At 68.6% G+C, this 115343-nt stretch carries 96 protein-coding genes, 2 tRNA genes and 1 pseudogene (1 of these 99 running past the window's edge); 36 read left to right on the top strand and 63 right to left on the bottom strand.

Annotated elements, in window-relative coordinates; all coding sequences use genetic code 11:
• The 16 genes from FXO18_RS00495 to FXO18_RS00420 form a co-directional block, all read right to left on the bottom strand.
• Window positions 1-108, bottom strand: the 5' portion of a protein-coding gene (locus FXO18_RS00495; protein ID WP_149359122.1) for a hypothetical protein. Its footprint begins 333 nt before the window's first position; only the first 108 of its 441 coding nucleotides appear in the window; the start codon lies at window positions 106-108; the stop codon falls past the left edge of the window.
• Entirely contained in the window at window positions 105-563 is a 459-nt protein-coding gene (locus FXO18_RS00490) for an OsmC family protein (RefSeq protein ID WP_149359121.1), read from the bottom strand. The genes FXO18_RS00495 and FXO18_RS00490 overlap by 4 nt, the downstream gene beginning before the upstream one ends.
• A 226-nt stretch (window positions 564-789) precedes the next feature.
• Entirely contained in the window at window positions 790-2271 is a 1482-nt protein-coding gene (locus tag FXO18_RS00485; protein ID WP_149359120.1) for a flavin-containing monooxygenase, read from the bottom strand.
• Window positions 2272-2401: 130 nt separating this feature from the next.
• Window positions 2402-3322 (bottom strand): bifunctional DNA-formamidopyrimidine glycosylase/DNA-(apurinic or apyrimidinic site) lyase, encoded by a 921-nt coding sequence (gene mutM, locus FXO18_RS00480; protein ID WP_149359119.1) that lies wholly within the window; start codon window positions 3320-3322, stop codon window positions 2402-2404.
• Between the two features lie 39 nt (window positions 3323-3361).
• Window positions 3362-4069 carry a ribonuclease III gene (gene rnc, locus FXO18_RS00475; protein WP_149359118.1) on the bottom strand — a complete coding sequence of 236 codons (708 nt, stop codon included), beginning with the start codon at window positions 4067-4069 and terminating at the stop codon, window positions 3362-3364.
• A gap of 85 nt (window positions 4070-4154) precedes the next feature.
• Window positions 4155-4628, bottom strand: coding sequence for a YceD family protein (locus tag FXO18_RS00470; RefSeq protein WP_407936415.1), 474 nt, complete (start codon window positions 4626-4628; stop codon window positions 4155-4157).
• A gap of 151 nt (window positions 4629-4779) precedes the next feature.
• Window positions 4780-5553: a DivIVA domain-containing protein gene (locus FXO18_RS00465; protein WP_235900356.1), complete on the bottom strand. Its 774-nt coding sequence runs from the start codon at window positions 5551-5553 to the stop codon at window positions 4780-4782.
• Between the two features lie 183 nt (window positions 5554-5736).
• The gene (coaD, locus tag FXO18_RS00460; RefSeq protein ID WP_149359117.1) at window positions 5737-6225 is read right to left on the bottom strand and encodes a pantetheine-phosphate adenylyltransferase; all 489 of its coding nucleotides are present in this window, start codon (window positions 6223-6225) and stop codon (window positions 5737-5739) included.
• Window positions 6226-6421: 196 nt separating this feature from the next.
• Window positions 6422-6982, bottom strand: coding sequence for a 16S rRNA (guanine(966)-N(2))-methyltransferase RsmD (gene rsmD / locus FXO18_RS00455; protein ID WP_149359116.1), 561 nt, complete (start codon window positions 6980-6982; stop codon window positions 6422-6424).
• On the bottom strand, window positions 6979-10380 hold the full coding sequence (locus FXO18_RS00450; RefSeq protein ID WP_149359115.1) for a pyruvate carboxylase: 3402 nt from the start codon (window positions 10378-10380) through the stop codon (window positions 6979-6981). Before FXO18_RS00450 ends, rsmD begins: the two co-directional genes overlap by 4 nt.
• 151 nt (window positions 10381-10531) lie before the next feature.
• Window positions 10532-12778: an ATP-dependent DNA helicase RecG gene (gene recG / locus FXO18_RS00445; RefSeq protein WP_149359114.1), complete on the bottom strand. Its 2247-nt coding sequence runs from the start codon at window positions 12776-12778 to the stop codon at window positions 10532-10534.
• The gene (locus FXO18_RS00440; protein WP_328593293.1) at window positions 12775-14562 is read right to left on the bottom strand and encodes a DAK2 domain-containing protein; all 1788 of its coding nucleotides are present in this window, start codon (window positions 14560-14562) and stop codon (window positions 12775-12777) included. Before FXO18_RS00440 ends, recG begins: the two co-directional genes overlap by 4 nt.
• Window positions 14563-14685: 123 nt before the next feature.
• Window positions 14686-15363: a uracil-DNA glycosylase gene (locus FXO18_RS00435; RefSeq protein WP_149359113.1), complete on the bottom strand. Its 678-nt coding sequence runs from the start codon at window positions 15361-15363 to the stop codon at window positions 14686-14688.
• 78 nt (window positions 15364-15441) lie between these two features.
• Entirely contained in the window at window positions 15442-15963 is a 522-nt protein-coding gene (locus FXO18_RS00430; protein ID WP_149359112.1) for a gamma carbonic anhydrase family protein, read from the bottom strand.
• 136 nt (window positions 15964-16099) lie between these two features.
• Entirely contained in the window at window positions 16100-16354 is a 255-nt protein-coding gene (locus FXO18_RS00425) for a GlsB/YeaQ/YmgE family stress response membrane protein (RefSeq protein ID WP_149359111.1), read from the bottom strand.
• Window positions 16355-16486: 132 nt separating this feature from the next.
• Window positions 16487-18211: a glycosyltransferase gene (locus FXO18_RS00420; protein WP_149359110.1), complete on the bottom strand. Its 1725-nt coding sequence runs from the start codon at window positions 18209-18211 to the stop codon at window positions 16487-16489.
• Between FXO18_RS00420 and FXO18_RS00415 the strand changes: the two genes are divergently transcribed.
• The gene (locus FXO18_RS00415) at window positions 18174-20462 is read left to right on the top strand and encodes a glycosyltransferase (protein ID WP_149359109.1); all 2289 of its coding nucleotides are present in this window, start codon (window positions 18174-18176) and stop codon (window positions 20460-20462) included. The genes FXO18_RS00420 and FXO18_RS00415 overlap by 38 nt on opposite strands.
• Before the next feature lie 13 nt (window positions 20463-20475).
• On the opposite strand, the gene FXO18_RS00410 is transcribed toward FXO18_RS00415, so the two are convergent.
• Genes FXO18_RS00410 through FXO18_RS00400 form a run of 3 tightly spaced genes read right to left on the bottom strand, consistent with a single transcriptional unit; the run spans window position 20476 to window position 24793 of the window.
• Window positions 20476-22683, bottom strand: a complete 2208-nt coding sequence (locus tag FXO18_RS00410; protein WP_149359108.1) for a glycosyltransferase — start codon at window positions 22681-22683, stop codon at window positions 20476-20478.
• Entirely contained in the window at window positions 22680-23891 is a 1212-nt protein-coding gene (locus FXO18_RS00405) for an ABC transporter ATP-binding protein (protein WP_149359107.1), read from the bottom strand. The genes FXO18_RS00410 and FXO18_RS00405 overlap by 4 nt, the downstream gene beginning before the upstream one ends.
• Complete coding sequence (locus tag FXO18_RS00400; RefSeq protein WP_149359106.1) at window positions 23891-24793, bottom strand: ABC transporter permease; 903 nt, start codon at window positions 24791-24793, stop codon at window positions 23891-23893. Before FXO18_RS00400 ends, FXO18_RS00405 begins: the two co-directional genes overlap by 1 nt.
• A 229-nt stretch (window positions 24794-25022) precedes the next feature.
• Between FXO18_RS00400 and FXO18_RS00395 the strand changes: the two genes are divergently transcribed.
• From FXO18_RS00395 to FXO18_RS00375, 6 genes are all read left to right on the top strand, one after another.
• A complete protein-coding gene (locus FXO18_RS00395; RefSeq protein ID WP_149359105.1) occupies window positions 25023-26015 on the top strand; it encodes a ribonuclease H family protein in 993 nt (330 codons plus the stop codon).
• 230 nt (window positions 26016-26245) lie between these two features.
• Window positions 26246-28234: an ABC transporter permease gene (locus FXO18_RS00390; protein WP_149359104.1), complete on the top strand. Its 1989-nt coding sequence runs from the start codon at window positions 26246-26248 to the stop codon at window positions 28232-28234.
• A gap of 95 nt (window positions 28235-28329) precedes the next feature.
• Window positions 28330-28743, top strand: coding sequence for a cupredoxin domain-containing protein (locus tag FXO18_RS00385; protein ID WP_149359103.1), 414 nt, complete (start codon window positions 28330-28332; stop codon window positions 28741-28743).
• Window positions 28740-30059, top strand: a complete 1320-nt coding sequence (locus tag FXO18_RS00380) for a hypothetical protein (protein WP_149359102.1) — start codon at window positions 28740-28742, stop codon at window positions 30057-30059. Before FXO18_RS00385 ends, FXO18_RS00380 begins: the two co-directional genes overlap by 4 nt.
• Window positions 30052-30222, top strand: a complete 171-nt coding sequence (locus tag FXO18_RS15800; RefSeq protein WP_187774199.1) for a hypothetical protein — start codon at window positions 30052-30054, stop codon at window positions 30220-30222. Before FXO18_RS00380 ends, FXO18_RS15800 begins: the two co-directional genes overlap by 8 nt.
• A gap of 54 nt (window positions 30223-30276) precedes the next feature.
• Window positions 30277-31332 carry a sulfotransferase gene (locus FXO18_RS00375; RefSeq protein ID WP_149359101.1) on the top strand — a complete coding sequence of 352 codons (1056 nt, stop codon included), beginning with the start codon at window positions 30277-30279 and terminating at the stop codon, window positions 31330-31332.
• On the opposite strand, the gene FXO18_RS00370 is transcribed toward FXO18_RS00375, so the two are convergent.
• Window positions 31329-32909, bottom strand: coding sequence for a phospholipase D-like domain-containing protein (locus FXO18_RS00370; protein WP_328593292.1), 1581 nt, complete (start codon window positions 32907-32909; stop codon window positions 31329-31331). The two genes, FXO18_RS00375 and FXO18_RS00370, sit on opposite strands and share 4 nt — an antisense overlap.
• A 242-nt stretch (window positions 32910-33151) precedes the next feature.
• Here FXO18_RS00370 and FXO18_RS00365 point away from each other — a divergent pair, with 242 nt between their 5' ends.
• The 7 genes from FXO18_RS00365 to FXO18_RS00335 all read left to right on the top strand — a co-directional run bounded on the left by FXO18_RS00365 (window position 33152) and on the right by FXO18_RS00335 (window position 41019).
• A complete protein-coding gene (locus FXO18_RS00365) occupies window positions 33152-34384 on the top strand; it encodes an MFS transporter (protein ID WP_149359099.1) in 1233 nt (410 codons plus the stop codon).
• Between the two features lie 269 nt (window positions 34385-34653).
• Entirely contained in the window at window positions 34654-36198 is a 1545-nt protein-coding gene (locus tag FXO18_RS00360; RefSeq protein ID WP_149359098.1) for an ABC transporter substrate-binding protein, read from the top strand.
• On the top strand, window positions 36195-37154 hold the full coding sequence (locus FXO18_RS00355) for an ABC transporter permease (protein ID WP_149359097.1): 960 nt from the start codon (window positions 36195-36197) through the stop codon (window positions 37152-37154). The genes FXO18_RS00360 and FXO18_RS00355 overlap by 4 nt, the downstream gene beginning before the upstream one ends.
• On the top strand, window positions 37151-37984 hold the full coding sequence (locus FXO18_RS00350; RefSeq protein ID WP_149359096.1) for an ABC transporter permease: 834 nt from the start codon (window positions 37151-37153) through the stop codon (window positions 37982-37984). Before FXO18_RS00355 ends, FXO18_RS00350 begins: the two co-directional genes overlap by 4 nt.
• Complete coding sequence (locus FXO18_RS00345) at window positions 37981-39435, top strand: ABC transporter ATP-binding protein (RefSeq protein ID WP_149359095.1); 1455 nt, start codon at window positions 37981-37983, stop codon at window positions 39433-39435. Before FXO18_RS00350 ends, FXO18_RS00345 begins: the two co-directional genes overlap by 4 nt.
• Window positions 39436-39553: 118 nt before the next feature.
• Window positions 39554-40216: a hypothetical protein gene (locus FXO18_RS00340; RefSeq protein ID WP_149359094.1), complete on the top strand. Its 663-nt coding sequence runs from the start codon at window positions 39554-39556 to the stop codon at window positions 40214-40216.
• Between the two features lie 149 nt (window positions 40217-40365).
• Window positions 40366-41019, top strand: a complete 654-nt coding sequence (locus tag FXO18_RS00335) for a hypothetical protein (protein ID WP_149359093.1) — start codon at window positions 40366-40368, stop codon at window positions 41017-41019.
• A 283-nt stretch (window positions 41020-41302) separates the two neighbouring features.
• Here FXO18_RS00335 and FXO18_RS00330 read toward each other — a convergent pair whose 3' ends face one another.
• The 3 genes from FXO18_RS00330 to FXO18_RS00320 all read right to left on the bottom strand — a co-directional run bounded on the left by FXO18_RS00330 (window position 41303) and on the right by FXO18_RS00320 (window position 44761).
• Window positions 41303-41830: a pyridoxamine 5'-phosphate oxidase family protein gene (locus tag FXO18_RS00330; RefSeq protein WP_149359092.1), complete on the bottom strand. Its 528-nt coding sequence runs from the start codon at window positions 41828-41830 to the stop codon at window positions 41303-41305.
• Between the two features lie 31 nt (window positions 41831-41861).
• Window positions 41862-43223 carry a multicopper oxidase family protein gene (locus tag FXO18_RS00325; protein ID WP_235900355.1) on the bottom strand — a complete coding sequence of 454 codons (1362 nt, stop codon included), beginning with the start codon at window positions 43221-43223 and terminating at the stop codon, window positions 41862-41864.
• Window positions 43224-43780: 557 nt separating this feature from the next.
• Window positions 43781-44761: a thiamine-phosphate kinase gene (locus FXO18_RS00320; protein ID WP_149359090.1), complete on the bottom strand. Its 981-nt coding sequence runs from the start codon at window positions 44759-44761 to the stop codon at window positions 43781-43783.
• Window positions 44762-44783: 22 nt separating this feature from the next.
• On the opposite strand from FXO18_RS00320, the gene FXO18_RS00315 reads away from it, so the two are divergent.
• Complete coding sequence (locus FXO18_RS00315) at window positions 44784-45338, top strand: DUF3515 domain-containing protein (RefSeq protein ID WP_149359089.1); 555 nt, start codon at window positions 44784-44786, stop codon at window positions 45336-45338.
• Window positions 45339-45656: 318 nt separating this feature from the next.
• Window positions 45657-46265: a serine hydrolase family protein gene (locus tag FXO18_RS00310; protein ID WP_149359088.1), complete on the top strand. Its 609-nt coding sequence runs from the start codon at window positions 45657-45659 to the stop codon at window positions 46263-46265.
• On the opposite strand, the gene FXO18_RS00305 is transcribed toward FXO18_RS00310, so the two are convergent.
• The 3 genes from FXO18_RS00305 to FXO18_RS00295 form a co-directional block, all read right to left on the bottom strand.
• Window positions 46242-48305, bottom strand: a complete 2064-nt coding sequence (locus FXO18_RS00305) for a copper-translocating P-type ATPase (protein ID WP_149359087.1) — start codon at window positions 48303-48305, stop codon at window positions 46242-46244. The two genes, FXO18_RS00310 and FXO18_RS00305, sit on opposite strands and share 24 nt — an antisense overlap.
• A 79-nt stretch (window positions 48306-48384) precedes the next feature.
• Window positions 48385-49500 (bottom strand): D-alanine--D-alanine ligase family protein, encoded by a 1116-nt coding sequence (locus FXO18_RS00300; RefSeq protein WP_149359086.1) that lies wholly within the window; start codon window positions 49498-49500, stop codon window positions 48385-48387.
• A gap of 51 nt (window positions 49501-49551) precedes the next feature.
• Window positions 49552-50550, bottom strand: a complete 999-nt coding sequence (locus FXO18_RS00295) for an NAD(P)H-dependent glycerol-3-phosphate dehydrogenase (protein ID WP_149359085.1) — start codon at window positions 50548-50550, stop codon at window positions 49552-49554.
• 120 nt (window positions 50551-50670) lie between these two features.
• Here FXO18_RS00295 and cofC point away from each other — a divergent pair, with 120 nt between their 5' ends.
• The 3 genes from cofC (at window position 50671) to FXO18_RS00280 (ending at window position 54615) form a co-directional block, all read left to right on the top strand.
• The gene (gene cofC / locus FXO18_RS00290) at window positions 50671-51405 is read left to right on the top strand and encodes a 2-phospho-L-lactate guanylyltransferase (protein WP_187774111.1); all 735 of its coding nucleotides are present in this window, start codon (window positions 50671-50673) and stop codon (window positions 51403-51405) included.
• 103 nt (window positions 51406-51508) lie between these two features.
• Window positions 51509-53671, top strand: a complete 2163-nt coding sequence (locus FXO18_RS00285; RefSeq protein ID WP_149360016.1) for an RNA degradosome polyphosphate kinase — start codon at window positions 51509-51511, stop codon at window positions 53669-53671.
• Between the two features lie 2 nt (window positions 53672-53673).
• Complete coding sequence (locus tag FXO18_RS00280; RefSeq protein ID WP_149359083.1) at window positions 53674-54615, top strand: NUDIX hydrolase; 942 nt, start codon at window positions 53674-53676, stop codon at window positions 54613-54615.
• A 513-nt stretch (window positions 54616-55128) separates the two neighbouring features.
• Here FXO18_RS00280 and FXO18_RS16235 read toward each other — a convergent pair.
• From FXO18_RS16235 to leuC, 3 genes and pseudogenes are all read right to left on the bottom strand, one after another.
• Window positions 55129-55740: pseudogene (locus tag FXO18_RS16235) on the bottom strand (HU family DNA-binding protein); the annotation flags it as partial.
• Window positions 55741-55876: 136 nt separating this feature from the next.
• On the bottom strand, window positions 55877-56479 hold the full coding sequence (gene leuD / locus FXO18_RS00270; protein WP_149359081.1) for a 3-isopropylmalate dehydratase small subunit: 603 nt from the start codon (window positions 56477-56479) through the stop codon (window positions 55877-55879).
• Between the two features lie 81 nt (window positions 56480-56560).
• Window positions 56561-58003, bottom strand: a complete 1443-nt coding sequence (leuC, locus tag FXO18_RS00265) for a 3-isopropylmalate dehydratase large subunit (RefSeq protein WP_149359080.1) — start codon at window positions 58001-58003, stop codon at window positions 56561-56563.
• A 196-nt stretch (window positions 58004-58199) separates the two neighbouring features.
• On the opposite strand from leuC, the gene FXO18_RS00260 reads away from it, so the two are divergent.
• Window positions 58200-58901, top strand: coding sequence for an IclR family transcriptional regulator (locus tag FXO18_RS00260; protein ID WP_149359079.1), 702 nt, complete (start codon window positions 58200-58202; stop codon window positions 58899-58901).
• A 342-nt stretch (window positions 58902-59243) separates the two neighbouring features.
• Here the strand turns inward: FXO18_RS00260 and FXO18_RS00255 are convergent.
• The 4 genes from FXO18_RS00255 to FXO18_RS00240 all read right to left on the bottom strand — a co-directional run bounded on the left by FXO18_RS00255 (window position 59244) and on the right by FXO18_RS00240 (window position 61970).
• Window positions 59244-59316, bottom strand: a tRNA-Glu gene (locus FXO18_RS00255).
• A gap of 100 nt (window positions 59317-59416) precedes the next feature.
• A tRNA-Gln gene (locus FXO18_RS00250) sits at window positions 59417-59488 on the bottom strand.
• 104 nt (window positions 59489-59592) lie between these two features.
• The gene (gene gltX, locus FXO18_RS00245) at window positions 59593-61071 is read right to left on the bottom strand and encodes a glutamate--tRNA ligase (protein ID WP_149359078.1); all 1479 of its coding nucleotides are present in this window, start codon (window positions 61069-61071) and stop codon (window positions 59593-59595) included.
• Between the two features lie 113 nt (window positions 61072-61184).
• A complete protein-coding gene (locus FXO18_RS00240; protein ID WP_149359077.1) occupies window positions 61185-61970 on the bottom strand; it encodes a fumarylacetoacetate hydrolase family protein in 786 nt (261 codons plus the stop codon).
• Window positions 61971-62082: 112 nt separating this feature from the next.
• On the opposite strand from FXO18_RS00240, the gene FXO18_RS00235 reads away from it, so the two are divergent.
• Window positions 62083-63318 carry an MFS transporter gene (locus FXO18_RS00235; RefSeq protein ID WP_149359076.1) on the top strand — a complete coding sequence of 412 codons (1236 nt, stop codon included), beginning with the start codon at window positions 62083-62085 and terminating at the stop codon, window positions 63316-63318.
• A 26-nt stretch (window positions 63319-63344) separates the two neighbouring features.
• On the opposite strand, the gene FXO18_RS00230 is transcribed toward FXO18_RS00235, so the two are convergent.
• Window positions 63345-64358 carry a 3-isopropylmalate dehydrogenase gene (locus tag FXO18_RS00230; RefSeq protein WP_149359075.1) on the bottom strand — a complete coding sequence of 338 codons (1014 nt, stop codon included), beginning with the start codon at window positions 64356-64358 and terminating at the stop codon, window positions 63345-63347.
• 61 nt (window positions 64359-64419) lie between these two features.
• The gene (serA, locus tag FXO18_RS00225; RefSeq protein ID WP_149359074.1) at window positions 64420-66015 is read right to left on the bottom strand and encodes a phosphoglycerate dehydrogenase; all 1596 of its coding nucleotides are present in this window, start codon (window positions 66013-66015) and stop codon (window positions 64420-64422) included.
• Between the two features lie 204 nt (window positions 66016-66219).
• Between serA and FXO18_RS00220 the strand changes: the two genes are divergently transcribed.
• Complete coding sequence (locus FXO18_RS00220) at window positions 66220-66912, top strand: chymotrypsin family serine protease (protein ID WP_149359073.1); 693 nt, start codon at window positions 66220-66222, stop codon at window positions 66910-66912.
• 93 nt (window positions 66913-67005) lie between these two features.
• Here the strand turns inward: FXO18_RS00220 and ilvC are convergent, their stop codons facing one another.
• The 3 genes from ilvC to FXO18_RS00205 all read right to left on the bottom strand — a co-directional run bounded on the left by ilvC (window position 67006) and on the right by FXO18_RS00205 (window position 70631).
• On the bottom strand, window positions 67006-68019 hold the full coding sequence (gene ilvC / locus FXO18_RS00215; protein ID WP_149359072.1) for a ketol-acid reductoisomerase: 1014 nt from the start codon (window positions 68017-68019) through the stop codon (window positions 67006-67008).
• Between the two features lie 102 nt (window positions 68020-68121).
• Window positions 68122-68625 (bottom strand): acetolactate synthase small subunit, encoded by a 504-nt coding sequence (gene ilvN / locus FXO18_RS00210; protein ID WP_149359071.1) that lies wholly within the window; start codon window positions 68623-68625, stop codon window positions 68122-68124.
• Window positions 68622-70631: an acetolactate synthase large subunit gene (locus FXO18_RS00205; RefSeq protein WP_149359070.1), complete on the bottom strand. Its 2010-nt coding sequence runs from the start codon at window positions 70629-70631 to the stop codon at window positions 68622-68624. Before FXO18_RS00205 ends, ilvN begins: the two co-directional genes overlap by 4 nt.
• Before the next feature lie 317 nt (window positions 70632-70948).
• Between FXO18_RS00205 and FXO18_RS00200 the strand changes: the two genes are divergently transcribed.
• Window positions 70949-71410, top strand: coding sequence for a PH domain-containing protein (locus tag FXO18_RS00200; protein WP_149359069.1), 462 nt, complete (start codon window positions 70949-70951; stop codon window positions 71408-71410).
• Window positions 71411-71536: 126 nt separating this feature from the next.
• Window positions 71537-73378, top strand: a complete 1842-nt coding sequence (ilvD, locus tag FXO18_RS00195) for a dihydroxy-acid dehydratase (protein ID WP_149359068.1) — start codon at window positions 71537-71539, stop codon at window positions 73376-73378.
• A gap of 67 nt (window positions 73379-73445) precedes the next feature.
• Here ilvD and FXO18_RS00190 read toward each other — a convergent pair whose 3' ends face one another.
• Window positions 73446-74612, bottom strand: coding sequence for a DoxX family membrane protein (locus FXO18_RS00190; RefSeq protein ID WP_149359067.1), 1167 nt, complete (start codon window positions 74610-74612; stop codon window positions 73446-73448).
• A 92-nt stretch (window positions 74613-74704) separates the two neighbouring features.
• On the opposite strand from FXO18_RS00190, the gene FXO18_RS00185 reads away from it, so the two are divergent.
• A complete protein-coding gene (locus FXO18_RS00185; RefSeq protein WP_149359066.1) occupies window positions 74705-75847 on the top strand; it encodes a PQQ-dependent sugar dehydrogenase in 1143 nt (380 codons plus the stop codon).
• A gap of 236 nt (window positions 75848-76083) precedes the next feature.
• On the opposite strand, the gene gatB is transcribed toward FXO18_RS00185, so the two are convergent.
• The 5 genes from gatB to FXO18_RS00160 all read right to left on the bottom strand — a co-directional run bounded on the left by gatB (window position 76084) and on the right by FXO18_RS00160 (window position 81239).
• Window positions 76084-77619 (bottom strand): Asp-tRNA(Asn)/Glu-tRNA(Gln) amidotransferase subunit GatB, encoded by a 1536-nt coding sequence (gene gatB, locus FXO18_RS00180; RefSeq protein ID WP_235900354.1) that lies wholly within the window; start codon window positions 77617-77619, stop codon window positions 76084-76086.
• A gap of 72 nt (window positions 77620-77691) precedes the next feature.
• Window positions 77692-78723 carry an ATP-dependent 6-phosphofructokinase gene (locus FXO18_RS00175; protein ID WP_149359065.1) on the bottom strand — a complete coding sequence of 344 codons (1032 nt, stop codon included), beginning with the start codon at window positions 78721-78723 and terminating at the stop codon, window positions 77692-77694.
• A 40-nt stretch (window positions 78724-78763) separates the two neighbouring features.
• The gene (gene gatA, locus FXO18_RS00170) at window positions 78764-80245 is read right to left on the bottom strand and encodes an Asp-tRNA(Asn)/Glu-tRNA(Gln) amidotransferase subunit GatA (RefSeq protein ID WP_149359064.1); all 1482 of its coding nucleotides are present in this window, start codon (window positions 80243-80245) and stop codon (window positions 78764-78766) included.
• Window positions 80242-80541: an Asp-tRNA(Asn)/Glu-tRNA(Gln) amidotransferase subunit GatC gene (gene gatC / locus FXO18_RS00165; RefSeq protein ID WP_149359063.1), complete on the bottom strand. Its 300-nt coding sequence runs from the start codon at window positions 80539-80541 to the stop codon at window positions 80242-80244. The genes gatA and gatC overlap by 4 nt, the downstream gene beginning before the upstream one ends.
• Before the next feature lie 104 nt (window positions 80542-80645).
• A complete protein-coding gene (locus FXO18_RS00160) occupies window positions 80646-81239 on the bottom strand; it encodes an antibiotic biosynthesis monooxygenase (protein WP_149360014.1) in 594 nt (197 codons plus the stop codon).
• Between the two features lie 248 nt (window positions 81240-81487).
• Between FXO18_RS00160 and FXO18_RS00155 the strand changes: the two genes are divergently transcribed.
• Window positions 81488-82138, top strand: coding sequence for an ACT domain-containing protein (locus FXO18_RS00155; protein WP_149359062.1), 651 nt, complete (start codon window positions 81488-81490; stop codon window positions 82136-82138).
• A gap of 13 nt (window positions 82139-82151) precedes the next feature.
• On the opposite strand, the gene FXO18_RS00150 is transcribed toward FXO18_RS00155, so the two are convergent.
• The 9 genes from FXO18_RS00150 to FXO18_RS00110 form a co-directional block, all read right to left on the bottom strand.
• Window positions 82152-82670: a GNAT family N-acetyltransferase gene (locus FXO18_RS00150; protein ID WP_149359061.1), complete on the bottom strand. Its 519-nt coding sequence runs from the start codon at window positions 82668-82670 to the stop codon at window positions 82152-82154.
• A complete protein-coding gene (ligA, locus tag FXO18_RS00145) occupies window positions 82667-84754 on the bottom strand; it encodes an NAD-dependent DNA ligase LigA (protein WP_235900353.1) in 2088 nt (695 codons plus the stop codon). The genes FXO18_RS00150 and ligA overlap by 4 nt, the downstream gene beginning before the upstream one ends.
• 219 nt (window positions 84755-84973) lie before the next feature.
• Window positions 84974-85975: a uroporphyrinogen decarboxylase/cobalamine-independent methonine synthase family protein gene (locus FXO18_RS00140; RefSeq protein WP_149359060.1), complete on the bottom strand. Its 1002-nt coding sequence runs from the start codon at window positions 85973-85975 to the stop codon at window positions 84974-84976.
• Complete coding sequence (gene mnmA / locus FXO18_RS00135; protein ID WP_149359059.1) at window positions 85972-87108, bottom strand: tRNA 2-thiouridine(34) synthase MnmA; 1137 nt, start codon at window positions 87106-87108, stop codon at window positions 85972-85974. The genes FXO18_RS00140 and mnmA overlap by 4 nt, the downstream gene beginning before the upstream one ends.
• A complete protein-coding gene (locus FXO18_RS00130; protein ID WP_149359058.1) occupies window positions 87108-88313 on the bottom strand; it encodes a cysteine desulfurase family protein in 1206 nt (401 codons plus the stop codon). The genes mnmA and FXO18_RS00130 overlap by 1 nt, the downstream gene beginning before the upstream one ends.
• Window positions 88314-88375: 62 nt before the next feature.
• A complete protein-coding gene (locus FXO18_RS00125) occupies window positions 88376-89242 on the bottom strand; it encodes a lysophospholipid acyltransferase family protein (protein ID WP_149359057.1) in 867 nt (288 codons plus the stop codon).
• Complete coding sequence (locus FXO18_RS00120) at window positions 89239-90078, bottom strand: GNAT family N-acetyltransferase (RefSeq protein ID WP_149359056.1); 840 nt, start codon at window positions 90076-90078, stop codon at window positions 89239-89241. The genes FXO18_RS00125 and FXO18_RS00120 overlap by 4 nt, the downstream gene beginning before the upstream one ends.
• 241 nt (window positions 90079-90319) lie before the next feature.
• On the bottom strand, window positions 90320-91273 hold the full coding sequence (locus FXO18_RS00115) for an electron transfer flavoprotein subunit alpha/FixB family protein (protein WP_149359055.1): 954 nt from the start codon (window positions 91271-91273) through the stop codon (window positions 90320-90322).
• A 42-nt stretch (window positions 91274-91315) separates the two neighbouring features.
• A complete protein-coding gene (locus FXO18_RS00110) occupies window positions 91316-92101 on the bottom strand; it encodes an electron transfer flavoprotein subunit beta/FixA family protein (RefSeq protein ID WP_149359054.1) in 786 nt (261 codons plus the stop codon).
• 307 nt (window positions 92102-92408) lie between these two features.
• Here FXO18_RS00110 and FXO18_RS00105 point away from each other — a divergent pair, with 307 nt between their 5' ends.
• The 4 genes from FXO18_RS00105 (at window position 92409) to FXO18_RS00090 (ending at window position 96929) form a co-directional block, all read left to right on the top strand.
• Window positions 92409-93182 carry a class I SAM-dependent methyltransferase gene (locus FXO18_RS00105; protein ID WP_149359053.1) on the top strand — a complete coding sequence of 258 codons (774 nt, stop codon included), beginning with the start codon at window positions 92409-92411 and terminating at the stop codon, window positions 93180-93182.
• A complete protein-coding gene (locus tag FXO18_RS00100) occupies window positions 93179-94789 on the top strand; it encodes a 1,4-alpha-glucan branching protein domain-containing protein (RefSeq protein WP_235900352.1) in 1611 nt (536 codons plus the stop codon). Before FXO18_RS00105 ends, FXO18_RS00100 begins: the two co-directional genes overlap by 4 nt.
• Complete coding sequence (locus FXO18_RS00095; protein WP_149359052.1) at window positions 94786-96015, top strand: glycosyltransferase family 4 protein; 1230 nt, start codon at window positions 94786-94788, stop codon at window positions 96013-96015. The genes FXO18_RS00100 and FXO18_RS00095 overlap by 4 nt, the downstream gene beginning before the upstream one ends.
• A gap of 71 nt (window positions 96016-96086) precedes the next feature.
• Window positions 96087-96929, top strand: coding sequence for an SDR family oxidoreductase (locus tag FXO18_RS00090; protein ID WP_149359051.1), 843 nt, complete (start codon window positions 96087-96089; stop codon window positions 96927-96929).
• A 78-nt stretch (window positions 96930-97007) separates the two neighbouring features.
• Here FXO18_RS00090 and FXO18_RS00085 read toward each other — a convergent pair whose 3' ends face one another.
• The 6 genes from FXO18_RS00085 to FXO18_RS00060 form a co-directional block, all read right to left on the bottom strand.
• Entirely contained in the window at window positions 97008-97766 is a 759-nt protein-coding gene (locus FXO18_RS00085) for an acyltransferase (protein WP_149359050.1), read from the bottom strand.
• A gap of 62 nt (window positions 97767-97828) precedes the next feature.
• Window positions 97829-98938 carry an alanine dehydrogenase gene (ald, locus tag FXO18_RS00080; RefSeq protein ID WP_187774182.1) on the bottom strand — a complete coding sequence of 370 codons (1110 nt, stop codon included), beginning with the start codon at window positions 98936-98938 and terminating at the stop codon, window positions 97829-97831.
• 68 nt (window positions 98939-99006) lie between these two features.
• Entirely contained in the window at window positions 99007-100176 is a 1170-nt protein-coding gene (locus FXO18_RS00075; protein WP_149359048.1) for a THUMP-like domain-containing protein, read from the bottom strand.
• Between the two features lie 13 nt (window positions 100177-100189).
• Window positions 100190-101206 carry a class I SAM-dependent methyltransferase gene (locus tag FXO18_RS00070; RefSeq protein WP_223114401.1) on the bottom strand — a complete coding sequence of 339 codons (1017 nt, stop codon included), beginning with the start codon at window positions 101204-101206 and terminating at the stop codon, window positions 100190-100192.
• A gap of 55 nt (window positions 101207-101261) precedes the next feature.
• Entirely contained in the window at window positions 101262-102041 is a 780-nt protein-coding gene (locus tag FXO18_RS00065) for an enoyl-CoA hydratase/isomerase family protein (protein WP_149359047.1), read from the bottom strand.
• Window positions 102042-102076: 35 nt separating this feature from the next.
• The gene (locus FXO18_RS00060) at window positions 102077-102898 is read right to left on the bottom strand and encodes an ABC transporter ATP-binding protein (protein ID WP_149360010.1); all 822 of its coding nucleotides are present in this window, start codon (window positions 102896-102898) and stop codon (window positions 102077-102079) included.
• 152 nt (window positions 102899-103050) lie between these two features.
• Between FXO18_RS00060 and glgB the strand changes: the two genes are divergently transcribed.
• The 3 genes from glgB to FXO18_RS00045 all read left to right on the top strand — a co-directional run bounded on the left by glgB (window position 103051) and on the right by FXO18_RS00045 (window position 107680).
• A complete protein-coding gene (gene glgB / locus FXO18_RS00055; RefSeq protein WP_149359046.1) occupies window positions 103051-105306 on the top strand; it encodes a 1,4-alpha-glucan branching protein GlgB in 2256 nt (751 codons plus the stop codon).
• Window positions 105299-106639, top strand: a complete 1341-nt coding sequence (locus FXO18_RS00050; protein WP_149359045.1) for a neutral zinc metallopeptidase — start codon at window positions 105299-105301, stop codon at window positions 106637-106639. The genes glgB and FXO18_RS00050 overlap by 8 nt, the downstream gene beginning before the upstream one ends.
• Window positions 106640-106705: 66 nt before the next feature.
• Window positions 106706-107680, top strand: a complete 975-nt coding sequence (locus FXO18_RS00045; protein ID WP_149359044.1) for a dipeptidase — start codon at window positions 106706-106708, stop codon at window positions 107678-107680.
• A gap of 24 nt (window positions 107681-107704) precedes the next feature.
• On the opposite strand, the gene FXO18_RS00040 is transcribed toward FXO18_RS00045, so the two are convergent.
• The 3 genes from FXO18_RS00040 to FXO18_RS00030 all read right to left on the bottom strand — a co-directional run bounded on the left by FXO18_RS00040 (window position 107705) and on the right by FXO18_RS00030 (window position 110553).
• Entirely contained in the window at window positions 107705-108667 is a 963-nt protein-coding gene (locus FXO18_RS00040; RefSeq protein ID WP_149359043.1) for a tetratricopeptide repeat protein, read from the bottom strand.
• A 74-nt stretch (window positions 108668-108741) separates the two neighbouring features.
• A complete protein-coding gene (locus FXO18_RS00035) occupies window positions 108742-109134 on the bottom strand; it encodes a DUF3817 domain-containing protein (protein ID WP_149359042.1) in 393 nt (130 codons plus the stop codon).
• 234 nt (window positions 109135-109368) lie between these two features.
• Window positions 109369-110553 (bottom strand): acetyl-CoA C-acetyltransferase, encoded by a 1185-nt coding sequence (locus FXO18_RS00030; protein WP_149359041.1) that lies wholly within the window; start codon window positions 110551-110553, stop codon window positions 109369-109371.
• 173 nt (window positions 110554-110726) lie between these two features.
• Here FXO18_RS00030 and mce point away from each other — a divergent pair, with 173 nt between their 5' ends.
• Together mce and FXO18_RS00020 are read left to right on the top strand one after the other, a co-directional pair.
• Window positions 110727-111200 (top strand): methylmalonyl-CoA epimerase, encoded by a 474-nt coding sequence (gene mce / locus FXO18_RS00025; RefSeq protein WP_149359040.1) that lies wholly within the window; start codon window positions 110727-110729, stop codon window positions 111198-111200.
• A gap of 89 nt (window positions 111201-111289) precedes the next feature.
• Window positions 111290-112273: a coiled-coil domain-containing protein gene (locus FXO18_RS00020; protein ID WP_149359039.1), complete on the top strand. Its 984-nt coding sequence runs from the start codon at window positions 111290-111292 to the stop codon at window positions 112271-112273.
• A 473-nt stretch (window positions 112274-112746) separates the two neighbouring features.
• Here FXO18_RS00020 and nucS read toward each other — a convergent pair whose 3' ends face one another.
• Complete coding sequence (gene nucS / locus FXO18_RS00010) at window positions 112747-113406, bottom strand: endonuclease NucS (protein WP_149360009.1); 660 nt, start codon at window positions 113404-113406, stop codon at window positions 112747-112749.
• Between the two features lie 100 nt (window positions 113407-113506).
• Between nucS and FXO18_RS00005 the strand changes: the two genes are divergently transcribed.
• On the top strand, window positions 113507-115093 hold the full coding sequence (locus tag FXO18_RS00005) for an adenylate/guanylate cyclase domain-containing protein (RefSeq protein ID WP_149359037.1): 1587 nt from the start codon (window positions 113507-113509) through the stop codon (window positions 115091-115093).
• Window positions 115094-115343 lie beyond the last annotated feature (250 nt).

The following is a 115343-nucleotide window of genomic DNA, read 5'->3' as shown; positions in this document are numbered from 1 at the left end:
GAAAGTACCGACAGAGCGGTGCAGCTGGCTCGGGCGATGGCTCGCCGCGCGCGGGTTGCCCGGACGACGCGATCGGGGCGCTCCTGCTCCTTGGCGTGGTGTGGTCATGATTCCCCCTCGATGGCCAGATTGATGGTCGAACCTGCTTTGAGGGTACGGCCCACCGTGCAGCTGCGCTCGATGGCCCGCTCCACCACCGTCAGCAAGCGCTGCTGGGCAGCCTCGTCGAGCTCGCTGAGATCGAGCTCCACCACCTCATCGAGCACGGGATACACCTCGTTCTCGCGATCGGGGCTGCCTGTCACCCGGATGCGGGCATCGTAGGTCTCGCCGAGGCGGCGCGATAGCGGCAGGTCCGAGGACAGGCCCGAGCACGCGGCGAGCGCGATCTTCAACAGCTCGCCGGGGGTGAACACGCCCTCGACATCCACCGAGCCGATCTGCACCTCCGCGCCGCGCGAGCTGCGCCCCACGTAGCGGCGCACCCCAGTGCGGTCCACCCACAGCCGGGTGTCCTCGGGATTAGGGTTGCGGATCTCGGTCTCATGGCGCTGATCTGTCATGCCGGTAATAATCGCACCCATCGCACGGATATTCCGAACGCACGGTGGCTCAGCGGGTAGCGGGGCCGAGGCATGGCCAGCCGGGGGCCAGTCGTGCCCCGGCCGCCAGCCCCAGCCGCAAACGCGATAGAAGCCGCGGAGAATCCAGGTGCGCTTCTATCGCGTTTGACAGTATCCAGTGCTTTTGCCGCTGCACGACGCCGCGCGCCGACACGCAAGCGCCGGTTCAGCGCGTGGCAGCGGGCTCCCGCAGCGGCGTCACGTCGTAATTCTCGAGGTCGAACTCGCTGAGCAGCTTGCGCATCAGCGTCGTGGAGTACGGCCACGCGGCGAAGTTCTTGCCGTTCGCGTCGAGGTAGTACGAGGCACAGCCGCCGTGGTTGAACACGGTGCGCTCGAGTGCTTGCTGGATATCGTCGTTGAACTCGCGCAGTGCCTCGGGCTTGAGCTCGAAGACCTCGAAGCCGTACTCGTCGGCCTTCTTGATGGCGTCGACGACATAGCGCATCTGGTCCTCGGCGATGCCGAGGAAGGAGTTGTAGACCAGCAGGTTGGGCCCGAGCAAGACGAAGGCATTGGGCACGTTCGTGGTGGTGGTGCCGAGGTAGGCCTCCGGGCTGACAGACCAGGCCTCGGAGAGGAGGTGCCCGTCGGCGCCGCGGACCCGCTTCGAGATGGGCGGGTGGCTCACGTCGAAGCCCGTGCCGAAGATGATGACGTCGACCTCGCGGGTGGTGCCATCGTTGGCGGTGATGGTGCGGGGGCCGAGGCTGGAGAGGGCGTGCGGGATCAGCTCCACGTTGGGCTTGGTCAGAGCGGGGTAGAAGTCGTTGGAGATCAGCAGTCGCTTGCAGCCGAGGCTGAAGTTGGGGGTAAGGGCCTTGCGCAGCTCGGGGTCCTTGACCTGGGCGCGCAGGAAGCTCTTGCCAATGATGTTGAGCTTGCGGGCGGCCTTGTCGTGGCGCATCGCGAGGGTGAGCAGGCGCAGGACGCCGTCGAGGCCGTGGCGCAGGCCCCGCTGGGTGGCGGGCGCCTTGCGGAACAGGGTCTTGACGGCGCCGGGCATGGGCGCGTCGAGGCGCGGGATGACCCACGAGGCGGTGCGCTGGAAGACATACATCTGCGAGACCTTGGGCTGGATCTCGGGGATGAACTGCACCGCGGAAGCACCGGTTCCCACGACGGCTACGCGCTTGCCGGTCAGGTCGAGATCATGGTTCCAGCGGGCCGAGTGGAAGATCTCCCCCTCGAAGGAGTCGATGCCGGGCACGTCGGGCAGCTTGGGCTCGGTGATGGGCCCGCCCGCGAAGATCGCGAACTGCGACCGGAAGCTGCCGTTGGTGGTGTCGATCAGCCAGCGGCGCTCGTCGTTGTCCCAGCGCGCCTCGGTGACCTCGGTGCGGAAACGGATCTTGCGGTAGGTGTCGAACTTCTCGGCCGTGGCCTCGATGTATTCGAGAATGTCGGGCTGCAGCGCGAAGGTGGAGCGCCAGTCCGGGTTTGGATTGAACGAGAACGAATACACGTTGGAGGGGATGTCGCAGCCGCACCCCGGATAGGTGTTGTCCCGCCAGGTGCCACCGACACGGTCCGCCTTCTCCAGGACGATCGCGTCGTCGATGCCCGCGCGCTCGAGAGTGATCGCGGCGGCCACTCCGGCGAGACCGGCCCCGACGATGATGACGCGGTGTTCCTCGCGGTCAGCCATGGTTGATTCTCCCTGTACTCGTGCCTTGCGTTGTAAGCCCCGCGCTGCGAATCCCGCACCAGCGGCTCAGCTCCCATGTTAACTGGACACAGTGTCCCACTCTTGGGCCGGGGCGCGCGAAACGTCGCCCTCAGCGTGGCGCGCGCGCCAGCCCGCCCGCCACCACACGCACGCGCGGCCGAGGCTGGCACACCGGGCACGAGAACGACGAGCGGTTCATGAACGATTCCCGCCGCATCACTGCCCCGCAGCGGCGGCATGGCTCCCCCGCCCGGCCATAGGCGTCGAGGGATCGGCTGAAGTAGCCGGACTGCCCGTTGACATTCACGTACAGCGAGTCGAAGGATGTGCCGCCCTGCGCGAGCGCTTCGACCATCACCTCGCGAGCCGCGTCGAGCACCGCGCGCAGCCGCGGCCTGGTCAGTTTTGCCGCGATGCGCTCGCCGTGTATTCCGGCGCGCCATAGTGCCTCGTCGGCGTAGATGTTGCCGATGCCGGAGACCACGGCTTGGTCGAGCAGTACCCGCTTGATCGCCGAGGTGCGCGTGCGCATTACCTCGACCGTGGCGTCGCGGTCCCAGAGTGCATCGAGGGGATCGCGCGCGATGTGCCGCACCGGTTCGGGGATTGTGCTGCCCGCACCGTCATCGACGAGGTCCGCGAGCATCCAGCCGCCGAAGGTGCGCTGGTCGACAAATCGCAGCTCCACCCCGGTATCGAGCGTCGCGATGATGCGCGCGTGCTTCTCCCGATCCACGGCTGGAGGTTGAACGAGCATCTGCCCGCTCATGCCGAGATGCACGACGATGCACTCGCCTGGATCAGTCGCCGAAGGCTCCCCTGGCCCAGCGACGTCGAGCCACAGGTACTTGCCGCGCCGCCGCGCACCACCGATCATCTGCCCGCGCAGCCTGCCAGCGAGATCGAGCGCCCCCGGCATGTGCCTGCGCACGGCCCGATCATGCAGCACGTCGATGCCGACGATCCGGCTCGGCACTACATGGCGCTCGAGGCCTCGGCGCACCACTTCGACCTCGGGAAGCTCAGGCATGCCGATGCTCCCCGCCCCGCGATACCGAGGCGGAGACGATCACGCTTCCGCCTCCAGCGCCCGCCATGCCGCGCCCGCTGCTTTCTGCTCGGCTTCCTTCTTGGTGCGGCCGATGCCCGAGCCCAGATCGCGGCCAGCGATGACCGCCCGCGCGGTGAATTCCTTGTCGTGGTCCGGGCCGCTCGCCGTCACCTCGTAGTACGGCACGCCCAGGCCACGCTCGGCGGTGAGCTCTTGCAGGCTCGTCTTCCAATCGAGCCCGGCCCCGAGCCTCGGCCCGCGATCCAGCAAGTCCTCGAACAGGCGCATGACGACCTCGCGGGCGACGGCCAGCCCATGATCGAGATAGATCGCGCCCAGGATGGATTCCATGCCGTCGGCGAGGATGCTGGCCTTGTCGCGACCTCCGGTCAGTTCCTCGCCCTTGCCGAGGCTGATGTGCGCGCCCAGCCCACCGGGACCGAGATCGCGGGCCACTTCCGCCAGCGCATGCATGTTGACCACGCTCGACCGGATCTTCGCGAGCTCGCCCTCGGGCTTGTCAGGGTGCTGTGTGTACAGGTACTCGGTGATGGTCAGGCCGAGCACGGAATCGCCCAGGAACTCCAGCCGTTCGTTGGTCGGCAGGCCACCATTCTCGTAGGCGTAGGAGCGGTGGGTCAGTGCCAGGGTGAGCATCTCGTCGGAGATCCGCACGCCCAGTGCGTCGAGAAGTAGTCCACGATCTGGGGTGTTGCTCTCGGACATCGATTCCTTCACCTGTTCATGACGCTGAGCTGCCCGCGAGCACGGGGGCAGCTTGCTCCGGCATTGGTCCCGAGCGGGCCACGCATCAGGATCGGGACGAATCCGCCCCGTCGCGCTTGTCCAGCAGCGCCGCCCACCGGGGATCTATTGTGTCATGCCCGTGGCCGGGCTCGGCCGAGGAAAGCGGAACGCCGCAGTCGGTGCACAATCCGGGGCAATCCTCGCTGCACACGGGCTGCAGGGGAAGCTCATCGCCCAAGCCGTTGACGACCACCGGGCCGAGGTCGATCAAGTCATCGACGAGCAGCTGCACGTCGTCCTCATCGGTCGTTTTCGACGTGGTGCTGTTCGGATAGGCGAACAGCTCGACGAGAGGAACCTCGACCTCCTCCTCGGTCGGCTCGAGGCACCGCACGCAATCGCCGACCGCGACGCCCGAGACAGTGCCGGTCACGAGCACGCCCTCGCTGACTGATTCGAGGCGCACGTCGATGGTGACCTCGCTGCCCGCGGGGATCGCGATCATGTCCAGGCCGAGGCGCTCTGGGGCCGAGATCACGCGATGCACCTCGCGCATCGATCCGGGCTTGCGCCCGAGAGACCGTGCGTCCAGCACAAACGGCGCATTCTCATCAGGCCGCGCCGGACCATGCTGGGAAGACTTCACAAGCTCACGCTCCGATTCTGGTTTGCTTCAGGAAGCCACCAGTCTACCGGCGCCGGCCCCCTGCGCGATCCTCCACAAGTGGAGGCCCTCCAGCGGGCGCTACCGGCGCCGCATCGCGCAGCCGCTGGCGGCCACGATGCACCGAACGGATGGTGCCGTTGAGGAACTCCTCGAACTCGCCAAGCTTCGAATCCACGTACAGATCGCACTCGCCGCGCAGGCGCTCGGACTCGGCGTGCGCGTTGTCGACCACACGGTTCGCCTCGGCCTGCGCCGCCCGCACGACCTCGGAATCCGATACCAGGCGCTGCTGCTCGGCGACGCCCTCGCTGACCGCGCGCTCGTATGCCGTGTTGCCCGACTCGATGAGCCTGTTCGCCTCGCTGCGCGCACGGGCCGTCATGGCCTCGAACTCGCGCTGCCCGCCGGCGATCGCCCGGTCCGCCTCGGCCTGCGCCTCGGCGACGAGCTGCTCGGCATGCGCCTTCGCCTCGGCGACCATGCGATCAGCCTGTGCCTTCGCATCCCGCAGCATGCGGTCCGCGTCCTCGCGCGCGTTCGCGACAGTCGACTCAGCCTCCGACGTCGCGGACGACACCGTCTGCTCCGCCGTTTCACGAGCGTCGTTGACCAGCTTGTCCCGATGATCCAGGACGTCCTGGGCGTCATTGAGCTCAGGCTCATACATCGCATGGATCTCGTCGAGCAGCTCCAGGATGTCCCCGCGCGGCACGATGCACCCCGCGGTCATGGGCACGCTGCGTGCCTCTTCGACGATCGCGACGAGCTCGTCCAGAGCACCGAAAACCCGATACACCGCTACCCCACATCCTCGACTGTGCCATCACGGCACGTGTGCGTGACATCCGCTAGTCTGCCCGCTCCGCGCGGAATCCGCATCATCGCCGCGCGAGCGTGTCAGTGTTGCAGCATATCGCGCGGCCATCCGAGGGTCCCCGAGCGCGACAACATGCGCTGGCTCATTCCTGCTTGCGCTGGACTATCCCTGCTTGCGCTGGGCAATCCTGGTGAGCAGGGCCTCGTGCACGGGCGCGGGCAAGTGCTGCGCCACCTCGCCCCCGAGGGTGGCCACTTCCTTTACCAGCGAGCTCGACACGAAGCTATACACGGGATTGGTGGCCGTGAAGAAGGTGTCCACCCCCGTGAGCTCCTTGTTCATCTGGGCCATCTGCAGCTCGTACTCGAAATCGCTGACCGCGCGCAGGCCCTTGACGATGGCATCGAGGCCTTCCTGGCGCGCATAGTCCACGAGCAAGCCCTGCCAGGAGTCGACCGTCACGTTGGGAAGGTGCTCGGTGACCTTGCGGATCAGCTCGAGCCGCTCATCGACGCTGAACATCCCCTTCTTGCTGGGATTGACGAGCACCGCCACGACGACGCGATCGAAGTTCTTGGCGGCACGCTCGATCACATCGAGATGGCCGTTGGTGATGGGGTCGAAGGACCCGGGGCAAACAGCTCCGCTCATGGCGTTGACGGTAGCAGTCGCGGGGTCGCGCGGAACGGGTGCGCCCGGCGCGGCAGCAGCTCCTCGGCCGCGACATCCTCCACACAGAGCGAGCAGTGGAAACTTTTCCCGCTCAGACCGGGAAAAGTTACCACTAGCGCCGGCAAGCCGACCAGCCGCGAACTAACCGTCCGCCAACCAGCCGCCCGGCTACGACTCAGCCCGAGAGCTCGGCGATGCTGATGCGGGTCTCCCCGTAGTCGCGGGCGCGCAGTGGCTCGAGAGCATCGGGCCAGGCGGGCTCGGGCGACCGGGCGGACCGCTCGATGACGACGGTCGCGCCCGGGGCAAGCCACTGCTGGTCGACCAGGCGCTGGAGCAGCTGGGTGATGCTGGCGTCATCGACGTCGTAGGGCGGGTCTGCGAGGACGAGGTCGTACAGCGCGACGGGGGGCCGTTGCAAGGTGGCGAGGACATCGCCGCGCACCACATCGGCGTGGGCGCTCAAATGCGTGGCGGCGAGGTTGCTGCTGATGATGCGGGCGGCCCGGGCATCCCGCTCGACGAGAGTGGCGTGCTCGGCGCCGCGGGAGAGCGCCTCGATTCCGAGCGCGCCCGACCCGGCATACAGGTCGAGCACCCGCATCCCAACGAGGTCGAGGCGCGCGTCGAGGGAGCTGAACAGTGCCTCGCGAACCCGATCGGAGGTGGGGCGGGTACCGCGGGGCGGCACGGCGATGCGCGTGCCGCCCACGCTTCCGGCGATGATGCGGGTCATTCCGATTCGGTGGATCCGATGACCGCGATGAGGTCACCGCCCTCGACCTGCTGCACCGCGCTGATGGCGAAGCGCGACACGGTGCCTGCCTTGTGCGCGGTGATGGAGGCTTCCATCTTCATCGCCTCGATGGTCGCGATGGTCTCCCCTGCCTTGATGGAGTCACCGGCCGCGACGGAGACGGTGACGACTCCGGCGAACGGTGCCGCGAGGTGATCGGGATTGTCCTTGTCGGCCTTCTCGGAGGTGGGTGCCTCGCTGGCGACGGAGCGGTCGCGCACCTTGACGGGCCGCAGCTGCCCGTTGATGGTGCACATGACGGTGCGCATGCCTCGCTCGTCGGGCTCGGCGATGGCCTCGAGGCCGATGAGCAGGGTCACGCCGGGCTCGAGGCTGACCTGGTGCTCCTCGCCTGGCTGGAGCCCGTAGAAGAACTCGAGGCTCCGCACGACGGAGGTGTCGCCGTATTGCTCGCGGTGGTCCTCGTACTCGTGGGTGGGCACGGGGAAGAGCAACCGGTTGAGGGTGGCGCGGCGGGCGTCGTGGTCGTCGCCCTTGAGGGTGGCGGTGTCCTCGGCGGAGAGCTCCGGCACGGGCTTGGCGGCCGACCGGCCCTCGAGCGCCTTGGTGCGGAAAGGCTCGGGCCATCCACCGGCGGGGTCACCGAGCTCGCCGCGGAGGAATCCGATGACGGAGTCGGGGATGTCGTAGGAGCCGGGGTTAGCGGCGAACTCCTCGAAGTCGACGTCGGCGCCCACGAGGTGCAGAGCGAGGTCGCCGACGACCTTGGAGGAGGGCGTGACCTTGACGAGTCGGCCGAGGAGCCGGTCGGCGGCGGCATACGCGGTCTCGATCTTCTCGAAGCGATCACCGAGGCCCAGCGCGATGGCTTGCTGGCGCAGGTTGGACAGCTGGCCGCCGGGGATCTCGTGCTCGTAGACGCGGCCGGTGGGCGAGGGCAGTCCGGACTCGAACGGCGCGTAGACCTTGCGGACTGCCTCCCAGTACGGCTCGAGGGCACAGACAGCCCCGAGGTCGAGTCCAGTATCGCGCTCGGTGTGCGCGGCGGCGGCGACGATGGCGGAGAGCGCGGGCTGGCTGGTGGTGCCGGCGAGGGAGGCGGTCGCTCCGTCCACGGCATCCGCGCCGGCCTGCCACGCGGCGAGGTAGGTGGCGAGCTGCCCGCCCGGGGTGTCGTGGGTGTGCACGTGCACGGGCAGGTCGAAGCGGGAGCGCAGCGCAGTGACGAGAGTGGCGGCGGCGGGCGCGCGGAGCAGTCCGGCCATGTCCTTGATGGCGAGGATGTGCGCGCCGGCCTCGACTGCTTGCTCGGCGAGGCGCAGGTAGTAGTCGAGGGTGTAGATGTCCTCGTCCGGGTTGGCGAGGTCGCCGGTGTAGCTCAGCGCCACCTCGGCGAGCGCGGTCCCGGTCTCGCGGACGGCGTCGATGGCGGGGCGCATCTGGTCGACGTTGTTGAGCGCGTCGAAGATGCGGAAGATATCGATGCCGGTGCGGGTGGCCTCATCGACGAAGGCACGGGTGACGGTTTCGGGGTACGGGGTGTAGCCGACGGTGTTGCGGCCGCGCAGCAGCATCTGCAGGCAGATGTTGGGCACCGCCTCGCGCAGCCGGGCGAGGCGCTCCCACGGATCCTCGTGGAGGAATCGCAGCGCCACGTCGTAGGTCGCGCCGCCCCATGCCTCGAGCGAGAGCAGCTCAGGGGTGGTGCGCGCGACGTGCCCGGCCACGCCGAGCAGGTCGCGGGTGCGGACCCGCGTGGCGAGCAGGGACTGGTGGGCGTCGCGGAAAGTGGTATCGGTGACGGCGAGCGCGTCCTGCTGGCGCAGCGAGCGGGCGAACCCCTCGGGCCCGAGGGCGAGCAGGCGCTGCCGGGAACCGTCGGGGATCGGTGCTTCCTTGTCGAACGCCGACAGCTTGGACCGTGGGTCGATATCGACGGGCCGCTCGCCGTGGGGCTTGTTGACGGTGACGTCGGCGAGGTAGCGCAGCATGCGGGTGCCGCGGTCGGCGGGGGTGTGCTGGGTCAGCAGGTGCGGGCGCTCGTCGATGAACGAGGTGGTGACGTTTCCGGCGCGGAAATCGGGGTCGTCGAGGACGCCCTGGAGGAACGGGATGTTGGTGGAGACGCCGCGGATGCGGAACTCGGCGAGCGCGCGGCGGGCACGTCCGACAGCGGTGCCGAAGTCGCGGCCACGGCAGGTGAGCTTGACGAGCATGGAGTCGAAGTAGGCGCCCACCTCGGCGCCGAGCGCGGTGCCACCGTCGAGGCGCACGCCCGCCCCGCCCGGGGTCCGGTAGGCGGTGATGCGACCAGTATCTGGACGGAACCCGTTGGCAGGGTCCTCGGTGGTGATGCGGCATTGCAGGGCCGCGCCGCGCAGGGTGATGCTCTCCTGGGCGAGGCCGAGGTCGGCGAGGCTCTCGCCGCTGGCGATGCGCATCTGCGATTGCACGAGGTCGACGTCGGTGACTTCCTCGGTGACGGTGTGCTCGACCTGGATGCGGGGGTTCATCTCGATGAACACGTGCTGGCCACGCTCGTCGAGGAGGAACTCGACGGTGCCGGCGCAGGAGTAGCCGATGTGCCGGGCGAACGCGACAGCGTCGGCGCAGATGCGGTCCCGCGTCTCCTCGGGCAGGTTGGGCGCCGGGGCGAGCTCGACGACCTTCTGGTGGCGGCGCTGCACGGAGCAGTCCCGCTCGAAGAGGTGGATGACGTTGCCGTGGGTGTCTGCGAGGATCTGGACCTCGATGTGGCGCGGGTTGACGACGGCCTGCTCGAGAAAGACGGTGGCGTCGCCGAACGCGGACTCGGCCTCGCGCTGCGCTTGCTCGATGGCCTCGCGCAGCTGGGGTGGCGCGTCGACGCGACGCATGCCGCGCCCGCCGCCGCCGGCGACGGCCTTGACGAATACGGGGAAGGTCATCTTCTTGGAGGCGGCAACGAGCGCGTCGACATCATCGGTGGGCTCGGACGAGTCGAGGACGGGCAGTCCGGACTCGCGGGCCGCGGCGATCGCGCGGGCCTTGTTGCCGGCCAGCTCGAGGACCTCGACGGACGGGCCGACGAAGGTGATACCTGCGGCATCGCACGCGGCGGCGAGGTCGGGGTTCTCGGAGAGGAACCCATAGCCGGGATAGATGGCGTCCGCCCCGGCGTTGGTGGCGGCGGTGATGATCTCGTCGATGGAGAGGTAGGCGCGAACAGGATGGCCGTGCTCGCCGATCTCGTAGCTCTCGTCGGCCTTGAGCCGATGGAGGGAGTTGCGATCCTCGTAGGGGAACACGGCGACGGTGGAGGCACCGAGCTCGTAGGCGGCACGGAAGGCCCGGACTGCGATCTCGCCGCGGTTGGCGACGAGCACTTTGGTGAACATGGTGGTTCTGGCTCCTTGACCTGTTCGCTGCAACAGCACCTGGTCGCTCCGCCGGTGGCCTGTGCTGCTGGTCGGCGGAGGGTGGGTGCCGCTCTCTCGGGAAGGACATTACCGGTATCGCGTTTGGGGCGCGGGGTGCTGGGCGAGCTGCTCACGCCTTGTCGAGGTAGTCGATGCTGCTCGTCGTCGTGGCGGCGGTGATCATGCGCGCGAGGCCACGATGCTCCTCGAGGCCAGGATCGCGGGCGATGATGTCCTCGGCGAGCTCGCGGGCGGCCGCGATGGTCTCGGCGTGGTCGAGAAGGGAGAGCAGCCGCAGTGACGTGCGCGTTCCGGATTGCGCGACGCCGAGGATGTCGCCCTCGCGGCGGGCCTGGAGGTCGAGCTCGGCGAGCTCGAACCCGTCGGTGGTGGCGGCGACGGACTGGAGGCGCTGCAGCGCCGGTGAGCCCTCGGGCACCTCGGACATGAGGATGCACAATCCGGCGTGTCGGCCACGTCCGATGCGGCCGCGCAACTGGTGGAGCTGGCTGATGCCGAACCGGTCCGCATCGACGATCACCATGACAGTGGCGTTCGGCACGTCCACGCCCACCTCGATGACGGTGGTGCAGACGAGCACATCGATCTCCCCGGCGGCGAACTGCCGCATGGTGTGGTCCTTCTCGTCGGCGGGCAATCGCCCGTGGAGCAGACCGACGCGCTGGCCCGCGAGTGGCCCGGTGGAGAGGTGCTCGTGCATGTCGAGGACCGGTTTCGTCTCCGGGCCTTCCTTCGCGGTGGCGGGAGGCGCGGCGGCGTCCTCGCCGATGCGCGAGCACACGACATAGGCCTGGCGGCCTTGCTCGACCTCCTCGGTGATGCGCTGCCACACGCGCGGCAACCACTTCCGGGAGACCCCCAGGGCGAGGACGGAAGAGCTGATGGGGCTGCGGCCGCGGGGCAGGCCGTGGAGGGTGATGACGTCGAGGGCACCGAAGGCCGTCATGGCGATGGTGCGCGGAATGGGGGTGGCGGTCATGACGAGCGTGTGCGGGGTGTTGCCGTCGCGGCCGCGGCCGCGCAACTGATCGCGCTGCTCCACGCCGAAGCGGTGCTGCTCGTCGATGACGACGAGCCCGAGGTCGAAGAACTCGACGGTGTCCTGGATGAGGGCATGGGTGCCAATGATGATCCCGGCGTCGCCGGTCACGGTGGCGAGAAGCGCCGCCTTGCGCTGGCTGGTGGTCATGGATCCCGTGAGCAGGGTGATGCGGGTGGCGCTGGCTGAGCTGCCAAGCTCGCCCCCGTTGCCGAGCTCGCCGAGCATGGCGCGCAGGGATCGGTAGTGCTGGGTGGCGAGCACCTCGGTGGGCGCGAGGAGGGCGCATTGGTGGCCGGAGTCGATGGCCTGGAGCATCGCGCGCAAGGCGACGAGGGTCTTGCCGGAGCCCACCTCGCCCTGGAGGAGCACGTTCATGGGGTGCTGCTGGGCGAGCCGCTCGCTGATGCTCCGTCCGGCCTCGGCCTGGCCATCGGTGAGGGTGAACGGCAATCGCTGATCGAACGCGGCGGCGATGCCGTCGGCGCGGGGCGGCATGGCGGGCGCGGTGCGGGCGGCCTCGGCGTGGCGCTGCCGGGCGAGGACGAGCTGCATGGCTAGCGCCTCGTCGAAGCGCAGCCGGTCGCGGGCAGTGTCGTGATCCGCAGGGGTGCTGGGCAGGTGGACGGCACGCAGCGCGGTCTCGAGCGGCACCATGCCCCGCGTCTCGAGGATCTCGCGCGGCAGGGGGTCCTCGACGGGGGCGAGCTGCTCGAGGACGATGCGGATGCAGCTCCAGATCTCCCAGCTCTGCAAGGCGCGGGTGGAGTCGTAGATGGGGATGATGTCGCGGGCGAGCGCGTCCTCGGTGAGTGTGCCGTCGGATTGCTGCTGGGCGCGCGCCATCTGGGCGAGCTGGCCGCTGCCGTGCACGGTGGTGCCGTCCTTGGTGGCGCGCAGCTCCACGTAGCTCGGGTGGGTGAGCTGCATGGTGCCGCGGAAGTACTTGACGGTGCCGGAGAACATCATGCGCAGGCCCGGCTTGAGCACATGGCGCAGCTTCTGCGGGTTGAAGAACGTCGCCTCGAGCTTCTGCCGATCGGCCTGCAGGGTGAGCTTGAGGAAGCTGCCCTTGCGGTTGCGCATGGGGATCAGATCCGCCTTGGCGATGGTGGCCACGACGGTGATGTGATCGCCCGGCTCGGCTTGCTCATCGCCGAGCGGGACGCCGTTGCGGGCGTAGCGGCGCGGATAGGCGCGGAGGAGGTCGCCGACAGTGTGGATGCCGAAGTTCTCGGCGAGCGCGGCCACGGCAGCGGGGGCGAGCGCACCGTCGAGCCGTGATTCGAGGCCGAGCCTGGTGCAGGCGGTGGTCATTCCACGCCGATCTGCAGGATGTCCTCGTCCTGTCCGCTCTCGTAGATCATCAGGTCCACGCCCGGATGGTTCTTGTTGATGTGGTCCTCGAGCTGCTCGGCGAAGGTGTCGTTGGTCTGCGCGGCGCCGCGCAGGATGGTGAGCAGCTCGCCACCGGCTCCGAGCATGAGATCGACGATGTGCAGCGTGGCGGGGAGGAACCCGTCCTTGATGACGAGCACCTCGTGGCCGACAAGGCCGAGATAATCGCCGGGCTCGCAGGCCCCGGCGAGGGAGAGGGCCTTCTCATGCGCTCGGCGCACGCTTCCCCATCGTGTCGCTGCGGCCGCCGCGGCCATGGCGTAGGAGTCATCGGAAGCGGCGCGGTGCGGGTCATGCACGGCGAGGGCGGCGAGGCCCTGCACGAGGCTCGCGGTGGGCAGCAGCACCGCGGGGTGACCGAGCTGGCGGGCCTGCGTGCTGACCGCTACAAGCTCCTCCGGGCGGATGAAGCCGTTGGGCAGCACGAACACCTCGTCCGCGGTGGTGGCGAGGACCGCATCGAGCAGTTCCTGCGGGGTGCATTCGTAGCCGCACGCGAGCACCGAGGCCCCCTCGGAGCGGAACAGCTCGGCACCGGCATCGCCATTGACGATCGCGAGGATCTCACGCACCCGTGGCGCCGTCGAGGGCGTGAAGCCCTGTTGATCGGCACCGAACGCGGTGATCCGGATGTCGTAGGGCACGCCAGCAGCGATCCCTGCCTCCACCGCGGCACCCGGATCGGTGCTGTGCACGTGCACCGTGAATGCTCCTGAACCGTCTCCCACGACGATCACTGAATCACCGAGGTCCGACAATTCCTCGCGCAGCACGGCCGCGGCGGCGTCATCGCAGCCCCGCAGCAGGTACATGATCTCGTACTCGACGTCGCCGGTGGCGTACTCGTGCACGTGCTCGGTGCTGTGGACGCATTCGGCGCCGTGTCCCGCCAGCGCGCTTGCGCTTCCATCGCCCGAGGGGATGGTTGATCCGGCGCGATGCCCGTTCCCCGACGGCTCCGCGAGCATCATCCCGCCGAGGGCCGTTGGTGCCGAGCCCACCGATAGCGCGGCCGAGGGGTCCTCCGAGCCGGTCCGGGCCATGGCGCGCGCGGTGAAGCGGGGCCGCCGCGTCGGTTCGCCCGTCACGACTTCCACGAGCGCGTCGAGAATGATCAGCAGGCCTACTCCGCCCGCGTCGACCACTCCGGCCTGCCCGAGAACCGAAAGCTGCGAGGGCGTTCGATCGAGTGCCTCCACGGCGCCAGAGACTGCCGCGCGCGCAACGCTCGCGAGGTCGTCCTCGGCGGCATCGCGGGCAGCCGTCGCGGCGCCCCGGAGCACGGTGACCACCGTGCCCTCGACGACGTTCGACATGGACTGCCCCACGAGCGCGAGCGCGCCGGTGAGCGCGTTGCGCAGGACCCGCCCGTCGATGGATCCGTCGAGGGCGGCGTCCGCGACGCCGCGCAGCACCTGGGACAGGATCACCCCAGAGTTGCCGCGCGCTCCGGCGACGGCACCGCGGGCCAGCACCACCGCGACTTCGTGCGTGGACATTCCGTCGAGGGGGACGCAGTCGGCGTAGGCCTTCTCGTAGGCCGCGCGCATGGTGAAGTGCAGGTTCGTTCCGGTATCGGAATCAGCGATCGGGAACACATTGAGGACGTTGATCTCCTCGCGGCGCGCCTCGAGGCCAGCCACGCAGGCGTGCGCCCACCGCATCAACGCTCGCGCGTCGAGCGCCTCGACAACCTCCAGCACCGCCTGCTCACCTCCCTCGTGCTGTCCGATGGATCACGCTATGCCAAGCCTAGCCCGCGCCCATGCCGGGATGGCAAGGCTTGACCGTGGCATCTGCCAGGGCACATCTGCTAGGGCCTTCTGCTAGGGCAGCTTCCAGTCGATCTCGTCGCCCCCTAGGTCGAGCAGATTCTCGTTGGCGCGGCTGAATGGCCGGGAGCCGAAGAACCCCCGCGACGCCGAGAGCGGCGAGGGATGCGCGGACTCGATGATCGGCACGTCCTGCAGCATCGGCTTGAGCGAGGCCGCGTCCTTCCCCCAGAGGATCGCCACGAGGGGCTCGTCGCGATCAACGAGCGCGTGGATCGCCTGCTCGGTCACGGCCTCCCAGCCCTTGCCCCGGTGGGAGGCGGGCTGGCCGGGTTGCACGGTCAGCACGCGGTTGAGCAGGAGCACCCCCGCGCGCGACCACGGCGTCAGGTCACCCGTCGCCGGCATCGGGTGGCCGAGATCGTCGCAGTACTCGCGGAAGATGTTGGCGAGGCTGCGCGGGATCGGCCGCACGTCCGGCGCCACCGAGAAGCTCAGTCCCACCGCGTGGCCCGGCGTTGGGTACGGGTCCTGCCCGACGATCAGTACGCGCACCTCGTCGAGCGGCTGCTGGAACGCCCGCAGCACGTTGGCTCCGCTGGGCAGGTATCCGCGCCCCTCGGCGACCTCGTTGCGGAGGAACTCCCCCATCACCCCGATCACCGGTTCCACCGGGGCCAGTGCTTTCGCCCAGCCTTCCTCGACGATCTCCGATAGTGGCCGTGGCGCCATGCTGCCTCGCTTCTCCGTCGCGTCCCCGCACATCATTGCGCCAGCCCATCGAGCTTCCCCCGAGGTCCTGCCGGGGGCTCAGTCGAGCCGGCGCAGCGCCTCACGATAGTAGGAACCGTTCGCCATGTACACGGCAGTGTTGCCATCGACGTGTCCCTCGGGCACCTCGTAGCCATCGCGGATGCGGGCGGGAACGCCGAGAGCCATGCGCCGCGCGGGCACCTCGAAGTTGAACGGCACCACCGCCCCGGCGCCCACGATGGCGCCCTCCCCCACGACCGAGCCGTTGAGCACCACCGAGCCCGAGGCGATGAGGCAGTTCGCGCCGATGGTGGCGCCCTCGATGTGCGCGTTGTGGCCGACGACGCAGTTCGCGCCTATGGCCGTGGGGTGCACGCTCGTGCAATGGATGATCGTGCCGTCCTGGATGTTCGTACCGGCCCCGACCTCGATGGTGCCGTAGTCGCCACGCAGGACCGAGGTCGGCCACACGCTCGCGCCAGCGCCGAGGGTGACCGCACCGATCACGACGGCATCGGGGTGGACGTACGCCTCGGGGTGGATGGTCGGCTCGCGGTCGCCCAGTGCATAGATCGGCATGGCCACATCCTAGGACATGTGAGACACCATGTCCGGGCCAGGAGGCGGTGCGGCTGCATGGCCACCCGCGAACACGAAGAAGGCCGGGCGCGGGGAACAATCTCCCCGTGCCCGGCCAGGCAGTCCTCTCGTGATGCTACTTCTTGAGCGCGATCCGCTCGTAGCCCACGATCAGCGCGGCGGCCACCACGATGCCGACGAGCAGGGCCCAGATGTTGAAGCCCTCCTTGTCCGCGACAGCGCTGACGATCGCGGAGCCCGCGAACGCGCCCACGGCACCGAGCACGACGGTCAGCAGCATCGAGACCTGCTGCTTGCCCGGAAGCACGAGCCGGGCCAGCACACCGATGATCGCGCCCACGAAGATGGCAACGATGATGCTCCAAATCATGACAAACACTCTCCTTGGTCGAGCAGAACCTGGACACCTCAAGTCTTATCAGCCCAGCGCGCCACCGCAACCGGGGGAGCGATAACCGCAACGGGATCGAGACTGCAGCAGTGATTGCTGCCAGAAATACCCCTAGAGGTTTCGGCCGAGCGCTTCCCGCATGAATTGCTCGAGCGCGGCACGTGCTTCATGGCTTCTTCCGCTGGCCCATTGCTCGGCGCCAGTCACCAGATGCGCCCGCGCTGGCTCATCGTCCAGCAGCCCCAGAATCGCCGCGGTCCAGGAATCGCTCGAGTTCCCGACCAGCAATCCGGTCTGCCCGTGGATCACGGAACCACGGTACGGCTCGACGTCGCTGAAAATCGCTGGCAAACCCGCGCGCGCGTAGTCCAGCGCCTTGATGTCGGACTTCATCGAGTCAAACCTGGTTCCCCGCAGCGGGGCAATGCCGATCGAGGAACCACCAGCGACGATCCTGAACCACTGGACGAACTCCTCGTACGCCCTGAACCTTGCGGGCACGGCGATCGCGCGGGCCGACGGTGCCAGTCTCCCGCCACCGACCTGGACCACGTCCACATCCGGCCGCGCCCTGGTCACCGCCGCGATCGCAGGCGCGACCATCTCCACGTCGAGCGCGTGCGACGCGCTGCCCATGTAGAGGATCCGCGGACGATCCGGGTCGAGCCCATGCGCGCGGCGAACCTCATCGGCGAGGCGAGAGTCGATCGGTTTCTCCCAGCACTCGAACCAGGACGAGTTGGGCACGACCATCGAGCTGAGATTGTGCCGCGAGATCTCCGACCGAAGATTCTCCGTCGAGGTGGAGACCATTCGCGCATGCCGCATCAGGAGCACGATCGAGCTTTTGCTGCCCTCGTACTCAGCCCGGTCCGGGTGATCGCCAGGCAGATCCCACAACAGATCGTCGATCTCGAACAAGTAGGGAACTCCGCGCTCGCGGAGATTGTCGATCACATCCGGCACGACGCGGGGAGCGATAGCATCTCGCTGAATGACCACGGCATCGAAGGACGCCACATCCGCGGCGAGCAGTCGGACCGCATCGATGATGATTGGCCTGTACGGCGCGGAACGGGAAATCTCGCGCCAGGGCAGCAGCACGCGGATAAAAGCAGTAGGTGGCGGCGACGCGCCATTCTTGATAACGATCCCTATCGTCCGCACGCTCGCACCGTCGATCGACGCGCGGGCAGCCCCACGGTCATCCTCCCCGATTACGGGTATCCCCTCGATCACGGGACCCTGTGAAATCTCGCTGGCGCGTGGCGTGCGTCCTTCCTGGATTCCATGCCTGAGAAAGTGCACCAGAGGATTCAGCCGCGATGCCGCCACGTCGCGGTTCTCCTCCAGGTACGCCCTCGTCGAGAAGCTCGGCCCGGGGTCCCGCTCCTCGAGCGCACCGAAGGCCAGGTAATGGGCGACGGGGTCCGTACCCGACGAGGCAACGTCTGGGTATTGCCGCAAGTACCACGACTCATCGAACCAGTCCGAGAAGGTCAGGAGGATGTGATCCCTGATGGTCCTGAGCGCTGTCATGCGCGCTAGTTCTTTCCGGTTGATCGCGTGCCGCCATCGAAACGCTCGCGCGAGCGGTCGCTGCATGCTCCCCGAGGCTGGATCCGTCATATCAAGGTCAGTCAATGATCGCGCTCTCCACTCTGTCCGGGGCTTCCATGTCCCTTGGTTCTCCATGCGCCAGGAGATACGCGGGCGCCCGGATCTGCTTCCGCATGCGGGACGAGCGTAGCGATTATCGCTTGGACGCACGAGCAGCAGATTCGTTAGAGTCTGCCCGGTGAAGACTTGCGCGGCGATGCAGAGCAGCACGAGCACCGGGCGTGGGCCGGGGCGCGATGCCACGCAATCCGCGACGGACGAACCACCACGGCCATCGAGGCCCACCCTGCTCTGGGCATCGCACAGCGGCAAGACCACCGGCGGCAGCGAGCGATCCCTGCTCGCATCCGCGAGGCTACTAGTGGAGCACGGCTATCGAGTGATCGTCACCATCCCCGCCGATCTCGGGCTCCGCGATCCCCTCGTGGCGCTCGGCGTGGAGGTGCTGGTCGTGCCGCACGCGTGGTGGGTTCGGCAGGCGCCCGCGACCCACGCGGATGTGCACCGCAGCCTCATGGGGATCTCGCGCTTCCGCGCGATCCTCCGCGACAATCATGTTGACGTGGTCGTCTCCAATACGAGCACCTGCCCCTGGGCTGCCTTCGCCGCTAGCCTCAACGGCATTCCGCACGTGTGGTACATACGCGAGTTCGGCGCGGAGGATCACGGCTTCCACTTCTATCTCGGCTCATCAGCGACGTACAGAGCGATCGGCATGCTGTCGTCATCGATCATCGCGAACTCGGAAGCCGTCGCCGAGCACGTCGCTGCCCGCACCGGCGGCGCGCGCAAGGTCTCCGTCTCCTACCCCGTGGTCGAGCCGACCGGGCCCAGCCGGGACCCAGTAGCTGGCCGCGCGGACGGATCGCCGGTCCGGCTCGTCATGGTCGGAATGGTCACCCCGTCCAAGGGCCAGCTCGATGCGGCGAGCGCACTGTCACGCCTGATGTGCGAGGGACAGCATGATCTGGAGCTCGTGCTCGTCGGCGGCGCCGACCGGGCATACAAGAAACGGATCATCGAGATGCTCCGCGACAGCAAGGTGCCGCTCGAGCGCGTTGAGTTCGCGGGGTTCCAGAACGACCCCGCCCCGTGGCTCCGCGACGCCGACATCTACATCATGGCATCGCGGTGCGAGGCTTTCGGCCGCGTGACCGTGGAAGCCATGGCATGCGGGCTGCCGGTCATTGGTTCCCGCAGCGGCGGCACCCCAGATCTGGTGATCAACGGCAAGACCGGGCTGCTCTACAGCCCTGGCGATACCGAGGGCCTTGCCAGGCATATCGCGAGGCTGGCGGGCGACCCGAGCATGAGGGAGCGGATGGGGGAAGCAGGGCGCCGCCGGTATGCCGATTGCCTGGGGCCCGAATCCTCCATCGGCACCATGATCGAGGCGATCGAGCGCGCTCCAGCGCCACGGCGCGGTTCCCTCGCGCGGACCTGGGGGCTCATCGCTGTTCTCGTGACAATCATGCACCTGACCCTGCTGGCGAAGAAGGCCCGCGCAGCACTGCGTGCTCTCCAGCGCATCGGCGATGTCGCACGCCGGTCCGTTGGCCGTGCGACCAAGCGCCTGCGCCGCGAATCCAGGACGATCCATTCCCAGTGCGACCCCGCCACATTGTTCCAGTGGTCGCTGGAGCGCCGCAGCAAGTCAGCACTGGATGGCTCGCGCCGCTTGTCGGTGATCGTCCCGGTCTTCGGTGATTGGGATTCGCTGCGGCACAATATCGCGTCGGTGTGCGCGGACCTCGCGGGCAATCCTTCCTGCGATGTGTACTACGTCAATGATTGCGGCCCGAAGGCCGATGAGCTGGAGCACCGGATCCTCGCCGCGATCGAGGGACACGACAATCTGCACTATGCGCGCAATCCGCGGAACCTCGGGTTCGTGGGCAACTGCAACAACGCTGTGCTGAACCTAGTGGACCAAGCGAGCGATGTGCTTCTGCTCAACTCCGACACGATCGTCACCAGTGGTTTCGCGGAGGAGATGCAGCGAGTTCTTTATGCGGAAGGCATGCGGTTCGGAGCAGTGACATCGCGGAGCAACGCGGCGACGATCTTCTCGGTACCGATCGATGGACAATTGCCGATGGATCTGGCGTACGAGCATTACCTCGGCGTCGCCGATGAGCTTCCACAATGGTACGAGTCGCCAGTGGCGCATGGTTTCTGCATGATGATCCGCCGCGAGGCGATCAGCGATCTCGGGTTGTTCGATGAGGCCTACGGCAAGGGCTACGGCGAGGAGAATGATTTCTGCATGCGCATCCGCCGCAAGGGCTGGCGGTGCGCGGTGGCGAATCGGTCGTTCGTGTTTCATTTCCGGGCACGCAGTTTCACACCGAAGACCCGGGATGTCCAGGTATCGGCGAACGAGAAGATCCTTGATTCCCGGTACCCGGAGTACCGGGGCCTTGTCCGGCGATACAGGACAAGCATCACCGAGCCCGCGCCCCGGTGATGCGCGCCCCTGCCTACCGCATCCGCCGGATCGTTCCGAGGACGCGCCGGGCCGCTTGCTCGCGCCGCGACCCCTGCGGCGTGATCGCTTCCCGCGCCCCTGGCATCGCGTTATAGAGCATCACGGTCGAATCCATCAGGTTTCCCATCGTCCTGGAGATGCCCTTGGCCCCGCGCTGTCCCTCGTGCCCGTGGTCGCCCGATCGTGGGGGTCGACCGAGACTGGCCCGTGCTAGCTCGACCAGCGCATCGGCGGTCCGGGCCCACGAATGCGCGGTGGCATGGTCGCGGAGCCGATCGATCAGGTCGTCCCGCGCGGACTGGTCGCCGAGCAGTTTCATTGCTATCCCCGCGACCTGGTCGGCGTCGAGCGCGTCGATGGTGGGGATGCCCCGGGGCAGCACCTCGTCGAGCGAGCCTGCTCTGGTGGACAGCACCGGCACACCATGCTGGGCCGCTTCGAACGGGATCAGCCCGAAGCCCTCCGACAAGGTGGGGTACAGCACGAGGGCGGCATTCTGGTACAGCCAGGCCTTGTGCTCCTCGGGGAAGGAACCGAGGGTGACCACTGCGCCTGCCACTGCGCCCGGCTCAGAGATCAGGCGGCGCTCGTCCGGCAGTGTCGAGCCGTGCGCCGGGCTTGCTCCGCACAGCACGAGCGGCCCGCGAAACCCGCGCTCCCGCATCTGCTGGTGCACGGCGATCGCGAAGGGCCGGTTCTTGTGGTGGTACGCCGAGCCCAGGACCAGCACGTAGCCTGGCTCGATATCCCCGAGCCCCGATGGTCGTGCCGGCGGTTCCTGCGGCACGATCACGTGGTCGGTGCCGCTGCCCACGATGCCGTGCGGCACGTCTCCATCGAGCATTCCCTCGGCGCGCGCGGCATTGACGACGTGTCCACTGAGGAACCCGATCGCATCGGCCTCGCGGAACATCGCCCGCGTCGCGTCGCGGTACCGCTGCCACTCCGCGCCCGTGCCGAAGTAGGCGGGATTGTCATAGGCGATCAGGTCCAGGCAAGTGACCACCACGCGGTGCGCGATGCCACGCAGCACGTCCAGTTCCCACTGATGCTGCACCTGGTACGGCCGAACAACCACATGCGCCTTGCTGGCGCTGTCGACGCGGCCGCGCGGCATGGTTCGCAGCTCCAGGCCGGGGATGCCCTCGGTGGCATCGCGGGCGTACTGCGGGACCATGCGCTGCGTGTAGAGGGTTACCCGTGCCACGCACGGGTGCATGGCCAGCGCCGTCGTCGTGGCGAGCACGTTCACCTGGGTGCCAGCGACCCGCGCCCCGAGGCAGGTCCCATCCACCGCGATGTGCAGCCCCTCGAGCGCGGCGCGAGCGGTGAGCAGCGCGGCGGCGAGCATCGAGCCCTCGTCGATAGCAAGCTCGCGCACCCACGGGTGGTAGTAGGGGTAGCGCTGCGCGATGATGCGCTCGTGGGCGGCCTGCAGCTGTCGCTTGCGGGGCGATTCACCAAAGCTCGCACCACCGCGGTGGTAGATGAAGACATCGTCGGCGACCACATGCTGGAGGCCATGCGCGAGGGCGCGCTGGCAGAAGTCGACCTCCTCGCCGTATCCGGGCGCGAACTCGTCGTCGAATCCGCCGACGACATCGAGCGCGCGCCGGGTGATGTAGAGGCAATGCCCGATGCCAGTGGGCAAGCGGGGCCGCGTCCTGGTCGCTGCCCGCGCGACGCGGATCGCTGCCTCGCGGGGATCGTGGCCACCGGGGACGGTGGATGCGGGCTTGCCGTCGGCGCTGACCGAGACGATGGTGCCGTGATTGGTCAGCGCGGTCGCGGTCGCGATGGTGGAGCTCGACCGGGCTGCCGCCTGCAGCCGCGGCAGCCATTCCGGGCCGACGATGGTGTCGGAGTTGAGGATCACCACGTCCCGGCCCCGGGCTATGGCGAACGCATTGTTCGCCGAGCCCACGAATCCGAGGTTCTCCGGCTGGCGCAGCACCACCACCGTGTGGGCGGCGCCCATGCGCCGCAGGAGCCCGTCGAGGACGGTCACCACGCGCTCATCCGGGCTCGCGTCATCGATCACCAGTAGCGGGACGCGCGGATCGGTCTCCCGCAGGAACGACTCGTAGCAGCGCACGACGTCGTCGTAGGAGCCGTGCACGGCGATCATCACGATCGGCTCATCGCCGTCAGGCAATGCGCCCTGCGCTTCACCGACAGCTCGGGCGATGGTGACAGTCACTCCACGACCCTCGCTGGTGCTCTGCCATCGACCACAGTGACGCGCGGATCAAGAGCGACCACTCCCCCGTCCTCGCATTCCCGGGCAATGATGAAGCGCACGGCCTGCTTGCGCTCGTGCAGCACCTGTCCCTGCGCCTCGAGCACGGCGAGGTCCGCGTGGTACTTCCCGGCCGCCAGGGGAAGGGCGGGGAAATCGATCCGGATGGTCATGGCGCCAGCTAGATCGGGCATGGCGATGCCACGCTGGGTGGTCGTGGAGGCATGCGCGAGCGTGCCATCGGCCTTGCGGAGCTCGATGCGCACCGACCAATCCGTGAGCGCTTGCTCGCTGGTGATGTCGCACTCGAGAGCCATCGGGGATCCGCTGGCGAGCGTTCCCGCCGGGGCTCCGTCGGGCCCGAGGGCGCGGGCGGCCGAGATCTCCACATCGGTGCGCTGCGCGCCCGCGCTCGGCCGCGCCCCGGGGCCGCGCTGGATCTCGCGGAAGCGGGCCACCACATCCTTCGGGTTGCCCTCCGCCACCACATCGCCTTTGACCAGGAGGATCGCGCGGTCGCACCATTGCTCCACCTGGTCGAGCGAATGGGTCACGAGCACTATTGTCTTGCCCCGGTCCTGGAATAGCTTGATGCGATCCCGGCACTTGCGCTGGAATGCCTCGTCGCCGACCGCGAGGACCTCATCGATGATGAGGATGTCGGGATCGACATGGACCGCGACCGCGAACGCGAGCCGCACGTACATCCCGGACGAATAGAACTTCACCGGCGTATCGATGAACTTCTCGATCTCGGAGAACGCCACGATGGCCTCGAAATGCCGATCGATCTCCTTGCGGGTGAGGCCCAGGATGGACGCGTTCAGGTATACGTTCTCCCTGCCCGTGAGATCGGGGTGGAAACCGGCACCTAGATTGAGCAGCGCGGCCACGCGACCGGTGCGCTCGATATAGCCCGTGGTCGGCGTGATGATGCCGGTGATCATCTGCAGCAAGGTGCTCTTGCCCGAGCCATTGGGCCCGATCAGGCCAATGGTGTGCCCCGAAGCGATCTCGAGGTTGACATCGCGCAAGGCCCAGAACTGCTCGGCGTGCGATCGTCCCCGGCCTCGCTTGAGGACACGCTCCTTGAGCGACTTGTCCTTGCGGATGGTGAACCGCTTCGACAGGTCGACCGTGCGGATGACGATGTTGTCGTTTCCGGCCATCACAGCTCCTGCGCGAAGTTGCCCTGCAAGCGGGAGAAGATCCGCTGCGAGATCCACAGCAGCACCAGCGAAACGCCGAGCGCTAGCAACAACCGCGGATACAGCCCATCACCGAAGCCATAGTCGACGCCCTGCGGCCAGAAGAACGCGCGGAACGAATAGATGACAGGCACCATTGGATTCAGCAGGTATATCTCGTAGAGCCAGGCTGGCAGGGCGCGCTCCACCATGCTGATGTCGTAGATGATCGGGGTGAGCCAGAACCACGGCATCATGATCACGGTGACAAAGTGCTGGACATCGCGCAGGTACACGTTCACCGCGGCGAGGAACATGCCCAGCGCGAGCCCGAACACGATGACCGTGAGCAAGCCGAGGGCCGGGAGAGCGATTCGCGCGGGATCCGGCCAGACTCCGCTGAGAACACCCGCTAGCGCCACGCCTCCGAGAAGGATCGCCAGGTAATAGGAGAAGTTGACGACGGCAGCGCCCGTGGTGGAGAGCGGGAACAGCTCCCGCGGGAAATACACCTTCTTCACGAGCGCCGAATTGCTCACGATCGATGCGGTGGTCGATTGGAGGAGGTCCGCGAAGAACGCCCAGACCGCGAGGCCGCAGAAGATGAACAGGCCGAAATACGGAATGTCGCCCGCGCGCAGGATCTGTCCCACGACGAGCCAGTAGACAGCGAGCTGGACGAGCGGGATCTGCAGGCTCCACAGGAAGCCGAGGAACGAGTTCTTGTGCTTGACCGTGACCTGCTTGCGGATGAGGTTGCCCAGCAGCTCCCGGTAGCGCCATACCTCGCGCGCTGAGGTGCCGAATCCGAGGAGGAACGGTCGTGGCGCGTTCACCCGCGTCAGGCGATTGGATGCAGCCTGCTCATCTAGCGGTGCGGGCATGGATCCCCTCCGGGAGCATCGAGAAGCAGGGCAGGGGCCAGACTATCAACAGCGGATGCGAGGGCTGATCCGGCGGCCGAGCAGCACGTGACGCCGCTGCGGCCGCGACCAGTACTCGTGTGGTGCCTCCGCAGGCGTGCCTGCGATATCATGGCTGGTCCGGTGCGGAAGGGGCACGTGCTCGAGGGGGCGGCCAAGGGCGGCAAGGGATCAGGGGAGGGCAATCGCGATGCGGGAACCAGCAGGCAAGTGGCTCGACCTCGTGCGGCGCGGTGCCACGGGCCAGGCTTCGCGCGGCGTAGCCCTCGACCCGCCGCCTGGCCTGTGGGCCGTCATCCGCACATTCCGGGGACCGTTCGTCACCGATGGAGGCCCGATCGATTCGGCCTGGGCGGTCGCCAGCGTCACTGATCGCATGTGGACGACCGCGACGGTGGCGCGCAGCCCCATCCCCACGTGCTCGGATGAGCTTGCGGCCGCGCGCTTGGCCGCCCGCGCCGGGCTCGATTGCTTCGCGCACCTCTACGAGCTCGCCAGCTCTACCGGCCGGAGCCTCGCCGTGCATGCGCACGATCCCCTGCTGCTGTCGCTGCTGCACGGCGCCTCTGCCTCCTTCCCCGGCTGCGAGGTCTCGGGCGCGTTTGCCCGCAGCTCGGTCCGAGCTGCCCTGAGCCGGTCCGCCGCGCTCGCCGAGGACCAGGTCCTCGCCCGCCAGGCAGCGCTCGCCGAGCGCCACGAGCGGCAGCGGGGGCCATTGATCGTGTGCACGGATGCGTCGCTACGCCGCGGGCGGCCCGGCGCGGGAATCGCTGTGATGGACGCCGAGGGCAGGCACGTCACCAAGTACCTGCCGGCCGTGTCCGATGTATTCCTCGCGGAGCTCGCCGCGATCCAGCTCGCGATCGCGTCCTGCCAGGGCCGGCGCCCGCTACGCATCCTCAGCGATAGCAAGCCAGCAGTGTCGGCGATCAACAACCCGAGCACCGCTCCGGAGCGTGCCCGCTCGCTCGTCGATCGCATCAATGCCAAGCGGCAGGGGCGACAGATCGAGATCCAGTGGATCAAGGGTCATGCCGGCCATGAGCTCAACGAGACCGCGGACCGGCTCGCGCTGGCAACGCGCCGCCACCGCAGCGCGGGCCTCACCGGTCCGGGGCACGAGATCATCATCGGCAACATCGTCAGCGAGTGGCACCAGTCCAGCATGGGGCTCGCCCGCTAGAGCGCATGCGGGCTCGCGGATCGGCCATTGTCGCGCCGCTAGCGCCTTGCTTCCTGCGACCTCGATCACCAGAAAGATTTCATGAGGTTGTCCTCACATCTCCCGCTCAGAGCCTAGGAAGCGCATCATTGATATGTGTATCGTCTTGTCCAGTTAATTCGGTTTCGCTGTGAGCGCAACGGAGCGCCCATCCCGTAGCGATCCCGTGTGACAGAGAGGGCATATCGACAATGCTTGTCGCACAGCCACCAGAGACCGCACCAGTAGGCGGCGCATCCTTCCAGGACATCGCGATCGCGATGATCATCACGCTCGTGATGTGCGCGCCCATAATCCACACGATGCTGCGCGAGCGCGCCGGCAAGACAACCCTCATCAGCCGCTTCGCCGACTGGCTCGCCGAGCGCGACGGCATGCCCCGCTGGTTCAGCCTCCCCGCCTACCTTGGCGTGTTCACGCTCCTGGCCTGCGGATTCGGCGTGTGGTGGGACGTGGCGCTGCACATGCAGTACGGCCGCGACGACGGCGCCCTCTCCAACCCCTCGCACTGGCCGATCTTCCTCGGCATCGTCGGCTTCTTCATCGCCGGCGTGCTGAGCATCATCCTCGGCCACAACAGCAAGCTCCCCGCCCGCACCATCCGCATCGCCCCAGGATGGCGCAGCCCCCTCGGCGGCTTCATCATCACCGCCGCCGGCACGATCGCGCTCATCGGCTTCCCCGCCGATGACATCTGGCACCGCATCTTCGGCCCCGACGTCACTGAATGGGGCCCCACCCACATCATGATGATCGGCGGCGCCGTCACCTTCATGCTCGGCATCGTCCTCCTCCACGCCGAGGCCAAGCAGATCGGCGCGCCCGGCACCCAGACCACCTTCGGGAGGTTCCGCGAGGCCGTCCTGCTCAGCCTCTGCATCGCCCCGTTCGCGTTCCTCATGGAATTCGACCTCGGCGTGCCGCAGTTCCCCGCTGCCACCCAGTTCATCATCGCCGGGTTCATCACCGCCTGGATCTTCACCGCGGTCCGCATGCGGTTCGGCCGCGGCGGAGCACTGCTCGCCTGGACCGTCTACATCATCGCGCACCTGTTCCTCATGGGCACCGTCGCCGCGCTCGACGACGTGCTCGTCGCCGGGTTCCTGCTGTTCCTGCCCGCCGCGCTGCTCGTCGAGGCGGCCGCGCTGGTGATCGATCCGCGCCGCAAGGTGCTGCTCGGCCTGGTCAGTGGCCTGCTCGTCGGCACGCTCGGCATGCTCGCCGAATGGGGCTGGAGCCACATCCTCATGCCACTGCCCCAGCCGCTGCCCGCTTCCTCGCTGCCGCTGATGCTCACCGTCGGCACGCTCGCCGCGCTCTCCGGCGGCCTTCTCGCCGCCTGGCACACCGACAAGCTCGACCTCGTCGAGGCCCGCGCCAGCTTCACCCGCGCCGACGCCGAGAAGGTCATCCGGCTCTCCCCGCGCAGCAGCGCCTTCTGGAAGGCCCACGCCGCCGGACTCGTCGGCATCCTCGGCTTCATCGCCCTGATGCAGGTGTACGCGCCCCCGACCGAGCGGACCGGTATCACCGCCACCTCCACGTTCAGCGACGTCACCTACTACGACGAGCAGGGACAGCCCCTGCCGGGCAGCACCGGCGACACCGAGTGCGACGGGGACCGCCGCTGCATGGCCACCATCACTGTGCGATTCACCCCCGAGGGCATCGCTGACGATGCCATCTGGCTGTACGCGCTCGCGTGGCAGGGGCTCGCTGACCCGGACGAGCCGAACCCCCCGCGGGACCCGGAGTCCGGTGCCCCCGGCGTGATCCGCGTCGCCATGCAGCCCACCGGCGAGCCCGGCGAGTACACCTCGGAGCACCCGCTGCCGCTGTACGGCTCGTGGAAGACGCTCATCCGGCTGCACCTCGCACCGACCGTCCACATGGCGCTGCCCGTCTACGCGCCCGATGATCCCGAGATCCTCAGCGACAAGGGCCGCCAGGTCACCACGGCGGAGGGCGAGACGAAGGAGCTCGTCACCGAGCATCACTTCCTGCAGCGCGAAGTCAGCGATGACGTCCCGGAATGGCTGTGGACGGTGGCGTACCTGCTGGTGCAGCTGTTCTGGTACGCGCTGATCGTCTTCTACGCCTGGTGCTACACCACCGCCGCGCACGGCAAGAACAAGCGTATCTCCGCCATTCAGCGGGAACCGCATTCCCTCACGACCTAGGCTGCCCAGAGGAATCGTCCACACGGAATCACCAGCACGCCACGCCGCCGGAGCCGCGCCCGCCAGCTCCGGCGGCACTCGACCCGGGAGCACCCATGCACGCACCACGCCGCCTCGTCACCGTCGTCGCCGCGCTCGCCACGGCCACCCTGGCCCTCGGCGGCGCCGCCTGCGGCAGCACCGAGGATCCCGCCAGCGCGCCCAGCGGCTCCAGCACCAGCACCGGCGACGCCACGGTCCCCGAGACCACCACCTACGAGTTCACTATCTCCGGCGGCACCCGCACCGAGGGCGAGTCCCAGGTGGAGATCCCGCTGGGCACATCCATCGCGCTCACCATCACCGCCGACACCGCCGATGAGATCCACGTCCATGGCTACGACCTCACCGCCGAGGCAGTGCCCGGCCAGCCCGCCACCATCGAGTTCATCGCTGATCTGCCCGGGGTGTTCGAGGTCGAGATGCACGAGGCGGGCACGGTGATCACCCAGCTGCGGGTCACCGGATGATCCTCGCGCACGGCCTCGGTGGCCGCTCCGACCTGCCCGTCCCACTATGGATGGCGCTGTATGCCGGGGCCGCCGCCGTTCTCGTCTCGTTCGTGGCGCTCGCGTTCCTCTGGAAGAAGCCGCTGCTGCGCGGCGACAAGGCTGGCCACCCGCTGCCCCGGCCGCTCGAGCGCTTCGCTGATCACCCAGTTACCCGGTCGATCCTCGCTGGGCTTGGCCTGCTGGCTCTGGCGATACTGCTCGCCGCGCTATGGCTCGGCACCGATGACTCCACGACCAATCCAGGCCCCACCTGGTTCTATGTGTGGTTCTGGATCGGGCTGATCCCCGTTTCGCTCCTGCTCGGTCCCATCTACCGCCTCGCCAACCCGCTCCGCACGCTCGCCGCGGCACTCCACCCGTTGCTCGGGCGCGCACGCCTCGCATCCGGGCTCGACAAGCTCGGCCACTGGCCCGCCGTCGCGAGCCTCGGCGCCTTCCTATGGCTCGAGCTCGTGCATCCCGCCTCCGACTCGCCCCGAGTGGTCGCGGTGTTCGTCACCGGCTACGCCATCATCATGGTCCTCGCGGGCGCGATCGCCGGACCACGCTGGTTCGACCAGTGCGACGGGTTCGAGGTGTACTTCATCCTCATCGCGCGGCTCAGCCCCTTCGGCCGTCGCGCCGACCGCAGGCTCGTCGTCCGCAACCCGCTCGACGGGCTGATCGCCGGATCCAGCAAGGGCCTCACCCCCATCCTGATCCTGGTCCTCGGCGCCACCACGTTCGATGGCGTCACGCGCATCCCCGCCTGGGCCGAGCTCACGCGCGGCCTCTCGCCCGCCGTCTCCGCGCTCAGCGGGACCGCCGCTCTCGCGGGGACGATCGCCGCGATGGGCGCGATGTATGCCCTCGCGATGTGGCTGACACGCCCTTACCTGCGCAAGACCCGCACCAGCCAGCCAGGCATCGACCCGTACGACGCTTTCGCCCACACCCTGATCCCGCTCGCGCTCGGCTACACCATCGCCCATTACTTCTCGTTCGCGATCTTCCAGGGCCAGGCCGGATACCTGCTCGCCACCGATCCCCTCGGCCAGGGATGGGAGCTGCTCGGCGCGACGGGAAGCATCGACTACACGATCGTCTCCACAACGACCATCGCCATCGTGCAGGTCGCCGCCATCATCACCGGGCACATCATCGCTGTCGCCGCCGCGCACGATCAGTCCCTGCGGATCATCCGACCATCCCACCGCAGCACTGGCCAGTTCCCCGCGCTGGCGCTTATGGTGGGATACACGATGATCGGAATCATGCTGGTGTCCAGTGCCTGAGCAGATCTACCTCATGCACCAGGGCGGCTGGGACGAGGCAATCATGCTCCTCGGTCCCGTCGCCATCATCGGCACGCTCATCTACCTCGCGCGCAAGCACCGCCCCGATGACGACGAGCTCAATGACGACGATGACCAGATCGAGCCGTGGGAGCGCGAATAGCCGAGGCGAGCGGGCGCGGGTCCGACATGCCAGGAACCTGCTATAAAGGCAGGCATGACGGTCGTCTACCTGCACATCGGCACCGACAAGACCGGCACGACCGCGATCCAGGAAGCGCTCAGCAAGTCCACGCGCATCCTCCGCGCGCATGGCATCCTCTACCCGCGCACCGGCAGGATCGGCCACGCGCACTACCTGCTGAGCAGCGCCCTCGGATTCACCAGCCCGCCTGAGCAGTCGACCGCCGCCATCCGAGCCCGCATCCCCGCGCTCCAGAAAAGGCTCGCCAACGAGATCAGGCGAAGCCGCGCCGACGCTGTGATCATCAGCTCGGAGATGTTCGTCAACGAGCAGGACGTCGCCCTCGCCAGGGAGCTCCTCGCCCCATTCGACACGCGCATAATCGTCTACCTGCGCCGTCACGACAAGTGGTGGGAGTCGGCCTACCGTGAATCCGTCAAGCGACTGCCCTCCCCGCCCTGGGAGAGCAGCGCAGGCTCCTTCATCGATTTCCACCAGAGGCGCAACTCCATGCGCGCCAGGTACCGGCACCTCATCACCCGGTGGGCCGATCAGTTCGGCACCGAAGCCCTTATCGTCCGGCCCTTCGAGAAGCAACAGAACCAGCCCGATATCGTCACCGACTTCCTCCGCGCGGCCGACCAGCCCGAGCTTGCGGAATCCGGGCTCATCCAGCCACCGCTGGCCAATCTCGCACTCGACAACCAGACCATGTCACTCATCGACATCTACCAGCGATCCCGGGTGCCACCGCGGATCCGCAGGAAGCTCATCACCCACGCGATGGACGCTCCGCTCGGCACGGCTCACTCCCCTACCCTGTCTCCTGCCCGTCGGCGCCAGCTCATCGCTGACAATGCGGAGGACTACGAGTGGATCGCCCGGACATTCCTGGGCCGCACCGACGGCAAGCTCTTCCTCGATCCACCACCGCGCGACGATGACGCGTGGGCCGAGCCCGGGCCACCGGACCCCCGGATAGTCGCCGAGCACACCATGAGCGCCCTCACCGAGCCGCGCTTCACCCGGAAGAATGCCAGCAGGCTCGGACGCGGTGCCTATTACCGCATCAGGATGGCGGGGCGCTAGAACGTCCGCGCGGCGCGCATGCGCCAGCTCCGGCCGTCCGGGTCGATCATTGCCTCGTAGAGGGGCGCGGCGAGCGCGGCCTGCCAGGGCGACAGTGATGCGGCCTTGTGCGGCCGGAGGCGCCCGGGCGGACGCGGGCCACGCTCGCCGTCGTTGTGCCACTGGTCCAGCCGGTGCGCGGAATGGCGGACCGCATCGAAGAACCGCAACGGATCGATCAGGTCAGCCACATCGTGCGGGTCCCGGTCGAGGTGCTCGACCGCCAGCTCGAGCCGCAGGTCCCGCGCGGCGACGCGCGCGCCCTCGCCCGTCCCGGCGGGGTCCATGGGCGTTCGCGGATCCCGGTTCGCATCCACGAACGCCGCGGTCAGCTCGGAGTCGTAGGTCCAGGAGCGGTGATTGAGGTTGCCACTGCCCACGCAGGCCCACACATCGTCGACCACGCACACCTTGGCATGCACGTATACCGGCACGGACTCATGGTTCTCCACATCGACGACGACCACCCGGTCGGGCGCGGCGCGGCATACCGCGCGCAGGGCAGCCCCATGCCCCAGCAAGGCCGGGATCGAGCGCATGGGGCTGCGCTCATACACCAGGCGCGGCACGACGATCACCATCCGCAGGCGCGCGTTGCGGCGCAGGGCGGAGGCGAACACCTCTGCCACATCGCGTGACCACAGGTATTGCTCCTCGACGTACACCAGCGACCTCGCTCGCCGCAGCGCCTTCTCGTACGCATGGGCTATCGACCGCTCGCCATTCCTCGCGAACGGAAACGGTGGGGTGCGCTCCGGATACGTGCATAGCACCTGCACCGCGCAGGAACCGGCCGCGACGGGCGGGGGCGCCATCGCGGGCAACGGGGTCGGCTCGCGGTCATGCTGGGGCTCCTCCTCGTCCCCGAGCGCCACCCAAGGAGGCTCCTCGAGCGCCGAGGGATCCTCCCACCGCTCCCGGAAAACTAGCTCGACATCGGCCACCGCAGGACCACGAACCTCCAGCTGCGCATCGTGCCAGGGCTCCAGATCCTCTCCACGCACCAGCGGATCACCGGAATGCTGCCCATCGTCGCGGCGCGTGCGCGCGAGGTCCATGCCGCCGACGAATGCCACATCATGCGTGCCTGGGCGAGCGAAGCGCACCACCACGAACTTCTGGTGATGACTACCGAACGGCCGCACCCGATGGTCGAGCACCACCTCCCCGCCCGCAGCGTTGACCCGCTCCACCAGCGCCCGGTTCTGTGGCCCCGAGAACCCCAGCGGCTCGACGTGCGAGCGCCACATCAGCCCGCGCACGGTCACCCCGCGCCGGGCCGCCCCCGCCAGCGCATCACCGATCGTCGGGCCACCATCGAGCAGCACCTGGTCGGCGTCGCCACGCCATGCCGAGAACAGCACCGCGTCACCGCGCCGCGTCGCCTGGAGCGCCCGCGCGAGCCGCTCGAAGTACCGGCGGCCATCGATCAGCGGCACCACCACATTGCCCTGGGTCCACCCATGCAGCCGCGTCCACGGGTTGCCGCGCTCTGGCGCCGACAGCAACCAGCGCTCCGCAACCGGATCGACCCGCACGCGCCACCCCCTTGTCCTGTCGCTCACGCTAGCGTCCCCGACGGCGAGGTGCGCGAGGTCGCCGATAAACCAGATGCGCTGGCACATGCCCGGCCAATAGAATCAGTCTCATGCGTCATCGATGTTGATCCTCGCGCAGCGGCGCTGGACCTGGCATTGCCTCACGGGCGCGGGCACGGTCCCCTCCCGGGCCCTACCATGCCTGCCGGTCCCCGCCACTCCACCCGCTTGAGGTTCCCGCCATGCTCGCTGCACCCTCCCGTGCCGCTGCCCCGCGCAGGCTCATCGCCGCGCTCTACAGCTATCTGTTCCTGCAGGACTTCATCCTGCTCTACCCGTTCTACGCGCTGCTATTCACCGATACGGGCCTGAGCGTCACCCAGATCACCGCGCTGTTCATCGCCGGGGCCATCACGGTGATCCTGTTCGAAGTGCCCTCCGGCGCGCTCGCGGATGTGCTCCCGCGCCGCTGGCTCATCGCCGCCGCGCCACTCTTCGCTGGGCTCGCGTTCGCCCTGTGGGTGATCGCGCCCTCGTTCGAGGTGTTCCTGCTCGGCTTCATCCTGTGGGGATTCGGCGGCACCCTTTCCTCCGGCGCGCTCGAGGCACTCGTCTACACCGAGCTCGAGCAGCACGGGGCCGCGGGCCGCTACGCCGCGGTGATGGGAATGGCGCAGGCATTCGCCGTGGTCGCCGTCGGCGCGAGCACGCTCCTCGCGATACCCGCCATGCATCTCGGCGGATACACCCTCGTCGCGATCGGCAGCGTGGCCGCCTGCCTCGCCTGCGCCATCGCCGGGCTTGCCCTGCCCGAGACGAGGCACGCCGCTGCGCCCGTGCTGCCGGGCGAGGAGGACGATGCTCCGGAGGGCTACCTCGGCACGATCCGCGCTGGCTTCGCCGAGGTCCGGGCCGATCACCGGCTCATCGCGATCATCGGGCTCGTCGCGATCATCCCGGCCGTGTGGGAAACCCTCGAGGAATACGTGCCGCTGCTCGCGGCCGAGCACGGCGTCGCGACCGTGGACGTGCCATGGGTGGTGCTTGCCGTTTGGGCCGGGGTCGGGATCGGTGGCGCGCTCACCGGCAGGTTCAGCGGGCTCACCGCGCGCGGGACATCGATCTTGCTCCTAGCGAGCACCCTGCTCGGCGTGGTCGGCGCGCTGCTCGGCGGAGCTGTCGGTTGGCTCGCGATGGGGATCGCGTTCGGCGGCTTCCAGATCACCAGCGTCCTCGCCGAGGCCTGGATGCAGCAACGCATCCGTGGCACCAGCCGCGCCACCATCACCTCGCTGGCCGGGGTGGCGAGCGAGATCCTCGCGGTGCTGGTCCTGCTCGCCTATGCCGGTCTCCATCCGCTGGGCCGCCACGCGGGCGCGTTCGCGCTGCTGCTGGTGGTGCCCTACCTCATCGCGGCGGTGCTGCTGTGGCGATCCGGACGGCGCGGGTCTTCCGCTGGTGCCGCTCGATCGTGAACACCTGGCCACGCTGGGGGTGGTTCATCCTTCACTCCCGCCTGGGGCGGGCGGTGGGCGGGCGAGCGGCTCCGGAAGTGTGCGGTTCTGCACCCTGCCAAGCAGTTTTTGGGGTGCAAAACCTCACGCTTCCGCGTGTTCCAGGCCGGCCCCCGCGCCAGGCCCGCCCAGCGCTAGCGTCTCGCGGATACCGCCCGATTTCGCGATCCGCGCCCCCTCTCGTACTATCGCTTTCGATAATCGTTACCGTTTAAGTGGGGGTGCACCAGGTGAAGACCAGATCGCGCATGGCCATCGCGGCGTCGATCGCGACAACGCTGCTGCTCAGCGGCTGCGGCGCGCAGGACCGCGGGGCTGACGACGACACGTTGCGCATCATCGGCCCCTTCGAGGTGCACAGCATGGTTCCCGCCGCGAGCAGCGCCGTGTTCAACCGCCTCCACATCATCGAGACGCTCGTCGCCAGCGACATGGGCGGCCGGATCACCGAAGGACTCGCCACCTCGTGGGCATCCTCCGACGACAAGCGATCCTGGACCTTCGCCCTGCCCGCTGGCGTTACCTTCCACGACGGCACCCCGCTCACCGGGCAGGCCGTGGCGAACGCGCTCGACCACGCCCGCGAGCAAGCAGGCAGCCCGCTCGCCACCGCCGGGATCACGCGCATCGACGCCACCGAGCAGGAAGTTCGCATCGAGCTCGATGAGCCACTGCCGACACTGCCCGCGATCCTCACCCACTACAGCACCGCGATCCTCGCTCCCGCGGCGTACGACGACACCGGCAACGTCCTCGACGTCATCGGCACCGGCGCCTACGAGGCAGCGTCGATCGAGCTGCCCGCGTCCATCCACACCACGCGCTTCGCGGACTGGCGCGGCGAACGCCCCGATATCGAGCGAGTGGAGTTCCAGACCGTCTCGCGCGCCGAGTCGCGGGCACTGATGGCCGCCAGCGGGCAAGCCGACGTGATCTTCCACCTCGAGCCCTCTGGCCGGCAGCGCGTCGAGTCCGCCGACGGCGTCGATCTGGTGAGCAGCCTGCAACCGCGCACGCTGTACATGAAGGTCAATGGCGAGCACCCGGTCCTGGGCGATGCGCGCGTGCGCCAGGCGATCAGCAAGGCCATCGATCGCCGCAGCATCGCCGACGCCGTGCTGCGGGAGCCCGAGCTCGCCGCTACCCAGCTGTTCCCGCCGTCGCTTCCCGAGTGGCACAACGACGAGCTATCGCCGCTCGAGCACGACCCCGAGAGCGCGATCGCCTTGCTGGCCGAGGCCGGGTGGACCCAGGATGCGTCCGGCACCATGCAGCGCGACGGACAGCCGCTCGAAGTAGCTCTCCTGACGTACCCGGACCGCCCGGAGCTGCCCGCGCTCGCCGCCGCGATCCAGGACCAGCTCCGCCAGATCGGGGTGCGGGTCAAGGTGGACGTCACCAACTCCAGCGAGATCCCGGCCGGGCATGCCGACGGCACCCTGGAGCTAGGGCTGCTGGCCCGCCACCTCGCCCTCGTCTCCGACCCCCTCGTAACTGTCGCGGACACCTTCGGACCGGACGGGGCCGATTGGGGCGCGATGAACTGGCGCAACGATGAGGTCCTCGCCGCGATCGATGCCCTGCTCGCCGGAGCGGACGAGGACGAGGCGGAGGAACTGCGCGCGACGATCGCCCGGATCGCCCAGGAAGAGCTGCCCGTGATCCCCATCGCCTGGTACCGGATGAATGCCGCAGTCTCTGATCGCGTGCAGGGCTTCGTCATGGATCCGCTGGAGCACACCTGGCGCATCACAGACGCGGTGCTCGAGGAATGACCCGCGCGCTGCCTTCGATCCTGGTGCGCCGCGCAGCGCAAGCGATCAGCGTCGCCCTGGTCGTGTCCACGCTGTGCTTCGTGATGATCCGCCAGTTGCCCGGAGACCTCGCGTACCGCATCGCCGCCGGACGCTACGGCTATGACCTCGTCGACACCCAATCCGCCGATGCCGTGCGCGCGGAACTGGGCCTCGACCGTCCGATGCTCGCGCAGCTCGTCGACTGGCTCGCCAACGCTGCCCGCCTCGACCTCGGGGCATCTCTAGTGACCTCGCGCCCGGTCCTCGACGCGGTGCGCTATTACCTCGCCGGCACGCTGCAGCTCACGGTTGTGGCGGTCGGGCTCGCCATCGTTCTTGGCGCCACGGCAGGAGTCCTGGCGGCCCGACGGCCTGGTGGGGTGATCGACCGGCTCGTCGATGTGTGGGTCGCGGCCGTGCGGGCACTGCCGCCGTTCCTCCTGGGACTGCTGCTCATCACCGTGCTGTCCGTGCAGCTCGGCCTCCTGCCAGCCGTCGGGCACGGCAGCGCATCGAGCATCGTGCTCCCCGCGACAACACTGGCCGTCGGCCTCTCCGGATTGATCGCCCGGGTCACCCGCGATGCCGTGGTGGAGGTCCGCGCCAGCGAGCACGTCCTGTTCGCGCGCACCAAGGGCATCGGCGGACGAGCCCTGCTCGTCCGGCACGTCGCGCGCAACGCCTGCGTGCTCGTCGTCCCCTACATCGGAGCGCAGGTGCTCATCCTCGTGGAGGGAGTCGTCGTCGTGGAAAGCCTCTTCGGCTGGCAAGGACTCGGCCACGCGCTCGTGCACGCCGTCTTCTGGCGGGATGTGCCCATGCTGCAAGCCACCGCGCTGGCGCTCGCGCTGCTCGTGGTGACGATCAATACCGCGGTGGATCTGCTGATGGCGTGGCTCGATCCGCGCCCGAGGAAGGAGGCGATCGCCGCATGAGCACCCTGCTACCGATCGAGAATGCCCTGGCACGCCCCCGGCCGAAGCGGTCCCCGGTGCGGATCGTGGCAGCTGGCGGACTGCTCGCCCTCGTGGCGTTCGCGCTGCTCGGCCCGCTGGCGTGGAACGACCCCATCAGCCAGGACCTCACCCGCTACTTCGAGCCGCCAACCGCCGCCGAGCCGCTGGGCCGCGATGAGTTCGGGCGCAGCGTCCTCGCGCGCCTCGCCCACGCGACACGGCTATCCCTGCTGCTCGCTGCCGCGAGCGTCGCCACCGCGCTGCTGCTCGGCACTCTCGCCGGGGTGCTCGCCGCCTGGCGCGGCGGCTGGATCGATGCGGCGCTGCGCGGGATCTCCGAGACGTTCGTGGCGATGCCCGCGCTGCTCATCGTGCTGCTCTTCGCCGCGCTCTCGCCCAGCGGCAGCCTGATCACCCTCTATCTCGGACTGGCGCTCGCCCAATGGGTGGAGTACTTCCGGGTGGTGCGGTCGAGGTGCGCCGTGCTGCTCGGCTCCGACGCTGTGGAGGCTGCCGAGATGCTCGACCTCGGTGTCACCCACATCGTGCACAGGCACCTCTGGCCCGAGCTGCGCCCAGTGCTCACCACCCTCGCATCCCTCGGCATGGTCACCGCGATCCTCGCGATGTCCACCCTCGGCTTCATCAAGGTCGGCCTCGAACCGCCCCGCGCCGAGCTTGGCCTGATGATCGCCGAGGCATTCCCGCACTACGACGCCGCGCCGTGGATCGCGCTCGCACCGATCTGCGTGCTCTTCGCGCTGGCATTGTGCCTGTTCGGCCTGCGACGCACGGAGGATCACCGATGACCACAAGCTCCCTTCGCGTCCCCCATGTGGCGGTGGACCATCACGGCACCATGCTCGCCGACGTCGAGGACCTGCAGCTCGACCCAGGCATTTCCACCACCATCGTCGGCGAGAGCGGGTCGGGCAAGTCGATCCTGGCCCATGCCTTGATGGGCACGCTCCCCCGCTCGCTCACCGTCTCCGGCTCGCTGTTCCTCGACGGCAAGCCATTCGACCTCGCCTCGCGCGAACCACGACACTTGTGGGCCAAGCGGCTCGCGCTGCTTCCCCAGGAACCGATGCTCGCGCTCGATCCGACGATGCGCATCATCAACCAGGTCGCGGAAGGCGCTAGAGGATTCCGCACCTCGCCCACGACGGCGCTAGGCCAGGCACGCCGCGCCCTCGACGGCCTCGGGCTCACCGACGCTGCCCGCTCCTACCCGCACACCCTGTCCGGGGGCATGGCGCAGCGCGTCGCGTTCGCCGCGGCCTCCATCGGCGGGGCCGATGTGCTCATCGTCGACGAGCCCACCAAGGGCCTCGACGCAGCAGCCGTCGACCATCTCGGCGACCTGCTCGAAGCCCACCTCGCCCGCGGCGGGATGCTGCTCGCCATCACCCACGATCTCCGGTTCGCCAGGCGGCTCGGCGGACAGGTGCTCGTCATGAAGGACGCGACGGTCGTCGAGCAAGGTCCGGTCGAGCAGGTCCTCTCTGCGGCTAGCCACGCCTACACCCAGCAGCTCGTCGCCGCCGAGCCGTCACGATGGCGCTATCCGTGGCAGGGCTCTGGCCCCCATGCACTCGGCCAGGAGCTCGTTCGCGCCGATGCCCTCAGCAAGGCCTACGGGAGCAACCGCCTGTTCGAAGATCTCTCGGTGCACGTCGGCCAGGGGGACCGCATCGCCCTCACCGGCCCCAGCGGCGCGGGCAAGACCACTCTCGGCAACGTGCTGATCGGGCTCGCATCCGCTGATACTGGCCAGATCGAATGGTCGGCAGAAGCTCGAGGCACCGGTCGGCAGAAGCTCTACCAGGATCCCGCGCTAGCTTTCCCCCGCAGGGTCCCGCTCCGGCTCGCCATGCACGACGTCTGCCGTCGGCACAGCATCGACCTCGGCCGCCTCGATGACCTGCTCGAACAAGTCGGGCTGCAGGCTGGACTACTCGACCGGCTGGCCAGCCAAGTGTCCGGCGGTGAGCTGCAACGCCTCGCCATCGTCCGCGCCATGCTCGTCGAGCCCGCGCTCATCCTCGCTGACGAGGCCACCTCCCGCCTCGACCTCATCAGCCAGGAACGCACCATCGACTGCCTGATGCGCGGCATCGATCACACCGGGGCCGCCCTGCTGCTCATCACCCACGACACCGACCTCGCCGCCGCCATCGCGCGCGAGACCATCGACCTCGCGGGGGGTGGGAGTCCGGCGCGCGAGCCAGCTCCCGCCAGTGCGATGGCTGCCCGGTAGGCGGTCAAGGCGGTCCCTCGGAAGTGCGAGGTTCTGCACCCTTCCAAGCCAGGTTTGGGGTGCAAAACCTCGCACAACCGGACGCGGCAATCGAGCCGCGTGCCCGTACGATGGCGAGGTGCATCGCCGAGCCCTCGCCGCCCTCATGATGCTCCTCGCGCCTCTTGCCGCTGCGGGGTGCGGTGAACCAGTACCCGTGCCGCTCACGTGCACCGAGACCATCGAGGTGGACGACACTGCCGGATGGGTCGGAGTATTTTCCGGCGGTTCGACCTATGACTCACCAGAATTCCCTTGGTACTCCCTGCAGAAGGCGGAATCGCTGCGCGAAGCAGTGCTCGACGCGCTGCCGCGAGGCACTGAGGTGGAGGCGCTCGACTTCGGGCCACTGATGGTCGACTCGACCGATCCGACGTTCGACGGCATCGTGACCTCGTGGTCGAACGTAGAGACGGCACGCGGCCGCGGCACGATCTACGTGTCCGTGGAAAAGTTCGACGATCCCCTTCCGCCGTGCATTGAGGACTACACCCTGTTCCGGGAGCAGCTGGCCGACGGCACGATACTCGAGCACAGCCTTGAGGAGAGCGACGAGTCCATCACGTACAACGTCACCGCCTACAAGCCTGATGGATCACGGGTGATAGCCAGCTCGACGAACTATCACACCGGTCAGGGCACGATGACCGACACGTTCGCGGACGAGCCCGCGCTCTCCCACAATGAGCTGACGCGCATCGCTACGGCCCCCGGAATGGATACTCAGCCGCTCGATGAGTGAACCCGCGGCCCGGGCAGCTCGCCACCCAACCGTGGCGATCCCGCCTCGCGGGAAGTGCGAGGTTCTGCACCCTTCCAAGCCAGGTTTGGGGTGCAAAACCTCGCACAACCGGGCCAGGCAAGCGAGCCCCGTCACCGTACGATAGCGAGGTGCATCGCCGAGTCCCAGCTGCCCTAATGGTCCTTCTCGCCCCACTGACCGCTGCGGGGTGCGCTGAACCAGTACCCGTGCCGCTCCCGTGCACCGAGACCATCGAGGTGGACGACACTCCCGGATGGGTCAGGGGCAGCGCTACTTATGAGGCTCCAGAGTTCCCCTGGTACTCACAGCAGAAGGCAGAGACGCTGCGCGAGGCCGTCCTCGACGCCCTGCCGAGCCGCGCCGAGGTGGACCAGCTCGATTTTGGCGGCTTGCCAACCGGCACGGGCAACTCCTCGATCGACGGCAGTGCGACCGCGTGGTCCAACGTGGAAACGCCACGAGGCGTCGGCTCGCTCATCATGTCTGTGCAGCACTCGACCGAGCCCATTCCGCCGTGCACCAAGGGCTATACCCTGCGGCGGGAGCAGTGGCCCGACGGAACCATTGTCGAGCACCATCGCGACGAGTACGGCACTGTGATCGATCACGGCGTCACCGTCTATAAGCCCGATGGATCACGAGTGACGGCCCGCTCGACGAACCAGCACACCGATCAGGACACGATGACCGACACGTTCGCGGACCAGCCAGCGCTCTCCCTCGACGAGTTGACGCGCATCGCCACCGCGGCCGGTGTGGATGCCCAGCCGGTTGATGGATGAGCTCGCCACCCAATTGCGAAGATCCCGCCACGCGGGAGGCGGCCCGGTTTTCACTATCGGAGCGTGCGGGCATGCGGCATCCTCGGAAGTGCGAGGTTCTGCACCCTTCCAAGCCAGGTTTGGGGTGCAAAACCTCGCACAACCGGGCGAGGCAATCGAGCCCCGCACCCGCGCTAGGATTGCTCGCCCTGCCCCACCCGATAGTGCTCGCTCATCGCGGGGTAGTAGTCACCGAAGATCGTGTCACGGTGCCTATTGGCTTGGGGACCATGCTGGTTCCTCTCTACCGATACCCCACGACGGCAGGAAACGTGAAGCTCGTCTGGCTGTACGGGTCTTTGGCGAAGGCATGAGCGATGATCGGCTGCATGGCGAAGACAGTCGCGTGGCCTCCGCCTGCATGGTCGAAGCCCCCATCGCGGACGGAAAAGGTCCAGCTCGGCCCGTACTTGGTGACGTAGAGGGCAGCGATCCTGGCCAGGACGTATTCGTCGTGCTGCGCGGTGGCGATGCCTTCGACGGTGACATCAAGTCCTCGGTCCAGCGTGTTGGCGCCCGTGGTGATGGTGGCGCGGCGATTCCGGTCGAGATTGCGTGTTTTCTGCTCGGCTGGCCCGGTGCAGAACCAGAATCGCTCATCGTGCCAGAGCGCGATCAGTGGGGTGACGTGAGGCTGTCCGCTGGGCCGGACCGTCGAGATCCAGTAGAGCTCTGCCCGCTCGAGCAGCGTTCGTGCCGTTTCCCACGCGGTTGCGGTTGCTGCGGCGGCGCTGTAGCGCGGATCGAGGTGAACGGTGGGTGCTGGAGCCATGGTGCCCTCCTGTGATCGCAGGGTATTATACCTATGGACCGGCATGGGCTCCGTTTCTCATCGGTTCATGGGGATGCGACGCGCCTTCGGTTCTACCTCGCTCGACGCCACCGGGCTCGACGGCACCGGGCTCGACCACCACGAACTGGCTCATGAGGCCGCGGTCCTCGTGGGCGAGGATGTGGCAGTGGAACATGTAGGGCGTGCGCGGATCGGTGTAGTGCTCGAATCGCAGCAGTAGCCGCACCACCTGGCCTGGCCGGATGTAGACGGTGTCCTTCGGCCCGGACTGGAGGGGTCCTTCGGGGTCGAGGATCTGGAACTGCACATCGTGGATATGGAAATTGTGCGGATCGCCGGTGGCGTTGCGCACCTCCCACAGCTCCGTTGTCCCGACCGTGACGGTCTCGTCGATGCGGCCCCTGTCCATGGTGCGCCCGTTGATGGTGCTGGAGCTGGTGATGGTCAGCTCGCGCCTCGCAGTGGGCTCGCCGAGGTCACGTGGCGGCGCGAACTCCGCGGGCAGCCCGGGGCTCGGGGCGAGATCGTCCGCGGCGCGGAGCTCGAGGATGTCCAGGGTGTCATCGCCGCCCGAGAAGCGTGCGGTCCAGAAGTTCAGGCCAAGCTCCGGTGGCTCGCTGCGCAGCACAGCGGTGGTGCCCGCAGCGACCTCGACGATGATCTCGGCCCGCTCGCCAGGCGAGAGCTGCACGTGGTCGACCCGGTGCGGGCGCTCAAGGAGTCCGCCGTCGGAGGCGATCAGGTCCACTGTCGCGGATCCGGCTACGACGAACCGATAGGTCCGGGCGTTGGAGGCGTTGAGGAGGCGCAAGCGCACGCGCTCGGTTGTCACGTCGAGGTAGGGCGCGGGAGTCCCGTTGACCAGGATGTCACCGCCGAGGATCCCGGCCTCGGCGAACAGTGGAGGCGACGTGTCGAGCTGGCCGTCGCGGAACCGCTTGTCCTGCACGATCACCGGAATGTCATCGACTCCATATTCCGAGGGCAGCCGGGGCCCGTCCGGATCATCGAGGATGAACATTCCCGCGATTCCACGGTAGACATGCTCGGCGGTGGCTCCATGCAGGTGCGGGTGGTACCACAGTGTTGCTGCGGGCTGCGTGATCGTCCACTCCGGCTGCCACTGATTCCCTGGCTCGATGGGCTGGTGGGGGCCGCCGTCCATCACTGCGGGGAGGTGCATGCCGTGCCAGTGCAGGGTGCTGGTCTCGCCGAGCGGGTTGGTGAACTCCACGGCCCCCGAGGTGTCCTTCACCGCGCTGCTCCATGCCATCACTAGCACGCCGGCCATCGCGACGATGCCTGCGAGAACACTGATCAGGATGAGGTGGGCCAGGATCGCTAAGCGGGATGGAAGCACACGGGAACCCATGCTTCCCATCGTTGGTGGAGCGGGCGCCCAGCGCATCGGTGGCGGCGCCCCATTTCCGACTAGGGGTCTGCCCTGACCTCGTTCCCCGGAATAGCGATGCGCCCCGCACGGAGCTGGTCACGTGCGGGGCACCCGCGTTCTGGGCCCCTCAGCGGTCGTACCCCTCATTGCCAGTATGCACCCTATTCAGTGGGCATGGAGCGGGTTCGCATCCCTGGTTGCTGACGGCGAGGCCTGTTGAGCTGGCGTCCTACAGGCCCAGCACTTGCAGTCCGGGGACAAGCTCAGCGATGGAGTTGTAGGCGTGCAGGAGGATGACTCCACCGATGATCTGGACGTTGTACAGCAAGCCTTCGGCTGATCCCATGATTCTTCTCCTTGATCGTTGGATGCTTCCATCCCGACCGTCGGGGACATCGAGGGTGCCCGCAACTCGGCCGTGCCCGCCGATTGCCGGTCACTGGAGCCCGTGACCTGCACCTCGCTCGCCAGAATGTGACACAGCTCACTGCCCCGCAGGGGTGGGCGCGCATCGACCCGCGATGAGCCAGCGCCAGCTACCCCCAGCTTGTCCAGCCGCTCGCTGCCGCGCTCTCCCCGTCGACGAGGACGGTTGCCTCGCCCTCGGTGACCCGGCCAATGCGGTACCAGCCCTCGGGCAGCGGCGCGCGGGGATCGAAGGTTGCCGCGAAGGCGTGGTCCTCCCCGCCGTTGAGCACCCACGCCCAGGGATCGACGCCGTGCGCGCCCGCTACGGCCAGCACGGTGGAGCAGGGCTTCCAGGCGCCACGGTCGAGATCGATCACCACCGAGGATGCCCGTGCGATATGGCCAAGGTCGGCGAGGAGTCCGTCGGAGATGTCGATCATGGAGCGCGCCCCGGCTCGCGAGGCAGCGAGCGCCGCAGCGTAGGGCGGGCGGGGCACGCGATGCACCGCGATGCATTCCTCCCCGGCCGACGATTCTGGCGCTGTGCCGCTCTCGAGCAGGTGCAGCCCCGCCGCGGAGCGTCCGGTCAAGCCGACTAGCGCCACCACGTCGCCGGGCCGCGCTCCCGAGCGGAGGATCGCGGCGCGCCCCTCGAGCTGGCCGAGCGCGGTGACCGAGACCGTGATGTCGCGACCTTGGACGAGGTCTCCGCCGCTGATGCCCGCGCCGAACCGCCCGGCCTCGGCCCACAGCCCGTCGCTGAGGGCATCGGTGAACGCTGCCGGGGTGCCGGGCGGGCACGCGAGCCCGATGAGGAACGTGACTGGCATAGCACCCATCGCGCACAGGTCGGCAGCGTTCTGGGCGATCGCTTTGCGGCCGATGTCGTGGCCGCTGGACCAGTCCGTGCGGAAGTGCCGATGCTCGACGAGCATGTCGAGGCACGCGACCGTCGCCCCGCCATCGATGCGTACGATCGCTGCGTCATCACCGGGGCCGAGCAGCACTGATGCGGGCTGGGCGCGGCCCCGGGTGGCGCGGTCGATGATCGTGAACTCGCCGGCCTCGCGCACGGTGGGACCACGGTTGTGGTGATGCAGATCGCTCACGCCCCTAGAGTACGGTGGCGGGGTGAGCAAGACTGCGTCGGAACGCTACTCCCCCGGACTCATCGCCACCGCGGTGTCGCTGCCCGCGGCGCTGATCGTGGCGCTGATCGCGGCAGCGGTGATCATGCAACGCTCCTCGCCCGCCGAGCCGGTCGCGATCACCACCGTGCCCGCGCCCGATGCGGAGTCCAGCGAGTGCTCGAGCCTCATGGATGCCCTGCCCGAGCAACTCGGTGATCTCAAGCGCGCGGAGCTCCTCGACCCGGCACCCGTGGGCGCGGCGGCGTGGCGCGACCCGGCGATCGTGAGCGAGCCGGTGGTGCTGCGCTGCGGGCTCGAGCGCCCTCTCGAGTTTGACCGTGCATCGGCCCTGCAGATGGTCAACGGCGTGGACTGGTTCGAGATCTCCGGCGAGAGCATGGGGCTGGATTCCTCCACCTGGTACGCGGTCGATCGCGGCGTGTATGTCGCGGTGACGATCCCCAGCGGCTCCGGCCCCACTCCGATCCAGGTGCTGTCGAACACAGTCACCGACGCGCTCGGCAAGCAGCCCATCGACCCTGCTCCGATCAACTAGGCGGCGCTGCCCGGGGCCGCGGGCGCGGCGGCAGAAGCACCGGAAACTGGCGAACGCGATAGAAACTACACCGCGATTGCCACCGCTTCTATCGCGTTTGCGGCTCGCGGCAAGGGGCGGCTAGCGGCTACCCGGCCTAGAATTGAACGCATGTCGAGCCTGCGGGCAGGCCACTGCGGTCATTCCGCCTGGGCCTCCGCGATCGTGGCACTGGCATTCGGTGCGCTTCTCGCATCGAATGGGCTGGCAGCGTGCACAACTTCCGCGGAGAGCGATACTGCTGCCATTCTTTCGGATCCTGCCACCGCTACCCTGGTCGTGCCATCCCGTAGCGCGCTGGTGATCGCGTGCTCCGATGGCGCGGTCGCGGCCACGGGGAACGCGACGATGTCGCGCGCGGCGCTCTCGACTTCCAAGCTCTACCTGGCCGAGCATGTCTTGTCCCGCCCCGGCGTTTCCGACGACGAGATCGCCCTGGTGGAGCGGATGATCGCGCGTTCCGATGATCGCGCCGCCGACATCCTGGATGCCCAGCACCCGAGCGCGATCGACAGCGTCGCCTACCGGTACGGCCTTCAGGACACGGTGCGGATGGACCATTGGGGCACGAGCCGCACCAGTGCCGCTGACCTTGTCGCCTTTCTCCAGCAGGCCAGGGAATCACGAGCGGGCCGCGAGGTGCTGGATCTCATGACCAGCACGCGGCTCGTCGCGGCGGACGGGGAGATACAGGATTGGGGCGCCGCGCGGCTCCAGGGCGTCACTGGGGTGAAGCTCGGCTGGTCGGACTGGGGCGAGCCGACCGTGGCGTCCGTCGGGTTCGGGGATGGGTTCATCGTCGCGGGAAGCACCATCGGATCACGGGAGCAGCACACCGTCGATATCGAATCCGCGATGGAAGGATCATGCGTTGACTCGCTCAATTGAACGCGCTGCCTCCCGCGCTTGGCCGGGATCGAGGTCCACGCGCCGGAGCAGTTGCGCGTTGAGCGCCACGACGATGGTGGATAGCGACATGAGGATGGCACCGACCGCGGGCGGCATGATGACGCCGACCGGGGCGAGGACGCCTGCTGCGAGGGGCACGGCAACGATGTTGTAGCCGACGGCCCACACGAGGTTCTGGCGCATCTTGCGATAGGCGGCTCGCGAGAGATGCTTGACGGAGACCACGAGCCGGGGATCGTCTGCCGCGAGGACCACGCCCGCGGACTCGATCGCGACGTCCGTGCCCGCTCCGATCGCGATGCCCACATCGGCGCGGGCGAGCGCGGGAGCGTCGTTGACCCCGTCCCCGACCATCGCCACGATGTGGCCGCGCTGCTGCAGCTCGCGCACCCGGGATTCCTTGCGGTCGGGCAGCACCCCGGCGAACACCTCGTCGATGCCGAGCCGGTCGGCGACGCTCTCGGCGACCTGCTGCGCGTCGCCGGTGATCATGACGACGTGGATGCCGTCGGCATGCAACGCGTCGACAGCGGCGCGAGATTCGGGCCGGATCGCGTCCTCGAGCGCTAGCGCACCGACGATCCGATCACCGTCGAGGACATGCAGCACCGATGCTCCGCGCTGCTTCCATTCCTCGATGGCGGCGTCGAGTCGCTGGTCGGGCGCGATGCCGAGCTCGTCGAGCAGCGCGGGACCGGCGACCGCTATGCGGCGTCCTTCGAGCTGGGCGGTCACGCCGCGCCCGGCGAGCGACTCGTGGCCGGTGGCGCGCGGCACGTCGATATGGCGCTCCCGGGCAGCGGCGGTGATGGCGCGCGCGACGGGATGCTCGCTCTCGGACTCGGCGGCGGCCGCGAGCCGGAGCAGCTCGTCGCTGTCCTGTGGCTCGATGCCGGTGACGCGATGCTCGCCGGTGGTGAGGGTGCCGGTCTTGTCGAACAGGACGGTATCGACGGTGCGCATGCGCTCGAGGGCGAGCCGGTCCTTGACGAGCACGCCGGCGCGGGCGGCGCGCTCGGTGGAGATGGCGATGACGAGCGGGATCGCGAGTCCGAGGGCGTGCGGGCAGGCGATGACGAGCACGGTGACGGTCCGCACCACGGCATCGTCGAGGCTGCCGGCGATGATCCAGGCGGTGAACGTCAGCGTGGCCGCGGCGACGGCGAAGTAGAACAGCAGCGCGGCTGCCCTATCGGCGAGGGCCTGGGCACGGGAGGAGGATTGCTGGGCATCGGCGACGAGCCGCTGGATGCCCGCGAGTGCTGTGTCGTCGCCGATCGCGGTGATGGTGACGCGGATCGAGTTGTCGGTGGCGACGGTGCCCGCCACGACGCGATCCCCGGCCTCGCGGGGGACTGTCCGCGATTCACCGGTGATGAGCGATTCGTCCATGTCCGCGTGGCCCGACTCGATGTCCCCATCGGCGGGGACGCGGCCACCTGCCCGGACGAGGACCTGGTCGCCGACGGCGAGGTCGGCGATCGGGACCTCTCGCGTGCCCTCGTCCTCGATGCGCTCAGCTGTATCGGGGATCATGCTGGCCAGGGCGTCGAGCGCGCCGGATGCGGAGCCGAGTGCTCGCATCTCCAGCCAGTGGCCGAGAAGCATGATGACGATGAGGAGCGCGAGCTCCCACCAGAAGTCGAGGTGCAGGCCGCCGATTCCGAGGGTGGTGGCGGCGGAGGCGAGGAAGGCGACGGTGATGGCCATGCCGATCAGCGTCATCATCCCGGGCTGCCGGTCACGGAGCTCCCGGATGGCGCCGGTCAGGAAGGGACTGCCGCCGTACACGAAGATGATGGTGCCGAGGATCGCGGGGATGGCGGCGACCAAGCTGTTGCTGGGCAAGGCATAGCCGAGCAGGCCCGCGATCATGGGGCTGAGCAGCACCACCGGGACCGCGAGGGCAAGGCTGGCGAGAAAGCGCTGCTTGAAGATCTCGCCGTGCGCGCCGTGGCCGGCGTGGCGGTCGCTCCCGTGATGCGTGGCGTGACGGTCGCTGGCGTGGTGCTCGTGCATGGTGAACCTCCGTTGCGAGACAGCTCCACCATACCCCCCTGGGGTACCTTGGTCCAGGGGGCGCGTCGACGAGCCCGGATCAGCGCAAGCCGGTCCCGCGGGCGAGCGCCGTCTCGATCAGCGTGGAGATCAGCCGCGAGTACTCCACGCCCGTCTCGGCCCACACGCGCGGATACAGCGAGATCGAGGTGAACCCCGGCATCGTGTTGATCTCGTTGATCACCGGGCCATCCTCGGTCGCGAAGAAGTCCACCCGGGCGAGTCCCTGGCAGCCGAGCGCGTGAAACGCCTCGATGGCGATGCGCTGGATGTCCTTCGTCGTCGCGTCGTCGAGGCTCGCCGGGACATCGAACTCGGTGACGTCGTTGATGTACTTCGTCTCGAAGTCGTAGAACGCGCCACCTTCGGCATCCCCGACGTGGCTATCGGGCAGCCGGATCTCGGCGATGACGCTGGCCTCGACCCGGCCGTCGGCGAACTCGAGCACCCCGCACTCCACCTCGCGGCCCACGATCCCGGCCTCGACGATCACCTTGGGGTCGTGCGCGCGGGCCTCCGCGATCGCTGCGTCCAGATCCTCCCAGCTCGTGATGCGGGAGATCCCGATGGAGGAGCCGCCACGGGCGGGCTTGACGAACGCGGGCAGGCCGATGAGCTCGCGCTCCTGATCGGCGAGGGTGGCCACGCCCGGCCTGAGCACGACCTGCCGCCCGACCGGCAGCCCCTCGGCCGCCAGGAGCTTCTTGGTGAACTCCTTGTCCATGCCCGCTGCGCTCGCGAGCACCCCGGGGCCCACGTAGGGCACGCCCGCGAGCTCGAGCAGGCCCTGCACCGTGCCATCCTCGCCATAGGGCCCGTGCAGGATCGGGAAGACGACATCGACGGTGGACAGCACGGTTCCGATGGCCTCACCATCGAGCGCGACGATCTCGCCCTTGCGCGCGGGGGACGGCGACAGCGCGAGCTCGCCCCCGGCGGGATCCACCGAGGGCAGCGTCTTGTTGGCGATGACCAGCTGGGCGGGATCGGTCACGCCCTGCACCCAGGTGCCCTCCCTGGTGATGCCGATGGGGACCACCTCGAAGCGCTCCCGGTCGATGTGTCGCAGCACGCTCCCCGCCGACACGCACGACACGGGGTGCTCGGCACTGCGGCCACCAAATACAACAGCTACGCGAATCCGATCCTCAGCCACGGGCCCAACGCTACCCGGACCATCGCCGGGACGGGGCGAGAGGCGCGGCTGTTACTCGGATTTCGTGGAGCGGCCCAGCAACTGCTGCACCGCATCGAGCACCGCTTGCCCCTCGTGGCATACCTGGTGCACCGCGTTGGTCAGGGGCATATCCACCCCGTAGCTGTTGGCCAGCGCCCGCACCGACGTGCATGACTTCACGCCCTCGGCCACCTGCCCGTGGGCCGCGCGCTGCGCGTCCTCCATCGAGCCGCCCCGGCCGAGTGCCTCGCCGAAGCTGCGGTTGCGCGACAGCGGAGACGAGCATGTCGCGACGAGGTCGCCCACCCCGGCGAGCCCCGCGAGCGTCGAGGGATTCGCGCCGAGCGCGACCCCGAGCCGGGTGATCTCCGCGAGCCCCCGGGTGATGATCGAGGCGATCGTGTTCTCCCCCAGCCCGACTCCCGATGCCATGCCGCATGCCAGTGCGATCACGTTCTTGCAGGCGCCGCCGATCTCGCAGCCGATCACATCAGTGTTGGTATAGGGCCGGAAATAGCCGGTGTGGCAGGCCTTCTGGAGCGCGATGGCCCGCGCCGAGTCCGGGCACGCGATGACCGTCGCCGCAGGCTGCCCCTCAGCGACCTCGCGCGCGAGGTTCGGCCCCGAGAGCACCGCGACCCGCGAGGCGTCGGCCTTGAGGACCTGGGCGATGACCTGGCTCATGCGCAGCAGCGTCTCGCTCTCCACGCCCTTGGCCAGGCTCATCAGCGTGGCATCCAGCGGCACCAGTTCTTTCCACGATTCGAGGTTGCCGCGTAGTGTTTGCGACGGAACCGCCAACACCACGATGTCCGCGTCGGCGAGCGCCACAGCGGGGTCGGCCGTGGCGTGCAGGCGCTCCGGCAGGATGATGCCAGGAAGGTAGTCCTTGTTCTCGTTCCGCGACTCGATGCACCCAGCGAGCTCCGGGCGGCGCGCCCACATCATGACGTCCGTACCGGCATCGGCGAGGACCTTGGCGTATGCCGTGCCCCACGATCCCGAGCCCATCACTGCAGCTTTGGTCATGAAAACCCACTTCCGTGTCTCGCGCGCTACGCCATGCTCCTGTGTCGGCATTCTGCCAGCACCCCAGGGCGACCGTGGTAGATCGCCACGACAACACCCCGGGGCCCGACCATGGTAGACGTGCTTGTCCCGGCGAAGGACTGGTCGCGCGCCAAGTCCCGGCTCGGGCCGCGCCTCGGCCCCGCGGAACGCTCCTGGCTCGCCGAGGCCATGCTCAACGATGTGCTCGCCACGCTGGCCGGCAGCGCAGCGGTCGGATCGGTCGCGGTGATCGCGGGATCCGAGGCAATCGCGCGCGCCGCCCGCGGCCACGGCGCCCGCATCCTCGATGAGGCCACGTGCCTCGCCGCGCACGGGGCCACGCCTTCACGGGCGGAACCGGAGGCGCGGCTGAACATGCTCCTCGCCGGCGCGGCCCGGCTCGCCCGCAGGCGCGGAAACGTGATGGCTGTCGTGCATGCCGATCTGCCCGCGGCACGAACCAGCGAGATCGAGTCCGCCCTCGACCAGTGCGCGGCGGAGGGCGCCACGGTGGTGGTCGCGGACCGCCACGGCCGCGGCAGCACCATGCTCGTCCACCCGCCGGACCGGGCCCCGCGATTCCGCTTCGGGCCTGATTCAGCACGGTCGCACGGCCTCGATGGAGCCGTTGATCTCGCCGTGCCCGCGCCCGGCCTGCGCACCGATATCGATAGCTTCGCCGACATCGAGGCTGCGCGCGCTCTCGGTGTGGGCCGTTTCACGGCCGAAATCCTGGGATCTTTGCCGCTATTCGGGCATGTCGCGAAGAAATCACCAGATGTTCAGACAGATCGGGCACCAACCAACTTGCTGTGGCGCCACAATTTGGAATGATCGGGGTGTGGATGATCGCGCGAACACCTCACCTGCCCCGGCCCCAGGCCGCAGCGCTAGCAATGGCCCCGCCGGCGGTGAAGAGCGGACCGAGCGGAACCCCCTGCCCGATGGCCTCGCGCTCGACCCCGAGGCCCCTGCCGCGCCCAACGCCCCCGTGCATGTCATCCCGTCCGCGCCGCCCGCAGCGACCGCAGCGGAATCGGCCCCCGAGGGCCTGCCCACCGATCGCTACCTCAACCGCGAGCTCAGCTGGCTGGACTTCAACTCACGGGTGCTCAGCCTCGCCGAGGATTCCTCCATCCCACTGCTCGAGCGCGCCAAGTTCCTCGCGATCTTCGCCTCCAACCTCGACGAGTTCTACATGGTGCGCGTGGCCGGGCTCAAGCGCCGCGACGAGACGGGCCTCTCCGTGCGGTCCGCGGACGGCTTGTCCCCGCGCGAGCAGCTCGGCCTGATCGCTACCCGCACGCAGGAGCTCGCCAACAAGCACGCGCGCGTCTTCATGGACCAGGTGCGCCCCGCGCTCGCCGGCGAGGGCATTCTCCTCGTTGCCTGGGCCGAGCTGACCGATGAGCAGCGCAAGGCCATGACGAAGTACTTCCATGACCAGGTGTTCCCCGTGCTCACCCCGCTCGCCGTGGATCCCGCGCACCCGTTCCCCTACATCAGCGGCCTGAGCCTCAACCTCGCGGTCACCGTCCGCGACCACGCCGCCGGGCAGCACTTCGCGCGGGTCAAGGTGCCCGACAACGTCTCCCGCTTCGTCAAGGTGCCCGTGGAGGAGCCCGATACGGTGGCGTTCCTGCCGGTGGAGGAGCTCATCGGCGCCCACCTCGACGTGCTGTTCCACGGCATGGAGATCCTGGAGAACCACGCGTTCCGCATCACCCGCAACGCGGACTTCGAGGTCGAGGAGGATCGCGACGAGGATCTCCTGCAGGCCCTCGAGCGCGAGCTTGCCCGCCGCCGCTTCGGCTCGCCCGTGCGGCTCGAGGTCTCCGACGACATGACCGAGCGCATGCTCGAGCTGCTGCTGCGCGAGCTCGATGTCGACCCGGGCGACGTCGTGCATGTCCCCGGGCTGCTCGACCTCTCGAGCATGTGGCAGGTCTACAGCGTCGATCGGCCCGCGCTCAAGGACAAGCCCTTCGTTCCCGCCACCCACCCGGCGTTCGGAGAACGCGAGACGCCCAAAAGTGTCTTCGCCACCCTCCGCGAGGGCGATGTCTTCGTCCACCACCCCTACGACTCGTTCTCCACGAGCGTCCAGCGATTCGTCGAGCAAGCAGCCGCCGACCCCCAGGTCCTCGCGATCAAGCAGACCCTCTACCGCACTTCCGGCGACTCCCCCATCATCAACGCGCTCATCGATGCCGCGGAGGCTGGCAAGCAGGTTGTGGCGCTGGTGGAGATCAAGGCGCGGTTCGACGAGCAGGCCAACATCAAGTGGGCCCGCAAGCTAGAACAAGCCGGCGTGCACGTCGTCTACGGCCTCGTTGGCCTCAAGACACACTGCAAGACCTGCCTCGTCGTGCGCCGCGAGGGACCGACGATCCGCCGCTACTGCCACATCGGCACCGGCAACTACAACCCCAAGACCGCGCGCCTCTACGAGGACGTCGGCATCCTCACTGCCGCCCCCGAGATCGGCTCCGACCTCACCGACCTGTTCAACTCGCTCACCGGCTACTCGCGCGTCGAGCAATACCGCAACCTGCTCGTAGCCCCCTCCGGCATCCGCGGTGGCATCATCAGCCGCATCGAACGGGAGATCGAGCTCCATCGGGCGGGACAGCCCGCGGGCATCCGGCTCAAGGCCAACGCCCTCGTCGACGAGCAAGTCATCGACGCGCTCTATCGCGCCTCGCAGGCAGGGGTGCATGTCGATATCGTCGTGCGCGGCATCTGCGCGCTCAAGCCCGGCGTACCCGGCCTCAGCGAGAGCATCCACGTCCGCTCGATCCTTGGACGCTTCCTCGAGCATTCCCGCATCCTCCAGTTCCGCGGCGGCGACGAGTTCTGGATAGGCAGCGCCGACATGATGCACCGCAACCTCGACCGGCGCATCGAGGTCCTGCTGCGCGTCACCGACCCCCGCATCACCAAGCAGATCAACGACCTCTTCGAGTCCGCGCTCGATCCCACCACTCGCTGCTGGGTGCTCGGCGCGGACGGCAACTGGGTGGCTGCTCCGGCCGATGGCGAGCAGGTCCGCGACCACCAGGAAGAGATGATCCGCCGGCATCTGGCCCAGGGCTCGTAGGCATGGCGTCAGGGTCCCGGAAGAAAAAGAAGGACAAGTCCAGCGTCCTCGCGGCCGGTGCTGTGCTGTGGCGCCACAACCCCACCCACAACCGCATCGAGATCGCCGTCATCCATCGACCCCGGTATGACGACTGGTCACTGCCCAAGGGCAAGCTCGACCCCGGGGAGACGCCAGCGGTCGCCGCGGCCCGCGAGATCGCTGAGGAAACCGGCTTCGTTCCCCGCCTCGGGCGCCACCTCATCCGGGTCTCCTACCCGCTCAAGGACGCCAAGCGCAAGGAAGTCGACTACTGGTCCGCCGAGGCCCTCCACGGCGCGTTCGCGCCCAACGAGGAATGCGACCAGTTGCTGTGGCTCGATATCGACAAGGCCTTCAAGAAGGTCAGCTACAACCTTGATCGCCGCGTCATCAAGACCTTCACCAAGGCAGCCATCGACGTCACGACCCTGCTGATCGTGCGGCACGCCAGCGCGGGCAGCCGCGAGGACTTCATCGGCGATGACACCCAGCGGCCCCTCGACGCGACCGGACGCGCGCAGGCCGAGGCGCTGCTGCTGCACTTTCTGGCTTTTGGCGTCACGGACGTGCATTCCGCCGACCGGGTCCGCTGCACCCAGACCGTCTCACCCATCGCCGACGAGCTGCGGACCGACATCATCATCGAGCCCACGCTGACCGAGGAGGCGTACCGGGAAGACCCCAAGGCCGCCCAGCAGCGGCTCCTCGAGCTTGCCAAGGAACCGGGCACCCGCGTGCTCTGCAGCCAGGGAGGCGTCATCCCCCACCTCACCGAGTGGCTCGCTCAGCGCAGCGGCATCCCGTTGCCGCCCGCGGAGAACGAGAAAGCCAGCCTGTGGGTGCTTACCCTCCTCGACGGCTACCTCATCACGGCTGACTACCTGGCCTCGCCGATGTCCGGCACAGCGCTCAGCACCACGTAGGTTCCTCGAAGCGCTTCGGGCGCGGGGGTTCCGCCGCGCATCTCCGGTAGCTGAACGCGCAACAGTGGAAACTTTTCCCGCTTGGAGGAGGAAAAGTTTCCACTGGGCTGGGCACGTTCGGTGATGGTGCCGGTGCGAGGCTCGCGCAAGCGGTGACCGCTAGCTCGACGACTCCTCGCCCGGGGCAGTGCTGGTGCCGGAGGACCCGGCGCCCGTCCCCTTGGCCGGTGCCTTGCGCGCTGGAGCCTTCTTGGCGGGCGACGAGGCTGGACCCGCTGTCTCGCTCGCCGCGCTCTTGGCTGGCGCCTTCTTGGCTGGAGCCCTTTTCGCGGGTGCCTTCTTCGACGGGCCGAGGCCCTCCCCGGCAGCGGCCTTCGCCGGTGCCTTCTTAGCGGGTGCCTTCCTCGCAGCCGGCGGCTTGGCGGCAGGGGGCTTCGTGGTGGGCCCGGAAGCGGCGGGATTGTTGGCAGGCTCCTTGGCTGTGGTGCTCGGGGCCGGTGTGCTTGGTACGGACTTGTTCGCCGGGGCCTTGCGCGCGGGCGCCTTCTTCGCGGCGGGCGCCTTGGCAGGTGCTTCGCTGGATGGCTTCGCAGTCGTCTTCCGTGCGGGTGCCTTCTTGGCGGGCGCCTTCTTGGCGGCGGCAGCCTTGGCGGGCGCCTTCTTCGCGGGAGCCTTCTTGGCCGGGGTACTGCCGCTCCCGCTGGACTGCTTGCCCGCCTCGACAGCCTTCGTCGCGGACTTGCGCGGCGCCTTGACGACGGTGGCGCGCGCCGCCTCCGGAAGGGCTGCCTTCTCACTGGATGCCCCGGCGCCACGCTTCACGGCGGGGCCTTCCTCGGGCAGTTCCGCCTCGCCAGCGACGAGCGCCTTGAACTGGGCTCCCGGCCGGAACGACGGAACGCTCGTGGGCTCGACGCGCACGGTCTCGCCGGTGCGGGGGTTCCGCGCGACGCGGGCGGCCCGCTTGCGCTGTTCGAAGACGCCGAATCCCGTGATGGTCACGGTCTTTCCGGCATGTACTGCCCGCACGATCAGGTCGACGACCGATTCGACGGCTTGCGATGCATTGCGCCGATCCGTGCCCAGTTTCTGGGTGAGGGCATCGACGAGATCCGCCTTGTTCATACCTTGCCTCCGCACAGTCTGGCCCCGGTGGCTCCGGCCCCAGTGTTCACGGTAGTTCCGTGATCACTCCGAGTCTATGTGCCACAGTGAAACTCGTGTGCGCAGACGGCATAATTCGTCGCGTTGCGCAGCAGGATCACTCCGTGCGGGCAGGCAGCGTGAGCGGCTTCCACGTCGGCCGCGTCTTCTCGAACTCCTCGATGGCCGCCTCGTGGCGCAGCGTCAGCCCGATGTCATCAAGGCCTTCGAGCAGCCGCCACCGGGTGTAATCGTCGATGCTGAAGGTCAGCACGAGCGTTCCCGCAGTGATGGTGCGCGTCTCGAGATCGACGGTGATCTCCAGTCCGGGCTGCTCCTCGAGGGTCTTCCACAGCAGCTCGACGTCGCCCTGCTCGACCTCGGCGGCGAGGAGTCCTTGCTTGCCGGAGTTCCCGCGGAAGATGTCGGCGAACCGTGACGAGATGACCACGCGGAAGCCATAGTTCGACAATGCCCACACGGCGTGCTCGCGGGAGGATCCGGTGCCAAAGTCAGGTCCTGCCACCAGGACGGATCCGCGATCGTAGGGCGGGATGTTGAGGATGAAGGAGGGGTCGTTGCGCCAGGCGGCGAAGAGCCCATCCTCGAACCCGGTGCGGGTGACGCGCTTGAGGTAGACGGCCGGGATGATCTGATCGGTGTCGACGTTCGAGCGGCGCAGCGGGACGCCGATTCCCGTGTGGGTGGTGAAGGCTTCCATGGTGTGTTCCTTGCGTGGCTTCGTCGGGCTGGTGCTTCGTCTGGCTGTAGCGGTCGTGGAGCTGTTCTGCCGACCGACTGCTCAGTCGAGGTCCGAGGGGGAGGCGAGGGTTCCGCGCACCGCGGTGGCGGCGGCGACGAGCGGCGAGACGAGATGGGTGCGCCCGCCCTTGCCCTGGCGCCCCTCGAAGTTGCGGTTCGAGGTGGAGGCGCATCGCTCCCCCGGGGCAAGCTGGTCGGGGTTCATGCCCAGGCACATCGAGCATCCCGCCTGCCGCCACTCGGCCCCAGCGGCCTCGAAGATCTTGCCAAGGCCTTCCTTCTCCGCCTGGGCGCGGACCCGCATCGAGCCGGGCACGATGAGCATGCGTACGCTCGGCGCGACAGTGCGTCCCTCGAGGATCTCGGCGACCGCGCGCAGGTCCTCGATGCGACCGTTGGTGCAGGAGCCGACGAACACGGCATCGACCGGGATCTCGCGCATCGGGGTCCCGGCGGTGAGGCCCATGTAGTCGAGCGCCTTCGCCGCCGAGTACCGGCTGCCCTCGTCGAGGAACGATTCGGGGTCGGGGACGGCCTCGCTCAGCGGGACGCCCTGGCCCGGGTTGGTGCCCCAGGTGACGAACGGGGCGAGGGTGGAAGCGTCGAGATAGACCTCCTGGTCGAACTCCGCGCCCTCATCGGTGCGGAGCTGGTCCCAGGCGGCGACGGCAGCGTCCCAGTCATCGCCCTGGGGCGCGTGCGGGCGGCCCTTGATGAACTCGTAGGTCGTCGCGTCCGGGGCGATCATGCCCGCGCGGGCTCCGGCTTCGATGGACATGTTGCAGATAGTCATGCGGGCTTCCATCGACAGGGCTCGGATGGCGCTGCCGCGGTACTCGAGGACGTAGCCCTGGCCACCGCCGGTGCCGATCTTCGCGATCACCGCGAGGATGATGTCCTTGCTGGTGACGCCGGGCGCGAGATCGCCGTCGACGTTGATGGCCATCGTCTTGAACGGGCGCAGCGGAAGCGTCTGGGTGGCGAGCACGTGCTCGACCTCGGAGGTGCCGATGCCCATGGCGAGGGAGCCGAACGCGCCGTGGGTGGAGGTGTGGCTATCGCCGCACACCACGGTCATGCCGGGCTGGGTGAGGCCGAGCTGCGGGCCGACGACGTGCACGATGCCCTGCTCGAGGTCGCCCATCGGGTGCAGGCGCACCCCGAACTCCTCGCAGTTGCGGCGCAGCGTCTCGACCTGGGTGCGCGAGACCATGTCCGCGATGGGCTTGTCGATATCGATGGTGGGGACGTTGTGGTCCTCGGTGGCGATGGTGAGGTCAGGACGCCGCACCGGGCGCCCAGCGAGGCGCAGGCCGTCGAAGGCCTGCGGGCTGGTCACCTCGTGCACGAGGTGCAGGTCGATGTAGATCAGATCGGGCTCGCGGGAGGCGCCCTCGCCGCTGCCATGCACGACGACGTGGTCCTCCCAGACCTTCTCCGCCATCGTGCGGGGGCGTGGTTGCGCCGACGATGTGTGTGCCATGTCGATTCCACCTCATCCTGGTTCGGGCTCCAGGGATCGCGCGGTGGGCTGTGCGCGAACCAGGGCCCGGCCTTGCTCCTAGCGGCAGCACGGTCGCACCGCCGCATGCTGTGTCAGGGGCGCTCTTTCCGGGAGATGCCTGGCCGTTTCTCGCAACCACTAGAAATCTCACCATTCGGAACGCTAATATCGTCTTGTGAGACAGCATAGCGGCATTGGAGTTCTCGACAAAGCCATGACCGTTCTGCACGCAGTGGCAGACGAACCATGCAACCTCAGCCTACTCTGCGAGCGAACGGGCCTGCCCAGGGCCACCGCGCATCGCCTCGCCGTGGGGCTCGAGACCCATCGGTTGCTCATCCGCAACGCGCAAGGGCTCTGGGCGCCCGGGCCCGCCCTCGCCGAGCTCGCCGCGACCGCCAAGGACACCCTCGTCGACGCCGCCTCCTACGTGCTGCCCCGGCTGCGCGAGATCACCGGCGAGAGCGTGCAGGTCTACCGCCGCGACGGGCTCGACCGAATCTGCATCGCCTCCATGGAACCGCCCACCGGCCTGCGCGACACCGTCCTCGTGGGCGCGCGCCTGCCCATGACCGCCGGCTCGGGCGCCAAGGTTCTCGCCGCCTGGGCCGACCTGCCCGTGCAGCGCGCGCTGCTCGCCGAGGCGAAGTACACCGATCGCACCCTCAGCGAGGTTCGCCGCCGCGGCTGGGCGCAGTCCATCGCCGAGCGCGAGTCCGGGGTGGCGAGCGTCGCCGCTCCCATCCGCGATGGCAACGGCGCGGTCATCGCCGCCATCTCCGTCTCCGGCCCCATCGACCGCATGGGCCGCAAGCCTGGCGCGCGCTGGGCCGCGGACCTCCTGGCCGCAGCGGACGCCATCCAGAAGCGCCTCTGACCGTCGGGATGCCGGGCTTGCCGGGGCGGGCTCTCTAAACCTGCGCCGCCTGCCCGCACAGCTGCCACCCGTGGCCTGCTCCTGCCATCCCTGAGCTCAGCCGCCACCGAAGTATTGGTGGCACCTGTGAGCTATCCGTGGCGGCAAGCCCGTAAGGGTGGCAGTTCTACGGCGGCCGCGGGCAACGGCAAGCCCGCGAAGGCGGCAGCCCTCTCCGACTCGCTGCGGGTAGCTCCACGCGCGCGAGCGTCGAGTGCTTCCGCAGAACACCCCAGAAATAGCAAGAGGGCCGGACCCTTGAAAGGGTCCGGCCCTTGCGTGATCCCCGGAGAGATCTCACTGTAGCCCCGACGGGATTTGAACCCGCGCTACCGCCTTGAGAGGGCGGCGTCCTAGGCCGCTAGACGACGGGGCCAGGACTTCAGAACGTTGCCGTTCCTTGTTCGCTCGCTTGGAAGCTCAGCCAGCATAACTGGTGATCGTCCGGCAACCAAATCGGCTGCTGCGCGAGCAAGCTGGGGTACCAGGACTCGAACCTAGAACGGCTGAACCAGAATCAGCTGTGTTGCCAATTACACCATACCCCAAAGCATTGGGGCGAAGACGAGCTTGACCGTGGAGGCCGAGCGCCTGCGCCCCAAACCGATGAACAGGTTAGCAAACCCACCACCGGTTTGACCAAATCAGCTGGTCAGGAGAGCGATTTTTGCGCTGATCGGAGCCGGGAGAGCGTGCGATCGCGGCCGAGCAGCTCGAGGGACTCGAACAACGGCGGGCTGATGTGTGATCCGGTCGCCGCGACGCGCACGGCGCCGAAAGCGACCCGCGGCTTGAGCTCGAGCCCTTCGATGAGCGCGGCCTTCAGCGCGGCCTCGATGGCGGCGGTCTCCCAGTTGGCCAGTCCGTCGAGCGCGGCGATCGCGGCATCGAGCACGGGCGCGCTCTCCGGCTTGAGGTTCTTCCGCGCGGCAGCGGGATCGATCGCGAAGTCCGCTTCGTCGACGTAGAGGAAGCGCAGGAGCCCCCAGGCGTCCTCGAGCACGACGATGCGGGTCTGCACGAGGTCTGCCGCGATGGCGAACTCCTCGTCGGGGATGCTCGCGGGCAGCCCGAACCGCTCGGTGAGGAATGCGCGGAGACGCTGCGCGAAGTCCTCGGGCTCGAGCAGCCGGATGTGCTCGGCGTTGATCGCGTCGGCCTTCTTCTGGTCGAAGCGCGCGGGGTTGGCCGAGACCTCGGCGATGTCGAAGGCGGTGACCATCTCGTTGAGGGAGAAGATGTCGCGGTCCCCGGAGATGCTCCAGCCGAGCAGCGAGAGATAGTTGAGCAAGCCCTCGGGGATGAAGCCGCGCTCGCGGTGGAGGAAGACGTTGGACTGGGGATCACGCTTGGAGAGCTTCTTGTTGCCCTCCCCCATCACGTAGGGCAGGTGGCCGAACTCGGGGACGGACTCGGCCACTCCGATGCGCTGGAGGGCGTTGTAGAGGGCAATCTGGCGCGGCGTGGAGGACAGGAGGTCCTCGCCGCGCAGCACGTGGCTGATGCGCATGGTCGCGTCATCGACGGGATTGACGAGCGTGTAGAGCGGATCGCCGTTGCCGCGGGTGATCGCGAAGTCGGGCACGGTGCCGGCCTTGAAGGTGATCTCTCCGCGCACGAGGTCGTTCCACGTGATGTCGGTGGCGGGCATGCGCAGCCGGATCACGGGCTGGCGGCCCTCGGCGCGGAAGGCATCGCGCTGCGCGTCGGTGAGATCGCGGTCGTGATTGTCGTAGCCGAGCTTGGGGTCGCGCCCAGCTGCCTTGTGGCGCGCCTCGACCTCTGCCGGGGTGGAGAAGGACTCGTAGGCCTCATCGGCCTCGAGGAGCTGGCGCACCACATCGAGGTGGAGCTCGCGCCGCTCGGACTGGCGGTAGGGCTCGAAGGGGCCACCGATCTCCGGGCCCTCGTCCCAGTCGAGGCCGAGCCAGCGCATCGCGTCGAGCAGCGCGAGGTAGGACTCCTCGCTGTCGCGCTGGGCGTCGGTGTCCTCGATGCGGAAGACGAAGTCGCCGCCATGGTGGCGGGCGAACACCCAGTTGAACAGGGCGGTCCGGATGAGTCCGACGTGCGGGGTGCCGGTGGGCGACGGGCAGAACCGGACTCGGACAGGACTGACAGGAGTATTCATGGCTCTCTTCGATGATCGGGATGGTGCGGCGCGGCCCCGGGCACGAGGGACCTAGGGGGCTGGGCGCGCCTGCCTGGGCGCGCAGGGGCTAGGTGTTCAGTGTCCGCTATTGCTCATGGGCGGTCTTGCGCGGTATTGGTGAGAGTGCCGATCCGTTCGATGGTGACGGAGACGCTTTGCCCCGCGCGGATCGGTCCGACTCCCTCGGGCGTCCCGGTCAGGATGACATCGCCGGGGAGCAGTGTCATCACGCGCGATACCCATTCGACGAGCTCAGGGATCGAGTGGACGAGCAGCGAAGTCCGGCTGTCCTGCATGGTCGCGCCGTCGAGCTCGGTGTGGATGCGCAGGTCAGATGGGTCGAGGTCGGTGACGATCCAGGGGCCGAGCGGGCAGAACGAGTCGAACCCCTTGGCACGGGTCCATTGCCCATCGCGGCGCTGGAGGTCCCGGGCCGTGACGTCGTTGGCCACGGTGTAGCCGAGGATGACGTCCTTGGCGCGGGCCGCGGGCACATCGCGGCAGGGGCGACCGATCACCACGGCAAGCTCGCCCTCGTAGTGGACCTCGGCGGACGCGGGAGGAAGCAGGATCGGCGCTCCCGGCCCGGTGATGGATGTGGAGGGCTTCATGAAGATGACCGGCTCCTCCGGTGGCGCGCCTCCCATCTCGGCCGCGTGGGCGGCGTAGTTCTTGCCGATGCACACGACTTTGCTGGAGAGGATCGGGGCGAGCATCCGCACGTCCGGCAGGTTCCAGCTCCTGCCCGTGTAGGTGGGCTCGCCGAAGGGATGCTCGGCGATCTCGCGGACGGTGGCGGTGCTCGGGTCTGCGATGGGGTCGCCGTCCACGGAGACGAAGGCGACGCCGTCGGGGGTTGCTACTCGGCCTAGACGCATGCGGTCAAGGGTAGCGGGTGCGGTGGGCTAGCGGCACCGGCGCCCGGGTGCTAGCGTTCCCAGCAGTGAAGTTCACATGCTAGGACCGTAGTCCCACATTCTAGGAGCGGCGATGAGCGTCGATGCCCACGATCCCGCAACGAAATGGCGCGTGCTCGCCGCGGGAACACTCGCGCAGACCACCTCAGCGCTCCTCGTGGGCATCGGCGCGTTCCTCATCCCCCACCTGCACGCCGCCGATGGGCCCTATGGGCTCGGCCTCGGCCAGGCCGGCGCGATCGCTGCGGCCCCCACAGCGGGACTGATGCTCACGCTGGTGGCCTGGGGCACGCTCGTCGACCGGCTCGGCGAGCGCGGCATCCTCCTCGCGGGAATGATGCTCGGCACCTTCGCCACGGGAGCCCCAGCGCTCGCCGTAGCCCTGCGCGGCGGAACGCTCGGCGCGACCATGCACCCCGCATCCATCGCGGCCGTGCTGTTCCTCGCCGGCATCGCCGCGGCCAGCGCCAACGCGGCGAGCGGGCGGCTGGTCGTCGGCTGGTTCCCCGCCGAGCAGCGCGGCCTCGCGATGGGCCTGCGCCAGATGGCGCAACCGCTCGGGGTCGCGGCAGCAGCCGTGGTGGTGCCCGTGACGGCGGACCACTCCGGCGTGGCAGCAGTGCTCGCGGTCGCGGCCGCGGCCTGCCTGGCGTCGGTCGGAGTGCTGGCCCGCTGGGCCCATGACCCGCTGCGTCCTCGCGCGGGCTCAACCGAGGCCATCGCCTTGCGCCGCTCCCCCTACAAGCAGGGAACGGGCCTGATGCGGGTGCATGCCGCGGCCGTCCTGCTCGTGGTGCCGCAGTTCACCCTGTGGAGCCTGGCGATGGTGTGGCTGATCAGCGATCAGGGCTTCTCGCCCCTCGCTGCGGGCGTATTCGTTGGTCTCACGCAGCTCGCGGGCGCGGCGGGCCGGGTGGCCGCGGGGGCGTGGTCGGACCGGGCCGGGTCGCGCACCAGGCCGATGCGGATCGTTGCTATCGCGGCGGTGGTCGTGATGCTCCTGCTCGCGGTGGCCGACATGGTGGGCGCGACCACCGTAGCGCTCGTAGTCCTTGTCGCGGCGAGCATCATCACCGTCGCGGACAACGGGCTGGCCTACACGGCGGCAGCGGAGATCGCCGGACCTTTCTGGGGAGGACGGGTGCTGGGATTGCACAACACCGCGCAGAATGCCCTGGCCAGCGCGGTGCCCCCGGTAGCGGGCCTCGTCGCCGAGCAATGGGGCTTCCCGTGGGTCTTTGCTGGCAGCGCCGTGTTCGCCCTCCTCGCGGTGCCGCTGGTGCCCGGCACCATCACTACGAGGCAGTGAGGCCGAGCACCAGCGGCCAAGGATCGCTACAGGGCGGCGGCGATCCTGTCCCCGATCTCGCTGGTGGTCGCGGGCGCGGATGCGTCACGGCTGGCAAGGTCGGCGGCGACCGCTGCCTCGATGCGCGCGGCCGCCTCATCGTCCCCGAGGTGGGCCATCAGCAACGACACCGACAGGATTGCTGCGGTCGGGTCTGCCTTCTGCTGCCCGGCGATGTCCGGAGCGCTGCCATGCACCGGCTCGAACATGCTGGGGTTGGCGCGGCTCGCATCGATGTTGCCGCTTGCTGCGAGCCCGATCCCGCCGGTGACGGCCGCAGCGAGGTCGGTGATGATATCGCCGAACAGGTTGTCGGTGACGATCACGTCGAAGCGCTTCGGATCGGTCACGAGGTGGATCGTGGTGGCATCGATGTGCTGGTAGGCCACCTCCACCTCCGGGTACTCGGCCGCGACCGCATCCACGGTGCGGGACCAGAGCGACCCGGCGTAGGTGAGCACGTTCGTCTTGTGCACGAGCGTGACGTGCTTGCTGCGCTGCATCGCGAGATCGAAGCCGTAGCGGACGACTCGCTCGATGCCGAACCGGGTGTTGACGCTGACCTCGGTGGCGACCTCATGGGGCGTGCCGACGCGCAGCGCGCCACCGTTGCCGATGTAGGGGCCCTCGGTCCCCTCGCGCACCACGACGACATCAATGGGCTTGTTGCCAGCGAGCGGGCCGGTGACGCCGTCGAACAGCTTCGATGGGCGCAGGTTCACGTGGTGGTCGAGCGCGAAGCGCAGCTTGAGGAGCAGGCCCCGCTCCAGGATCCCCGGGGTCACGGACGGATCGCCGATCGCACCGAGCAGGATGGCATCGTGCTCGCGGATCTCCTCGAGCACGGAATCCGGCAGGATCTCGCCGGTGGCGTTGTAGCGCCGCGCACCGAGATCGAAGGTGGTCTTGTCGATGCCGGGCGAGACCTTGTCGAGGACCTTGAGCGCCTCGGCGATGACTTCCTGTCCGATGCCGTCGCCGGGGATGACCGCGAGCTTCATGAATTCCTTCCCGTTGCCCGAGCAGGGCCGGGCCCTGGTGGACCCGGCCCTGTGGTTGTGATCAGTCGAGGTTGATGACCTTGATGTTCGAGGCAGAGACGCCCGCGGCGATGGAATCCACGGTCTCCTGCGGCACATCGCGGTCGAGGCGGAGCAGGATTGTCGCTCCGGGGCCCTCGGCATCCTGGGACAGCTGCGCGGCGAGGATGCTCACGCCGGCCTCGCCAAGGCGGGTGCCGATCTTGCCGAGCGCGCCGGGCTGGTCCTGGTAGTGCACGAGCAGGTTGATGCCCTCGGCGCGCATCTCGAAGTTGCGCCCGTTGATGTTGACGATCTTCTCGACGCGTGCCGGGCCGGTCAGGGTCCCGGATACGTTGATGATCTCGCCGTCGGAGAGCACCATGCGCAGGTCGACGACGCTGCGGTGGTTGGGGCTCTCGGCGGCCTTGGTCACCTCGGCGGTCACGCCGCGCTCCTTGGCGAGCGCGGGCGCGTTGACGAAGGTGACGGAGTCATCGATGACCGCGGAGAACAGGCCGCGAACGGCGGAGAGGCCGAGGATCTCGACCTCCTCGCTGGCCAGCTCGCCCCGCACATCGACGGACAGGCTGGCGGGGAGCTCCGGGCTGAGGACGCCGGCGAGCACGCCGAGCTTGCGGACGATCTCGAGCCACGGCGCGACCTCCTCGCCGACCGCGCCGCCGGCGACGTTGACCGCGTCGGGAACGAACTCGCCAGCGAGGGCGAGCCGGACGCTCTTGGCGACGTCGGTGCCGGCACGGTCCTGCGCCTCGACGGTGGAGGCTCCGAGGTGCGGGGTGACAACGACCTGGGGAAGCTCGAACAGGGGGCTGTCGGTGCAGGGCTCCGAGGCATACACGTCGATGCCGGCGCCACGGACCTGACCGCTGGTGATCGCGTCCGCGAGCGCGCCCTCATCGATCAGGCCACCGCGAGCGGCGTTGATGATGATGACGCCCTTCTTGGTGCGCGCGAGCTCGGCGGCACCGATGAGACCCTTGGTCTCTGGCGTCTTGGGCAGGTGGATCGACATGATGTCGGCGCGCTCGAGAAGCTCGTCGAGGGACACGAGCTCGATGCCGAGCTGCCCGGCACGGGCCGCGGAGACGTAGGGATCGTAAGCGATCATGGTCGTCTCGAAAGCAGCAGCGCGCTGCGCGAACAGCTGGCCGATGCGGCCGAGGCCCACGACGCCAACGGTCTTGCCGAAGATCTCGGTGCCGTTGAAGCTGCTGCGCTTCCACTCGTGGTCGCGCAGCGTCTTGTCGGCCGCGGGGATCTGCCGGGCAGCGGCCATCATCAGCGCCACGGCATGCTCTGCGGCGCTGTGGATGTTCGAGGTGGGGGCGTTGACGACCATGACGCCTCGCGCGGTCGCGGCGGGGACATCAACGTTGTCGAGCCCGACGCCGGCGCGCGCGACGATCTTGAGCTTCGACGCCACTGCGAGGACTTCCTCGTCGACGGTGGTGGCGGAACGAACGAGCAGCGCATCAGCCTCGGGGGCGGCCGCGAGCAGTTCGGCACGGTTGGGCCCATCGACCCAGCGGACCTCCACTCCATCGCCGAGCGCTTCCACTGTCGAGGGGGCGAGCTTGTCCGCGATTAGAACTACCGGACGGCCTGACTGGGTCACCTGCGAACTCTCCTCGGGTCTCTAGATGCTGTGATCGCCGATAGCCTAGTCGGCTGCCCGGTCACATTCCACATCGTCCCACCTAGTGGAGCCGGGGCGTGGTTGATCAGCCACGAGGCACCCCCATGGGGTTACGATCATTAATCACGACTGCATATCAATGCAGTCACGTAGTCTCAACGAAAATCCGCCGCGCGCGAGGTCATGGCGTCGGCCCGGATTGACATCGAGCGAAGGAGCCCCCGGTTGAGAAGATTCGTCATCGCCCTGGTCGCGCTGGCCGCCATGCTGCTCGTCGGGCTGCCCGGCGCGAGCGCGCAGACCACGAAGGCCACGCTCGGGGGCGGTTCGGGCATCATCGTGGGCGGGGACTACCTCTGCTCGCTGACCACGATCGGCCGCGACAGCCAGGGCCGCCTCGTCGGGTTCACCGCCGCGCACTGCGGAGGACCTGGCTCCTCCGTGCACTCCGAGGAGCGCCCCTCGGTCGGCCGGGTAGGCACCGTCGTCCGCACCAATCCCCTGCTCGACTACGCGGTCATCGAGTTCGATGAGACGCGCGTGGCGCCGACCCGCACCGTCGGCGGCACCACGATCACCGATGTCGGCGCGCCCGCTCCGTTCCCCGAGCTCGTCTGCAAGCAGGGACGCACCACGGGCCACACATGCGGCGTGAACCTCTTCGTGGATTCCGTCTTCGCCGAGCAGTATGGCTTCGTGTGCATCACCGAGGGTGATTCCGGCGGCCCCATCACCTCGGGCACCCGCCTGATCGGACTGGTCAGTGCCTACTTCCTCATCCCTTGCGCCGGTCCGCACGTGAGCATCAACATGGATGCGATCCTTGCCGAGAGCAGCTTCGTCGGCGGTGTAGGAGCAGGATACCGACCGATCTAGCAATGCTGGCCCGGCTTTACTGCCGGGCTCTGGCAGCATGACAATGCCCCCGGATCCCTACGGATCCGGGGGCATTCTCGTCAGTGACGGGGATCAGGCAGTCTCGGTGATCGGCCGATCAACCCAGCTCATCAGGCCGCGCAGCTTGGCGCCGACGACCTCGATGGGGTGCTCGGCGTTCTCCTTGCGGAGGCCCTCGAGCTCCTTGTTGCCACCCTCGACGTTGGCGACGAGGCGCTTGACGAACTCGCCGGAGGTGATGTCGGCGAGGATGTCCTTCATGCGGGCCTTGGTGTCGGCGTCGATGACGCGCGGGCCGGACAGGTAGCCGCCGAACTCAGCGGTGTCGGACACCGAGTAGTTCATGCGACCGATGCCGCCCTCGTACATGAGGTCGACAATGAGCTTGAGCTCGTGGAGGCACTCGAAGTACGCGATCTCGGGGGCGTAGCCCGCCTCGATGAGGACCTCGAAGCCGGTCTGCACGAGCTTCTCGGTGCCACCGCACAGCACGGCCTGCTCGCCGAACAGGTCGGTCTCGGTCTCCTCGGCGAAGGTGGTCTTGATGACCCCTGCGCGGGTGCCACCGATGGCCTTGGCGTAGGACAGTCCGAGCGCGAGGCCCTCGCCCTTCGGGTCCTGCTCGACGGCGACGAGCGCGGGGACGCCCTTGCCGTCGGTGAACTGGCGGCGCACGAGGTGGCCGGGGCCCTTCGGCGCGACCATCGCGACGGTGACGTTGGCCGGGGGCTTGATCAGGCCGAAGCGGATGTTGAGGCCGTGGCCGAAGAACAGCGCGTCGCCGTCCTTGAGGCTGGGCTCGATGTCATTGGTGTAGATGGAGGCCTGCGCGGTATCGGGCGCGAGGACCATGATGACGTCGGCCCAGGCTGCTGCCTCGGCGGGGCTGAGGACGGTCAGGCCCTGCTCCTCCGCCTTGGCGCGCGACTTGGAGCCTTCCTTCAGGCCGATGCGCACGTCGACGCCGGAATCGCGGAGGCTCAGCGAGTGGGCATGCCCCTGGCTTCCGTATCCGATGACAGCGACCTTGCGGCCCTGGATGATCGAGAGGTCGGCATCATCGTCATAGAAGATCTCGACGGCCACGTGGTAGTTCCCTTCTTCGCTATGGGCATGCTCGACAATCGTCGACCATGATGTAAGGCATTTCCCTGGATGCTGGACTGGCCGCATCCAGGGTAGTCAAGGCTAGCGGGTCGCGGTGATGGATTTCGGTCCGCGCCCGAGCGCCACGATCCCGGATTGCACGATCTCGCGGATGCCATAGGGCTCGAGGAGCTTGAGAAGCGCTTCGAGCTTGTCCTGGGTGCCGGTCGCCTCGATGGTCAGCGACTCCGGGGCGACGTCGACGACATTGGCCCGGAACAGCTGGGCCACCTCGACGACCTGGCCGCGCACGGCTGCATCGGCGCGCACCTTGATCAGGACGAGTTCCCGGGCGACCGACGCGGCAGGATCCTGCTCGACGATCTTCAGGACATTGATGAGCTTGTTGAGCTGCTTGGTGACCTGCTCGAGCGGCTGCTCGTCGACGACGACGACGATCGTCATCCGCGAGACGCCCTTGATCTCGGTGGGCCCGACCGCGAGGGACTCGATGTTGAAGCCGCGCCGGGAGAACAACGATGCCACGCGCGCGAGAACGCCAGGCTTGTCCTCGACGAGCACGCTGAGCGTGTGACTGCTTCTCACTGATCGGCCCCTTCTGCCTCGTCCGAGTCCTGCGCGTCGCTGCTCGCGACGGCCTGGTCCTCGGTATGCATCACCTGATGGATCGCTGCGGGGGAATCCCCGATGCCTTCATCATCGTCGAACAGCGGCCGGATGCCGCGCGCGGCCATGATCTCGTCGTTGCCGGTGCCCGCGGCGACCATGGGCCACACCTGCGCGTCCGCACCAACGATGAAGTCGATGACGACGGGACGATCGTTGATCTCCTGCGCCTTCTTGATGGCGGGGATCACGTCCTCCTCCTTGTCGACCCGGATGCCGACGCAGCCGAGCGCCTCGGAGAGCTTGACGAAGTCCGGGATCCGCAGCGAGTGCGTGGACAGGTCCGTGTTGGAGTAGCGCTCCCCGTAGAAGAGGGTCTGCCACTGCCGCACCATGCCGAGGTTGCCGTTGTTGATGAGCGCGACCTTGATCGGCACGCCCTCGATGGCGCAGGTCGCGAGCTCCTGGTTGGTCATCTGGAAGCAACCATCACCATCGATGGCCCACACCTCGGTGTCGGGCATCCCCATCTTGGCGCCCATGGCCGCCGGGACGGAGTAGCCCATGGTGCCGAGCCCCCCGGAGTTCAGCCAGGTGCGGGGCTTCTCGTACTTGACGAACTGCGCGGCCCACATCTGGTGCTGGCCGACACCCGCCACATAGACAGCCTCGGGCCCCGCGAGCTTGCCGAGCTGCTCGATGACGTACTCGGGCGACAGGGAGCCATCGCTCTGCGGCCCATAGCTCAGCGGGAAGGTCTTGCGGATCCCATCGAGGTAGCGCCACCACGCGGTGAGGTCGGGGACGCGCCCGCTCTCGCGGTCCGCGCGGATCACCTCGGTCAGCTCGGTGATGACCTCCTTGCAGTCACCGACGATCGGCACATCGGCATGACGGTTCTTGCCGATCTCCGCCGGGTCGATGTCCGCGTGGATGACCTTGGCGCCCTGGGCGAAGGTGGAGAGCTGCCCGGTGACGCGATCATCGAAGCGGGCACCGAGCGTGATGAGCAGGTCGCTGCGCTGCAGGGCCGCGACCGCCGCGACGGTGCCGTGCATGCCAGGCATGCCGAGGTTGAGGTCATGGCTGTCGGGGAACGCGCCCCGGGCCATCAGGGTGGTCACCACGGGGATGCCGGTCAGCTCAGCGAGGACGAGCAGCTCCGCGGATGCCTCGGACTTGATCACGCCGCCACCGACATAGAGCACGGGATGCTCGGCGGCAGCGATCAGGCGGGCTGCCTCGCGGACCTGCTTGCCGTGCGGCTTGGTGACGGGGCGATAGCCGGGAAGGTGCATCTCCGGCGGCCAGGAGAAGCTCATCTGGCCCTGCAGGAGATCCTTCGGGATATCGACGAGGACGGGGCCCGGTCGGCCGGTCGCCGCGAGGTGGAATGCCTCGGCGATGATGCGCGGGATGTCATCGCCCTCGGTGACGAGGAAGTTGTGCTTGGTGACTGGCATGGTGATGCCGGAGATGTCAGCTTCCTGGAAGCCGTCGGTCCCGATGAGCGGGCGCGCGACCTGCCCGGTGATCGCCACCACCGGCACCGAGTCCATGTAGGCATCGGCGAGCGGGGTGACGAGGTTCGTCGCGCCGGGGCCAGAGGTGGCCATGCACACACCGACCTTGCCCGTGGCCTGCGCGTACCCCGTGGCCGCGTGGCCCGCGCCCTGCTCGTGGCGGACCAGCACGTGGCGGACCTTGCGGGAGTCGAGCATCGGGTCGTAGACGGGCAGGATGGCGCCACCGGGGATGCCGAACACGATGTCGGCGTGGAGCTCCTCGAGGCTCCGGACCACCGCTTGCGCGCCCGTCATCCTCTCGGGGGTACCGGGCCGGGTGCTGGGCAGGCTTGCCGGGGTGGCCCCGGAACCGTGCTCGGCCTGGGCACCACCGCTGTCGCCACTGTGACCCGCGGTGCTGCCCGCGGCGAGATGTCCTGGCTGCGGGCCTGGTGTTGGCCGTGCTGTCGGTGCACTCACTGCAAGTTCCTCTGGCTAGTTCTCGGGCTTGTACCAATCACGGGGACGTCATCGTGGTCACCGCGCCTGGGCGTTACATGAATCCTAACTGCGGGCATCAAAAAACCCCCGCTCGCAGGTCTCTGCGAAACGAGGGTGCGCGTCGTCTCTCGTGAGTGTTCCGTAATCCCACTCAGGCGGCGACGCGCCCAGCGAGTACGAGTACCTCAGTTCGATTCATGCACCCGACGTTAGTGAAAACCTACGCATAGCGTCAAACGAAACCACTGATCGTCCCACATGGTAAGACGGTTGCGGTGGGATGGGAGTATGGACGAGTGCCCAATGCAAAGCCACCGGAATCGCACGCACGGATCATCCGCGTCTCACGCCTCGCGCTGCTCGGCGTCCTGTTGTTCGCCTGCTGCGTCGCACTCGTCGCCGCTACCGCGCCACGCCTGTTTGGCTGGCTGCTAGCGGCACCCATCATCCTCGCGGTATGGATCCTGCGAGTACAGACCAGGGTATCCGAGACCGGCCTCAGAACACGAACGATGCTGAGAACACGTACCGTGGCATGGGACGAGATCAAGGGGCTTACCTTCCCCAGGCTTCGTTCCGCCCGCGCCGTCCTGCGCTCCGGCGAGCACGTACCGCTGCCCGCCGTGACCCTTGAGGACCTGCCCAGCATCACGCCGCTGAGCAACGGACTCATCCCGGACATCGAGGCGACCCATCGCGCCGAGCAGGAGAAAGCCCGCTCCACCGCGACCGCCGATCCCGAGGACGCCCCCGGCTAGACCCCGCCCGGGCACGACCACGCCCGAACGTGCCAGCGCGCCAGCCCGGATCCCGCCAGCCTTGATGTACGCAAGCCCCGAGGATCCGGCCCCCACCTGTCACTACCTTGAGCCAAGGACCAACCGATGCCCCCCTTGAGATCACGCACCACGACCATCGGCCGCAACGCCGCCGGGGCCCGCGCCCTGTGGCGCGCCACCGGCATGACCGATTCCGACTTCGGCAAGCCCATCGTGGCCATCGCGAACTCCTACACCCAGTTCGTCCCCGGCCACGTGCACCTGAAGAACCTCGGCGAGATCGTTGCCGAAGCCGTCCGCGAAGCCGGTGGCGTCGCGCGCGAGTTCCACACCATCGCCGTCGATGACGGCATCGCGATGGGCCACGGCGGCATGCTCTACTCGCTCCCGAGCCGCGAGATCATCGCCGATTCCGTCGAGTACATGGTCAACGCGCACACCGCCGACGCGCTGGTGTGCATCTCCAACTGCGACAAGATCACCCCCGGCATGCTCAATGCCGCGATGCGCCTGAACATCCCCACCGTCTTCGTCTCTGGCGGCCCGATGGAGGCAGGCAAGGCCGTCGTCGTCGAGGGGATCACCCACGCCCCCACCGACCTCGTCACCGCCATCTCAGCGAGCGCCAACAGCGCCATCGCCGACGAGGGCCTCGACGAGGTCGAGCGCTCCGCCTGCCCCACGTGCGGCTCCTGCTCCGGCATGTTCACCGCCAACTCCATGAACTGCCTCACCGAGGCGCTCGGTCTCGCGCTGCCCGGCAACGGCTCCACCCTCGCCACGCACTCCGCGCGCCGCGCATTGTTCGAGCGGGCAGGCACCGTGATCGTGGAGGCAGCCACCCGCTACTACCGCGATGGCGACGAGTCCGTGCTGCCGCGCAGCATCGCCACTCCCACCGCGTTCCGCAACGCCATGGCGCTCGACGTCGCGATGGGCGGATCGACCAACACCGTCCTGCACATCCTCGCTGCCGCCGAGGAGGGCGAGGTGGCCTTCGCGCTCGAGGACATCGACGCCATCAGCCGACAGGTGCCGTGCCTGGCCAAGGTCTCCCCCAACTCCGACTACCACATGGAGGACGTGCACCGGGCTGGTGGCATCCCTGCGATCCTCGGTGAGCTGCGCCGCGGCGGCCTCATCGATGACTCCCTTCCCGCCGTGCACGCCCCGAGCCTCGGCGCCTGGCTCGACGAGTGGGACATCCGCTCCGGCACCGCCACCGAGCAAGCCATGGAGCTGTTCCACGCCGCGCCCGGCGGCGTGCGCACCACCGAGCCGTTCTCCACCTCCAACCGCTGGTCGTCACTGGACACCGACGCCGCGGGCGGCTGCATCCGCGACATCGAGCATGCCTACACCAAGGACGGCGGGCTCGCGGTGCTGCGCGGCAACATCGCTCCCCGTGGCGCGGTCATCAAGACAGCCGGCATCGACGAGTCCCTATGGCGCTTCCAGGGCCCCGCGCGCGTGGTGGAGAGCCAGGAGGAGGCCGTGTCGATCATCCTGCAGCGCGTCGTCCAGCCCGGCGAGATCATCGTCGTCCGCTACGAGGGCCCCGCAGGCGGTCCTGGCATGCAGGAGATGCTGCACCCGACGGCATTCCTCAAGGGCGCGGGCCTCGGCGCGAAGTGCGCGCTGATCACCGACGGACGATTCTCCGGCGGCACCTCCGGCATCTCGGTGGGCCACATCTCCCCCGAGGCGGCGGCGGGCGGGACGATCGGGCTCATCGAGGACGGTGACCAGATCCTTATCGATGTCACCACCCGTGCCCTAGAGCTGCTCATCGACGATGAGGAGCTCGCGGCCCGCCGCGCCAAGATGGAGGCGTCCGAGCGCCCCTGGCAGCCCAAGGACCGCCAGCGCCCCGTCACCATGGCGCTGCGCGCCTATGCAGCGCTCGCCACCTCCGCCGATCGGGGCGCGGTGCGCGAGGTCCGGTAGCCACCCTCGACGAGAAAAGGCGGGGCGGGAAGCATCCAGCTTCCCGCCCCGCCGCCGTCGAAGGCTCCTACACCTTGCCGGTGAGCACCACCCACGCGGCGATGCCGCCAATGATGCCGAGCACGAGCAGCACGCTCGCCCCCCACCGCGGCCGGACTGCCCACTTGGCGTTGCGCTCCAGGCTCATCCGTCCCGGACCGGTCAGCACCAGGCCCGCCGCTGCCACGCCGAGGATCGTTGCGAGCTCCAGCGCCGGGGTGCCGATGCCATCGAGCGCCGAGCGAGCCCCCTGGTTGGCCGCCCACACATTGATCATCGCCGCGAGCGCAACCGCCGCGCCAAACGGGGTCGCGAGCCCCAGTACGATCAGCGCGCCACCACCGATCTGCGCGCTCAGCACGCTGATCGCGACGATGCCGGCGAAATCGTAGCCCGCGGTGGCGAACAATGCCTCCACGCCATCGATGCCCAGTCCGCCGCCCTGGCCCAGCAGGTGCCGGACGCCATCAGCGATCAGCGCGCCACCGATCAGCAGGCGAAGCACAAGGAGACCGAGGTCAAGCGTGCCCCGGCGTGGCTCCACCGCGGTCGGCGGGACCATCATGGCCCCACGCTCGGGCTCCTGGTAGTTCCCATAGGGCATGGCCTGCGCGGCGGGCTCGTCGTACGCCACGGGCTGCGGCTCGTGATACTCCGCCGAGCGCGGCGCGAGGCCCGGCGTGGTGTCGTCCATGTTCCCCGGCCGCTTGAGGATCACTGTCTGCGAGCTGCTGTAAGCCTGCTCCGGCTCAGGATCCCGGTTGATCGGGATCTGCTCGGTCGGTGCCGACTCGACGGGCTCGGGGCGGGCCTGCTCCTCGGTAGCCGGATCACCCTCCCGGCCAGCGGCGGCGGCCGAGCGGGGCGGGCGACCACGCGTCACATGCTGGCTGTAGGGGTTGGCAGCCGTGCCAGCCTGGGCCTCGGGCGTGCGTGACCAGGCGAAGCCGGGAGCACCCGTCTCGTCATCGCGCGAGGCAGCCTCGTCGTCGAGATCACCGAGGCGCATCGCGGAGGTCTGCTCGGTCGCGGACTCCGGTCGCGGTGGACGGCCCACCGCGATCTCCTCGGTGGAATGATCGAAGGGGCTCGGCGCGGTGCCGGAGCCATCCTTGCCGGAATCGCTGGCGCTGGGTGCAGCGCCCCAGGAATCGTTGGGGGAAGACGCATCCGCGTCGTCGCGCTTGTCGCTCATGCTCCCAGAGTAGGTCGATCCGGCGCCGAAAGGGCGGTAGGCGGCCGGGCGCGCCACGCGGTCGCCTCGTGTTTTGGGTTACGTTGGTGCACATGGCTGAATCGAGTTCGCGGCGGCAGCGCCCGCGGGCAATCGTCGTGGCGACGCTCCTCGCCTCCACCCTGCTGGCAGCCGGCTGCGCCCGCTTCGACGAACGGGCCACAACACCTTTCGAGCCGGAGCCCACCGCTGGCGGATTCGCGCACATCCGGCCCGCCGAGCCCACCGACGAGCCGCCCGACGACGAGGCGAGCGAGGAGCTTGGACCCTGCGATGACCCGGACCCCGCCGTCATCGCGACCTGCCTCGAGCCGGTGACCGGGATCGCGGTGCTGCCGTCGGGCGAGGCTGCGCTCGCTGCGGAGCGCGCGACCGGTCGCATCGTGGAGGTCGCCCCCGACCTCGACCCCGTGGAGATTCTCAGCATCGATGTCGACGCGAGCAGCGGAGGAGGATTGCTCGACATCGCGCTCTCCCCCGCCTTCGGCGAGGACCGCTTGCTCTATGCGCTCATCACCACGCCTTCCGACAATCGTGTCGTGCGGATCGCGCCAGGCGATGTCGCCAAGCCCCTGCTCACCGGCCTGCCCCGAGGCTCGTCCGGCAACGCGGGCGCGCTGGCGTTCGCCTCCGACGGATCGCTGCTCGTCCGCACCGGGGACGGCGGCGACCCGGCATCCGCGACGAATCCGGCCTCGCTCGGCGGCAAGGTGCTGCGCCTTGGTTCGCTCAACCCGAGCTCTGCCCAGCCTCCAGAGGTCATCGCTGCGGGCGCGCGCGGCACCGGCGGCATCTGCCCCGATCCGGGCACCGGGACGATCTACATCACCGAGCGAACCCCCAGTGGTGACCAGCTCCTCGAGGTGCTCGGCGATGGCAGCCTGCGACCACTGTGGTCCTGGCAGGGCAGCGAGGGCGCCAGCGAGTGCGCGGTCGTCGGCAACGACATCGCCGTCGTGCTCACCGACACCGAGGCGGTCGCGTTCCTCACTCGCGACGAGGACACCGGCCTGATCAGTGGCGATCCCGTCCGCGCCGCCGAGGGACGCTTCGGCAAGCTGCACGGCGCTGCTGTGGGCCTCGCTGGCGAGATCTGGTCCGGGACCGTCAACAAGGACATCGGGGAACCCGTGGAGACCGACGATCGCGTCGTGCTCATCCCCTCCGGCGGCGGTGGCGGCGTCGGCCCCGACTAGCGCCAGGCCTGGGCTTGGGTCGCAGGGAGCCTAGACCTCGCCCTGGGCCGCAGGGAGCCTAGGTCCCGACCGCAAACGCGATAGAAACCGCCGGCTACACCGTGCCGTTTCTATCGCTTCTCGCGACTTCTATCGCGTTTGGTGGCAGGCGCCCGTTCGAGCGCGGGCAGCGTTTGGTGGCGGACCGGGGGGCGGCGCGACCTTCGATGGGTCGCGCCGCCGAGCCCCAGAAACCCCTACTGGCACTTCTCGAGGATGAGCTCGCGCACCCGCGCGGGATCGGCCTGGCCCTTGGTGGCCTTCATCACGGCACCGACGATCGCGCCGGCGGCCTGCACCTTGCCGCCCTTGATCTTGTCGACGATCCCGGGGTTGGCGGCGAGCGCTTCCTCGACGGCCTTGTCGAGCACCGAGTCGTCACGCACGATCTCGAGCCCATGCGCGACCATCACGGCCTCCGGCTCGCCCTCTCCGGCCAGCACACCGTCAACGACCTCGCGGGCGAGCTTGTTGTTCAGCTTGCCGTCCGCGACGAGCGCGACGACCGCCGCGACCTGAGCGGGGGTGATGGCGAGATCCGCGAGCGCGACCGCCGCCGTGTTCGCCTTCTGCGTCAGGTAGGACACCCACCAGGAGCGCGCGGCCTCCGCGGAGGCACCTGCTTCCACGGTGGCGGTGATGAGCTCCACGGCGCCCGCGTTGACGATGTCGCGCATCACCTCGTCGGAGACGCCCCAGTCCTTCTGGATGCGGGCCCGGCGGACCCACGGCAGCTCCGGCAGGGTGCCGCGCAGCTGCTCGATCCATTCCTCGGCAGGCTCGATGGGCTGCAGGTCGGGGTCCGGGAAGTACCGGTAGTCGTCGGCGGTCTCCTTCTTGCGGCCCGGGCTGGTGGTGCCATCGGATTCCTGGAAGTGGCGGGTCTCCAGATTGATCTCGCCCCCGGCCTCGAGGACGGCTGCCTGGCGGCGCATCTCGTAGCGGACGGCGACCTCGACGCTCTTGAGCGAGTTGACGTTCTTCGTCTCGGTGCGCGTGCCGAACTCCTGCTGCCCGTGCGGGCGCAGCGACACGTTCGCGTCACAGCGCAGCGAGCCCTGGTCCATGCGCACGTCCGACACATCGAGCGCGCGGAGCAGTTCCCGCAGCGCGGAGACGTAGGCCCGCGCGACCTCCGGTGCCCGCTCGCCCGCGCCCTCGATGGGCTTGCTCACGATCTCGATCAGCGGCACGCCCGCCCGGTTGTAGTCGATCAGGGAATGGGTGGCGCCCTCGATGCGGCCGGTGGCCCCGCCCACATGGGTGAGCTTGCCGGTGTCCTCCTCCATGTGGGCCCGCTCGATGTCCACGCGGAACACCTCGCCGTCATCGAGCACCACATCGAGGTGGCCATCGAACGCGATGGGCTCCTCGTACTGCGAGATCTGGTAGTTCTTGGGCTGATCGGGGTAGAAGTAGTTCTTCCGCGCGAACTGGCACCACGACGCGATGGAGCAGTTCAGCGCCAGGCCGATGCGGATCGCCGATTCCACGGCTTTGCGGTTGACCACTGGTAGCGCGCCGGGCAGGCCGAGGCACACCGGGCACACCTGCGTGTTCGGCGCGGCCCCGAACTCGGTGGGGCACGGGCAGAACATCTTCGTCTCGGTGTGCAGCTCGACGTGCACCTCCATGCCCAGCACGGGGTCGAAGCGCTCGATCACATCGTCATAAGCGAGAGGTTCCACCACGCGTGCGTCCAATCCAGTGTCCATCGGGGTGCTCGAAGTCATGTCTCGTCAGTCTATTCGTTGTCGGGCCCGCTCCGGCCGATCCGGCTCGGGCGAATGGTCTGGTCACGAGTGTCAGCCGAAGAAGGCCGCGGCCTCGTCGTATCGATCCTGGGGAACGGTCTTGAGATGATCGACCGCGTCAGCGAGCGCCACGAGCCTGACGTCGGTGCCGTGCAGCCCCACCATCTTGCCGTGCTCGCCGGCGTGGGCAGCATCGGCAGCATGGATGCCGAACCGGGTGGCGAGCACGCGATCGTAGGCGGTAGGGGTGCCGCCACGCTGGACGTGGCCCAGCACGGTGGTGCGCACGTCCTTGCCGATGCGCTTCTCGATCTCGTCACCGAGCTGCTGCGCCACACCGGTGAATCGCTTGTGGCCGAACTCGTCGACGCCACCCTCGCGCAGCGTCATCGACTCCGGCAGCGGCGCCGCGCCCTCCGCGACGACACAGATGAAGTGGCTGTCCCCGCGCTGGAAACGGCTCTTGACCATGCGGCACACCTCGTCGACATCGAACGGCTGCTCCGGGATGAGCGTGAGGTGAGCGCCACCAGCGAGACCGGCATGCAGCGCGATCCAGCCAGCGTGGCGCCCCATCACCTCCACCAGCATGACGCGCTGGTGGGACTCCGCTGTGGTGTGCAGCCGGTCGATCGCCTCGGTAGCGATCGCGAGGGCGGTGTTGAAGCCGAAGGTGTAGTCGGTGCAGGCGATGTCGTTGTCGATCGTCTTGGGCACCCCCACCACCGGCACCCCGGACTCCGAGAGCCAGTGCGCGGCAGTGAGCGTGCCCTCCCCACCGATGGGGATCAGCACGTCGATGCCATTGTCGTCGAGGGTCTGCTTGATGGTGTCGAGGCCCTCGCGCAGGATCGTCGGGTTCACCCGCGCGGTCCCGAGGATGGTGCCGCCCCGGTCGAGGATCTGATCCACGCGATCATCGAACCGGAGGCGCTGCTTGCGATCCTCGAGCAGGCCCCTCCAGCCATCCCGGAAGCCGACCACGGTGGAGCCATAGCGGACCTCGCTGGTCCGGACCACCGCGCGGATCACCGCGTTGAGGCCCGGGCAATCCCCGCCACCTGTCAGCACTCCGATGCGCATCGGCCCACCTCCGGTCTTGTTGGATCACGCTGCTGGCACATCACACGGCCGCTGGATGCTCCCCGCGCGCCACCTCGTAGGCCGCGCCGACCCGGTACAGGCGCTCGTCGGCGAGCGCTGGTGCCATGATCTGCAGGCCAACGGGCAGGCCATCATCGGGCGAGAGCCCCGCGGGCAGCGACATCGCGCAGTGCCCGGCGAGGTTGGTCGGCAGGGTGCACAGGTCCGAGAGGTACATCGCTACCGGATCGTCGACCTTCTCGCCGAGCTTCCACGCCGTGAACGGGCTTGTCGGCGCCACGAGCACATCGACGTTCTCGTAGGCCTTGGCGAAGTCCTGCGAGATCAGCGTGCGGACCTTCAGCGCCTGCCCGTAGTAGGCGTCGTAGTAGCCCGCCGACAACGCGTAGGTGCCGATCATGATGCGACGCTTGACCTCCGCGCCGAAGCCAGCGGCACGGGTCTCCGCCATGATCTGCTCGGCGCCCTTGGTGCCATCATTGTCGACGCGCAGGCCATAGCGCATCGCATCGAAGCGCGCGAGGTTCGACGACACCTCGCTGGGCAGGATGAGGTAGTACGCGGCGAGCGCGTAGGTGAAGTGCGGGCAAGAGACCTCGATGACCTCCGCGCCGAGCCCGCGCAGCGTCTCCACCGCGGCATCGAAGGTGCTGAGCACGCCGTCCTGGTAGGAATCAGAGTGCAGCTCCTTGACCACACCGACGCGCACGCCCTTCAAGCTGCCCGTCGCGCCCTCCCTCGCAGCCTTGACCACGGGGCGCACCGGAGTGTCGATAGAAGTCGAATCGCGGGGGTCGTGGCCGGCGATCACCTCGTGCAGCAGCGCGGTATCGAGCACCGTGCGGCCGCAGGGGCCGCCCTGGTCCAGCGAGGACGCGCACGCCACGAGGCCGAAGCGCGAGACCGTTCCGTAGGTCGGCTTCACACCGACCGTGGCGGTCATGGCCGCGGGCTGGCGGATCGAGCCGCCCGTATCGGTGCCGATGGCCAGGGGTGCCTCGAACGCGGCGAGCGCGGCCGCGGAACCGCCGCCCGAGCCGCCTGGGATTCGATCGTCGCCCCACGGGTTCAGCGTCGGGCCGTAGGCGGAGTTCTCGGTGGAGGATCCCATCGCGAACTCGTCCATGTTGGTCTTGCCCAGGATCGGGATCCCCGCAGCGCGCAACCGTGCCGTGACGGTCGCGTCGTAGGGCGGTACCCAGCCCTCCAGCATCCGCGAGGCGCACGTGGTGGGCATGTCCGCGGTGGCGAAGACATCCTTGAGGGCCAGGGGCACCCCGGCGAGCGGCGAGGCGGGCGCTTCCCCGTTGGCCAGCGCCACATCGACATCGCGTGCCGAATCGAGCGCGGCCTCGTCACCGACGTGGAGGAAGGCGTTGTAGGTTCCATCGACCGCGCGGATCTGCTCGAGGTGCGCCTCGGTCACCTCCACTGCCGAGACCTCGCGGGCGTGGATGCGGGAGGCGAGGTCGGCCGCGGTCAGCCGTGTCAGGTCGCTCACTGCTCCTCCCCCAGGATCTGCGGGACAGCGAAGCGGTCCCCCTCGGCGTCGGGAGCGCCCGAGAGGGCCTGCTGCACCGTGAGCCCCGGCTCGATGACGTCCTCCCGCCAGACGTTCGCCGTCGCCGCCGGATGGGCGGTCGCGGGCACGTCATTGGCGGCGACCTCGGTCACGGCCTTCACGTGGCCGAGGATCGCATCGAGCTGGCCGGCGAACTCATCGAGCTCGGCATCGGACAGCGCGAGCCTGGACAACCGCGCGAGGTGGGCCACCTCGTCGCGGGAGATTGCAGGCATGTCAGGCACTGCACGGGCCCCTTTCCAGTGGGTTCACGGTCGGACCCGACTAGCCTAGCCCGATCGGCACGGCACGCCCATGCCGGCGCGGGGCCGGGCGGGGGTCAGTCGCGCCGCGCGCGCAGCCAGGAACCTAGTCGGGCAGTGATGAACGGCAGCACCGCGTACACCATCACCGGAGTGACGCATACCGTCAGCAGCAACGTGCTCGCCACGACGTTGACGTCAGCGAGCTGGGGCGCGAGCAGGATATTCACCAGCAGGCTGAGGGGGAAGAAGCCGAGCCAGATCGTCACGGCCTGCTTCCACCGCGGCGGCGCTTGATCGGAAGCGGGCCGGGGATCGACCGGCACGGCGCCCTGCATGCTCGTCGGCACAGCAGGATCGAACCAGCCCTCGATGCCCGTCCGCTGGTGCACCGCGGCATCCCGGGAGAACGAGCGGCCATGCGCGAGCCAGGCGCTGCGCAGCGACGAGCGCATCCAGTCGCGCAGGCAGCCGTCGGAGGCGAACCGGTACTGGACGTGGTAGCGACGGGTCGTCGTGGACGAGCGCACCCATCCGGCACCGAGGAAGCCGGGGAACGTGCGGGCGAGCGCGATGCCAGCCTCCGTCCACTGGACGAAGTCCTCCTCCCGGCCCGGGTCGACATCACGGATGACCGAGGTGGTGACCGTTGGCGCGGGGAGGCCCTGCATGTGCGCGCGGCGGCCTGCGGGTGGGGCCGCCGGGCTCGGGGCGAGCCTTGGGTGCGTGGTCTGGATTGCCATGCATCCCAGTGTGGTCGACCAAGATTGCCGTGGATCGGCACTGTGTGAACGTCTTGTCACATTCGTCGATGCCGGAGTTGTCAGATGTTGCGGTTAGGTTGGCGTGCGAGGATCGTGTGGGAGAGGCCAAGACCGCGCGGGCCGCCAGGTTGATCGGAATGCACGAAAGGGGACTGATGTCGTATCTGCTGCGGGTGCAACTCCCCGACCGCCCCGGCAGCCTGGGGTCCCTCGCTCTCGCGCTCGGCTCGGTCGGCGCGGACATCATCTCCCTCGATGTGGTGGAGCGCTCCACGGGCTACGCCGTGGACGATCTCGTTGTCGAGATGGCACAGGGATCCCTGCCCGACACCCTGATCACCGCTGCCGAGCAGCTCGAGGATGTGCGGGTCGACTCGATCCGCCCCTACGCCGACGTTCTTGATACCCACCGGGAGCTCGAGCTCATCGACCAGGTGGCAGTGGCCTCCTCCGATCGCATCCAGGTCCTCGTCGATGGAGCTCCCCGGGTGCTGCGCGTCGGCTGGGCCACTGTCGTGGCGCTCGGCCCGAACGGTGCCTACCGGGTAGCAGCGAGCTCCGGATCCCCCGAGTCGAGGGCGGCCGAGCTGCCGTGGATGCCGCTGCGCAAGCCTGTCATGCTCGATTCCGAGGCGGACTGGGTGCCCCAGATCTGGAAGGACATGGCGACCTCCCTCGCGGCCGCGCCACTGGGGCAGAAGGAGATGGCCCTGGTTCTCGGTCGCCCTGGCGGGCCTGACTTCCGGCCATCGGAGGTCGCGCGGCTCGGCTATCTCGCCGGCATCATCGGCACCGTGCTGCTGTAGGGCGGACTACTTCCTACAGCACGAGCCGGAACACATCGATGCTGCGGTATTGCTTGCGCTCGGGAACCTCGACGAATCCGTGGCGGGCGTAGATGCGCCGGGCCTCGATCATCGCCCGCATCGAGGACAGCACGACCGCCTCGTTTCCGCGGCGCCTCGCCTCGGCGATACCGTGTCGCACCAGGGCGGTGCCGACACCGCTGCCGCGCGCCTGCTCGGCCACGGCGATCATGCGGAACTCCAGCTCCCCCTCCCGCGCGATCTCCGCGAGGGCACTGCCCGCGTCGGCCAGGACGATCGCCCCCACCACCGCGCCCGCGATCTCGGCAACGACGATCTCCGCGGCCGCGGCACGTGCCTCGACGTCCGCGAGCAGGTCGAGGTACTCGCTGCCCGCGGGAATGTACGGCGCGTAGGCGGCCACCGTGAGCCCCGAGACGGCAGCGTAGTCGCCAGGATCGATCGGTCGCAGTGTGTGCGGGTGCTGCTCCCTTGGGTTCCGCTCGCCAGGTGGCTGCGCGCCTGGTCTCATGAGTCGTCGTTGATCGGCGCCACTGCGTCGGGGCCCTGCTCGAGCAGGACGGTGAACCCGTCCTCGTCGAGGATCGGCACGCCCAGTGACATGGCCTTGTCATACTTCGAGCCGGGGGCGTCCCCCACAACGACGAACGCGGTCTTGCGCGAGACCGAGCCCACGGCCTTGCCGCCGCGAGCGACGATCGCTTCCTTGGCCTCGTCGCGCGAGTAGCGCTGCAAGGCACCAGTGACGACGATGGACATGCCCTCGAGATTGCGCTCGATGGACGCATCGCGCTCGTCAGCCATGCGCACGCCAGCGGCAGCCCACCTATCGATGATCTCGCGGTGCCAGTCGACGTCGAACCATTCCTCCACGGCCTGCGCGATCGTGGGCCCCACCCCATCGATGGCGGCAAGCTCCTCGGTGGTGGCGCCGCGAATGGCATCGAGGCTGCCGAACTCGGTGGCGAGCGCCCGGGCCGCGGTGGGGCCCACATGCCGGATCGACAGGCTCACAAGAACTCGCCACAATGGCTGCGACCTGGCTTTTGCCAGGCTCTCGAGCAACCGCGCGCCATTGGCGGTGAGCTCGCCCTTCTTGTTGCGGAACAGCTCCGTGCGCAGCAGGTCATCCTCCGACAGGGTGAACAGCTCCCCCTCGTCGGTGATGACACCATGCGCGAGCAGTTCCGTCGCGGCCTCGTAGCCGAGCCCCTCGATGTCGAGCGCGCCCCGGCCGCCGATGTAGAACACGCGTTCGCGCAGCTGGGCCGGGCACGTGCGGGAGTTGGGGCACCGGATATCGACATCGCCCTCCTTGGACGGGGCGAGCAGCGATCCGCACTCAGGGCAATGAGTGGGCATCACGAACGCGCGCTCGCTGCCATCCCGCAGGTCCACCACCGGGCCGAGCACCTCCGGGATCACCTCGCCGGCCTTGCGGATCACCACCGTGTCACCGATGAGGACGCCCTTGCGCTTGACCTCCTCAGCGTTGTGCAGCGTGGCCAGAGAGACGGTGGATCCAGCAACGAGCACCGGCTCCATGTAGGCGAACGGGGTGACGCGGCCAGTGCGGCCGAGGCTGACCCGAATATCGCGCAGCTTGGTGGTGGCCTCCTCCGGCGGGTACTTGTAGGCCGTGGCCCAGCGGGGCGCGCGGGAGGTCGAGCCGAGCCGCCGCTGGACGCTCACCTCGTCGACCTTCACGACGAGGCCATCGACCTCGTGGTCGACGTCGTGGCGACGCTCCGCCCAGTCCATGACATGAGCGACCACGGAATCAACGTCCACGAGCCGCACCGTGTCCTCGGACACCGGCAGCCCCCAGGCGCGCAGCGCCTCGTACGCCTCGGACTGCGAGCCCGGCAGGAAGCCCTCGCGCTTGCCGATGCCGTGGCAGAGCATCCGGAGCCGGCGCCGCGCGGTGATCGCGGGATTCTTCTGCCGCAACGAGCCAGCGGCCGAGTTGCGCGGGTTCGCGAACGGTGGCTTGCCCTCCGCAGTAAGCGCGGCGTTGAGTGCGGCGAAGTCATCGAGCCGGAAGTACACCTCGCCGCGCACCTCGAGCAGCGCGGGCACCGGGAATTCCTCGCTCGCGGCGAGCTTCTCCGGCACATCGTCGATCGTGCGGGCGTTGAGAGTGACGTCCTCGCCGGTGCGCCCGTCACCACGGGTCGCGGCACGCACGAGCGCACCGTTCTCGTAGACCAGGCTCAGCGCTACCCCATCGATCTTCAGCTCGCACAGGTAGTGCACCCCTCGACCGGCCTCGCCCTCGACGCGATGGGCCCATTCCCGCAGCTCATCCTCATTGAAGACGTTGTCGAGGCTGAGCATCCGCTCGAGATGATCGACGGGCGTGAACTCGGTGGAGAACCCGCCGCCGACCAGCTGCGTGGGGGAATCCGGGGTGCGCAGCTCGGGGTGCTCATCCTCGAGTTGCTGCAACGCGCGGAGCATCTCATCGAACTCGCCGTCGCTGATGGCGGGAGCGTCCTTGACGTAGTAGCGGAACTGGTGGAAGCGCACTTCCTCCGCCAGCTTCTGCCATTGATCCCGAATGGGCGCGCTGCCCGCTGCCTGGCCATCATCCACTTGGGCAGAGTAGCGCAGGCCCCTGTCAGGAATCGCCAGGCATGGGCCTGGCTTCCCCTGGTGCCCGTCGCGACAATCGCCCCGCGAGTGTGCGAAGAACGACAGGTTTACGGCTCCGAGCTGTCGTTCTTCGCACACTCGTGGCCGAAGCGGGACATGCGCCAGCCGGAGCCGGGCATGCGCCAGCCGCGTTCGAGGCCGCACCTGCGACCCCAGCCGCTAGCGCTCGCCGACCTCGGAGAACGCCGCGCGAACCGAGCGTGCGTGGCGGAATCCCGCGACCATCTCCCGCGACGAGCCTGCCTGCGATCCATCGAACGCGATACCGACGCGCTCGAGCAGCTGCTCGCCACCGAGCCCGGCTTCCCGCCCGAGAGCGAGGATGCGGCGCGCTACAGTTCGCGCATCCTCGCGGCCATCCACCGCGAGCACACCATGACGCCCGGTGTCGAACCATCGGCCCAGCCCGTCGATCAAGGCCGAATCGCGCAGGCTGCTGCCCGCACTGGTGGCATCGGTACCAACCACGATCGTGCCGAACGGGCCGTCCGCCACGACACTCCACGGCACTGCGGCACCGCACCGCACGGCCTGGTCCGCGCCGATTCCCGCGCATGCCGCCCACAGCCCGACCGCCTCGGGGGCTGGAAGCCGCCGTGGCGGCTGCAGGATGCTCAACGGCTTGCTGCTACCGTCCAGCGCTTCTTGGAGGGCGGGCTCGAGCCATTCCACGATGACCTTGCAGCCCAGGGAATGCTCGAGGCGAGCCACATGCCTGGCGACTCCCTCGGCGAGGGAGGCGGCAAGGTCGCGCAGCGCGCCACGATCCTCGAGCACGGCATGCCCGTTGGGCAGCTCGATGCGTCGACCCAGCGTCACTGGGCCCGTGACCTGGATCTTCCATGTAGGCGCGCCACCGCTGGTCTCCCACGCCTCCACCACCTGGTCGGTGTCGCGATTGTGCCAGTCGCGGGCGCGGCGGCCGATGATGCCGTGATGCTGGGCGAGCCGATAGCCCGTGGCCGAGGCCTCGACCGGCATGTCGACCAGCAGCACCGCCGCCTGGCCCACGGGATCCGACCCGGCCCCGCGGTCCTGCATCATTGGCTGGAACGGCACGCCGTGGCCCGCTAGCTCGCCGAGCACGGTGGTGATCGCCTCGGCCATGCTGGCGCCTGGCCAGTGCCCCATGCCGGTGACAGTGCCCGCGAGCAGGCTCATCGGCTGCCCACCGACGCTGCCTCGTCAAACTGGTGCCGCTGCGGGCTGGTGCCACTGATGGTGCCGCTGCCGAGCACGATGTCGCCATCCTGGTCGGGCTGGTAGAGCACCGCGGCCTGGCCGCGCGCGACGCCGGTCAGCGGCTCGAGCAGATGCACCCGCAGTCCTGGCATGCTGTCGTCGCCCTCGACGGGCTCGGCGATGGCTGGCGCGATTCCCCCGTGCGCCCGCACCTGCACCGTGCAGCGCACGGGTTCGCTCGGGACGCTCCCCGAGGTCCATACCGCGCCCCTGGCCTCGATCGTCCATACATCGAGGGACTCCGCTGCACCGACGGTGACGGTGGCGGAGCCGGGGTCGATCGCTGTCACGTACCGGGGCTTGCCATCCGGCGCGGGCCCGGGCAGGCCGAGCCCCTTGCGCTGCCCGATCGTGAAGCCATGCACCCCATCGTGCTCACCGAGCTCGGCACCGGTCTCGGCGTCGACTACCTTGCCCGGGCGCACACCGATGCGCGCGCCCAGGAAGGCCTGGGTGTTGCCGGATGGGATGAAGCAGATGTCGTGGCTATCGGGCTTGCTCGCCACGGCAAGGTCGAGCCGCTCGGCCTCCGCGCGGATCTGCGGCTTGGGCGTGTCACCGATCGGGAACATCGCCCGCGAGAGCTGCTGGGCGGTGAGCACGGCCAGCACGTAGGACTGGTCCTTGTCGTTGTCGACCGCGCGACGCAGCACACCGTCCTCGAGCCGGGCGTAGTGGCCGGTGACCACGGCATCGAATCCCAGCGCGAGAGCCCGCTCCGCGAGGGCCGAGAACTTGATGCGCTCGTTGCAGCGCAGGCATGGGTTGGGGGTCTCCCCCGCCGCGTAGGACTCGACGAAATCGTCGATGACATCTTCCTTGAACCGCTCGGCGAAATCCCACACGTAGAACGGGATGCCGAGCACATCGGCGGCGCGGCGCGCGTCGCCGGCGTCCTCGCGGGAGCAGCAGCCCCGCGATCCGGTTCGCAGCGCTCCCGGCGCCGTGGAGAGGGCAAGGTGCACGCCCACCACGTCATGGCCGTCACGGACGGCCCGGGCGGCCGCTACTGCCGAGTCGACGCCTCCGCTCATTGCCGCGAGTACTCGCATCAGTTCGTCCTTTCCCCTGCTGCCGTGCTGGCAAGCCCTGCCATCCGGGCTCGTTCGACGGCCTGCGGCAGCACGTCGAGCACTCGATCAACGTCGGTGACCGAGGATGTGTGCCCGAGCGAGAACCGCAATGTGCCGCGCGCGATCCGCGCGTCCATGCCCATGGCTACCAGGACATGGCTGGCCCGCGCCACCCCGGCCGTGCAGGCCGAGCCGGTGGAGCATTCCACGCCTTGGGCATCCATCAGCATGAGCAGCGAATCGCCCTCGCACCCGGGAAAAGTCGCGTTGAGGATCGTGGGTAGCGCCTCGCCGGGGCTGGTGGGCCCATTGATGATCGCGGTGGGATCGATCCGCGTGATGCCCTCCCTCAGGCGTTCGCGCAGCGCGGCGAGCCGAACATGCTCGACGCGCCGCTCGGCCGATACCTGATCGAGCGTGGCGGCCATTCCCAGGGTCGCCGCGACATCAGGCGTGCCCGACCGCACGTCGCGCTCATGGCCGCCGCCATGCTGCAGTGGCTGGCACGCGGCATCGCGGCGCAGCAGCAGCGCGCCGACGCCGTGGGGCCCACCAAGCTTGTGCGCGGTCAGCGTGAGCGCAGCGAGCCCGCTCGCCGCGAAATCACAGTGCAGCGATCCAGCCGCCTGCACGGCATCGCTGTGCAGCGGCACGCCAGCATCCGCGGCCACCGCGGCAAGCTCGGGTATCGGATTGATCGTGCCGACCTCGTTGTTGGCCCACATGATGGAGACGAGCGCGACGCTCGCCGGGTCATCGCCGATCGCCTCGCGCAGCGCCTCGGGCGTGACCACCCCCGCGGGCGTCACGGGTATCCGAGTGATCTCGGCGCCCTGATGCTCGACGAGCCACTCCGCCGCGTCGAGCACGGCGTGATGCTCGGTGCTGCCGACGAGGACGCGCCTGCGCCGCGGATCCTCGGAGCGGCGGGCCCAGAACAGGCCCTTGACGGCAAGGTTGTCGCTCTCGGTGCCGCCAGCGGTGAAGATGACCTCGGATGGGCGCGCGCCGAGGACCTTGGCGATGGCCTCGCGGGATTCCTCCACTAGGCGGCGGGCCACCCGTCCGGAACGATGCACCGATGCGGCGTTGCCCGTGACCGCGAATCCCTTGGTCATCGCGTCGATCGCCGCAGGGCGCATCGGTGTGGCCGCGGCATGATCGAGATACACGGGATGGTTCATGGCACCTGCCAGGATAGACGCCACCCGCGCCCGGCCACCAAACGCGCGAATCCCCCCGGGGATCAGGCGGCCGCGCGCTCCGCGTGATCGACGTCCACGAGCCGCAGGCCGGTATCGCGCTCAGCGCTGCGCAGGCTGCGATCGCAGCGCTGCGCCAGCAGCTTGCGGTCGCCCACCGCGAGCTCGGGAGCGAGCAGCGTCAGCTCCACCACGAGGGAGCGCTGGCTGAGCACCCGACCTATCGAGGCGGCCAGGCCGTCGTCGCCGACGAAGCTCGGCACGGTCGTCGTCTCGCCGTCGGAGGTCAGGTAGCGCACGTGCACGGGATGCACCCACGCTCCCGCGTCGATCGCGGACTGGAAGAAGGCGGGGCGCAGCCGTCCCCAGGAGCGCCCGCACCAGGTCGTGCCTTCCGGGAACACCGCGACACGCTCTCCTCGGCGCAGGCGCTCGGTCACCAGATCCAGCGCCTGTGGCAGGTCGCGCAGTGATTCGCGGCGCACCGGGATGGTGCGCGCCCACCGGGCCATCGAGCCAATGACGGGCCACTCGACGAGATCGGCGCGAGCGACGAACGACGCGGAGACTGTGGTGGATATCACTAGTGGGTCGAGCCACGAGATGTGGTTGGAGACGATCAGCCCCTGGGCGCGCCCCTGTTCGAGACCGCCGCGGCGATCGTGGACGCGGACGGTGATGCCGAGCGCGCCGAGCAGCTGCCGGGAGAACGCGCGCTGCCATATCCCCTTGGCCCGGCCAGGCAGCCAGGGGCGCGCGCCGAGCAGGACGGGCGCGGAGGCGAGGGCGAGCGCGAGGCGGATGCACCGGCCGGCCAAGACCGGGGCGGGCACGGTCTCGCGCTCGGGCGGCAGGCAGCCGCAGCCGCAGGGGCTGCTTGGGTACCAGTGATGGCGCGTGGTGCCGGTCATCGTGCCTCCGAGCCGTTCCCGGTGGCGCTGGACGAGGCAGCGGAGGCCGAGGCGAGCCTGGCGAGGTAGCGGGCGTTGGCGTGGCGCACTCCGAGGACGGTGACGAAGTCGGCGACGCCGAAGCTGGGATCGTGCGCGGGCTCGCCGCAGATCCAGGCACCAAGGCGCAGGTAGCCGCGCAGCAGGGGCGGGATCTCCGCTCTTGGCGGCGGGGGGATCTCATCGAGGGTGGCTCCGTCGACGATCACGGGATTGTAGGGGCGCGCGTTCATGTGGCCGGGAGCGCGATGCCGGGCCAGCACGTGGTCGCGCACGGCTCGCACGTTGGCGCCGGGCACATCACCGGGAGCTGGGAGCATCGGTACGCTCACGCACCCGAGCACCCAGTCGTTCCCGGTGTGGTTGAGGTATTGGAGGATGCCGGACCACATGATGCTGAGGACCGCGCCGTTGCGGTGGTCGGGGTGCACGCAGGCCCGCCCCATCTCGACAGTGCTGGGCAGGATCTCCTCGAAGCCGTCGAGCGCGAACTCGGTGGCGGTGTAGAAGCCGCCGATGCGGCGCGCGGTGGTGCCCGGAAGCATCCGGTAGCAACCAATGATGCGTTGGTCTTGCTCGTCGCGAACGAGGAGGTGGTCGCAGTGGGCATCGAACTCGTCGGCGTCGCGGCCGTACTCGCCGATGGTGTCGCTGAAGCCAGGCTCAGCGCGGAAGACATCATGGCGGAGCCGCTGGGCGGCCTCGATGTCATCCGGCCGCGTGGACAGCAGCAGGGAGTAGCGCGGTGTGCTCGCTGTCGCCGCGGGAGCCGGGATCAGCACCGATGATGTGGTCATGCCTCGGTGTCTACCGGGGCAGATCGGCCGGGGCGCATCACGGGAGTGAAGGCACTATGCCGTGCTGGTTAACTCTTTGTCCGTGTTGACCGGATCGCGTGGAGCAGGCCACGACGAGGTGAACGGGCCCCGAACACGCGGTCGCGCAGTGATGTGCATCGCTTCGCGAACGGGAGCGGCCCCCGCCGGGATGTGCATCCCTGCGGGGGCCGCTCGAGGCCATTGGCGCGCGGTGCTGGAATCAGCCCTTGCGCTTGTTGACGGCCTCGGTCAGCTGCGGAGCCACGTCGAAGAGGTCACCGATGATGCCGTAGTCGGCGATCTCGAAGATCGGTGCTTCCTCGTCCTTGTTGACGGCGATGATCGTCTTCGAGGTCTGCATGCCCGCGCGGTGCTGGATGGCACCGGAGATGCCGAGGGCGATGTAGAGGTTCGGGGAGACGGTCTTGCCGGTCTGGCCCACCTGGAACTGGCCCGGGTAGTAGCCGGAGTCGACCGCGGCGCGCGAGGCACCGACGGCGCCGCCGAGCGAGTCGGCGAGCTCCTCGACCACGTGGAACTTGTCGGCGCTGCCGACGCCACGGCCACCGGAGACAACAACGCTTGCCTCGGCGAGCTCGGGGCGATCGCCGGCGACGACCGGGTCGCGCGAGGTGATCTTGACCGCGCTCTCGTCAGGCTCGCCGACCTCGACGGTCACCTGCTCGCCAGCACCGGCCTGCGGCTCCGCCTCGACGGCGCCGGGACGGATGCTGATGATCGGGGTGCCGCTGGTCTTCGCATCAACGGTGAACGCGCCACCGAAGATGGAGTGGACGGCGGAGCCATCGCTGTTGACCGCGACCACGTCGGAAAGCAGGCCGAGGCCGAGACGCGCTGCGAGACGACCGCTGACCTCCTTGCCCTCGGTGGTGGCACCGGTGATCACCGCTGCCGGGCTGGCCTGCTCGAACAGCTCGGCAAGCACATCCACGACGGGCGTGATGAGGTAGTTGTCGAAAGCGTCGGACTCGGCCACGTAGATCTTCTCGGCGCCAGCCTCCTTGAGGCTGTCGGCGAGCGCGGCCGCGGTGCCCGGGGCACCGGTGACCACTGCGGACGGCTCGCCCAGGTTGCGGGCGGCGGTCAGCATCTCAGTGGTGAGCTTCTTGATTGCGCCCTCGGCATGCTCGACGAGCACAAGAACTTCTGCCATTTGTTGCTACTCCTGTTCGTCTGTGTGTCGTCAGAGAGGCGATCAGATGATCTTCTGCGAAACGAGGTACTCGGCGATCTTGCTGCCGCCGTCGCCCTCATCGGTGACCTTCTCGCCCGCGGCCTTCGGCGGCTTCGGGGCGGCCGAGGTCACCTGCGAGGCTGCGTTGGAGACGCCGACCTCATCGCCCTCGACACCGAGCTCGGCCAGGGTGAGCACCTCGATCGGCTTCTTCTTCGCGGCCATGATGCCCTTGAAGGAGGGGAACCGGGGCTCGTTGATCTTCTCGTTGACACTGACGATCGCGGGCAGGCTGGCCTCGAGGCCGAACACGCCGTCGTCGGTCTCGCGCTCGCCGCGGACGGTGTCACCGTCCACCTCGAGCTTGCGCAGCTGGGTGAGCTGCGGCAGGCCGAGGTACTCAGCGATGATCGCGGGCACGGCACCGACGCGACCGTCGGTGGACTCGTTGCCGGCGATGACGAGCTCGACACCCTCGACCGTGCCGAGTGCCTTGGCGAGCACCCAGCTGGTCTGCAGGGCATCGCTGCCATGCATACCCTCGTCGTTGATGTGGATCGCCTTGTCCGCGCCCATGGAAAGGGCCTTGCGGATGGCATCGGCAGCGCTGTCGGGACCGGCGCACAGCACCGTCACCTCGCCACCGTTCTTCTCCTTGATGAGCAGCGCTTCCTCAACGGCGCGCTCGTTGATCTCATCGAGCACCGGGTCGGCGGATGCGCGGTCGAGAGTCCAGTCGGACTCCCGGAGCTTGCGCTCGGACCAGGTGTCGGGGACCTGCTTGATCAAGACGACAACATTTGTCATGGGTCTTCCTTGACCTCCTGCGAGTGGTGGCATTCTAGGCTCCGGCAGCGCGTGTGAACCCGACGCTCGCGACCAGCCGCCGACCGAGGTCCAGCGATGCCGCGTCCGTCCAGCTTGATACGCAACCGTGTCCTACACCTAGGTTACCGACGAGTAACATATGTGCAAGTACCAAGCTGAACATACTCTACAACCGCGCTGAATGGCACGCTTAGCCACCAGGACACAGCAAATAGCGCGGACACGCCATCCCACACGGCTGCGGCGTGATTCGAACTACGGCCCGATCAGCCTCTAGGCTGCCCTCGTGACCGATTCCGCCAGCGCATCGACGAACACCTCCGAGCCACTGCCCCTCACCGGCGAGCGCACCGTGCCCGGCATCGCGGAGGAGAACTACTGGTTCCGCCGCCACGAGATCGTCTACCACGCGCTCGCCCCGCGCTGTGCCGGCAAGATCGTTGTCGACGCCGGGTTCGGCGAGGGCTACGGCGCGGACCTGATCGCCCGGCAGGCACGCACGGTCATCGGGCTCGACTACGACCAGCAAGCGACCGAGCACGTCGCTAGGCGCTACCCCGCCGTCAGCGCCGCCCGCGCCAACCTCGCCGCGCTGCCCCTCGCCGACGGATCCATCGATGTCGTCATCAACCTGCAGGTCATCGAGCACCTCTGGGACCAGGTGCAATTCATCCGCGAGTGCGCCCGGGTGCTGCGCCCCGGCGGCGAGCTGCTCATCTCCACGCCCAACCGGATCACGTTCTCCCCCGGCCGCGATACCCCGCTCAACCCGTTCCACACCCGCGAGCTCAACGGCCGCGAGCTCGAGGAACTGCTCATCGAGGGCGGGCTCCGCGTCACCTCCATGGAGGGCGTGCACCACGGCCCCCGCCTCGCGGCCCTCGACGAGCGCCACGGAGGCTCCCTCATCGACCGCCAGCTCGAGCTCGCCATCGCCGGGATCCCCTGGCCGGACGACCTCGCCGCGGACGTGGCTGGGGTGACCGCCGAGGACTTCGACATCCGGCCAGGATCGATCGACGACAGCCTCGACCTGCTCGCCATCGCCGTCAAGCAATGAGCACGGCAACGACCACCGGGCCAGGGGCATCCCCGGTGCCCGGCATGTTCTCCCTGGTGCTGCATAGCCACCTGCCCTGGCTGCCGAACCACGGCCGATGGCCGGTCGGCGAGGAATGGCTCTACCAGTCCTGGGCCGCGTCCTACATCCCGGTCATGCGCACCCTGCGGGAGCTCGCCGCGGAAGGCCGCGAGCACCAGCTCACCCTGGGCGTCACCCCGGTGCTGGCCGCGCAGCTCGACGACCCCTACGCGCTCGCCGCGATGCACCAGTGGCTCGCCGACTGGCAACTGCGCTCCCACGAGGCGGCGCTCACCCCCGGCAACGGCACGGGGGCCACGGCCTCCTGCCCCGCGGCACTGCGCGAGCTTGGCTGGCGCGAGCACCGCAACGCTGCCGCAGCGCTCGACGACTTCGAGCAGCACTGGCGCCACGGCGGAGCAGGACTGATCCGCGAGCTCGCGGCCAACGGCACCATCGAGCTGCTCGGCGGGCCCCTCACCCACACGTTCCAGCCCCTCACCCAGCCAGCACTGCGCGAGGGCGCGCTGCGCGCGGGCCTTGCCGATGCCCAGCACCGCTTCGGCACGCGACCCACCGGCATCTGGGCGCCGGAATGCGCCTACACCCCCGGCATGGAGCAGCTCTATCAGGCCAGCGGCATCACTCATTTCATGGTCGACGGACCGAGCCTGCACGGCGACACCACGCTCGGCCGCCCGGTCCACGACTCCAGCGTCGTCGCGTTCGGGCGCGACCTCACCGTGAGCTACCGCGTGTGGTCCCCGAAGTCCGGCTATCCCGGCCATCGCGACTACCGCGACTTCCACACCTACCACCACGGCACCGGGCTCAAGCCCGCCCGCGTGACCAGCAAGACGACCCCCTCGGAGCGGAAAGCACCCTACGATCCGGACCGGGCGGCGGCCGCCGTGCAGGAGCACGCGGCCGACTTCGTCGAGACCGTGCGCGAGCGACTCATCGACGAGTCCGCCCGCATCGGTCGGCCTGCCCACGTCATCGCCGCGTTCGACACCGAGCTGTTCGGCCACTGGTGGCACGAGGGCCCCGACTGGCTGGCCGCGGTGCTGCGCCTCATGCCCGAGCGCGGCATCACCATCGGCACCCTCGATGACGCCCTGGCCTCCGGATACGTGGGAGAGCCCGCTCGCATCGAGGACTCCTCGTGGGGGTCCGGCAAGGACTGGCGGGTGTGGGCTGGCGATCAGGTGGCCGACCTCGTGCGGCTGAACCAGGAGGTCGGTGACCTCGGGCTCGATGTCATCGCCCAGCGGATGTCCGCGGGCGCTCCCGGCCGGGACCCGGTCGCCGACCAGGTGCTGCGCGAGGTGCTGCTGTGCCTGGCCAGCGACTGGGCCTTCATGGTCAGCAAGGACTCCGCCGTCGAGTACGCCCGTGGCCGCGCCCACAAGCACGCGCACGCCGCGCGCGAGATCGCGGGGGCGGCCCTGCGCGGGGAGGAGCAGCGGGCGCGCGACCTCGCTGCCGCCTGGAACCTGGCCGACGGGCTGTTTCCCGCGCTCGACGCCCGCGGCTTCCGGCCCGCGGCGCGCACCACCTCCACCAGCACCGAAGGTTCACGATGAAGATCCTCATCATCTCCTGGGAGTACCCTCCCGTCGTCGTCGGCGGCCTCGGTCGCCACGTGCACAACCTGGCGGTCCACCTGGCCGAGGCAGGGCACGAGGTCGTCGTGCTGTCCCGGCAGCCCTCGGGCACGCACGCGGGCACCCACCCGACCACCGACAGCGTCGTCGAGGGCGTGCGCGTGCTCGCGGTCGCCGAGGATCCACCGCACCTGCTGTTCGGCGAGGACATGCTCGCCTGGACGCTCGCGATGGGCCACGCGATGATCCGCCACGGCCTCGCGCTGCTCGACACGTGGACCCCTGATGTGATCCACGCCCACGACTGGCTCGTCGCCCACCCGGCCATCGCCATCGCCGGCCGCTGCGACGCGCCGCTCGTCGCCACCATCCACGCCACCGAGGCCGGGCGGCACAGCGGCTGGATCTCCGGGCGCATCAACCGGCAGGTGCACTCGGTGGAATGGTGGCTCGCCAACTCCGCCGACTCCCTCATCACCTGCTCCGCGTCCATGCGCGACGAGGTCGCGGCCCTGTTCGGCCCGGCACTGTCTGGCATCAACGTCATCCACAATGGCATCGACACCACGATGTGGCGCTACGCGGCCCGGGCGCACCGCCAGGATGCGCCCGAGCTGTTCTTCGCTGGCCGCCTCGAGTACGAGAAGGGCGTGCATGACGCGATCGCCGCGCTCGCGGAGGTCCGCAAGACGCACCCGGGCGCGACCTTGTCCATCGCCGGCATCGGAACCCAGCGGCAGTGGCTCGCCGAGGAGGCGACACGTCATGGCGTGGCGCCCTGGGTGACGTTCCTCGGTTCCCTCGACCACGAGCAGTTGCTGGGCTGGCTGCACCGGGCGACAGCCATCCTGCTGCCGAGCCGCTACGAGCCGTTCGGCATCGTCGCTCTCGAGGCCGCGGCCGCGGGCACGCCCTTGATCACCTCCACCGCGGGTGGCCTTGGCGAAGCGGTCATCGATGGCGTGACTGGACGCACGTTCGCGCCCGGCGATGTCGTCGCGCTGACCCAGGCGGTGCGCAATTCGCTCGACGAGCCCGAGCTGACCCAGAAGATGGCGCTGGCCGCCAACGAGCGGCTCACCACCGAGTTCGCCTGGTCCACCGTCACCACCACGACCGTCGAGGTCTACCGCTCGGCCCAGCGCCGCCCGCGCTCGCCGCTGCACCGTCCCGATGTGCCGCAGCGCCCGCTGCCGGGCCGCTGAAGCGACACGTTTCGCGACGAAACCGGCATGTGCGTGCCGGCGCGGGGGTCCGCTCGGATAGTCTCAGTGGCATGGGATTTTCAGTCAAGGGCAAGACCGTGCTCGTCACGGGCGCAGCAATGGGAATGGGACGCTTGTTCGCGGAGAAGGCCGTCAAGGAGGGCGCCGCGAACGTCGTCATCTGGGACATCAACCGTCCCGAGCTGGAGAAGACCGAGGCCGCGCTGACCTCAGCGGGCGGCACGATCCTCGCCCAGGTCGTCGACGTCGCTGATCTCGACCAGATCGAGAAGGCTGCCGCGGAGGTCAAGAAGAAGGTCGGCGCTCCGCACGTGCTGATCAACAACGCCGGCGTGGTGCGCGGCAAGCTCTTCTGGGAGCACGACAACATCCGCGACACCAAGTTCACCATCGACATCAACGTGCTCGCCCCGATGTACATCGCGCGTGCGTTCCTCAACGAGATGATCGAGCGCAACGAGGACTCGCGCCTGATCACCCTCGCCTCCGCCGCGGGCACCGTCGCGAACCCGAAGATGTCGGTCTACGCCGGGTCCAAGTGGGGCGTGCTCGGCTGGAGCGACTCGGTGCGCCTCGAGCTCGAGCAGGAGGGCCACAAGCACGTCAAGATGACCACCGTGTGCCCGAGCTACATCAACACCGGCATGTTCGAGGGTGCCAAGGGCCCGCTGCTGGCCCCGATCCTCGAGCCGCAGGAAGTCGTCGACAAGGCGTGGGCCGCGATGGAGGCCGGCACGCCGCTGATCTTCCTGCCCAAGACCGTCCTGCTGTCCAAGGGCCTCAAGGGCGTGCTGCCCACCCGTGCGTTTGACTTCCTCGCCGGGCGCGTCCTCGGCGTGTACCACAGCATGGAGGAGTTCAAGGGCCGCGGCACCCCGATGTCCGGCAAGTAGCTTCTCGTAGACCCTCAGGCCTCCCCGGTCATGCTGTGCCGGGGAGGCCTCTTGCTTGCCCGTTCGAGAGGACTACGGCTAGCTGGCCTCGGAATCGACCGGCTTCTCGCCCGCCTTCTTCCGCTCGATGTCGGCGAGCGCGGCCTCGTGCGCGGCCCGCTCCGCGGCGGTGCGCTCCCAGGCATCCTTGCGGTTCTTCACGACCTTCGCTGGCGCGCCCACGGCGATGCTGAAGTCCGGGATCGTGCCCTTGACCACGGCATGCGCGCCGAGCACGCAGCCACGTCCAACGATCGTGTGGCGCAGCACCGACACCTTCGTGGCGATCCAGGTATCGGGACCGATGCGGACCGGCCCCTTGGTGATGCCCTGGTCCTTGATCGGCATGGTGATGTCATCGACGACATGGTCGAAGTCGCAGATGTAGCACCAGTCCGCGACGAGGGTGGCATCCCCGATCTCGATATCGAGGTAGGCGTTGACCACGTTCTGGCGACCGAACACGGCCTTGTCGCCGATACGCAGCGAGCCCTCGTGGCAGCGGATCGCGTTGCCGTCGCCGATGTGAACCCACCGGCCGATCTCCATGCGGGACAGCCCCGGGGTGGCGTGGATCTCGACGTTCTTGCCGAGGAAGACCATGCCGCGCAGGATGATGTGGGGGTTCTCGATGCGGAACCGCAGCAACCGGTAGTACCGCACCAGGTACCACGGCGTGTAGGCCTTGTTGCGCAGTACCCAGCGCAGCGACGCCACCGTCAGGAATCGTGCCTGCCCGTCCTCGCGCTGCCGCGCCCGCCACCGCAGCCTGTACGGCGAACCCCACATACTCGTCATGGCATGCAAGCCTACGGCGTGACCGTTGGGAAGCCATACCGCACTCGCCGGATCCGCCCGGTTCAGGTGGCGTCGAGCTCCAGCGGGACGTGCCTCAGCCCATGCGCTCGGGCGACCGGCGCGCAGGTGATCGCGCCCGCCGTGACGTTCACGCCCTGGGCCAGGCCCTGATCGGCCCGGCACGCTTCCCTCCATCCGTTCGCCGCGATGGCCTTGATGTAGGGCAGCGTAGCGTCCACGAGGGCGAACGTGGAGGTCCGGGGCACTGCAGCGGGCATGTTCGCCACCGCGTAGAAGCGGGATCGGTGCACGCTGTAGAGCGGGTCATCATGCGTGGTGGGGCGGGTGTCCTCGAAGCAGCCGCCCTGATCGACGGCAATGTCGACGAGCACGCTGCCACGGCGCATTCGCGCGACGAGATCATTGCTCACCAGTCGCGGTGCTCGCGCTCCGCGCACCAGGACCGCACCGATGACGAGGTCCGCGGCCCGGACCGCCGCCTCCAGAGCCCCAGCGGTGGCCGTGATGGTGCGGACCCGGTTGCCGTAGCGAGTGACGAGCCCGCGCAACGGCCTCGTGCTCACATCCAGCGCCGTGACGTGCGCGCCCATGCCCACCGCGACATCGACGGCCTGGCTTCCCGCGGCTCCGGCGCCGATCACCACCACATCGGCGAGGGGCACCCCGGCGATGCCGCCGAGCAGCACTCCCCTGCCCCCGTTGGCCTTCTGCAGTGCCCAGGCACCCACCTGGGTGGCGAGCCGGCCAGCGATCAGGCTCATCGGCGCGAGCAGCGGCAACCCTCCATCGTGTGACTCGACCGTCTCGTACGCGATGGCGGTGCAGCCGCTGTCGACGAGCGCTTCGGTGCATTCCCTCGTCGCAGCGAGATGCAGGTAGGTGAACAGGAGCAGATCGGGCCTGAGGTAGTCGTGCTCGCTCGGCTGGGGCTCCTTGACCTTGATGACGAGCGCGGCGGCCCAGGCGTCACTGGCGTCGCACAGCGTGGCGCCCGCATTCTCGTAATCAGTGTCGGGGAACGACGACCCGGTGCCCGCGCCCGCCTCGATGCGCACCTCGTGGCCGGCTTCCACCAGCTCGCGGACCGCGTCGGGGGTGAGAGCCACCCGATGCTCGCCGCTCTTCACCTCGGCAGGGACTCCAATGAGCACGGCCATCGCCTCCTTGCCCTCCCAGTCTAGTGGGCAGTGTCTAGTGGGCCGCCGCGAGGGAGTGGTCGCTATCGAGCGGTCGCGGCCACTGGTTCGCACACGAACGCCTCGGGGCTGTCGCCGATGCGCACGATGACAACGCTCAGCGACCGTGTGCCGGTGGGCTTGAGTCGGCGCCGCAGCGCATCCGGATCGATGCGCACGCCGCGAGCGAGGATCTCCAGCGATCCGCAGTCGTGGTGGCGCAGTAGTGCGCGCAGGGGCTTCTCCCGGAACGGCGTCCGCGCGAGTATGCGGTGCCCGCGCGTGCCAGTCGGGCGATGATCCCCCGTCAGGTAGGCGATGCGCGGATCGAGCTGCCAGAGGCCCTCCCGCGCGGCATAGTGGCGCACGAGCCCTGCCCGCACGATGGCACCATCAGGGTCGATGATCCATTCGCCCTCGGGACGCTCGGGGATGCCATCGGGCTCGGCATCGGTGATCGTGTCCCCTGCCCCATCGGTGCGGAGGATCGTTGCGCGGCGCGAGACTCCTGTTCCCGCGAGGCCGGGCGACCAGAGCGACGTCTCCCGGACACCACCGTCGAGCGAGACGACCTCCACCTCGCCGGGCCAGCCGAGCGCGTCATAGTCGATCCCGGGCGCGCATTTCACCACGAGGTGCCGGTTCGCGTGGGCGGCGAGCAGATCGGGCAGCGGCGGCACGAGCTTGCTCGGATCATGGGTGCGGCGGCCGTCCGCCCGCCGGGCGGGATCAGCGACCACCACAGCATCGCGGCTGCACGGCACGAGCGCGTCCGCGCGGACTACCAGCGCATCCGGTGCGTTGTGCGCTGCCATGGCTGCACGGACGGGATCGATGTCGCTGCCGATGACCCTCCCGCCATGCTCGGCGAGCACGGAAAGGTCCGCTCCGATGGAGCACGTCACATCGTGGATGTCGAGGCCCCGCAGCCGCTGGGCTCGATGCCGGGCGACAGGGGCGGGCGTCGCCTGCTCGAGGGCATCGGCAGTGAGCAGCCATGGCCGGTCGACGTCGAGCTTGACGCGGGCGCGGCGGCGCAGGCGGATCGTCTCGATCAGCGCCCCGGCGCGGTCACCATGCCGTTCCCTGGCAGCGGTGATGTCGCGGACCAGGGTCTGGTCGGACAGTGGCATGTGGTCAACGAGGTCGAGTTCCTCCGTCCCGCGCGGGGAACGGAGGAACTCGACATCATCAAGGGTGAACTCGTAGGCCACGATGCCGCGAGGGCTAGTCGGCCGCGGAGGCGGGCGCGGGCTTCACGCCGGTGATCATGGCGTTGTAGAAGAACCCGCGAGGAACGACGCGCCGCATGACAGTCTCGTCGAGCCAGCTGAGCTTCTGCCACGCCTGGTAGGCGAACAGCCGCCACTGCAGGCTGAGCTTGTCGGCGGGCACGGCAGCCTCGAAGGTGCGCACGGGCCAGCCGAACAGGGCCGCGGCGAACTCCTCGGTGCGGGCCTTGACCTCGACAGCCCCGGCGTTGCGGGCTGTCCGCTCGAGCTTGCGCGGCTCGAAGGTGTGCAGGTCCACGACAGCCTCGAGGGCGGCAGCGCGAGAGGACTCGTCGAGCTCGGCCTGCGGGCGGCGCCATGCTTGCAGCGACGGCAGCTTCGTGATGTTGGTGGTGGCGTACCACGTCAACTGGCCGAGCCTGCGGGCATAGAGGTTGCCCACGGTGGTGGGCTCGCCGGCGAAGACGAACCGGCCGCCGGGCTTGAGCACGCGCAGCACCTCGCGCAGCGACTGCTCCACGTCGGGGATGTGGTGCAGCACCGCATGGCCCACGACGAGGTCGAAGGTGTTGTCGTCATACGGGATGCGCTCGGCGTCGGCGACGCGACCATCGACGTCGAGGCCAAGGTTCTCGGCGTTGCGCAGCGCGACCTTCACCATTCCGGGCGAGAGGTCGGTCACCGAGCCGGCGCGGGCGACCCCGGCCTGCATGAGGTTGAGGAGGAAGAACCCGGTGCCGCAGCCAAGCTCGAGCGCGCGCTCGTAGGGCAGTGGCTGGTCCTCGCCGGCGATGGCCTCGAAGCGGCCCCGCGCGTAGGAGACGCACCGCTCGTCGTAGGAGATGGACCACTTCTCGTCGTAGGTCTCCGCTTCCCAGTCGTGGTAGAGCACCTGGGCGAGCTTGGTGTCCTCGAAGGCGGCCGCCACTTCCTCCGCCGTGGCGTGCGGCCGGGGCGCGGGATCCTCGACGCGCGCGTCGGCCGGGGTGGGCTCGTTCGAAGTCATTGTCATGATCTTTCCTGCTTGTCTCGTGGAGATGGTCGTCCTGGCGCGGCTCGTGCCGGTGCTACTTGCCGGTGAACTTTGCCTTACCGGGGCCGTTCTCGACAAACGATTCCATCCCGATGGTGCGGTCCTCGGTGGCGAACAGGGAAGCGAACAGGTGCCGCTCGATGGCCAGGCCGGTGCCGAGATCGGTATCGAGCCCCTGATCGATCGATGCCTTCGCCGCGGCCAGCGCGCGGCCCGCCGCGCCCACGAACCGCCCTGCCCAGGCGCGTGCCGCGTTGTACACCTCGTCGGGCGCGACGACCTCGTCAACGAGCCCGATGGCGAGCGCTTCCTCCGCGCCGACGAAACGACCGGTGAAGACCATGTCCTTGGCGCGGGCCGGGCCGACCAGCCGCGCGAGCCGCTGCGTCCCGCCGCCGCCGGGGATCACGCCGAGCAGGATCTCCGGCACGCCCAGCTTGGCGTTGTCACCCACGATGCGACGATCCGCGCCCAGCGCCACCTCGAGGCCGCCGCCGAGCGCGTAGCCGGTGACCGCTGCCACGGTGGGCTTGGGGATGGTAGCGATGGCTCCGAGCCCGGCCTGCAGGTCACCGATGGCTTCCGACATCTCCGCGAAGGACATGCCCGCCATCTCCTTGACGTCCGCGCCCGCGGCGAAGACCTTCTCGCCGCCGTAGACGATCACCGCATGGACGTCGGCGCGGCGCGTGGCCTCGCGGGCGACTTCCTGCAGCTCGCCCTGCACCTGCCGGTTGAGCGCGTTCATGGGCGGGCGGGCAAGCCTGATGGTCCCGATACCATCGGACACTTCGAGGGAGACGTATTCAGCCATGCTGGAAGGCTACCCTGTCCTGCCGCGCTTCCCGATCAGCGCTGGTGCGGTGCCGTGCGGCGGGCGAAGAACCGGCCGTGCTCCACCGTCAGGCTGATCGGCTGATCGAACGCCTCGGACAGGTTCTCCGCGGTGATGGTCTCCTCGAGCGGGCCCTGCGCCACCGCGCGCCCCTCCCGGAGCAGCAACGCATGCGTGAACCCGGGCGGGATCTCCTCCACGTGGTGGGTGATCAGGACGATGCCCGGTGCCGCATCGTCGGCCGCGAGCTCGGCGAGGCGAGCCACGAGATCCTCGCGGCCACCGAGGTCCAGGCCTGCAGCGGGCTCATCGAGCAGCAGCAGCTCGGGATCGGTCATCAGGGACCGGGCGATCAGCACGCGCTTGCGCTCCCCCTCCGACAGCGTGCCGTAGGTGCGGTCGATGAGGTGATCCGCCCCCACTGCTGCGAGCATCTCGCGGGCGCGCTCGTGGTCGATCTCGTCATAGTCCTCCCGCCAGCGACCGAGCACCGCGTAGGCCGCGGACACGACGAGGTCCGCGACCGACTCCTCGGCGGGGACACGCTGGGCCAAGGCTGCCGAGGACAAGCCGATCCGCGGACGCAGCTCCGACACATCGGTATGCCCCAGCGTCTCGCCCAGCAAGTGTGCCTCGCCCGCCGTCGGATGCAGCTCGGCGGCAGCGATCCGCAGCAAGGACGTCTTGCCAGCGCCATTCGGGCCGAGCACCACCCACCGCTCGCCCGGGGCTACCCGCCAATCAACGGGCCCCACGAGGGTATTGCGGCCGCGGCGGAGCAGCACGCCATCGAACTCGAGCAACAGGTCAGGATTCGGTTCACCCACGGCTACCATCTTGGCCCACATCCGCCCCGCCCACACGCCAGGCCCCCCGTGTGTCGGAAAGCCCAGCGAGCGGGGAAGGTCGCCCAGGCCCGGCCCTGCTCCCGCAGGACGGCACCTGGCTGGCACACTGGATGGGTGCGGACCACCGATCGGGGCAGGCCATGAGGGTTCCCCCGGGCATGCCGCAGAACGATCCCAGGGCGTGCCGGGTGCCGCGCGCGCCGCTGGGCCCTGCCGAGCTCGAGCAGCTCCTGCGGGGCCGGCACCCTGACCCGCACGCGATCCTGGGACCGCACGGCAGCACGATCCGGGTACTGCGCCCCTACGCGCTGGAGGCGGAGCTGGTCGGCCCTGCTCTTCCCGGAGGAGGCCCCATCCGCCTCGACGCCGAGGGCGACGGGATCTTCGTCACCGACCTGCCCGATGGTGTCGACGCCGGGCTGCTCGACTACCTCGTCACGGCGCGCTACGCCGACGGCGAGCACACCACCGCCGACGGTTACCGGCTCGCACCGGCGACCACGGGGCCGACCCTCGCCGCGTTCACCGAAGGACGCTGCCCGCGCCTGTGGGAGGACTTCGGTGCACGGCCGGCGACCATCGACGGCATCAACGGCATCGCGTTCACCGTCTGGGCGCCCCACGCTGCCGGCGTCACAGTGACGGGCGATTTCGATCGCTGGTCGGGCCGGACCTTCCCGATGCGTCGCCTCGATGGCGGGGCCTGGGACGTGCTGGTGCCGTCCGCGCAGCCCGGCGAACTCTACAAGTTCCACATCCATGGCCGCGACGGGCAGGTCCACGAGAAAGCGGACCCCCTCGCGCGCGAGACGGAGGTGCCGCCCCATACCGCCTCCCGCATCGCGGAGCCATCAACGCACGAGTGGAGCGACGCGGACTGGCTCGCCGCCCGCTCCCGCACCGATTGGACCCGCGAGCCGATCAGCATCTACGAGGTGCACGCGGCATCCTGGTCCCGCGAGCTCGCCGAGGGCGCGGCCACGTTCCGGGATCTCGCCGACGTGCTCGTGCCCTACGCCCGGGCGCGCGGCTTCACCCACATCGAGTTCCTGCCACTCGCCGGGCACCCATACGGCGGCTCCTGGGGCTACCAGGTCACCTCCTACTACGCGCCCACTCCCCGGCACGGCACCGCCGACGACCTCCGCTACCTCATCGACGCCTGCCACGCCGCAGGCATCGGAGTGATCCTGGACTGGGTGCCCGCCCACTTCCCCCGAGACGAATGGGCCCTCGCCCGGTTCGACGGGACCACGCTGTACGAGCATCCCGACCCGCAGCGCGGCGAGCACCCCGACTGGGGCACCTACATCTTCGACTGGTCCAAGCCGCAAGTGCGCAACTTCCTCATCTCGAGCGCCCTCTATTGGATCGACGAGTTCCACATCGACGGGCTGCGCGTGGATGCTGTCGCCTCGATGCTCTACCTCGACTACTCCCGGCCTCCCGGCGGCTGGACGCCCAACGAGCTCGGCGGGCGCGAGAACCTCGATGCCGTGGAGTTCCTCCGCGAGCTCACCACCAGCGTCGCGCACCATGGGCCGGGCTGCCTCACCATCGCCGAGGACTCCACCTCCTGGCCCGGCGTGACCCGGTCCGTGCGCCTCGGCGGGCTCGGCTTCACCTTCAAGTGGAACATGCGCTGGATGAACGACGTCCTGCGCTACCACGCCCGCGCGCCGGAGCATCGCGGCTACCACCACAACGAGGTGACGTTCTCGCTGATGAGCAGCCAGACCGAGCACTTCGTGCTGCCGCTCGGCCACGACGAGGTAGTCCACGGCAAGGGCACCCTGTGGTCCCGCGCCACTGGCACCGACAGCGAGCGAGCAGCGACCGTGCGCTCCTTGCTCGCGGCGATGTGGGCGCACCCGGGCAAGAAGCTGCTCTTCATGGGCCAGGAGTTCGCGCAGACCGCGGAGTGGAGCGAGATGCGCGGCCTCGACTGGTTCGAGATCTCCACCGGCTCCGCGGACAGCCCCCTGCACCGCGGCATCCAGCTGCTCGTCGATGATCTCAACTACTTCTATCGACGCGTTCCCGCGCTGTGGCGGTCCGAGGGAACACCCGAATCGTTCGCCTGGATCGACGCGGCCGACTCCCGCAACAGCGTCGTCTCGTTCCTCCGCGCGAGCGGGGACAGCCTGCTCGCCTGCATCACCAACCACGGCGGCACCGATCTCGATCACTACCGGGTCGGGCTGCCCAGGCCCGGCCGGTGGAACGAGGTGCTCAATACCGCAGGGAACGAGTACGGCGGCAGCGGCCAGGGAAACCTCGGCGCCACCGAAGCCTTGCCAACTCCCTGGCACGGGCACCAGGCCTGCGCGGTGATCACCATTCCCGCGCTGACCTCGATATGGTTCGCCTGGGACGGGCCAGCCCCCGATGGCTAGCATCGATCGCTGGACCGCCGCGGTGGCCGCCTGCGCCCTTGCCGCCACTGCGTGCACCGCGACCCCCACCGAGGAGCCCGCTCCCCTGCCAGTGACCTACGGGCCCAGTGGCTTGCGCCCCAGCGCGCCCGCGCCCACCGTGGAGCTCACGGGGCCGACCAGCGACGACTCCGCTGACCAGCTTGCCGCGCAGGCACTCACCGATCTCGGTGAATTCTGGGCCGACGAGCTGGAACCGGCGGACCTGTCCTTCGCGCCATACGACGGGAGGAGCTCCAGCGACACGTTCTGCGCCGCCCCGACGGACAGCCTCGGCGTCGCAGCCTACTGCCCCTCGTCCCGGACCATCGGCTGGGATCGCACTGACCGGTTCACCGCGCTGATCGACGAGCTCGGCCCGCTCGCCGGGGTGCTCGTCCTCGCCCACGAGTATGGCCATGCCATCAGCGCCAACCTCGGGCTTCCCGGGATCGACAACGCACCCCCAGACAGCGCGACACTGCTCTGGGAGCAGCAGGCCGACTGCTTCGCCGGTACCTACCTCGGCAGCGTCATGCGGGACGAATCACCGCGGTTCCGGATGAACACGACCGATGCTCTCGACGCGGTGCTCGCCACGCTGCTCTCGGTGCGCGACCCCTCCCCGCTCGGGGAAGCGCGGCACGGCTCCGGGTTCGACCGCATCGACGCCTTCGCCCTCGGCGTGCACGGGGGCACGGAAGCCTGCGCCAGCATCACCGCGCGCACGATCGAGCATCGGCAAGCCGGGATGCCGGACCAGTACGCGCACGCCCTCGACCGCGGCGAGCTGCCCGTCACCGAGGGAACAGCACGGCTCGTGGTCACCTCGATCGCCGGGTTCCTGGAGTGGGCCACGACTCCAGCCATATCCACTGAACCGGCCAGCGACTGCCCCGACCGCTCGCTCCAGCCGCCCGTGGAGCACTGCGCCAGCACCAACTATCTTGAGCTCGACCTGCCTCATCTCCGGCAGGGCGCCGAGGCCCGCGACACTGCCAGGCCACACGGTGACTTCAGCGCGTTCAGCATCATCGCGCTGCATGCGATCCTGGCCAAGGAAGCATCGAACGACCTCGGTGCCACAGCCGTGGAGCGCGCACTGTGCCTGAACGGGGCGTGGGCCGCCGCCACCGCGCGCGAGGAAACGGGCAGGATCTACCTCTCCCCCGGCGACCTCGACGAGGCGATCACCGCCCTGCTCGACCCCGCCCTCAACTCCCTGGTCGCCGCCGCCATCCCCGTCGGGATAGCGCGCATCGACGCCTTCGGGAAAGGATTCCGCGGCGGGCTGCCGGCATGCGGGCATCCCTAGAGGGCACAGGGCCCGCGCTGGGAATCTCGTCGCAGCGGTGCCTGGTGTCGTGCAAGATCATGGGGCATGACGCCTTTGCTCTGGGAACAGCACACGTGCCTGCCGCTGAGCCTCGATGCGGACGTGACGGAGCTGAGCCGCTACCGGTGGCCCGGTGGAACCTTCGCCTCGGTCAACGCCGGGTACGCCCCGCATAGCCGCGACGACGTGCTCGGGCTGCTCGACCACTTCCGGCGCGAGATAGGCACCTCCCCCGAGATGGACCTCGTCACAAGCATCGCCGACGTGGCAGCAGTCCGGGACTCCGGCAGGATCGCCGTTGCCTTCGATCTCGAGGACTCCGGACCGCTCGAGGGAGACCTCGACAACGTGCACCGGTTCGCCGCCCTCGGAGTACGCACCATGCTGCCCACCTACAACCACGCGAACGCCGCCGGCTGCGGCAGCCTCGACACCGAGGACACCGGCCTCACCGCATGGGGGCGAGCGATCGTCGCCGAGATGAACTCCGCAGGGATGGTGCCCGACGGCTCGCACTGCAGCACCCGAACCGGCCTCGACATGTGTGAGGCATCCACCAGGCCCGTCGTCTACAGCCACTCGTGCATGCGGGCGGTCTGGGATCACCCACGCAACATCACCGACGAGCAAGCCATTGCCTGCGCCGCGACGGGAGGGGTCATCGGGATCACGTGCGTCGGGATCTTTCTCGGCCCCAATACCCCCACCCTTGAGGCACTGACCCGGCACATCGAGCACGCGGTAGAGCTCGTCGGCATCGAGCACGTCGGAGTCAGCAGCGACTATTCCTTCGACCACGAGGACTTCCTCGAGGAGATCGCCGCGAACCCAGCACTCTTCGACGACAGCTACACCCGCTGGGGCCCCATCCAATGGATGCCGCCAGAGACTTTCCTGCAGCTCGGGCACCACCTCGAGCAGCGCGGATGGGCCGACAGCGACATCACCGCCGTGCTCGGCGGCAACTTCTACCGCGTCGCCGAGCAAACGTGGCCGGAAGCTGGCCGGACCGCATCGTGACCTGCGGGGCCAGCGTATGGCTGCTCAGAACAGGGCTGCGGCGAGATCCCGGCGCGCGGCGAGCACGGTGGGGTCAGCGGGATCGAACATCTCCAGGAGAGAGAGCAGCCGTTCCCGCGCGGCGGCGCGGTCTTCCCCGGAGGTGGCCCGCACGACCTCGATGAGCCGCTGGAATGCCTTGCCTGGTTGCTGCGAGATGATCTCCAGATCAGCTGCCGCGAGCTGGGCCTCGATATCGGTGGGGTCGGCTTCAGCCTTGCGCGGCGCCTCAGGGTCGATCGAGCGCACGCGAGCGAGGAATCGAGCGTGGTTGAGCCCGGACTTGGCCTCGGCGTTGCGGGGCTCCTCGCCGAGAATCCTCTGGTACTCGGCCTCGGCCTTGTCGAAGTCACCCTCGTTGAGCGCCTCCTCGGCGGCCTCGAAACGGGGATCGGTGGGCGGCTGCGCGGGCTCGGCCTCCCCCTCTGCGCTCAGGCCGGGCAGCCTGTCGCCGACCGCCTTCTGCAGCTCGGCCAGCCAGTTGCGGATCTGGTCCTCCGATTGCGCGCCCGCGAACGCATGCACCGGCTGCCCATTTGCGATGGCCACAACCGTGGGGATGGATTCCACGCCGAAGACCTGCGCGATGCGGGGATTCTCCTCGACATCGATTTTCGCGAGGATCCAGCTGCCCCTGCCTTCCCGCGCGAGCTTCTCCAGCACCGGGGATAGTTGCTTGCAAGGCTCGGCCCAGGGCGCCCACAGGTCCACGACCACGAGCACCTGGTTCGACCGCTCGACCACTTCGGCCTCGAAGGTGGCCTCGGTGACGTCAACGATCACCGGAACGCCTGATGCGGTGGAAGCCGACGAGTCCGCGCCGGGCGGGGCCGCAGCAGGATTGCTGGCCTGTGGTGCGGAACGGCGGGCAGCACGTTCCTTGAGCGCCGAGAGATCGACGGCACCGGCGAACGAGGTTGCAGGGGTTGGTCGTCCAGGTCGAGTCACGTATCTAGTCTGGCATGAGCTGGGCCGTGCTGACAGCCAGGAGCGTTCGCCGTTGGCTTATCGCTCCGGGTTCCCTATCCCTGCCCCTGCGCGCGAGCGTCGACGCTCTCGCCCTTCTCCACTGCGGCGGAGAGCTCCGCCAGGTGCCCGCGGCGAGCCGCCCACACCTCGAAGACCACGGTGGCCAGGGGCGGGATGCTCGAGAGCAGGGCGAGCACGATGACGCGCCAGTTCCAGCGCAGGCTCCAGGCGGTCGCGGCCGTGACCGCGATGAACAGCATGAACGCACCCCCATGCAGCGCCCCGAACACTTGAACTCCCAGCTCAGTGGTGTGGGTGACGTGCTTGAGGAACATGCCGACCAGAAGCCCCGCCCAGGTCAGGGCCTCGATCACGGCGATAAGACGGAACCGCTTGGCCGGGGTCGCGACGGAGAAGAGATCCTGGAGATACGGGTTAGCACGCATGCCGCCCATTGTGCCGCACGCCGCCAAGGACTACGACATCCTGTCGTAGACATCACCCGCGCGTGGCGGCTGCGGGTGCTTGGTAGCCGCAGGGCGGCCGCCAGGCACCAAAAGCACCGGAGAACGCCAAACGCGATAGAAGCTGCCCCGGAGTTCGAGCAGCTTCTATCGCGTTTGCAGCCAACATGTCGTGCGGCCCAGCGCCTCGGCCGACGCTTCAGGCAGGCACCACGATCAGGCAGGCACCCGCACGATCAGTGCATCGCCCTGGCCGCCACCGCCGCACAATCCCGCGGCGCCCACGCCGCCGCCACGGCGCTGCAGCTCCAGCGCCAGGTGCAGCACGATGCGCGCGCCCGACATGCCGAGCGGATGACCGATCGAGATCGCGCCACCATTGACATTGATCCGGTCAGTGCTGACGCCCAGCTCGCGCGCCGAGACCAAGCCAACCGCAGCGAATGCCTCGTTAATCTCCACGAGATCGAGCTCGGCCGGCTCCACCCCAGCCTTCGCGCAGGCATTGGCGATCGACAGCGCTGGCTGGGACTGCAAGGTCGAGTCCGGCCCGGCGGACATGCCATGCGGCCCGATCTCCGCGAGCCAGGCCAGTCCCAGCGACTCGGCCTTCTCCTTGCTCATCACGACGACCGCGGCAGCACCGTCGGAGATCTGCGAGGCATTGCCGGCCGTCACGGTGCCGTCACGGCGGAACGCCGGCCGCAGCTTGCCCAGCGACTCCGCTGTCGTGTCCCCGCGCACGCCCTCGTCGCGGTCGAACACAACGGGAGCGCCCTTGCGCTGCGGGATCTCCACCGGAACAACCTCGTCCTTGAACAGCCCGGCCTCCCACGCGCGGGCGGCCCGCTGGTGGGAATCCGCGGCGAACGCGTCCTGCTCCTCGCGCGACACCTTGTCGGAGTCATTGCGGTCATCGGTGAGCTTGCCCATGGCCTCCGCGGTGAAGTGATCGCGAAGCCCATCGAACGCCATGTGATCGACGAGCTTGGTATCGCCGAACTTAGTTCCCTCACGGCTCCCGAGCAGCAGGTGCGGGGCGTTGGACATGGATTCCATGCCGCCCGCGACAACGATCTCCACCTCGCCCGCCCGGATCAACTGATCAGCCATGGCGATGGTGTTGAGCCCCGAGAGGCACACCTTATTGATGTTGATGGACGGCACGCTCATCGGGATTCCCGCGCCCGCAGCGGCCTGGCGCGCGGGCAGCTGGCCCTGGCCGGCCTGGAGCACATGGCCGAGGATGACATAGTCGACATCGGAGGCCGCGACACCCGCTTTCTCCAGCGCGCCCGCTATGGCGATCGAGCCCAGCTGGGCGGCGCTCAGCCCCTTCAGCGAGCCGAGCAGCCTGCCGATCGGTGTGCGCGCACCTGCAACGATGACTGACGTTGTCATCCGAACCTCCGCATTCCTGACGAGTCTCCGCGTGTGGGGCGAGGCGTGGACGACGCGTGACGGGTCCACTTTCCCGCGTCCAGCAAGACTACCGGGCCGCTTGCGCGCCGCGCCCGTGTGGCGTCGATCACGTGGATTGGGCATTCCTGGCAGAGCGACGATAACGTCGACACATGCTGTCCACACCTGAGATCGGTTCCTTGATCACGGCGATCGACCACGTCGGTGTCGCGGTCGCCGACCTGGACCAGGCAATCGACTGGTACAGCCGCACTTTCGGGCTCGTGCTCGCGCACCGCGAGACCAACGAGGGCCAGGGCGTCGAGGAAGCAATGCTCGTGCCCGCCGCGCAGGGCACCGACATCTCCGCCGCGACCGCGATCCAGCTCCTCGCGCCCCTCGATGACAGCTCCACCATCAAGAAGTTCCTCGACCGCCACGGCCCCGGCATGCAGCAGCTCGCCTACCGCGTCACCGACCTCGACGCCGTCACCGAGCACCTGACCGGACTCGGTGTCCGCCTGCTGTATGACGAGCCCCGCCGCGGCACCGCCGACTCGCGGATCAACTTCGTGCACCCCAAGGATGCGGGCGGCATCCTCGTCGAACTTGTTGAGCCCGCCCACGGCGCGCCACACCACCAATAGCGGCCATGACGTGCACACTGGGTTCACCAGATCCAGTGACTGCAGCTTCCCGGGGACGGAAGCGCACCGCACGATAGAGGCTGATAACGATGGCGCGCACCACCGAAGCTACCCCCCACAGCACGATGTTCAGCATTGCGATGCGTGGCTACGATCGCACCGAGGTCCATGAGCACCTGAGCCGGATCGACGCGGAGATCCGCGTCACCGCGGCGGATCGCGATGCCATCGCCGCCCAGGCGAACGATCTCGCCTACCAGCTCGATGAGGCCCGTGCGGAGATCCAGGCGCTGCGCGAGGATGTCGACCAGCTCGCCACCGCGCCCACCACGGCAGCGGACGTCAGCGATCGCATCGCCCGCATGATGCGCCTCGCCGCCGACGAAGCCACCGAGACGCGCGAGCAGGCCCGCGCCGATGCTGCCGAGACCATGTCGATCGCCGAGCAGAACGCGCATGAGCTCGAGACCCGGCAGAAGCGCGAGTACGAGGAGTGGACCCAGCGCCGCGCCCGCCTCGAGGCCGAGCAGAAGGAAACCCTCGCGCGTGCCCGCAGCGAGGCCGAGCGCATCGTCGAGGGCGCCGAGGCCAAGCGCCGCCAGATCGAGGCCGAGACCGCCGCGCAGCAGCGCCAGCAGCTCGAGGACTTCAACGCCACCATGTCCGAGAAGCGCACCGCAGCGCTCCGCGAGATCGAGGAACTGCGTGACCGTGCACGCCGCGATGCCGATCGCACCGTCAACGATGCGCACGCGGAAGCCGAGGACGTGATCAACGAGGCCACTGGCGACGCCAATACGCGCATCGCTCGCGCCACCGAGATCGTCGACGAGCTTGGTTCCGTGCGGGATCACCTGCTCAAGCAGATCGCCAGCGTCCGGGAGCAGTTCGATGCATTCCCCGGCGTGCTTGGCAAGACCGACACCGAGTCGAGCGCCCGCAGCGCAGCCGATGACGCCATTGACGACAACACCCGCAACACTCGCCGCTACGCCACCGACAGCGAGACCACGGGCGAGATGCAGGATCCGTTCGAGTCCGACGACGACTCACAGTCCAGCCAGCAGAACTAGCTAGCTACCCTCGACAGGCGCGCGATCCGCTTCGATCACGACCACTTCCTGGTCACCGAGCGGGTCGCGCGCCTGTTCCAGCATCCACGGTGCCAATGACGTCGGTCATCGGTTCCCCCAGGCCTGCTAGGCCACGCCACCACGTGCGCGGAGCCCCGCATGATGACCTGGTCGCAACCCGGGCACCGGTAATCCTTCGTAGCGGCACTGCCTGGCACATCGCGGACCAGGAACTCGTCATCGCCCCAGCCCTTCGGGGAGCCATGCTCCGTGCGAGGACTCGAGAGTCCCCCTAGGTGGACGCCTGGTGGCCGTGCGTCGCTGGAGCCCGAGCGGCGCCCCGACTGACGACGTTGGCTAGCGTTCCGCTGGGGCGTGTTCCGGCGCGGCATGCCGCCCAGTCTATCCGGGCCAGCACAGAAGAACGGACCGCCCCGTCCCCCAGCAAGCGGTGAGAAAGCACACCATCGACGTCAGAAAAGCCGATACTCGTCGCTGCCCAGACCCCGCAACTGGTCATAGTCCAGGGTCAAGCAGCGGATACCGCGGTCCGACGCGAGCGTCCGCGCCTGCGGCTTGATCTGCTGCGCCGCGAAAACCCCCCGCACCGGTGCCAGCAACGGATCCCGGTTCAACAGCTCCAGGTAGCGCGTGAGCTGCTCCACACCGTCGATCTCGCCCCGCCGCTTCACCTCGACCGCGACACTGATACCTTCCGCATCGCGGCACATCAGGTCCACCGGGCCGATCGCTGTGGGGAACTCGCGCCGGACCAAGCGGTAACCATCCCCCAGCGTCTCCACGTGCTCCGCGAGCAGGATCTGGAGGTGCGCCTCCACACCATCCTTGATCAAGCCAGGATCCTCGCCCAGCTCATGCGACGCATCGAGCTCGATCTCATCGATGGTGATGCGAAGCTCCTCGCCCGCCTTGTTCACCACCACCCACTCATTGCCGTTCTCGGTCAAGGTGCACGGCGGGCTCATCCAGTTCAACGGCTTGTAGGCACGGTCGTCGGCATGGATGCTCACCGAGCCGTCTGCCTTCACCAGCAGCAACCGCTTCGCGAGCGGCAGATGAGCGGTCAAGCGTCCAACATAATCAACCTGGCACTGAGCTATAACTAAACGCACCCGTCCACAATAGGTGCAGCATGGCCAGGCACCGAATGCCACGCGGGGCCGAGCCGACGAACGTCCCATTGCCGCACCGCCGCTGCCCTACTCTGGGGCCATGAGTCCCGTCCTGCCCAGTCCCCGATCACCGCTCGGCTCCTGGCTGCTTGGCCGCGAGAACGAGGGACGGACCGCGCGGCGGATCCGTGTGCAACTGCTCCTCACCACGTTCCTCGTCGGCGCCAACATCATCGGGATCGCGATCGTGGTGGTGCTCATCGTCTGGGTGGTTCCCGGCCCCTCGGTGATACAGACCAAGTTCCTCGTGCCCAACATTGTTGGCGTACCTGTGTATGTCGGTGCTGCCTTGTTCCTGGGCATCGTGTGGGGAACCCGTCGCGCGCTCAAGGACCTCCGATGGGCCCAGAGCGGCGAGCCTCCCACGCCCCGGCAACGACGCATCGCGCTCGCCACCCCGTGGCGGCTCACGTTCATCCAGCTCGCGCTGTGGAGCATCGCGCTGGTCTTGTTCACCGCGTGGTACGGGGCCATCGAGCCCGAGATCATCGCGAAGATGGCATTCACCCTCGCATCGGCAGGGATGGTCGTGTGCGCGATCGCCTACCTGCTCAGCGAGTTCGCGCTGCGGCCCGCTGCCGCGGAGGTCCTTTCCTACGGAGATCACCCCGGCCGCCGCGCGGGCGCGGTGAGCCGCTCGATGGTCACGTGGATGGTGGGGACCGGTGTCCCTGTCAGTGGCTTGATGGTCATCGCGATCGCCGCCATCGTCCGCGACGACGTGAAGATCGCACCGCTCATCATCTCCATACTCTCTCTCGGCGCGATCGTCCTGCTCTTCGGCGGGTTCATGGAACTGCTGAATACCTCGCGAACCATTGCTCCCGTGCGGGTGGTGCGGCATGCCATGCGGAAGATCGAGAAAGGCGATTTCGATGCCCGGGTCGTCGTGTTCGACGGATCGGAGCTCGGCGACCTTCAAGTCGGGTTCAACCGGATGGCGGAAGGACTCCGCGAAAGGGAACGCATCCGCGATCTCTTCGGTCGCCATGTTGGGCGAGCGGTCGCTGCCAACGCGCTCGACCACGACGCGGAGCTCGGCGGCGAGGAACGCTCGGTCGCGGTGTTTTTCGTCGATCTGATCGGTTCTACACGGCTGGCCACCCAACTGCCACCGACCGAGGTCGTTGCCCTGCTCAATCGGTTCTTCGCCGTCGTCGTCGAGGAAGTGGACCGCAATGGTGGCTTCATCAACAAGTTCGAGGGGGATGCCGCGCTCGCCATCTTCGGAGCGCCGATCGAGGTCGATGATCCAGCTGGAGCTGCGCTGCGTGCCACGCGGACCATCATGAAGCGGCTCGAGCGCGAAGTGCCTGATTGCGAGGCAGGCATCGGTGTGGCGTACGGCATCGCGGTCGCGGGCAACGTGGGGGCGCACGAGCGCTTCGAGTACACCGTCATCGGGGATCCTGTGAACGAGGCAGCACGACTATCCGATGTGGCCAAGACTGTCCCTGGCCGGATCGCCGCTTCGGGGGCCTGCCTGGAAGCTGCCGGCGCTCGGGAGTCACGCAAGTGGCGCCCAGAGCGCGAGGTGCAGTTGCGCGGCCGCGAAGCGATGACTGTTGTTGCGGTCCCGCGCAAGGCTGATGCCCAGCCAGTCGAGTCGGCCTCAGAGTCAGTCTGATGGTTGAGTCGCACTCTGACTGGTGACCGGTGAACGCCAGTAGGCGGGATGGGTGGGGTTCTGTGGAACGAGCTTCATACGGAGCTTGACCGGTGCTCGTGGCCCGGCCGTTCGGCGGGGCGCGACAGGGGCCATCGCCCACGAGCATGGCGAATTGGCGGGAGGGGCGGTCGCCTGCTGGCGACCGCCCCTCCCGCTTGTTCACATGTGTTTGCCCGGCGGTGTCCTACTCTCCCGCACCCTGTCGGGT

It is taken from the genome of Lolliginicoccus suaedae (genome assembly GCF_008312885.1).
Taxonomy (GTDB): domain Bacteria; phylum Actinomycetota; class Actinomycetes; order Mycobacteriales; family Mycobacteriaceae; genus Lolliginicoccus; species Lolliginicoccus suaedae.
The sequence above is the reverse complement of the archived record's forward strand: the minus strand, read 5'-3'. Positions and strand labels throughout refer to the sequence as shown.

What these genes read in the sequence shown, in the direction of transcription:
- FXO18_RS00490 (WP_149359121.1), bottom strand. Translation starts at nt 563, where the DNA reads ATGACAGATCAGCGCCATGAGACCGAGATCCGCAACCCTAATCCCGAG.
- FXO18_RS00485 (WP_149359120.1), bottom strand. Translation starts at nt 2,271, where the DNA reads ATGGCTGACCGCGAGGAACACCGCGTCATCATCGTCGGGGCCGGTCTC.
- mutM (WP_149359119.1), bottom strand. Translation starts at nt 3,322, where the DNA reads ATGCCTGAGCTTCCCGAGGTCGAAGTGGTGCGCCGAGGCCTCGAGCGC.
- rnc (WP_149359118.1), bottom strand. Translation starts at nt 4,069, where the DNA reads ATGTCCGAGAGCAACACCCCAGATCGTGGACTACTTCTCGACGCACTG.
- coaD (WP_149359117.1), bottom strand. Translation starts at nt 6,225, where the DNA reads ATGAGCGGAGCTGTTTGCCCCGGGTCCTTCGACCCCATCACCAACGGC.
- rsmD (WP_149359116.1), bottom strand. Translation starts at nt 6,982, where the DNA reads ATGACCCGCATCATCGCCGGAAGCGTGGGCGGCACGCGCATCGCCGTG.
- FXO18_RS00450 (WP_149359115.1), bottom strand. Translation starts at nt 10,380, where the DNA reads ATGTTCACCAAAGTGCTCGTCGCCAACCGCGGCGAGATCGCAGTCCGG.
- recG (WP_149359114.1), bottom strand. Translation starts at nt 12,778, where the DNA reads ATGACCACCGCCTGCACCAGGCTCGGCCTCGAATCACGGCTCGACGGT.
- FXO18_RS00435 (WP_149359113.1), bottom strand. Translation starts at nt 15,363, where the DNA reads ATGGCGCCACGGCCACTATCGGAGATCGTCGAGGAAGGCTGGGCGAAA.
- FXO18_RS00430 (WP_149359112.1), bottom strand. Translation starts at nt 15,963, where the DNA reads ATGCCGATCTATGCACTGGGCGACCGCGAGCCGACCATCCACCCCGAG.
- FXO18_RS00425 (WP_149359111.1), bottom strand. Translation starts at nt 16,354, where the DNA reads ATGATTTGGAGCATCATCGTTGCCATCTTCGTGGGCGCGATCATCGGT.
- FXO18_RS00405 (WP_149359107.1), bottom strand. Translation starts at nt 23,891, where the DNA reads ATGGCCGGAAACGACAACATCGTCATCCGCACGGTCGACCTGTCGAAG.
- FXO18_RS00400 (WP_149359106.1), bottom strand. Translation starts at nt 24,793, where the DNA reads ATGCCCGCACCGCTAGATGAGCAGGCTGCATCCAATCGCCTGACGCGG.
- FXO18_RS00395 (WP_149359105.1), top strand. Translation starts at nt 25,023, where the DNA reads ATGCGGGAACCAGCAGGCAAGTGGCTCGACCTCGTGCGGCGCGGTGCC.
- FXO18_RS00390 (WP_149359104.1), top strand. Translation starts at nt 26,246, where the DNA reads ATGCTTGTCGCACAGCCACCAGAGACCGCACCAGTAGGCGGCGCATCC.
- FXO18_RS00385 (WP_149359103.1), top strand. Translation starts at nt 28,330, where the DNA reads ATGCACGCACCACGCCGCCTCGTCACCGTCGTCGCCGCGCTCGCCACG.
- FXO18_RS00380 (WP_149359102.1), top strand. Translation starts at nt 28,740, where the DNA reads ATGATCCTCGCGCACGGCCTCGGTGGCCGCTCCGACCTGCCCGTCCCA.
- FXO18_RS00375 (WP_149359101.1), top strand. Translation starts at nt 30,277, where the DNA reads ATGACGGTCGTCTACCTGCACATCGGCACCGACAAGACCGGCACGACC.
- FXO18_RS00365 (WP_149359099.1), top strand. Translation starts at nt 33,152, where the DNA reads ATGCTCGCTGCACCCTCCCGTGCCGCTGCCCCGCGCAGGCTCATCGCC.
- FXO18_RS00355 (WP_149359097.1), top strand. Translation starts at nt 36,195, where the DNA reads ATGACCCGCGCGCTGCCTTCGATCCTGGTGCGCCGCGCAGCGCAAGCG.
- FXO18_RS00350 (WP_149359096.1), top strand. Translation starts at nt 37,151, where the DNA reads ATGAGCACCCTGCTACCGATCGAGAATGCCCTGGCACGCCCCCGGCCG.
- FXO18_RS00345 (WP_149359095.1), top strand. Translation starts at nt 37,981, where the DNA reads ATGACCACAAGCTCCCTTCGCGTCCCCCATGTGGCGGTGGACCATCAC.
- FXO18_RS00330 (WP_149359092.1), bottom strand. Translation starts at nt 41,830, where the DNA reads ATGGCTCCAGCACCCACCGTTCACCTCGATCCGCGCTACAGCGCCGCC.
- FXO18_RS00325 (WP_235900355.1), bottom strand. Translation starts at nt 43,223, where the DNA reads ATGGGTTCCCGTGTGCTTCCATCCCGCTTAGCGATCCTGGCCCACCTC.
- FXO18_RS00305 (WP_149359087.1), bottom strand. Translation starts at nt 48,305, where the DNA reads ATGCACGAGCACCACGCCAGCGACCGTCACGCCACGCATCACGGGAGC.
- FXO18_RS00295 (WP_149359085.1), bottom strand. Translation starts at nt 50,550, where the DNA reads ATGACCAAAGCTGCAGTGATGGGCTCGGGATCGTGGGGCACGGCATAC.
- FXO18_RS00280 (WP_149359083.1), top strand. Translation starts at nt 53,674, where the DNA reads ATGGCGTCAGGGTCCCGGAAGAAAAAGAAGGACAAGTCCAGCGTCCTC.
- leuD (WP_149359081.1), bottom strand. Translation starts at nt 56,479, where the DNA reads ATGGAAGCCTTCACCACCCACACGGGAATCGGCGTCCCGCTGCGCCGC.
- leuC (WP_149359080.1), bottom strand. Translation starts at nt 58,003, where the DNA reads ATGGCACACACATCGTCGGCGCAACCACGCCCCCGCACGATGGCGGAG.
- gltX (WP_149359078.1), bottom strand. Translation starts at nt 61,071, where the DNA reads ATGAATACTCCTGTCAGTCCTGTCCGAGTCCGGTTCTGCCCGTCGCCC.
- FXO18_RS00240 (WP_149359077.1), bottom strand. Translation starts at nt 61,970, where the DNA reads ATGCGTCTAGGCCGAGTAGCAACCCCCGACGGCGTCGCCTTCGTCTCC.
- FXO18_RS00235 (WP_149359076.1), top strand. Translation starts at nt 62,083, where the DNA reads ATGAGCGTCGATGCCCACGATCCCGCAACGAAATGGCGCGTGCTCGCC.
- FXO18_RS00230 (WP_149359075.1), bottom strand. Translation starts at nt 64,358, where the DNA reads ATGAAGCTCGCGGTCATCCCCGGCGACGGCATCGGACAGGAAGTCATC.
- FXO18_RS00220 (WP_149359073.1), top strand. Translation starts at nt 66,220, where the DNA reads ATGGCGTCGGCCCGGATTGACATCGAGCGAAGGAGCCCCCGGTTGAGA.
- ilvD (WP_149359068.1), top strand. Translation starts at nt 71,537, where the DNA reads ATGCCCCCCTTGAGATCACGCACCACGACCATCGGCCGCAACGCCGCC.
- FXO18_RS00190 (WP_149359067.1), bottom strand. Translation starts at nt 74,612, where the DNA reads ATGAGCGACAAGCGCGACGACGCGGATGCGTCTTCCCCCAACGATTCC.
- FXO18_RS00185 (WP_149359066.1), top strand. Translation starts at nt 74,705, where the DNA reads ATGGCTGAATCGAGTTCGCGGCGGCAGCGCCCGCGGGCAATCGTCGTG.
- gatB (WP_235900354.1), bottom strand. Translation starts at nt 77,619, where the DNA reads ATGACTTCGAGCACCCCGATGGACACTGGATTGGACGCACGCGTGGTG.
- FXO18_RS00175 (WP_149359065.1), bottom strand. Translation starts at nt 78,723, where the DNA reads ATGCGCATCGGAGTGCTGACAGGTGGCGGGGATTGCCCGGGCCTCAAC.
- gatC (WP_149359063.1), bottom strand. Translation starts at nt 80,541, where the DNA reads ATGCCTGCAATCTCCCGCGACGAGGTGGCCCACCTCGCGCGGTTGTCC.
- FXO18_RS00160 (WP_149360014.1), bottom strand. Translation starts at nt 81,239, where the DNA reads ATGCAGGGCCTCCCCGCGCCAACGGTCACCACCTCGGTCATCCGTGAT.
- FXO18_RS00155 (WP_149359062.1), top strand. Translation starts at nt 81,488, where the DNA reads ATGTCGTATCTGCTGCGGGTGCAACTCCCCGACCGCCCCGGCAGCCTG.
- FXO18_RS00150 (WP_149359061.1), bottom strand. Translation starts at nt 82,670, where the DNA reads ATGAGACCAGGCGCGCAGCCACCTGGCGAGCGGAACCCAAGGGAGCAG.
- FXO18_RS00140 (WP_149359060.1), bottom strand. Translation starts at nt 85,975, where the DNA reads ATGAGCCTGCTCGCGGGCACTGTCACCGGCATGGGGCACTGGCCAGGC.
- mnmA (WP_149359059.1), bottom strand. Translation starts at nt 87,108, where the DNA reads ATGCGAGTACTCGCGGCAATGAGCGGAGGCGTCGACTCGGCAGTAGCG.
- FXO18_RS00130 (WP_149359058.1), bottom strand. Translation starts at nt 88,313, where the DNA reads ATGAACCATCCCGTGTATCTCGATCATGCCGCGGCCACACCGATGCGC.
- FXO18_RS00125 (WP_149359057.1), bottom strand. Translation starts at nt 89,242, where the DNA reads ATGACCGGCACCACGCGCCATCACTGGTACCCAAGCAGCCCCTGCGGC.
- FXO18_RS00120 (WP_149359056.1), bottom strand. Translation starts at nt 90,078, where the DNA reads ATGACCACATCATCGGTGCTGATCCCGGCTCCCGCGGCGACAGCGAGC.
- FXO18_RS00115 (WP_149359055.1), bottom strand. Translation starts at nt 91,273, where the DNA reads ATGGCAGAAGTTCTTGTGCTCGTCGAGCATGCCGAGGGCGCAATCAAG.
- FXO18_RS00110 (WP_149359054.1), bottom strand. Translation starts at nt 92,101, where the DNA reads ATGACAAATGTTGTCGTCTTGATCAAGCAGGTCCCCGACACCTGGTCC.
- FXO18_RS00100 (WP_235900352.1), top strand. Translation starts at nt 93,179, where the DNA reads ATGAGCACGGCAACGACCACCGGGCCAGGGGCATCCCCGGTGCCCGGC.
- FXO18_RS00095 (WP_149359052.1), top strand. Translation starts at nt 94,786, where the DNA reads ATGAAGATCCTCATCATCTCCTGGGAGTACCCTCCCGTCGTCGTCGGC.
- FXO18_RS00090 (WP_149359051.1), top strand. Translation starts at nt 96,087, where the DNA reads ATGGGATTTTCAGTCAAGGGCAAGACCGTGCTCGTCACGGGCGCAGCA.
- FXO18_RS00085 (WP_149359050.1), bottom strand. Translation starts at nt 97,766, where the DNA reads ATGACGAGTATGTGGGGTTCGCCGTACAGGCTGCGGTGGCGGGCGCGG.
- FXO18_RS00070 (WP_223114401.1), bottom strand. Translation starts at nt 101,206, where the DNA reads ATGACAATGACTTCGAACGAGCCCACCCCGGCCGACGCGCGCGTCGAG.
- FXO18_RS00065 (WP_149359047.1), bottom strand. Translation starts at nt 102,041, where the DNA reads ATGGCTGAATACGTCTCCCTCGAAGTGTCCGATGGTATCGGGACCATC.
- FXO18_RS00060 (WP_149360010.1), bottom strand. Translation starts at nt 102,898, where the DNA reads ATGGTAGCCGTGGGTGAACCGAATCCTGACCTGTTGCTCGAGTTCGAT.
- glgB (WP_149359046.1), top strand. Translation starts at nt 103,051, where the DNA reads ATGAGGGTTCCCCCGGGCATGCCGCAGAACGATCCCAGGGCGTGCCGG.
- FXO18_RS00050 (WP_149359045.1), top strand. Translation starts at nt 105,299, where the DNA reads ATGGCTAGCATCGATCGCTGGACCGCCGCGGTGGCCGCCTGCGCCCTT.
- FXO18_RS00045 (WP_149359044.1), top strand. Translation starts at nt 106,706, where the DNA reads ATGACGCCTTTGCTCTGGGAACAGCACACGTGCCTGCCGCTGAGCCTC.
- FXO18_RS00035 (WP_149359042.1), bottom strand. Translation starts at nt 109,134, where the DNA reads ATGCGTGCTAACCCGTATCTCCAGGATCTCTTCTCCGTCGCGACCCCG.
- FXO18_RS00030 (WP_149359041.1), bottom strand. Translation starts at nt 110,553, where the DNA reads ATGACAACGTCAGTCATCGTTGCAGGTGCGCGCACACCGATCGGCAGG.
- mce (WP_149359040.1), top strand. Translation starts at nt 110,727, where the DNA reads ATGCTGTCCACACCTGAGATCGGTTCCTTGATCACGGCGATCGACCAC.
- FXO18_RS00020 (WP_149359039.1), top strand. Translation starts at nt 111,290, where the DNA reads ATGGCGCGCACCACCGAAGCTACCCCCCACAGCACGATGTTCAGCATT.
- FXO18_RS00005 (WP_149359037.1), top strand. Translation starts at nt 113,507, where the DNA reads ATGAGTCCCGTCCTGCCCAGTCCCCGATCACCGCTCGGCTCCTGGCTG.